This is a genomic window from Mycobacterium sp. NBC_00419, assembly GCF_036023875.1.
GTDB lineage: Bacteria > Actinomycetota > Actinomycetes > Mycobacteriales > Mycobacteriaceae > Mycobacterium.
Genome location: NZ_CP107931.1, coordinates 4,344,122 through 4,456,364, shown reverse-complemented (window position 1 = coordinate 4,456,364; position 112,243 = coordinate 4,344,122). Strand labels below are relative to the sequence as shown.

The 112,243-nt window shown below is 65.9% G+C and carries 116 protein-coding genes, 1 tRNA gene and 2 pseudogenes (2 of these 119 cut by a window edge); 53 read left to right on the top strand and 66 right to left on the bottom strand.

Annotated elements, in window-relative coordinates; translation table 11 throughout:
- A protein-coding gene (locus OG976_RS21345) for an amidohydrolase family protein (RefSeq protein WP_328353238.1) crosses the window boundary here: on the top strand, positions 1-363 show its 3' portion. Its footprint begins 906 nt before the window's first position; the window shows 363 of its 1,269 coding nt (coding positions 907-1,269); its start codon lies beyond the left edge, outside the window; it ends in the stop codon at positions 361-363.
- On the opposite strand, the gene OG976_RS21340 is transcribed toward OG976_RS21345, so the two are convergent.
- Positions 357-1,298, bottom strand: coding sequence for a D-2-hydroxyacid dehydrogenase family protein (locus OG976_RS21340; protein ID WP_328353235.1), 942 nt, complete (start codon positions 1,296-1,298; stop codon positions 357-359). The two genes, OG976_RS21345 and OG976_RS21340, sit on opposite strands and share 7 nt — an antisense overlap.
- 57 nt (positions 1,299-1,355) lie before the next feature.
- Positions 1,356-3,953, bottom strand: coding sequence for a magnesium-translocating P-type ATPase (gene mgtA / locus OG976_RS21335; RefSeq protein ID WP_442930557.1), 2,598 nt, complete (start codon positions 3,951-3,953; stop codon positions 1,356-1,358).
- 209 nt (positions 3,954-4,162) lie between these two features.
- Between mgtA and OG976_RS21330 the strand changes: the two genes are divergently transcribed.
- Complete coding sequence (locus tag OG976_RS21330) at positions 4,163-4,585, top strand: nitroreductase family deazaflavin-dependent oxidoreductase (RefSeq protein WP_328353232.1); 423 nt, start codon at positions 4,163-4,165, stop codon at positions 4,583-4,585.
- Between the two features lie 10 nt (positions 4,586-4,595).
- Here the strand turns inward: OG976_RS21330 and OG976_RS21325 are convergent, their stop codons facing one another.
- Positions 4,596-4,958: a YidH family protein gene (locus tag OG976_RS21325; protein WP_328353229.1), complete on the bottom strand. Its 363-nt coding sequence runs from the start codon at positions 4,956-4,958 to the stop codon at positions 4,596-4,598.
- Between the two features lie 314 nt (positions 4,959-5,272).
- On the opposite strand from OG976_RS21325, the gene OG976_RS21320 reads away from it, so the two are divergent.
- The 11 genes from OG976_RS21320 (at position 5,273) to OG976_RS21270 (ending at position 16,684) form a co-directional block, all read left to right on the top strand.
- Entirely contained in the window at positions 5,273-6,685 is a 1,413-nt protein-coding gene (locus tag OG976_RS21320; protein ID WP_328353226.1) for a PGRS repeat-containing protein, read from the top strand.
- A gap of 326 nt (positions 6,686-7,011) precedes the next feature.
- Positions 7,012-8,028, top strand: a complete 1,017-nt coding sequence (locus OG976_RS21315; RefSeq protein ID WP_328353223.1) for an MlaE family ABC transporter permease — start codon at positions 7,012-7,014, stop codon at positions 8,026-8,028.
- Positions 8,028-8,888, top strand: a complete 861-nt coding sequence (locus OG976_RS21310) for an ABC transporter permease (RefSeq protein ID WP_328353219.1) — start codon at positions 8,028-8,030, stop codon at positions 8,886-8,888. Before OG976_RS21315 ends, OG976_RS21310 begins: the two co-directional genes overlap by 1 nt.
- Before the next feature lie 2 nt (positions 8,889-8,890).
- Positions 8,891-9,931, top strand: a complete 1,041-nt coding sequence (locus tag OG976_RS21305) for an MlaD family protein (protein ID WP_328353216.1) — start codon at positions 8,891-8,893, stop codon at positions 9,929-9,931.
- Positions 9,928-10,938 (top strand): MlaD family protein, encoded by a 1,011-nt coding sequence (locus tag OG976_RS21300; RefSeq protein ID WP_328353213.1) that lies wholly within the window; start codon positions 9,928-9,930, stop codon positions 10,936-10,938. Before OG976_RS21305 ends, OG976_RS21300 begins: the two co-directional genes overlap by 4 nt.
- Entirely contained in the window at positions 10,935-11,996 is a 1,062-nt protein-coding gene (locus OG976_RS21295) for an MlaD family protein (RefSeq protein ID WP_328353210.1), read from the top strand. The genes OG976_RS21300 and OG976_RS21295 overlap by 4 nt, the downstream gene beginning before the upstream one ends.
- 1 nt (position 11,997) lies before the next feature.
- Positions 11,998-13,164, top strand: coding sequence for an MlaD family protein (locus tag OG976_RS21290; protein WP_328353207.1), 1,167 nt, complete (start codon positions 11,998-12,000; stop codon positions 13,162-13,164).
- Positions 13,161-14,207, top strand: a complete 1,047-nt coding sequence (locus OG976_RS21285; RefSeq protein WP_328353205.1) for an MlaD family protein — start codon at positions 13,161-13,163, stop codon at positions 14,205-14,207. The genes OG976_RS21290 and OG976_RS21285 overlap by 4 nt, the downstream gene beginning before the upstream one ends.
- A complete protein-coding gene (locus OG976_RS21280) occupies positions 14,204-15,175 on the top strand; it encodes an MlaD family protein (RefSeq protein ID WP_328353202.1) in 972 nt (323 codons plus the stop codon). The genes OG976_RS21285 and OG976_RS21280 overlap by 4 nt, the downstream gene beginning before the upstream one ends.
- A gap of 43 nt (positions 15,176-15,218) precedes the next feature.
- Positions 15,219-15,902, top strand: coding sequence for a hypothetical protein (locus OG976_RS21275; RefSeq protein WP_328353199.1), 684 nt, complete (start codon positions 15,219-15,221; stop codon positions 15,900-15,902).
- Positions 15,903-15,946: 44 nt separating this feature from the next.
- Positions 15,947-16,684 carry a hypothetical protein gene (locus OG976_RS21270; protein ID WP_328363855.1) on the top strand — a complete coding sequence of 246 codons (738 nt, stop codon included), beginning with the start codon at positions 15,947-15,949 and terminating at the stop codon, positions 16,682-16,684.
- A gap of 1 nt (position 16,685) precedes the next feature.
- Here OG976_RS21270 and OG976_RS21265 read toward each other — a convergent pair whose 3' ends face one another.
- A complete protein-coding gene (locus OG976_RS21265) occupies positions 16,686-17,063 on the bottom strand; it encodes a hypothetical protein (protein WP_328353197.1) in 378 nt (125 codons plus the stop codon).
- Between the two features lie 117 nt (positions 17,064-17,180).
- Positions 17,181-17,438 (bottom strand): DUF3297 family protein, encoded by a 258-nt coding sequence (locus OG976_RS21260; protein WP_328353194.1) that lies wholly within the window; start codon positions 17,436-17,438, stop codon positions 17,181-17,183.
- 382 nt (positions 17,439-17,820) lie between these two features.
- On the opposite strand from OG976_RS21260, the gene OG976_RS21255 reads away from it, so the two are divergent.
- Positions 17,821-18,486, top strand: a complete 666-nt coding sequence (locus tag OG976_RS21255) for a TetR/AcrR family transcriptional regulator (RefSeq protein ID WP_328353191.1) — start codon at positions 17,821-17,823, stop codon at positions 18,484-18,486.
- Between the two features lie 208 nt (positions 18,487-18,694).
- Positions 18,695-19,852, top strand: a complete 1,158-nt coding sequence (locus OG976_RS21250; RefSeq protein ID WP_328353188.1) for an acyl-CoA dehydrogenase family protein — start codon at positions 18,695-18,697, stop codon at positions 19,850-19,852.
- A gap of 11 nt (positions 19,853-19,863) precedes the next feature.
- On the opposite strand, the gene OG976_RS21245 is transcribed toward OG976_RS21250, so the two are convergent.
- Together OG976_RS21245 and OG976_RS21240 are read right to left on the bottom strand one after the other, a co-directional pair.
- Positions 19,864-21,114, bottom strand: coding sequence for an NAD(P)/FAD-dependent oxidoreductase (locus OG976_RS21245; protein ID WP_328353184.1), 1,251 nt, complete (start codon positions 21,112-21,114; stop codon positions 19,864-19,866).
- 26 nt (positions 21,115-21,140) lie between these two features.
- Positions 21,141-21,332, bottom strand: coding sequence for a ferredoxin (locus OG976_RS21240; protein WP_328353182.1), 192 nt, complete (start codon positions 21,330-21,332; stop codon positions 21,141-21,143).
- 225 nt (positions 21,333-21,557) lie between these two features.
- On the opposite strand from OG976_RS21240, the gene OG976_RS21235 reads away from it, so the two are divergent.
- The 4 genes from OG976_RS21235 to OG976_RS21220 all read left to right on the top strand — a co-directional run bounded on the left by OG976_RS21235 (position 21,558) and on the right by OG976_RS21220 (position 25,432).
- The gene (locus OG976_RS21235; RefSeq protein ID WP_328353180.1) at positions 21,558-22,355 is read left to right on the top strand and encodes an SDR family NAD(P)-dependent oxidoreductase; all 798 of its coding nucleotides are present in this window, start codon (positions 21,558-21,560) and stop codon (positions 22,353-22,355) included.
- Positions 22,356-22,390: 35 nt separating this feature from the next.
- Positions 22,391-23,056: a TetR/AcrR family transcriptional regulator gene (locus tag OG976_RS21230; RefSeq protein WP_328353177.1), complete on the top strand. Its 666-nt coding sequence runs from the start codon at positions 22,391-22,393 to the stop codon at positions 23,054-23,056.
- 67 nt (positions 23,057-23,123) lie between these two features.
- Entirely contained in the window at positions 23,124-24,275 is a 1,152-nt protein-coding gene (locus OG976_RS21225; RefSeq protein ID WP_328353174.1) for an acetyl-CoA C-acetyltransferase, read from the top strand.
- A gap of 2 nt (positions 24,276-24,277) precedes the next feature.
- A complete protein-coding gene (locus tag OG976_RS21220) occupies positions 24,278-25,432 on the top strand; it encodes an acyl-CoA dehydrogenase family protein (protein WP_328353171.1) in 1,155 nt (384 codons plus the stop codon).
- 86 nt (positions 25,433-25,518) lie between these two features.
- On the opposite strand, the gene OG976_RS21215 is transcribed toward OG976_RS21220, so the two are convergent.
- The 13 genes from OG976_RS21215 to OG976_RS21155 all read right to left on the bottom strand — a co-directional run bounded on the left by OG976_RS21215 (position 25,519) and on the right by OG976_RS21155 (position 37,780).
- Positions 25,519-26,334: an HpcH/HpaI aldolase/citrate lyase family protein gene (locus OG976_RS21215; RefSeq protein ID WP_328353169.1), complete on the bottom strand. Its 816-nt coding sequence runs from the start codon at positions 26,332-26,334 to the stop codon at positions 25,519-25,521.
- 9 nt (positions 26,335-26,343) lie between these two features.
- The gene (locus OG976_RS21210; protein WP_328353166.1) at positions 26,344-26,616 is read right to left on the bottom strand and encodes a cytochrome C oxidase subunit IV family protein; all 273 of its coding nucleotides are present in this window, start codon (positions 26,614-26,616) and stop codon (positions 26,344-26,346) included.
- Complete coding sequence (locus OG976_RS21205) at positions 26,613-27,278, bottom strand: cytochrome c oxidase subunit 3 (protein ID WP_328353163.1); 666 nt, start codon at positions 27,276-27,278, stop codon at positions 26,613-26,615. The genes OG976_RS21210 and OG976_RS21205 overlap by 4 nt, the downstream gene beginning before the upstream one ends.
- Positions 27,275-27,985: a hypothetical protein gene (locus OG976_RS21200; RefSeq protein WP_328353160.1), complete on the bottom strand. Its 711-nt coding sequence runs from the start codon at positions 27,983-27,985 to the stop codon at positions 27,275-27,277. Before OG976_RS21200 ends, OG976_RS21205 begins: the two co-directional genes overlap by 4 nt.
- Before the next feature lie 54 nt (positions 27,986-28,039).
- The gene (locus tag OG976_RS21195) at positions 28,040-28,903 is read right to left on the bottom strand and encodes an SDR family oxidoreductase (protein ID WP_328353157.1); all 864 of its coding nucleotides are present in this window, start codon (positions 28,901-28,903) and stop codon (positions 28,040-28,042) included.
- 186 nt (positions 28,904-29,089) lie between these two features.
- Positions 29,090-29,881, bottom strand: a complete 792-nt coding sequence (locus tag OG976_RS21190) for a coniferyl-alcohol dehydrogenase (protein ID WP_328353154.1) — start codon at positions 29,879-29,881, stop codon at positions 29,090-29,092.
- Between the two features lie 8 nt (positions 29,882-29,889).
- Positions 29,890-31,146, bottom strand: a complete 1,257-nt coding sequence (locus OG976_RS21185; RefSeq protein ID WP_328353151.1) for a cytochrome P450 — start codon at positions 31,144-31,146, stop codon at positions 29,890-29,892.
- Complete coding sequence (locus OG976_RS21180) at positions 31,143-32,681, bottom strand: acyl-CoA synthetase (protein WP_328353148.1); 1,539 nt, start codon at positions 32,679-32,681, stop codon at positions 31,143-31,145. Before OG976_RS21180 ends, OG976_RS21185 begins: the two co-directional genes overlap by 4 nt.
- An 8-nt stretch (positions 32,682-32,689) precedes the next feature.
- Positions 32,690-33,094, bottom strand: coding sequence for an SCP2 sterol-binding domain-containing protein (locus OG976_RS21175; RefSeq protein ID WP_328363853.1), 405 nt, complete (start codon positions 33,092-33,094; stop codon positions 32,690-32,692).
- Positions 33,095-33,608: 514 nt separating this feature from the next.
- Complete coding sequence (locus OG976_RS21170; protein WP_328353145.1) at positions 33,609-34,925, bottom strand: phytoene desaturase family protein; 1,317 nt, start codon at positions 34,923-34,925, stop codon at positions 33,609-33,611.
- A 30-nt stretch (positions 34,926-34,955) separates the two neighbouring features.
- Positions 34,956-36,116, bottom strand: coding sequence for an acyl-CoA dehydrogenase family protein (locus OG976_RS21165; protein WP_328353141.1), 1,161 nt, complete (start codon positions 36,114-36,116; stop codon positions 34,956-34,958).
- A 3-nt stretch (positions 36,117-36,119) separates the two neighbouring features.
- Positions 36,120-37,328 (bottom strand): enoyl-CoA hydratase-related protein, encoded by a 1,209-nt coding sequence (locus OG976_RS21160; protein ID WP_328353138.1) that lies wholly within the window; start codon positions 37,326-37,328, stop codon positions 36,120-36,122.
- The gene (locus OG976_RS21155; protein ID WP_328363850.1) at positions 37,328-37,780 is read right to left on the bottom strand and encodes a MaoC family dehydratase; all 453 of its coding nucleotides are present in this window, start codon (positions 37,778-37,780) and stop codon (positions 37,328-37,330) included. Before OG976_RS21155 ends, OG976_RS21160 begins: the two co-directional genes overlap by 1 nt.
- A 192-nt stretch (positions 37,781-37,972) precedes the next feature.
- Here OG976_RS21155 and OG976_RS21150 point away from each other — a divergent pair, with 192 nt between their 5' ends.
- Positions 37,973-39,025, top strand: coding sequence for an LLM class F420-dependent oxidoreductase (locus OG976_RS21150; protein ID WP_328353136.1), 1,053 nt, complete (start codon positions 37,973-37,975; stop codon positions 39,023-39,025).
- Here the strand turns inward: OG976_RS21150 and OG976_RS21145 are convergent.
- Positions 39,022-40,746: a class I adenylate-forming enzyme family protein gene (locus OG976_RS21145; RefSeq protein WP_328353133.1), complete on the bottom strand. Its 1,725-nt coding sequence runs from the start codon at positions 40,744-40,746 to the stop codon at positions 39,022-39,024. The genes OG976_RS21150 and OG976_RS21145 overlap by 4 nt on opposite strands.
- A gap of 1 nt (position 40,747) precedes the next feature.
- Positions 40,748-42,382, bottom strand: a complete 1,635-nt coding sequence (locus tag OG976_RS21140) for a class I adenylate-forming enzyme family protein (protein WP_328353130.1) — start codon at positions 42,380-42,382, stop codon at positions 40,748-40,750.
- A gap of 412 nt (positions 42,383-42,794) precedes the next feature.
- Between OG976_RS21140 and OG976_RS21135 the strand changes: the two genes are divergently transcribed.
- On the top strand, positions 42,795-43,241 hold the full coding sequence (locus OG976_RS21135) for a nuclear transport factor 2 family protein (protein WP_328353127.1): 447 nt from the start codon (positions 42,795-42,797) through the stop codon (positions 43,239-43,241).
- Between the two features lie 91 nt (positions 43,242-43,332).
- Here OG976_RS21135 and OG976_RS21130 read toward each other — a convergent pair whose 3' ends face one another.
- Together OG976_RS21130 and OG976_RS21125 are read right to left on the bottom strand one after the other, a co-directional pair.
- Complete coding sequence (locus tag OG976_RS21130) at positions 43,333-44,046, bottom strand: nitroreductase (protein ID WP_442930368.1); 714 nt, start codon at positions 44,044-44,046, stop codon at positions 43,333-43,335.
- A gap of 60 nt (positions 44,047-44,106) precedes the next feature.
- The gene (locus OG976_RS21125; protein ID WP_328353124.1) at positions 44,107-45,078 is read right to left on the bottom strand and encodes an NADPH:quinone oxidoreductase family protein; all 972 of its coding nucleotides are present in this window, start codon (positions 45,076-45,078) and stop codon (positions 44,107-44,109) included.
- Positions 45,079-45,172: 94 nt separating this feature from the next.
- Between OG976_RS21125 and OG976_RS21120 the strand changes: the two genes are divergently transcribed.
- Together OG976_RS21120 and OG976_RS21115 are read left to right on the top strand one after the other, a co-directional pair.
- The gene (locus OG976_RS21120; RefSeq protein WP_328353122.1) at positions 45,173-45,832 is read left to right on the top strand and encodes an acyl-CoA-like ligand-binding transcription factor; all 660 of its coding nucleotides are present in this window, start codon (positions 45,173-45,175) and stop codon (positions 45,830-45,832) included.
- A gap of 158 nt (positions 45,833-45,990) precedes the next feature.
- Complete coding sequence (locus OG976_RS21115; RefSeq protein ID WP_328353119.1) at positions 45,991-47,511, top strand: GMC family oxidoreductase; 1,521 nt, start codon at positions 45,991-45,993, stop codon at positions 47,509-47,511.
- Between the two features lie 9 nt (positions 47,512-47,520).
- On the opposite strand, the gene OG976_RS21110 is transcribed toward OG976_RS21115, so the two are convergent.
- From OG976_RS21110 to fabG, 10 genes are read right to left on the bottom strand one after another with little or no spacing between them, the layout of a single operon-like run.
- A complete protein-coding gene (locus OG976_RS21110) occupies positions 47,521-48,717 on the bottom strand; it encodes an acetyl-CoA acetyltransferase (RefSeq protein WP_328353116.1) in 1,197 nt (398 codons plus the stop codon).
- On the bottom strand, positions 48,710-50,083 hold the full coding sequence (locus tag OG976_RS21105; protein ID WP_328363844.1) for an OB-fold domain-containing protein: 1,374 nt from the start codon (positions 50,081-50,083) through the stop codon (positions 48,710-48,712). The genes OG976_RS21110 and OG976_RS21105 overlap by 8 nt, the downstream gene beginning before the upstream one ends.
- Positions 50,084-50,085: 2 nt before the next feature.
- Positions 50,086-51,291: an acetyl-CoA C-acetyltransferase gene (locus OG976_RS21100; RefSeq protein WP_328353113.1), complete on the bottom strand. Its 1,206-nt coding sequence runs from the start codon at positions 51,289-51,291 to the stop codon at positions 50,086-50,088.
- Complete coding sequence (locus tag OG976_RS21095; RefSeq protein WP_442930367.1) at positions 51,288-51,539, bottom strand: hypothetical protein; 252 nt, start codon at positions 51,537-51,539, stop codon at positions 51,288-51,290. The genes OG976_RS21100 and OG976_RS21095 overlap by 4 nt, the downstream gene beginning before the upstream one ends.
- Positions 51,539-52,072 carry an aromatic-ring-hydroxylating dioxygenase subunit beta gene (locus tag OG976_RS21090; protein WP_328353110.1) on the bottom strand — a complete coding sequence of 178 codons (534 nt, stop codon included), beginning with the start codon at positions 52,070-52,072 and terminating at the stop codon, positions 51,539-51,541. Before OG976_RS21090 ends, OG976_RS21095 begins: the two co-directional genes overlap by 1 nt.
- On the bottom strand, positions 52,069-53,349 hold the full coding sequence (locus tag OG976_RS21085) for an aromatic ring-hydroxylating oxygenase subunit alpha (RefSeq protein ID WP_328353107.1): 1,281 nt from the start codon (positions 53,347-53,349) through the stop codon (positions 52,069-52,071). The genes OG976_RS21090 and OG976_RS21085 overlap by 4 nt, the downstream gene beginning before the upstream one ends.
- On the bottom strand, positions 53,346-54,140 hold the full coding sequence (locus OG976_RS21080) for an enoyl-CoA hydratase/isomerase family protein (protein ID WP_328353104.1): 795 nt from the start codon (positions 54,138-54,140) through the stop codon (positions 53,346-53,348). The genes OG976_RS21085 and OG976_RS21080 overlap by 4 nt, the downstream gene beginning before the upstream one ends.
- The gene (locus OG976_RS21075) at positions 54,137-54,949 is read right to left on the bottom strand and encodes an enoyl-CoA hydratase/isomerase family protein (RefSeq protein ID WP_328353101.1); all 813 of its coding nucleotides are present in this window, start codon (positions 54,947-54,949) and stop codon (positions 54,137-54,139) included. The genes OG976_RS21080 and OG976_RS21075 overlap by 4 nt, the downstream gene beginning before the upstream one ends.
- On the bottom strand, positions 54,946-55,716 hold the full coding sequence (locus OG976_RS21070) for an enoyl-CoA hydratase/isomerase family protein (protein ID WP_328353097.1): 771 nt from the start codon (positions 55,714-55,716) through the stop codon (positions 54,946-54,948). The genes OG976_RS21075 and OG976_RS21070 overlap by 4 nt, the downstream gene beginning before the upstream one ends.
- Positions 55,713-56,447: a 3-oxoacyl-ACP reductase FabG gene (fabG, locus tag OG976_RS21065; RefSeq protein ID WP_328353094.1), complete on the bottom strand. Its 735-nt coding sequence runs from the start codon at positions 56,445-56,447 to the stop codon at positions 55,713-55,715. The genes OG976_RS21070 and fabG overlap by 4 nt, the downstream gene beginning before the upstream one ends.
- Before the next feature lie 184 nt (positions 56,448-56,631).
- On the opposite strand from fabG, the gene OG976_RS21060 reads away from it, so the two are divergent.
- Entirely contained in the window at positions 56,632-57,672 is a 1,041-nt protein-coding gene (locus tag OG976_RS21060; RefSeq protein WP_328353092.1) for an MBL fold metallo-hydrolase, read from the top strand.
- Positions 57,673-57,797: 125 nt separating this feature from the next.
- Positions 57,798-58,418, top strand: coding sequence for a TetR/AcrR family transcriptional regulator (locus OG976_RS21055; protein ID WP_328353090.1), 621 nt, complete (start codon positions 57,798-57,800; stop codon positions 58,416-58,418).
- Positions 58,419-58,456: 38 nt separating this feature from the next.
- On the opposite strand, the gene OG976_RS21050 is transcribed toward OG976_RS21055, so the two are convergent.
- The 3 genes from OG976_RS21050 to pgm form a co-directional block, all read right to left on the bottom strand.
- Positions 58,457-58,532, bottom strand: a tRNA-Ala gene (locus OG976_RS21050).
- A gap of 175 nt (positions 58,533-58,707) precedes the next feature.
- Positions 58,708-59,976 carry an MFS transporter gene (locus OG976_RS21045; protein ID WP_328353087.1) on the bottom strand — a complete coding sequence of 423 codons (1,269 nt, stop codon included), beginning with the start codon at positions 59,974-59,976 and terminating at the stop codon, positions 58,708-58,710.
- The gene (gene pgm / locus OG976_RS21040) at positions 59,973-61,619 is read right to left on the bottom strand and encodes a phosphoglucomutase (alpha-D-glucose-1,6-bisphosphate-dependent) (RefSeq protein ID WP_328353085.1); all 1,647 of its coding nucleotides are present in this window, start codon (positions 61,617-61,619) and stop codon (positions 59,973-59,975) included. The genes OG976_RS21045 and pgm overlap by 4 nt, the downstream gene beginning before the upstream one ends.
- A gap of 68 nt (positions 61,620-61,687) precedes the next feature.
- Here pgm and crcB (OG976_RS21035) point away from each other — a divergent pair, with 68 nt between their 5' ends.
- Genes crcB (OG976_RS21035) through OG976_RS21025 form a run of 3 tightly spaced genes read left to right on the top strand, consistent with a single transcriptional unit; the run spans position 61,688 to position 63,518 of the window.
- Positions 61,688-62,086, top strand: a complete 399-nt coding sequence (gene crcB / locus OG976_RS21035; RefSeq protein ID WP_328353083.1) for a fluoride efflux transporter CrcB — start codon at positions 61,688-61,690, stop codon at positions 62,084-62,086.
- Positions 62,083-62,448, top strand: a complete 366-nt coding sequence (gene crcB / locus OG976_RS21030) for a fluoride efflux transporter CrcB (RefSeq protein WP_328353081.1) — start codon at positions 62,083-62,085, stop codon at positions 62,446-62,448. The genes crcB (OG976_RS21035) and crcB (OG976_RS21030) overlap by 4 nt, the downstream gene beginning before the upstream one ends.
- A complete protein-coding gene (locus tag OG976_RS21025; protein WP_328353079.1) occupies positions 62,445-63,518 on the top strand; it encodes a DUF190 domain-containing protein in 1,074 nt (357 codons plus the stop codon). The genes crcB (OG976_RS21030) and OG976_RS21025 overlap by 4 nt, the downstream gene beginning before the upstream one ends.
- A 25-nt stretch (positions 63,519-63,543) precedes the next feature.
- Here the strand turns inward: OG976_RS21025 and OG976_RS21020 are convergent, their stop codons facing one another.
- From OG976_RS21020 to OG976_RS21000, 5 genes are all read right to left on the bottom strand, one after another.
- On the bottom strand, positions 63,544-64,437 hold the full coding sequence (locus tag OG976_RS21020; protein WP_328353077.1) for a glycine betaine ABC transporter substrate-binding protein: 894 nt from the start codon (positions 64,435-64,437) through the stop codon (positions 63,544-63,546).
- Positions 64,434-65,240 carry a VOC family protein gene (locus tag OG976_RS21015; protein ID WP_328353074.1) on the bottom strand — a complete coding sequence of 269 codons (807 nt, stop codon included), beginning with the start codon at positions 65,238-65,240 and terminating at the stop codon, positions 64,434-64,436. The genes OG976_RS21020 and OG976_RS21015 overlap by 4 nt, the downstream gene beginning before the upstream one ends.
- A 92-nt stretch (positions 65,241-65,332) precedes the next feature.
- A complete protein-coding gene (locus OG976_RS21010; protein ID WP_328353071.1) occupies positions 65,333-65,668 on the bottom strand; it encodes a cupin domain-containing protein in 336 nt (111 codons plus the stop codon).
- Between the two features lie 16 nt (positions 65,669-65,684).
- Positions 65,685-66,119 (bottom strand): hypothetical protein, encoded by a 435-nt coding sequence (locus OG976_RS21005; protein ID WP_328353068.1) that lies wholly within the window; start codon positions 66,117-66,119, stop codon positions 65,685-65,687.
- A gap of 9 nt (positions 66,120-66,128) precedes the next feature.
- The gene (locus OG976_RS21000; RefSeq protein WP_328353066.1) at positions 66,129-66,989 is read right to left on the bottom strand and encodes an LLM class F420-dependent oxidoreductase; all 861 of its coding nucleotides are present in this window, start codon (positions 66,987-66,989) and stop codon (positions 66,129-66,131) included.
- A gap of 32 nt (positions 66,990-67,021) precedes the next feature.
- Here OG976_RS21000 and OG976_RS20995 point away from each other — a divergent pair, with 32 nt between their 5' ends.
- From OG976_RS20995 to OG976_RS20985, 3 genes are read left to right on the top strand one after another with little or no spacing between them, the layout of a single operon-like run.
- On the top strand, positions 67,022-67,144 hold the full coding sequence (locus OG976_RS20995; RefSeq protein WP_328353063.1) for a hypothetical protein: 123 nt from the start codon (positions 67,022-67,024) through the stop codon (positions 67,142-67,144).
- Between the two features lie 52 nt (positions 67,145-67,196).
- Complete coding sequence (locus OG976_RS20990; RefSeq protein WP_328353060.1) at positions 67,197-67,700, top strand: hypothetical protein; 504 nt, start codon at positions 67,197-67,199, stop codon at positions 67,698-67,700.
- 54 nt (positions 67,701-67,754) lie between these two features.
- Positions 67,755-68,156, top strand: coding sequence for a hypothetical protein (locus OG976_RS20985; protein WP_328353057.1), 402 nt, complete (start codon positions 67,755-67,757; stop codon positions 68,154-68,156).
- Positions 68,157-68,220: 64 nt separating this feature from the next.
- On the opposite strand, the gene OG976_RS20980 is transcribed toward OG976_RS20985, so the two are convergent.
- On the bottom strand, positions 68,221-69,063 hold the full coding sequence (locus OG976_RS20980; protein WP_328353054.1) for an extracellular catalytic domain type 1 short-chain-length polyhydroxyalkanoate depolymerase: 843 nt from the start codon (positions 69,061-69,063) through the stop codon (positions 68,221-68,223).
- Between the two features lie 216 nt (positions 69,064-69,279).
- Here OG976_RS20980 and OG976_RS20975 point away from each other — a divergent pair, with 216 nt between their 5' ends.
- On the top strand, positions 69,280-70,701 hold the full coding sequence (locus OG976_RS20975; protein WP_328353051.1) for a DUF4185 domain-containing protein: 1,422 nt from the start codon (positions 69,280-69,282) through the stop codon (positions 70,699-70,701).
- Positions 70,702-70,708: 7 nt separating this feature from the next.
- Here the strand turns inward: OG976_RS20975 and OG976_RS20970 are convergent, their stop codons facing one another.
- The 4 genes from OG976_RS20970 to OG976_RS20955 form a co-directional block, all read right to left on the bottom strand.
- Complete coding sequence (locus tag OG976_RS20970) at positions 70,709-70,993, bottom strand: hypothetical protein (RefSeq protein ID WP_328353049.1); 285 nt, start codon at positions 70,991-70,993, stop codon at positions 70,709-70,711.
- Positions 70,994-71,093: 100 nt separating this feature from the next.
- Positions 71,094-71,786 carry a ribonuclease T2 family protein gene (locus OG976_RS20965; protein WP_328353046.1) on the bottom strand — a complete coding sequence of 231 codons (693 nt, stop codon included), beginning with the start codon at positions 71,784-71,786 and terminating at the stop codon, positions 71,094-71,096.
- An 89-nt stretch (positions 71,787-71,875) separates the two neighbouring features.
- Positions 71,876-72,352 carry a hypothetical protein gene (locus OG976_RS20960; protein ID WP_328353043.1) on the bottom strand — a complete coding sequence of 159 codons (477 nt, stop codon included), beginning with the start codon at positions 72,350-72,352 and terminating at the stop codon, positions 71,876-71,878.
- A gap of 58 nt (positions 72,353-72,410) precedes the next feature.
- Positions 72,411-73,706 carry an alpha/beta hydrolase gene (locus OG976_RS20955; RefSeq protein ID WP_328353040.1) on the bottom strand — a complete coding sequence of 432 codons (1,296 nt, stop codon included), beginning with the start codon at positions 73,704-73,706 and terminating at the stop codon, positions 72,411-72,413.
- A 197-nt stretch (positions 73,707-73,903) separates the two neighbouring features.
- Between OG976_RS20955 and OG976_RS20950 the strand changes: the two genes are divergently transcribed.
- Together OG976_RS20950 and OG976_RS20945 are read left to right on the top strand one after the other, a co-directional pair.
- Positions 73,904-74,632 carry a cutinase family protein gene (locus OG976_RS20950; protein WP_328353037.1) on the top strand — a complete coding sequence of 243 codons (729 nt, stop codon included), beginning with the start codon at positions 73,904-73,906 and terminating at the stop codon, positions 74,630-74,632.
- 58 nt (positions 74,633-74,690) lie between these two features.
- Positions 74,691-75,893 (top strand): cytochrome P450, encoded by a 1,203-nt coding sequence (locus OG976_RS20945; RefSeq protein ID WP_328353034.1) that lies wholly within the window; start codon positions 74,691-74,693, stop codon positions 75,891-75,893.
- Between the two features lie 85 nt (positions 75,894-75,978).
- Here the strand turns inward: OG976_RS20945 and OG976_RS20940 are convergent, their stop codons facing one another.
- The 6 genes from OG976_RS20940 to OG976_RS20915 form a co-directional block, all read right to left on the bottom strand.
- The gene (locus tag OG976_RS20940; RefSeq protein WP_328353031.1) at positions 75,979-76,605 is read right to left on the bottom strand and encodes a class F sortase; all 627 of its coding nucleotides are present in this window, start codon (positions 76,603-76,605) and stop codon (positions 75,979-75,981) included.
- Between the two features lie 16 nt (positions 76,606-76,621).
- Positions 76,622-78,874 carry a hypothetical protein gene (locus OG976_RS20935; RefSeq protein ID WP_328353028.1) on the bottom strand — a complete coding sequence of 751 codons (2,253 nt, stop codon included), beginning with the start codon at positions 78,872-78,874 and terminating at the stop codon, positions 76,622-76,624.
- Positions 78,875-79,152: 278 nt separating this feature from the next.
- A complete protein-coding gene (locus OG976_RS20930; protein ID WP_328353025.1) occupies positions 79,153-79,995 on the bottom strand; it encodes a bile acid:sodium symporter family protein in 843 nt (280 codons plus the stop codon).
- A gap of 21 nt (positions 79,996-80,016) precedes the next feature.
- Positions 80,017-80,895: a formylglycine-generating enzyme family protein gene (locus OG976_RS20925; RefSeq protein WP_328353022.1), complete on the bottom strand. Its 879-nt coding sequence runs from the start codon at positions 80,893-80,895 to the stop codon at positions 80,017-80,019.
- Complete coding sequence (locus OG976_RS20920) at positions 80,892-81,794, bottom strand: HAD family hydrolase (protein WP_442930366.1); 903 nt, start codon at positions 81,792-81,794, stop codon at positions 80,892-80,894. Before OG976_RS20920 ends, OG976_RS20925 begins: the two co-directional genes overlap by 4 nt.
- An 11-nt stretch (positions 81,795-81,805) precedes the next feature.
- Entirely contained in the window at positions 81,806-83,350 is a 1,545-nt protein-coding gene (locus OG976_RS20915) for an arylsulfatase (protein ID WP_328353016.1), read from the bottom strand.
- A gap of 170 nt (positions 83,351-83,520) precedes the next feature.
- Between OG976_RS20915 and OG976_RS20910 the strand changes: the two genes are divergently transcribed.
- The 5 genes from OG976_RS20910 (at position 83,521) to OG976_RS20890 (ending at position 90,540) form a co-directional block, all read left to right on the top strand.
- Positions 83,521-85,848 (top strand): arylsulfatase, encoded by a 2,328-nt coding sequence (locus tag OG976_RS20910; RefSeq protein WP_328353013.1) that lies wholly within the window; start codon positions 83,521-83,523, stop codon positions 85,846-85,848.
- Position 85,849: 1 nt separating this feature from the next.
- Positions 85,850-86,527 (top strand): GAP family protein, encoded by a 678-nt coding sequence (locus OG976_RS20905; RefSeq protein ID WP_328353010.1) that lies wholly within the window; start codon positions 85,850-85,852, stop codon positions 86,525-86,527.
- A gap of 12 nt (positions 86,528-86,539) precedes the next feature.
- Positions 86,540-88,891, top strand: a complete 2,352-nt coding sequence (locus OG976_RS20900; protein ID WP_328353007.1) for an arylsulfatase — start codon at positions 86,540-86,542, stop codon at positions 88,889-88,891.
- A 103-nt stretch (positions 88,892-88,994) separates the two neighbouring features.
- The gene (locus OG976_RS20895) at positions 88,995-89,408 is read left to right on the top strand and encodes a hypothetical protein (protein WP_328353004.1); all 414 of its coding nucleotides are present in this window, start codon (positions 88,995-88,997) and stop codon (positions 89,406-89,408) included.
- A 130-nt stretch (positions 89,409-89,538) separates the two neighbouring features.
- On the top strand, positions 89,539-90,540 hold the full coding sequence (locus tag OG976_RS20890) for an NADP-dependent oxidoreductase (protein WP_328353001.1): 1,002 nt from the start codon (positions 89,539-89,541) through the stop codon (positions 90,538-90,540).
- Here OG976_RS20890 and OG976_RS20885 read toward each other — a convergent pair.
- Complete coding sequence (locus tag OG976_RS20885) at positions 90,524-91,135, bottom strand: TetR/AcrR family transcriptional regulator (RefSeq protein WP_328352998.1); 612 nt, start codon at positions 91,133-91,135, stop codon at positions 90,524-90,526. The genes OG976_RS20890 and OG976_RS20885 overlap by 17 nt on opposite strands.
- Before the next feature lie 112 nt (positions 91,136-91,247).
- On the opposite strand from OG976_RS20885, the gene OG976_RS20880 reads away from it, so the two are divergent.
- From OG976_RS20880 to OG976_RS20860, 5 genes are all read left to right on the top strand, one after another.
- Entirely contained in the window at positions 91,248-91,661 is a 414-nt protein-coding gene (locus tag OG976_RS20880) for a DUF4345 domain-containing protein (RefSeq protein WP_328352995.1), read from the top strand.
- A 4-nt stretch (positions 91,662-91,665) separates the two neighbouring features.
- Positions 91,666-92,490: an SDR family oxidoreductase gene (locus tag OG976_RS20875; RefSeq protein ID WP_328352992.1), complete on the top strand. Its 825-nt coding sequence runs from the start codon at positions 91,666-91,668 to the stop codon at positions 92,488-92,490.
- Between the two features lie 127 nt (positions 92,491-92,617).
- On the top strand, positions 92,618-93,529 hold the full coding sequence (locus OG976_RS20870; RefSeq protein WP_328352989.1) for an alpha/beta fold hydrolase: 912 nt from the start codon (positions 92,618-92,620) through the stop codon (positions 93,527-93,529).
- Complete coding sequence (locus OG976_RS20865) at positions 93,526-94,221, top strand: SDR family oxidoreductase (protein ID WP_328352986.1); 696 nt, start codon at positions 93,526-93,528, stop codon at positions 94,219-94,221. The genes OG976_RS20870 and OG976_RS20865 overlap by 4 nt, the downstream gene beginning before the upstream one ends.
- A gap of 68 nt (positions 94,222-94,289) precedes the next feature.
- The gene (locus OG976_RS20860; RefSeq protein ID WP_328352983.1) at positions 94,290-95,951 is read left to right on the top strand and encodes a serine hydrolase domain-containing protein; all 1,662 of its coding nucleotides are present in this window, start codon (positions 94,290-94,292) and stop codon (positions 95,949-95,951) included.
- On the opposite strand, the gene OG976_RS20855 is transcribed toward OG976_RS20860, so the two are convergent.
- A complete protein-coding gene (locus OG976_RS20855; protein WP_328352980.1) occupies positions 95,941-96,744 on the bottom strand; it encodes a cutinase family protein in 804 nt (267 codons plus the stop codon). The genes OG976_RS20860 and OG976_RS20855 overlap by 11 nt on opposite strands.
- A gap of 198 nt (positions 96,745-96,942) precedes the next feature.
- Complete coding sequence (locus OG976_RS20850) at positions 96,943-97,554, bottom strand: TetR/AcrR family transcriptional regulator (protein WP_328352977.1); 612 nt, start codon at positions 97,552-97,554, stop codon at positions 96,943-96,945.
- Between the two features lie 92 nt (positions 97,555-97,646).
- On the opposite strand from OG976_RS20850, the gene OG976_RS20845 reads away from it, so the two are divergent.
- From OG976_RS20845 to OG976_RS20835, 3 genes are all read left to right on the top strand, one after another.
- Positions 97,647-98,345, top strand: a complete 699-nt coding sequence (locus OG976_RS20845; RefSeq protein ID WP_328352974.1) for a hypothetical protein — start codon at positions 97,647-97,649, stop codon at positions 98,343-98,345.
- A 4-nt stretch (positions 98,346-98,349) separates the two neighbouring features.
- Positions 98,350-100,296 carry a YhgE/Pip domain-containing protein gene (locus OG976_RS20840; RefSeq protein ID WP_328352971.1) on the top strand — a complete coding sequence of 649 codons (1,947 nt, stop codon included), beginning with the start codon at positions 98,350-98,352 and terminating at the stop codon, positions 100,294-100,296.
- Positions 100,297-100,433: 137 nt separating this feature from the next.
- Positions 100,434-101,240, top strand: coding sequence for an ABC transporter permease (locus tag OG976_RS20835; protein ID WP_328352968.1), 807 nt, complete (start codon positions 100,434-100,436; stop codon positions 101,238-101,240).
- Between the two features lie 18 nt (positions 101,241-101,258).
- Here OG976_RS20835 and OG976_RS20830 read toward each other — a convergent pair whose 3' ends face one another.
- The gene (locus tag OG976_RS20830) at positions 101,259-101,387 is read right to left on the bottom strand and encodes a hypothetical protein (protein WP_328352965.1); all 129 of its coding nucleotides are present in this window, start codon (positions 101,385-101,387) and stop codon (positions 101,259-101,261) included.
- Positions 101,388-101,599: 212 nt separating this feature from the next.
- Between OG976_RS20830 and OG976_RS20825 the strand changes: the two are divergent.
- Positions 101,600-101,824, top strand: a pseudogene (locus OG976_RS20825) (undecaprenyl-diphosphate phosphatase); the annotation flags it as partial.
- 145 nt (positions 101,825-101,969) lie between these two features.
- Here the strand turns inward: OG976_RS20825 and OG976_RS20820 are convergent.
- The 5 genes from OG976_RS20820 to OG976_RS20800 are packed head-to-tail and all read right to left on the bottom strand — an operon-like array spanning position 101,970 to position 106,157.
- On the bottom strand, positions 101,970-102,707 hold the full coding sequence (locus tag OG976_RS20820) for a hypothetical protein (RefSeq protein WP_328352962.1): 738 nt from the start codon (positions 102,705-102,707) through the stop codon (positions 101,970-101,972).
- 6 nt (positions 102,708-102,713) lie between these two features.
- Positions 102,714-103,184: a PaaI family thioesterase gene (locus tag OG976_RS20815; RefSeq protein ID WP_328352959.1), complete on the bottom strand. Its 471-nt coding sequence runs from the start codon at positions 103,182-103,184 to the stop codon at positions 102,714-102,716.
- Positions 103,181-104,038 carry an alpha/beta fold hydrolase gene (locus OG976_RS20810; protein ID WP_328352956.1) on the bottom strand — a complete coding sequence of 286 codons (858 nt, stop codon included), beginning with the start codon at positions 104,036-104,038 and terminating at the stop codon, positions 103,181-103,183. The genes OG976_RS20815 and OG976_RS20810 overlap by 4 nt, the downstream gene beginning before the upstream one ends.
- The gene (locus OG976_RS20805) at positions 104,035-104,913 is read right to left on the bottom strand and encodes an SDR family NAD(P)-dependent oxidoreductase (protein WP_328352953.1); all 879 of its coding nucleotides are present in this window, start codon (positions 104,911-104,913) and stop codon (positions 104,035-104,037) included. The genes OG976_RS20810 and OG976_RS20805 overlap by 4 nt, the downstream gene beginning before the upstream one ends.
- Positions 104,910-106,157, bottom strand: a complete 1,248-nt coding sequence (locus tag OG976_RS20800; RefSeq protein WP_328352951.1) for an NADH:flavin oxidoreductase/NADH oxidase family protein — start codon at positions 106,155-106,157, stop codon at positions 104,910-104,912. The genes OG976_RS20805 and OG976_RS20800 overlap by 4 nt, the downstream gene beginning before the upstream one ends.
- A gap of 88 nt (positions 106,158-106,245) precedes the next feature.
- Here OG976_RS20800 and OG976_RS20795 point away from each other — a divergent pair, with 88 nt between their 5' ends.
- A complete protein-coding gene (locus OG976_RS20795) occupies positions 106,246-106,842 on the top strand; it encodes a TetR/AcrR family transcriptional regulator (protein WP_328352949.1) in 597 nt (198 codons plus the stop codon).
- Positions 106,843-106,895: 53 nt separating this feature from the next.
- Here OG976_RS20795 and arsA read toward each other — a convergent pair whose 3' ends face one another.
- The 3 genes from arsA to OG976_RS20780 are packed head-to-tail and all read right to left on the bottom strand — an operon-like array spanning position 106,896 to position 109,597.
- Positions 106,896-108,710, bottom strand: a complete 1,815-nt coding sequence (arsA, locus tag OG976_RS20790) for an arsenical pump-driving ATPase (RefSeq protein ID WP_328352947.1) — start codon at positions 108,708-108,710, stop codon at positions 106,896-106,898.
- Positions 108,711-108,759: 49 nt separating this feature from the next.
- On the bottom strand, positions 108,760-109,155 hold the full coding sequence (gene arsD, locus OG976_RS20785) for an arsenite efflux transporter metallochaperone ArsD (protein ID WP_328352945.1): 396 nt from the start codon (positions 109,153-109,155) through the stop codon (positions 108,760-108,762).
- Between the two features lie 22 nt (positions 109,156-109,177).
- Positions 109,178-109,597, bottom strand: coding sequence for an arsenate-mycothiol transferase ArsC (locus tag OG976_RS20780; RefSeq protein WP_328352943.1), 420 nt, complete (start codon positions 109,595-109,597; stop codon positions 109,178-109,180).
- A gap of 79 nt (positions 109,598-109,676) precedes the next feature.
- On the opposite strand from OG976_RS20780, the gene OG976_RS20775 reads away from it, so the two are divergent.
- Both OG976_RS20775 and OG976_RS20770 read left to right on the top strand, forming a co-directional pair.
- Positions 109,677-110,060, top strand: coding sequence for an ArsR/SmtB family transcription factor (locus tag OG976_RS20775; protein ID WP_328352941.1), 384 nt, complete (start codon positions 109,677-109,679; stop codon positions 110,058-110,060).
- The gene (locus OG976_RS20770) at positions 110,057-110,473 is read left to right on the top strand and encodes an arsenate reductase ArsC (protein ID WP_328352939.1); all 417 of its coding nucleotides are present in this window, start codon (positions 110,057-110,059) and stop codon (positions 110,471-110,473) included. The genes OG976_RS20775 and OG976_RS20770 overlap by 4 nt, the downstream gene beginning before the upstream one ends.
- An 8-nt stretch (positions 110,474-110,481) precedes the next feature.
- Here the strand turns inward: OG976_RS20770 and OG976_RS20765 are convergent, their stop codons facing one another.
- Entirely contained in the window at positions 110,482-110,841 is a 360-nt protein-coding gene (locus OG976_RS20765) for an Rv2640c family ArsR-like transcriptional regulator (RefSeq protein ID WP_328352937.1), read from the bottom strand.
- A 100-nt stretch (positions 110,842-110,941) separates the two neighbouring features.
- On the opposite strand from OG976_RS20765, the gene OG976_RS20760 reads away from it, so the two are divergent.
- Positions 110,942-111,379 carry an ArsI/CadI family heavy metal resistance metalloenzyme gene (locus tag OG976_RS20760; RefSeq protein WP_328352936.1) on the top strand — a complete coding sequence of 146 codons (438 nt, stop codon included), beginning with the start codon at positions 110,942-110,944 and terminating at the stop codon, positions 111,377-111,379.
- Positions 111,380-111,477: 98 nt separating this feature from the next.
- Positions 111,478-112,243, top strand: a pseudogene (gene arsB, locus OG976_RS20755) (ACR3 family arsenite efflux transporter); its annotated part runs 287 nt beyond the window's last position; the annotation flags it as partial.

The window sequence follows — 112,243 nt, the reverse complement described above, 5'->3', positions numbered from 1 at the left end:
TGGGTGGCAGGGCTTCTCGACCGACTCGACCACATGCTCAGCTATCACGAGATGTACGGCACGTGGCGCAACCTCGGCGAGACATTGACCCCGGCGGAGGTGTTCACCAGGAACTTCTGGTTCTGCGCGGTCGAGGACCAGTCGTCGTTCGTGCAGCACGAGCGGATCGGGTCGGACAACATCCTGCTCGAGGCCGACTACCCGCATTGCGACTCGACGTGGCCGCACACCCAGGAGACCATCCGTGAGCAGATCCACGGTCTGCCCGCCGAGATCATCCGAAAGGTGACGTGGGAGAACGCCTCCCGCCTCTACCAGCATCCGGTACCGGTGGCGGTGCAGCAGGACCCGGACGCCTACTGAGCGTCGAGCCAGTCGGTGATCGCGGCGACCGCATCACGGAAGAAGATGCGATACGGGCGGTCGGCGACGTAGCCGATGTGCGGGGTGGCGAGCACATTGTCGAGGGTGCGCAGCGGATGCTCGAGTGGGAGCGGTTCGGTGTCGAACACGTCGAGTGCCGCCCCGGCGATCCGGTGTGACCGCAGTGCCTCGACCAACGCCGCCTCGTCGATGATGGGTCCGCGCGAGGTGTTGACCAGCAGAGCGGTGGGCTTCATCTGCGCCAGTTCAGGCGCGCCGACCAGGCCGGTGGACCGCTCGCTGAGTTTCATGTGGATGGTGAGGACATCCGCGGTGGCGAATAACTCGTCCTTGGTGACGCGGGCGGCGCCGGCGTCCTCGGCCGCCTCGACGGTGAGGTTCTGACTCCAGGCGACGACCTTCATACCGAACGCCTCGCCGATGCGCGCCACGCGCGTGCCGATGCGGCCCAGGCCAAGGACGCCGAGCGTGCGCCCGGCCAGTTCACGTCCCACCGAGGTCTGCCAGCCGCCGTCGCGCACCGACAGGGACTCGGCGACGAGGTTGCGCGCGCCGGCCAGGATGAGCGCCCAGGTCAACTCGACGGTGGACGCGACGGTGCCACCGGTCGTCCCGACGTGAATGCCGTGGTCCTGGGCGGCGGCCATGTCGATCGAGGCGTTGAACGGCCCGGTGGAGGCGATCATCTTGAGTCGGGGAAGGCGTTCGATGATGCTGCGGGTCAGCGGCGTTCGCTCCCGCATCACGAATATGACGTCGAAGTCCGCCAGTCGGGCGACCAGTTCACCGGGATCCGAGACGTGGTCGTTGAAGACGGTGACATCGGCGCGCTCGGTGACCGCCGACCAGTCCGCCATCGCCAACGCAACGTTCTGGTAGTCGTCGAGAATCGCCACTTGCAGCCGCGTCACCATCTACCTCCGTACGTGTTCGCCTCCATCCTCGCATCGGTGGTGTTCACGTCGTGGAGGCTATGGCCGGGTGCGCGCGGCGATGGCGCCGGCGTGACTGAAGCGTGCGGCGCGCCGGTGAATGCGATGTTCGCGCCCCCGGGTGCGTTGCGGCTGGCCGGCTTCGCGGATCTGCTCGGCGTAGAACCATTTTTTCGTCAATTCGACGAGGACCAGGTAGACCACCACGAACCCGGCGAGCGCGCCGAAGAACTTCAGTGGCAGCGGGGTGAAGCCCAACGGGTGGGCCAGCGGAGAGATCGTGATCAGCACTCCGATGGCGACGACCACGAGGGTGGTGATCGTCAACGGCACACTGGCCCGGCTTCGGAAGAACGGCACCCTGCGGGTGCGGATCGCGAAGATGATCAACGTCTGGGTGGCAAGCGATTCCACGAACCAACCGGTGCGGAACTCGGTGGCGCCTGCGTGCAGAACGCCGAGCATCAGACCGAATGTCAGGAAGTCGAACAGTGAACTGATCGGACCGAAGGTCAGCATGAACCGTCGGATGAAGGCGATGTTCCAGTGCGACGGGGCGTGCAGCTGCTCCTCGTCGACGTGGTCGGTCGGGATCGCCAGTTGGGAGCTGTCGTAGAGCAGGTTGTTCAGCAGGATCTGGCTCGGCAGCATCGGGAGGAATGGCAGCAGTGCCGACGCGGCGGCCGCGCTGAACATGTTGCCGAAGTTGCTCGATGTGCCCATCAGCACGTACTTGATGGTGTTGGCGAAGATCCGCCGGCCTTCGGCAACCCCGGTGGCCAACACATCGAGATCCTTCTCCAGCAGGACCACGTCGGCGGCATCCTTGGCGACGTCGGTGGCACTCTCCACCGAGATCCCCACATCGGCGGCGTGCAGGGCCAGCGCGTCGTTGACGCCGTCGCCGAGGAATCCGACCGACCGGCCCGCATGCCGTGCCGACTTGATCAGCTGCGCCTTCTGCTCCGGAGAGATGCGGGCAAAGATCGTATTGTTCTGCGCGGCCGCGGCAAATTCATCGTCGCCCAGCGTCTCGAGTTGCGCACCGGTCATCGTGCCTTTCGACGGTAAACCCAAGTCGGCGCAGACCTTTTCGGCAACCCTGGGGTTGTCGCCGGTGGCGATCTTGAGCTCGATGCCCAGTGCGGCCAGCCGGGCCAGGGACTGCCGTGCGGCGGCCTTGGGTTCGTCGGCGAAGACCACGAACCCGGCCAACATCAGATCGGACTCGTCGTCGGCGTTGATCGTGGTCAGCCCGGCTGCCGGTTTCGCGGCGACCGCGACCACCCGGCGACCGGCGGAGAACAACGCGTCCAGGGTATGCCGCGCTGCCTCCGAGGTGGGCTGGCAGCGGGCCAGTACCTGCTCGGGCGCTCCCTTGAGCACCAGCAGCCGTTTCCCATTGTCGTCAACCAGCACTGAGGTGGCCCGGCGGACGTGGTCGAACGGCGCGCTCGCGATGCGGTGTACGCCGCCCACCACCTCCTTGGCCCGGGGGGATTCCCACAGCGCGGCATCCAACGCGTTGGCGCTGACCTCACCGGATCCGGGGTCGACGTCGGTGGCCAGCAGCCCAAGGCGAAGGACTGAGTCACTGTGCGCGCCAGCGGGATCGACCGCATCGACCAGACTGATACTGCCTTCGGTGAGAGTGCCGGTCTTGTCGGTGATCAGGATGTCGATATCGCCGAGATCCTCGATACACACCAGGCGCTTCACCAGGACCTTGGCTTTGGCCAGTTGCCGAGACCCCGTCGCCAGGCTGGCGCTGACCACGGCGGGAAGAAGCTGAGGTGTGATACCGACCGCGATCGCCAGGGAGAACAGCACCGAATCGATCAGCGGCCTGCGCAGCAGGAGATTGGTGACCAGGATCAGCACCGTCAGGGCGATCGCGACCTGCAGCAACAAGTAGGAGAATTTGCGCAGGCCGGCCTGAAAATCGGTTTCGGGCTGGCGCTCGCCCAAACCGGCTGCGATGCGGCCGAACTCGGCATCTCCACCAGTGGCGTACACCACCCCGATTCCCTCGCCCGCACTGACGATGGTGCCCATGAAGGCCACGTCGCTGCACTCGGCCAACTCAGCGTCAGCTGCGACCTGTGGCGGCGACTTCTCCGAACTCATCGACTCGCCGGTCAGGATGCTCTCGTTGCATTCCAGGCCAGTGGCCTCGATCAGCCGCAGGTCCGCTGGGACGACCTCGCCCAACGACACCCGGATCACATCACCGGGGACGAGTTCGGTGACGTCGACGGGGACGAACGCCCCGTCACGCCGAGCGATCGCGGTGTGCCGCACGCCGGAATGCAGTGCCGCGGCAGCCCGCTCGGCGCGGTACTCGTTGATAAAGCCCAGACCAATACTGGCCGTGAGGATCACCCCGATGATGATCGCCTGCAGGCTGTCGCCGAGAAAGTACGAGACGACTGCCGTTGCCGCCAGCAGGATCAGGACGGCGCTGCGCAGCTGACGCCCCAGCACCGCGACAGCGTTGACATGATGGGTCCGGACGGCGTTCGGGCCGTACCGTGCCCGCCGGGCGGACACCTCCGCGCTCGATAAGCCCCCGGCGGAGCTGTCAAGCCAGCCCATGACCTCGTCAACCGGAGCCGCCGCGACCCGCACGGCAGTCAGGGTTTCCGTCAGTGCCGGGTTCACCACCAGAACCTCCTCGTTGCCACGCCGAGCATTCTGACGTGACGGGGTGGGCCCGCTATAGGGCTGAAAGCCACCAATGCGGCGTCCCGCAAGCCGCAACCGGCGTGCTCTCAACCGGCAAGCCTGGCAGGGGACTTTCTGTCCGAGGGGGAATAAACCCCCGGCCGGCGTTGTTGGGACCGGCCATGAGCGAGCATGCAGAACTGAGCCCCACCGACTGGGTACGCGACCAGACCGAACAGATTTTGGAGCAGGGCACCACCGACGGGGTGCACATCATGGACCGGCCGGTCGTCCTGTTCACCACCACCGGCGCGAAGTCCGGTAAGAAGCGCTACGTGCCGCTGATGCGGGTCGAGGAGAACGGCTGCTACGCCATGGTGGCGTCCAAGGGTGGCGATCCCGAACACCCGTCGTGGTACTTCAACGTCAAGGCCAACCCCACTGTCACCGCACTCGACGGCGACACACTGCACACGCTGACCGCACGCGAGGTCTCCGGTGACGAGCGCGAGCACTGGTGGACGCGGGCCGTCGCCGCGTACCCGCCCTACGCCGAGTACCAGACCAAGACCGACCGACTGATCCCGGTTTTCGTCCTCGAGTAGGCCTCGGGTCTCATATCCGCAGCGTCACGCCCAGCAGGGCGAGGACGCCGAGTGCGGCGATCATCGCCGCCGCGACCGAGGCGATCGAGTAACGCATCGGCCCGAATTCGGCTTTGAGCGCGCGCAGTTCCTGACGATGCTGAACCCAGCCGAGAATCAGCGCCGCCAACCCGATGACGATCATCGCGAAACCGAAGATTTGCGGGCTCACGTACGGGTCGCGCAGCCGGTCGTTGTCCGACAGGTACCGGAAAATCTGGTAGATCGTGAAGCCGAACGCGATCAGCGAGGTGCTGGTCCTCGTCCAGGCCATCAGAGTCCGTTCGAGTGCCAGCCGGTTGCGTTCGGCGGCGAGCCGCGTGTTGGCGTCCACCCCAGCAGTACACACCACAACCCGATCGTCGCGGCCGCAATGCGGTCACCGCTATGCGGTCGGTGGTGCTGATTAATTAGCCAAATGTGCACAGTGGGACACACGATGCGTTATTTACCGCTTGCAGTGTACTTTTGGCAGGTCATTGAAGCGGAAATAATTTGCTGAAATGCTAGGCATCCGGTTCGCCGCAACATACTGTAACGAGCGTCGGAAATAGGGGGGCGCCCGTCACCGGGCCGTGTTATGCGCGAGAGGAGGCGGGTGTGTCCCCAGCCCCGAATACGTTCGGGAGAGCTCGCGCATTACCTCGGATGGTCATCACGGCCGGCATCTCCGGAGCTGCCGCTGTCGGTGCGAGCGTCTTTCTCGCGTCTACCGCATCGGCGGCCCCGCCGGACCAGAAGCCGAGTCCCGGTTGCGTGCTCACCACCAACGTGCAGTGCGCCGCCGGCCATAGCGCCAGGCCCGCCGCTGCCGTCCACACCTCAACCGCGCTCGCACAGGCGGCGCTCACCATCGGTGGAGGCCCCTTCCTCGGCCTGATCGGTGATGGCCTCGACGCACCTGCCAACTGCACCGGCTCGGCATGCAACGGCGGACGGGGCGGCCTGCTCTGGGGGAACGGTGGAGACGGCGCCAACGGGGGTACCGGCGGGGACGCCGGACTGTTCGGCAACGGCGGTCATGGCGGGGACGCCACCACGCTCGGGCAAGCCGGTGGGCGCGGCGGCACCGGCGGCCTGCTGTGGGGTAACGGCGGCGACGGCGGTAACGGCGCCGACGGCATACCCGGTTCGGCCGGCATCAATCCGACACCACCGACGGGCAGCTTCGCCAACATGGGCGGCTGGGGCTTCAGCGCGAGCGGCTACGACAGTCAGGTCGGCGGCGACGGTGGGCCCGGTTCCCCCGGCGGCCAGTACAACTCGTTCTTCGTCACGCCAATCGGCGGCGCCGGCGGACCGGGCGGCTGGGCTTGGAGTTTCTACGGCAACGCCGTCGGCGGCAACGGCGGAACCGGCGGCGCAGGCGCGTTCGGCGGGCCCGGCGGTCAGGGCGGCACCGGCGGGTTGGCCAGCGTGGGCTCGACGGGCACTTCCGTCAGCGGCAACGGCGGAACCGGCGGAACGGGTGGCACCGGCGCATCAGGCGGTCAGGGTGGCACCGGCGGAGGAACCTGGGGTGCGCTCGGAGTAGCCGGCGACGGCGGCACCGGCGGGACGGGCGGCGTCGGAGCTACCGGTGGCGCTGGCGGGGACGGCGGCGCCGGCGGTGAAGGTGGCCGCGGCGGAATCTTTGGTGGCAACGGCGGAAACGGCGGCACGGGCGGCAACGGTGCCAACGGCGGTACCGGCGCAGGCGGTGGCCAAGGCGGTACCGGCGGCACGGGTGGCTCCACCCTGTACGACACCGGGGACGCGGGCGAAGGTGGCACCGGCGGCACCGGCGGCACTGGCGGGACCGGTGGCGACGGCGGCAACGCCGGCAAAGGCGGTGCCGGCGGACGCACATTCCTTTCCGGCACGCCGGGCACCAGTGGAACCAGTGGCGTAGCCGGAATCGGTGGCGCGGGCGGCCCGGGAGGCAGCGGAGGAACCGGGGGCGCCAGCGGAACCGGAGCCAGCGGCACATCGGGCCAGTCCGGCCAGAGTGGTCACGCAGCGTCTGGGCGACAGGGTGGCGCAGGCGGTGCAGGCGGCACCGGCGGCGCGGGCGCAAGCTGACATCGCTCAAGCACGCCACGGACTTCGCTGGAAAATCACGCCTCGGGCGATTTCGCCCCGCCCGCTCGCTGTACCCCGGACCGCTGGTATCGCCTTTCAGCCGCCGCCCAGGCTTCTTTACCCCAGTCCACAGGCCGAGCGGCAGCGATCGGTACCCCCGCTTGACTCTTAATTGAGGCCTACGTCACACTCAATTGCTTCGATGAACAGATGCTTGCTGCCACTGTTACAACGCACATACCTGAACACACGGGTGACCACGCGTCGATCAGCTCGCATCTTTGCCAGGGAGAAGGCGTGACCGCATTGAAGGAAGGTGCTAGCCGTTGACCGCAGGTGTCGATGACGCGACGGCGGCTGAGACGGACGGCACTTCACTCTCCTGCGTCGATATCGGCGCTGAGGTCGACGAGATGCTCACCGTAGACGTCGACGACGTCGCCGGTGACCTCGCTTTGCCGAGCGGAGCCGACGATCGCCCGGCTGACGTTCCCGCGCCGGCGACCGGCATCATCAGCACGTTGCTGAACTCACCGCTCGGCAGACCGGTGCGATACGGCCTGAGCCAGGGCGACTCCTCTCTGAAGACTCTCGGCCGGTTCTTCGAACTGGGTGTGCTGGCGTTCGGCCACCTCGCCAAAGATCTGATCCGGCTGCGCCACCCGTGGCGCGACACCATCAACCAGGCCTGGTTCATCATCAGCGTCACGGCGATACCGGCGTTGCTGGTATCCATTCCGTTCGGCGTGATCGTGGCGGTGCAAGTCGGCAACTTCATCAACCAGGTCGGCGCGTCCTCGGTGTCCGGTGCCGCCGGCGGCCTCGGGGTGATCCGCCAGGGCGCACCGATCGTGGCGGCACTGCTGCTGGGCGGGGCAGCGGGTTCGGCCGTGGCCACCGATCTGGGCACCCGCACGATCCGCGAAGAAGTCGACGCCCTGCGGGTCATGGGTGTGGACCCGATCCAGCGGCTCGTCACCCCGCGGCTCGCGGCCATCGTGTTCGTCGCCCCCGTGCTGTGCTCGTTCATCATCTTCATGGGCCTGGCCGCCGGCTACGCCATCAACGTCGGCTTCCAGTCCGGCACCCCGGGCAGTTACATCGCCTCGTTCGCCTCGTTCGCCAGCGTCACCGATGTGGTGGTCGCGGTGATCAAGACCTGGCTGTTCGGCATCGTCGTGATCCTGGTGGCCTGCCAGCGCGGCCTGGAAACCAAAGGCGGCGCCAGAGGTGTCGCCGACGCTGTCAACGCCTCCGTCGTCATCGGTGTGGTCGCGGTGTTCGGCCTGAACCTGCTCATCACCCAGGGGCTGTCGATGTCCATGCCGCTGAGAGTGGGCTAATGGCGGCACCGTCGCGGTATGTGCCCACTGCGCTGCGCGCCCCGATCTGGGTCGCCGGCCGCGGTGACTCGATCGTCCAGCGCCTCGGCCACCAGGTCACGTTCCTGTCCCAGGTGCTCGGCGCCATACCCACGACGCTCAAGCACTACCGGCATCAGACCGGTGTGCTGCTCGTCGACATCATGTGGGGCAACGGGTCGCTCATCGTCGGCGGCGGCACCATCGGCGTGCTGGTGTTCATGGGCGCTGCGGTCGGCGGTTCGGTGGGCATCGAAGGCTACGGCGCCCTCGACATGGTGGGCATGGGTCCGCTGACCGGCTTCGTCTCCGCCTACGCCAACACCCGCGAGATGGCACCGATGATCGCCGGGATCGGGTTCGCGGCCCAAGCCGGTTGCCGGATGACCGCCGAGATCGGTGCGATGCGGATCTCCGAGGAGATCGACGCTCTCGAAGCCCTCGGCATCCGGTCGATCCCCTTCGTGGTGACCACCCGCGTCATCGCCGGAATGCTGACCATCGTTCCGCTCTACGTGGTGACGCTGGCCTTGAGCTACCTGTCGTGCGTCCTGGTCGTCAACGTCCTGCACGGGCAATCCTCCGGCACCTACTACCACTACTTTGACTCGTTCCTGCAGCCGTCCGACGTGGTGTTCTCGGTCCTCAAAGCCGCCATCTTCGTCACCCTGATCATCGCGATCCACTGCTACCACGGCTACTACGCCGAGGGCGGCCCCGAAGGTGTCGGGCGGGCATCGGGGCGGGCCATCCGGGCCAGCATCGTCACCGTGGTCGCCGCCGACATGGTGCTCACGCTGCTGTTCTGGGGTAACAGCCCCGGCGTTCGGATATCCGGATAGCGATGTCTTTGTCTGCAGACCAAGGCGCACGGGCGCCCAGTTCGCGCAAGCTGCGGATCCGCGGGTTGATCGCCGCGGTGGTACTCGGCGTCGCCGGTATCGGGCTCTACCAGCTGGGTAGCGGCGGCTACGCCAAGACGTTCACGCTCACCGTGGTGGCCGACACCCTCGGCGAGGGCCTGACGCCCGGCGCGGAGGTGAAGTTCCGTGGGCTGACCATCGGGTCGGTGGGCACGTTGGAGACCACGGGTTACAACAAGCAGAAGATGACACTGAAGCTCGAGCCGGATCAGGCCACCGCCCTGGCCGCCGATACCACCGCGAAGTTCGTGTCCTCCAACACCTTTGGCCTGGCGGCCGTCGAATTGGTGAGCACCGGAGCGGGCCCCAGGCTGCGGCCCGACCAGACGCTTCTGATCGACTCCGAGGTGCCACCCACCTCCATCACCGGACTGCTGCGCCAGGGCCAGCAACTCGGCCAGATCGTGGACTCGGCCGACGTCGAGCACATCATCGCCGTGGTGAGCCGCCATTCTGATCTGACCGAGCCCGTGACACGGTCCTTCTTCGACCTGGCCAAGATGGTCGCCGACTCGCAGAAAGTGCCTTTCTCGCAATCACTTTCGGTGTTCTCCACGGTACTTAACGGAGCCAGCGACGCGGTGCCGCTGATCAACCTGGCCTACGACCTGCTCAACGGGATGTCCTTCCTGGCGCAGCCGGAAGGGGTGCAGCGCGTCAACAAGATCCTGGACGAATCGGCCAAGCTGCTCTACAACACCGACGCTGTCTTCGCCCGCAACATCTCCTGGCTCGTCCCACTGGCCGACGCACTGCGCAACATTCTGCTCCCGCGGATGTACATGCTGGGCAGCCTGGCTCCGGCCTACGACCGGCTCTCAGGCCTGATCGACCGCACTAGCGCAGCGTTCCCGATGATCGACGGGAAGGTTCGGTTGCAGATAGAGGTCATCATGGACACCATGCCGGGCCTGCCGGCCGCCCTGGAGCCGGCCGCCGCGCCGCCGGGGGCGGGCGGATGAGAAGTGTCAGCAGAGCCGTGTTCTGGTTGACGATCTTCAGCGCGATCGCGGTGGTATGCACGCTGATCGTGGTGACCGCGCTGCGCTCCCCCATCACCGGAACGGTGTCGCGCTACACCGCGGCGTTCACCGACGTCTCGGGACTCTATGTCGGCGACGACGTCCGTATCTCCGGGGTCCAGGTCGGCAAGGTCGAGACGATCCGGCTCGACGGGCGGATCGCGAAGGTCGACTTCACCGCGCAGGACAACCAGCCGGTGTTCACCAACACCGTTGCCGCGGTGCGCTACCAGAGTCTCATCGGTCAGCGCTACGTGGAGCTCGTCCAGCCCGCCAAGCCGGACAAGCGGCTTCCCGCGGGCGGCGACATTCCGCTGGGCCAGACCATTCCATCATTCGATGTGGCCAAGCTGTTCAACGGTTTTCGGCCGATCTTCCAGACGGTCGACCCCGCCCAGTTCAATCTGCTCGGCGAGAATCTGCTGCGGCTGATCCAGGGTGACGAGAACGGTGTCGGACCGTTCCTGCATGACCTGGACGTCATCGCCAAACTGGCGACCGACCGCAAGGCCGTCATCACCGCGATCATCAAGAACCTGAGTTCGATATCCCAAGACCTCGGCGGAAAGTCACAACAGCTGTTCCAGCTCATCGCCGTCCTCAACGATGTGCTGACGCAGTTCGGCTCCAATGCCGCCGAGTTCCGGTCCGCACTCGACGTCGGACTGCCGGTGCTACGCAACACCACCCACATCATGGGCTACCTCGAGCAACTGTTCGACGGCCAGACGGTTCCCATGTACGACCTGACCGCCCGCATGTGGCCCCAGACGCCCACGATCATCGCCGGTCTGTCGCTGGTGCCCTCCCTGATTCAGGGCATGCGCGACACCCTCGTCGACGACAAGCCCGCCACGCCGACGTTCACCTGCTCGCGCGGTGAGGTCACCTTGCCCGGCATCGGCCAGGTGTCGTTCGCCCAGCAGAACTTGGTGATCTGCAAATGATCTCGGTGAAAGACCGGCTCGGCGCCCTGGGCAGACGCATGGACCTGTCGGCCTGGCTGGGGCCCCGTCAGGGAGTGCCGGACGAGCGCACCGCCGCCGCGCGAAGCCGGCGCCAGGGCATCATCGGGCTGGTCGTCATCATCGCGGCGCTGGCCGCGACCGCCGCTGCCTACCTGAATCCGAGCGGCCAATCGGGTTACACCGCCCATCTGTCCAACTCCGCCGGTGTCCGAGCCGGTGATCAGGTCCGCATCGCCGGGATCACGGTCGGCGAGGTGACCGGGGTGCGCCTCGACGGCGCACTGGTGGAGATGACGTTCGACGTCGAGCGTTCGGTGAAGGTGGGTTCGGATTCCACCCTGGATGTGAAGCTGTTGACCCCGCTGGGCGGCCACTATGTCGCGCTGGACCCCAAGGGCGATAAACCGCTGGGCCGCACTGGGATTCCACCCCAGCGTGTCTCACTTCCATTCGAGGTCAACGACATCATCCAGGCGGCGACCCCGGTGATCAAGGAAGTCGACGGCCAGGTCATCCACGACACCTTCGCCGAAGTCGCCAACGCCGCAGGCAAATACCCCGACGCGATCCACAACCTGTTGCAGTCCGCCGACGAGCTCACCGCGTCATTGAGCGGCTCGGCCAACGAATTCCACCGCAGCCTGAGCTTCGTCGCAGACGGCATGGGCGCGATGGTCGCAGGCCGCAAGCAGCTGGTCACCGTCTTTCAGCAGCTCGACATCCTAGGCAAGGGATACACCGCGAATTCGGTCGACATCGTCGAGTTCTTCGGGCTCGTCAAAGAATTGGCCCGCATCATGGACCGGCTCTCCACGTTCTACGGACGTGAGATGGCGCCGGTCATCAACGGAATCGACGACATCATCGACACGCTGTACGCCCACCCGGACCGCCTCGGCAAGGCCGCCGACGCCTTGAACCAGGCCATGAACATCGTGGTGCCGATGCTCAGCGGCAACGGGGTGGTCATCGACGAAGGCAACCAGCTGGTCCCGGGTCAAGACCTGTGTCTGCCAAGCATCATGAGGAACTGCTGAGATGAAAGCGATCTCGGCCCTGCGCGCCCGCCTGCACTCGCCGCTACGTGTCGCGGCGGCACTGGCCGTCGTCGCGGTCGTGACGGTCGCAGCGGTCACCGGGGCGAAGCTCGTGATGCCCAAAGTCAACAACACCAAGGCGATGTGCGCCGAACTGACCGACGCCGTCGGGTTGTATGTGGGCAACAAGGTCGCGATGCTGGGTATCGACGTGGGCTCCACGACCGCGATCGAGAACAAGCCCGACCACGTCCAGGTCGACTTCACGGTGCCCGCAGACATGGACCTGCCTGCCGACGTCGGGGTGGTCACCTATTCGCAGTCGATCGTCACCGACCGCCACATCGAACTGACCAAGGCCTACACCGGCGGCCCGAAGTTCGCCGGGCCAGGATGCATCAAGCTCGCCAATACCCGGACCCCGATCAGCGTCAGCGAGACCTTCACCGCTGTCGGCAATCTCGCCGACACTGTGTTGGGCCCGCACCCCGGCAAGGACGCCTCGCAGGCGCCCGGTGTGCAAGCGATCAACGACAGCCTGTCTGCGGCCAGCCGGTCGCTCAACGGTACCGGCGCCCAGCTCAACGAGACCCTGCGCAACCTGGTCACCATGCTGTCCGACCCGTACCGCGCCGACACCGATTATCGGCGTCTGTTCGAGAACAGCGAGATCTTCACCTCAGGCTTTCTGAAGAACTGGGACACCTTCGCGTCGGTGATCCAGACGCTGCCCGCGACCGTCGCACTGATCGAGGCGTTGTCGGACAACATCTCCGACGCCTTGGCCAACGTCTCCCATCTGCTGCCGATCCTCGTCGAGGCATCGACCCGGCTGGCACCGCGGCTGTACCGCAACATCGGCGACAAACTGATTCCCTGGATCCGCGACCTGCTGAGGAACCACAACAAGACCATTCTCTCGATGATCAACACCTGGCCGCAGTTCACCAGGTGGTTCACCGACATCTACGAAACGTCCTGGGGCACCCACAATGTCACCTACATCCCGCCGCAGGTGGCGATCGCCCCTACCCAGGCGGGCGCCATCTGCCAGGTGCTTCAGCAGCGTCACACCCCCGGCGCGGCAGCCGCGTGCGCGTCGGGTACCTCGTCGGATCCGGTGACTCTCGGTCTGACCGATCTCATCCTCGGGGCGGCGCTGGGATGATGCGACGTTCGATACGGACCGGCGGTGCGGTACTGGTTGCGCTGGCGATCACCCTGAGCTCGGGGTGTTCGCTGGATCCGACCCGGTTACCCGTGCCGGGTGCCTACGCACCCGCCGACTCCTACCGGCTGAGGATCGAATTCTCCAGCGCGCTCAACCTTCCCGCCCGGGCCAAGGTCGACACCGGCGGCATCCAGGTCGGCGTACTCGATCACGTGGCCCTCGACGGCTCGACCGCCGTCGCCTACGTCGACGTCGCCGGGGACACCAAGCTCGCCGACAACACCCGCGCCGAACTACGCCAGGCCACCCCACTCGGTGACGTCTATATCGCCCTGCTGCCGCCCGCCAAGCCCGCGACGGCGATGCTTGGTAACGGTGACACCATTCCGTTGCGCAACACCGCGCCGGCCACCAACGTCGAAGACGTCCTGCGCTCGGTGTCCAACCTGATGGCCGGCGGGGCAATCGGCACGCTGCAGGACGCAGTGATCGACGCCAACAAGGCGTTCCCCAAGGACCCCAACGAGCTGACCCACATCCAGACCAACATCGGCGGCATCCTCAACGACCTGGCCACCAATCAGGAGACGATGAGCGGAATCCTGTTGAGCCTGGAGAACATCAGCTCCACTCTGTCGGCCAACACCGCGGTGTTCAACCGGCTGGTCACCGAAGGGCCGTCCAAGCTAGGGGGCCTGTCGGCGGTCACCCTCGGAATCCTCAAACTCGTCGCCGACTCCAAGGACCTCGGCAAGCTCGGCGGCGAGGTCATCAACCCGATCACCGGTGACATCATGCAGATGCTGTCCTACCTATCGCCCATGGTCGCCACGATGTCCACCGTGGACACCACAGTCCCGGTGATCGCCGACAAGCTCAACGCGCTGGTGCGCGACAAGCTGATTCCGTTCTTCGGCAAGGGCGGTCCGCGATACACCATCACCGAGCTTCGTCCGCCGACCGGCAACGAGGGTGTCGATCCCGCCGACAAGGCTGACCAGGCGGTCTCGGCGATGCGGACGATGGGACTGCTGCCGTGAAGTTCAACGCGCGCACGACCCTGGTGATCCTGGCGGTGATGACGCTGCTCGGTGCGTTGTACATGTCGATCGGGGTGCTCGACGTCAGCCCGACGAAGAAGGTCACCCGGCTGACGTTGCTGCTCAACACCTCCGGCGGCCTTCTGCCCACCTCCGACGTCACCATGCGGGGTATCAAGATCGGCCGGGTCACCGGAATCCGGACGACGGCGACCGGGCTGGCGGTCTCCATGGACATCGATCAGGTCAACCAGGTTCCGGCCAATAGCGCGATCGCCGTGGAGAACCTGTCGGCCGCAGGCGAGCAGTACGTCGACTTCAAGCCGAAAATCATTGCGCCCCCCTATCTTTCCGACGGCTCGGTCATCCCGCCCGATCGCGTGGCACCGATGGTCACTGGCAGCGAGCTGTTGACCAAAGCCAACGCCCTGATTTCGGCGCTGAACCCCGAAGATCTGCGCACCATCGTCACCAACGTGTCCGGGGCGTTGGACGGCAACGACGGCACCCTCGACTCGCTGGCCACCACCGCCAGCCTGGCGGCCAAGGTGGTCCGTGACGACAAGCAGATCCTGACCACGCTGTTCAGCAACATCTCCACCCTGACCACGAATCTGGGGACCCTCAATGCCGGTCAGGTGATCAGTGAGACCGGGACGCTTCTGCCGAAGTCGGTGCCGGCATTCCTGCGGCTGGTCAAGGAGTTCGAGAACCTCTCCTACAGCGGTTCGGGCCTGCTGGGGCCCGACGACCCGGGCGGGGTGCTGATCGCCAAGATCAGCGAGTACATGGACATGCTGGCCGAACCACTGGGCACGTTCGCCACCGTCCTGCAGCCGGCGGTAGCGCCCCTGCACGACGTCAAGCTCGACGCCGGGCACTGGCTGGACTTCTGGGAATCCACCTTCAACGACAACGGCGCCCTGCGGGTGCAACTCAACGTCCCCGAATGGCACCAGGGACAGTGACACCAGGGACAGTGACCCACGCACTAGCGTAGAAAGAACGGCAATGACTACCGCATCGACCGGCGACGACGACAACGCCGAGGACACCGGGACCACTCCCCCGACCGACAACGACACGGTCGAGGAGCCGACACCGGCCGCCACGACTCGGCAACCGTGGAAGTGGGTGGCCGCCATCCTCGTTGCCGCGGCGATCGGCGGCGGCGCGTTCGGATACACCAAGTATCAGCACGTGAATCATGAACTCGCACAGATACGGCAGTCCCAGGCCGATCGCGACGCCGTCGCCAAGCTGGCCAAGGATTACGCGCTCAAGTCGCTGACGTACACCTTCGAAGACCCGGACGTGTTCTTCAAGTCCGTCGAAGACGGTGTATCGCAACCGCTTAAAGACAAGTACGTCAACGCCACCGACCTGCTGAAGAGCATCATGCTGCAAGCCCAGGTCAGCTCCTCCGGTGAGGTGCTGGCCACCGATCCGGTGCTCCAGCCCGACGGCACCTATCAAGTGGTGGTGTCGGCTCACCAGACCACCCGCAACCTGCAGAACCCGACGCCGAAGGTGTCGATCATCCTGCTGCGGGTCACCGTCACCAAGGCCGGCGACGGATGGCAGGTGACCGACATCGGCCCGGAGACCGGCAGCCAGCAGGCCACCGAACAGCAGCTCCCCGGCGCCCCACCGCCGCCACCACCTGCGCCCGGCAAACCAGCCCCGAAGGGTTAGGTGCACGCGGCGTGAAGCGGCTCGCGCTGCCGCTAGCTGTGGCCATGGTGGCCACCTCGGTTGCGTTGTCGCACAACGCGACCGCCGACACCACGCTGCCGCCATGCCCGCAGAGCGGGGCGGTGATCACGCCGAGCGGTCGGACGCCGCAGGTGGATTGCAGCCTGCACTCCGGTGACCTCACGTTCGCTGTCAACTACTGGACCGCGCCGGAGTTACCCGCACCCAGGTCGGTGAAAATCACCGTGACCGACCCGAGCGGTGAGGTCGTGCAGACCATCACCGAACTCCTGGAGCCGTCCAGCCCGGGCGGTGTCGGCTTGGAGGACGTCGACGGTGACGGTCGCGAGGAACTGATCATCCCGATGGGGCAGAACCTCTTCAACGGCACCCCCAACACCCGGTTCTCGGTATGGCGTGCGCCGGGTGATCGCCGGCATTACGAACGCACCCAGATGGTCGGCCAGGCCGTCTATCCCAGCGGTGACGGGTACGCGGTGAGCAACGGCGGGGCGTTGACGAGCCGAGACCTCACGTTCTATCTACCGACCGGGGCCGGTTACACGCTCGTCGTCGTGATCACCATCGAGGTCGAGCAGGTCGACCCCGACACCCATCAGGTGCTGACCGTCAACTGCCGGGCCCACCAGGAAGATGGGCTGCACGCCATCGACATGGACGTCTACCAGGCCGAGGACGCGTTCTGTGCATCACCGGCGGCCATGGCCATTTGGCCTGGCGCCCAACGCTTGTCGCTGCGGCACCGGCCGGCGGGACGTTGACTCAGGGTGCGCAGTCGGCGCGGACCTCGGCCAGGTGTTCTCTGGCCTTGGCGAGATCGCTGCCCAGCTGTTCGGGGCTGGCCGGCCGGTAGGGGTCGGAGTCGTCAATCTGCGCGGCCACCATGGCCGAGCGGATCCGAAGGTCAACGGAGCTCGGAACGGTCAAGCCGTACAGCGGGGACAGTGCGTTGCGCAGCTGGCCGGCGACATAGAACGGCGTCCCACTCGGCGTCACCGCGTTCAGCGCCACCTCGATCTGATCGGCTGCCGGGATCATGATGTCGCACTCCCAGGCCTGCGCGGCCGCCGCGGGGGCGGCCGTCAGGCACATCGTGAGAGCAGCGGCGGCAAGCGGCACACCGAGAAGTCGTGAACGCATCGACGCAAGCTTGGCAGGGACTCGGCTGATTTGTCCCCGGTTTCCGGTGCTCAGCGCCGACCTTGTGCGGCAGAGGCGGTTACGACGAGCCTCGCACGCGTGATATCCCGGCGTCCGCTATTCAGCGGTGCGGAAAAACGGTTCGACCGTGCCCCTGACCTTGACCACCATGGGGTTGCCGCGGCGATCCTTCGCGGTGGGAACTTCAACACGGACCCAACCCTCGGCCACGTTGTACTCGTGAACGTTGGTCTTCTCGACGCCGTTGAAGCGAATGCCCACGTCGCGCAGGAGCACCTCTTCGTTATAGAAGGGGCTGCGTGGATCGATGGAGAGGTGATTCGGTGGAACGTCGGTGACCTGATCCTCGGACATGATGGCTTCCGTTTCAAATGCTGCGTTGTGAGTTGATTTCCTAAGAACCTACGCGCCGCTCACCGGCGCAACCAAACTCCCTGAACTGCTCGTTTCCTGGTCGAATCGACCAGTCCCTGGCCGAACAAGGTTCGGCCAGCCGGGCGGGGCATCCAGCACCGCGTCACCGATGTGAACAACAACGACGCGCCTGCGAACCGAGCCGTTCGAAGGTGGCCGCTTGTCAACAGCGGGCCCAGCATCGATCGGGCCGGGTTGCGGTACTCACCAAGAGCTTGGCGACCTCCCACGACGATGTGTAGCGCAATGTTGCTCGTCGCGTGCCTCCATCCCCCCGCGGTGCCTACGCCACGTCTGGGTTTGCGCTGGGTAGCATCAACGCATGCCACGGGTGAGGGATACGAGCAGCGCTAACGCCCCGTCCGACGGTGACCGTGAGCCCGATTCGAAGTCTGCCCTGACCCGTCGCCGGATACTGGACGCGGCCGCCTATGTCCTCAGCGTGAAGGGTTACGGCGGCCTCCGACTCACCGACGTCGCCGCCCAGGCTGATCTTCAGGCTCCCGCCATCTACTACTACTTCTCCTCGCGTGAAGACCTCATCGAAGAGGTGATGTGGGCGGGCATCGCCGACATGCGCGAACACCTCATCGCGATCCTCGACGAATTGCCCGCCAGTACCTCCGCGCTGGACCGACTGCTGGCGGCGGTCGAGGCTCATCTGCGCCATGCGTTGGAGATCTCCGACTACACGACCGCGTCCATCCGCAACGCCGGGCAGGTCCCAGACGCCATCCGCAAGCGCCAGATCCGCGAAGAGGAACGGTACGGCGAAATTTGGCGCGGGCTGATCAACGAACTCGCCCGTTCCGGTGGACTGCGCCCCGATCTCGACCTCTACATCGCCCAGATGCTCGTCCTCGGCGCGCTCAACTGGACAGTCGAATGGTGGGACTCTCGCCGCGGTTCCGTCGACGCCGTCGTCGCCAACGCGCAATCCCTGGTCCGCCACGGACTCTCGCCGGTCGCCGGCCGCCGCAAGAAGTAACCCCGCCCGGCGCGGACCTGCCGGCGCGATCCGGATCGGGGTTCGGCCACCACGAACTCACGGCACGCAACCCACATTGCCCAAGGGTTTAATTTGTGTTAAAAACGGGGGGAGGCGATCGCATCGGGACTACCCCGGCATCGCGGTCGACTCTGGACACACCGTCGTCGACCAATCGAACTGCCGATGACACCCTAGAAAGGTCGACATGACAACAGCATTGGGTGTTGAAGAATCCATGCTGGTCGAAACCGTCCGAGCGTTCATCGACCGCGAGGTCAAGCCGACCGTGCGCGAGGTCGAGCACGCCAACGAATACCCCGAAGCGTGGATCGAACAGATGAAGCGCATCGGGATTTACGGGTTGGCCGTCCCGGAGGAGTACGGCGGCACGCCGGTATCGATGCACTGCTACGTCGACGTCACCCAAGAACTGGCTCGCGGCTGGATGAGCCTGGCAGGTGCCATGGGTGGGCACACCGTCGTCGCCAAGCTCATCGGCCTGTTCGGCACCGAGGAGCAAAAGCAGGCCTACCTCCCGCCCATGGCCACCGGTGAGCTCCGGGCGACGATGGCACTGACCGAACCCGGCGGGGGGTCGGATCTGCAAGCCATGACCACCGTCGGGCGCGCAGACGGCGACGACCTCGTGATCAACGGAGCCAAGACCTGGATCAGCAACGCGCGCAGATCGGGTCTCATCGCGCTGCTCTGCAAGACGGACCCCAACGCGAAACCCAAGCACAAGGGCATCTCGGTACTGCTGGTCGAGCGGGATACCAAGGGTCTGCTGGTGTCACGGGATCTACCGAAGCTCGGCTACAAGGGTGTGGAGAGCTGCGAGCTCGCGTTCGACGACTGCCGGGTGCCGGCATCGGCCGTTCTCGGTGGTGAGCCCGGTCGGGGATTCCCCCAGATGATGAAAGGCCTTGAGACCGGCCGCATTCAGGTGGCATCCAGGGCCCTCGGGGTGGCCACTGCGGCGCTGGAAGACGCCCTGGCCTACGCACAGGCCCGGGAAAGCTTCGGCCAGCCCATCTGGAAGCATCAGTCCATCGGCAACTATCTGGCCGATATGGCCACCAAGCTCACGGCTGCCCGCCAGCTCACCTATCACGCGGCCGAGCGCTACGACAGTGGAGAACGCTGCGACATGGAGGCTGGGATGGCCAAGCTGTTCGCCTCCGAGGCGGCCATGGAGATCGCCCTCAATGCGGTCCGCATTCACGGCGGCTACGGCTACTCCACCGAATACGACGTCGAGCGCTACTTCCGCGACGCTCCCCTGATGATCGTCGGTGAGGGCACCAACGAGATTCAGCGCAATGTGATCGCCGCACAACTCGTCGCGCGCGGCGGCATCTGAAACAGGCGGCGCTAGAGTGCTGCTGCTGCTTTGGCCTCGGCAGCCGCCCGTCGCTTCTCTGCGAACTCCAATGCCTCACCCCACGAGGCCTTCTGGGCGATCAAGCGGCGGTACTTCATGATGACCGCTTGGCCGTTGACTGTGAGCGCACCGACGAGGCGGTCGCCGTGGCGGTACAGGGCAGTCCACCGCTCGTCGCGGTCGACGTCTCCGTCGACGAGGAGCACCTCGTCACAGTGGGGCACCCCCACGAACTGAATCCGGGAGCCGTACCAGTCCGACCAGAAGTAGGGCACCGTCTCATAGGGTTTGGCGTTCGCCGGGTCTAGGGCATTGCGGGCAGCTGCCGCACCCTGTTCGGCAGCAGCGGTCCAGTTCTCCATCCGCTGCCGGACCCCGAACATCGGGTTCAGCCAGTTGGCGACGTCACCGGCCGCATAGACCCCGGGGACGCCGGTCCACAGGGTCTCGTCGCAGACCACACCGTTGTCGAGCGTCAGCCCGGAACCAACGAGCCAGTCCGTATTCGGCGTGACACCGATGCCGACCACCACCAGATCGGCAGCCAGCGTGGCGCCGTCACTCAAAACGACACGCTCGACGCGACCATCGCCCTCAAGTGCCTCGACTCCGGTTCCGCACAGCAGCGTGGTGCCGTTGCGTTCATGCAGCGATGCGATCGCCGCGCCCATCTCGGTACCCGTCGCCCGCACCAGTGGAGTCGGCAATGCCTCTACTACGGTGACGGGAACACCGCGCTTCTGCGCGCTGGCCGCCACTTCCGATCCGATGAATCCCGCACCGATAACCACGGTGCGAGCACCGGCATCCAGCGCGGCGCGAATGGCCAGGGAATCATCGAGGGTGCGCAGACCGTGCACACCGTCGAGATGGTCGGTGTCGGGTAGCGTTCGCAGTTTGGACCCCGTCGCGATCACCAGCGCGTCGTAGGCCACTTCGCGGTCGCCGACGCCGACGACCTTGCGGTCGACATCCAGACTCGTTGCAGGAGCGCCCAGCAGGAGCTCCACCTGCAACTCGTCGGCGAATACGTCACCGGACCGGAAGAACGGAACAGCCGCCTCGCCGCCGGCCTCGGTGACATCGAGGAAGTCCTTCGACAGCGGAGGACGGTCATACGGCAGGTGGTGTTCGGCGCCGATCAGGGTGATGCCGCCCTCGAAACCCGCCTTGCGGGCGGCCTCAACGGCGCGCAGCCCTGCAAGCGACGCGCCGACGACCACCAGACGGTCGACACTCATCGAATGATCCCGTGCCCGCGGTGCATTCAGCGTTCGATTCGAAGGGCTTCGGTCGGGCAACCCGAGACAGCCTCCTCGACGGACTGCAACTCATCGTCAGAGATGGCGTCTTTCAGCAGGACGAGGTCACCGTCGTCGTTCACCTCGAAGAACTCTGGGGCCATGGACTCGCAGATACCCAGACCCGTGCACTTGGTGAAATCCACGACGACCTTCATGCGCCCTCCTGCTGCTTGGCGGTGGCTATCAACTACTGACCGATGCGGCCGCTGTACATTATCTAACGAACATTAAAATATTGCTGCGGCACTGTCAAGGTCGGCAGTGCCCGCGAGGCTACGGGACAATTCCCCACGGCTTCTTTCTAACTCGCGTTAAAGTTTCTGGTAGCCGGTGCGCCGCACGAGCAGCCACCGCTACCGGTGTGATGAGAGGAAAGACCAATGGACCTGGGACTAAGCAATGCCCGCGTCGTCGTCACCGGCGGCGCGTCGAACATCGGACGCGGGATCGTGCACCAGTTCGCCGGCGAGGGATCGCGAATCATCATCAGCGACATCGATCAAGCCCAAGCCGAAAAGGTGCGGGCCGAGGCACTCGAGCGGGGCGCCGCAGCCGTCGAGCTGGCGATCGCCGACCTCACCACCCCCGACGGGGCAGATCAGGCGATCGGCCGGGCCGTCGACACGTGGGGCGGAATCGACGTTCTGGTGAACAACGCCGGGTGGTCCGTACCCGGCTTCATCGCTACCGACACCGACCGTGACAAGTGGCAACGCACCGTCGAGGTCAACTTCTTCTCGGCGGTGTCCGCCACCCAGGCAGCTCTCGGCCCGATGAAGGATGCGGGCGGCGGATCCATTGTGTTCATCGCCAGTGACGCAGCATTCGGCCAGATCCGCCAGGGGATCTACGGTGCATCGAAGGCCGCGATGGTGGCGCTTGCCCGAACGACCGCCCGCGAGCACGGCCGCCACGGCATCCGTTCCAATATCGTCTGCCCCGGCCTCGTCATGCCCGACGGTCCCGATGCCGTTGGTGCAAGCAGTCTTTGGTCCGTCGGTTCGGATGAGGTGTTCAATCCCAAGCAGATCGACTTCATGCTCAAGGACACGCCGACCCGACGGCTGACGACCGCGGATGACGTTGGCCGCGCGGTGCTGTGGTTTTCCTCCCCCGTGGCCGCCCGCCAGGTGACCGGTCAGCTGATCTCGGTCAGCGGTGGGTACACCATGCCGTGATCGCGTCACGCGTGCTGGCGGGGAGCGCCTGACCGATGGCACGTAGACGGCGCGAATCGGAGGCCGGGGCAGCTGCGGGCGATAGGAAGTACGCCCGCACCCGACGTAGGATCCTCGACGCCACCGCCCAGCTCCTCAGTGAAAAGGGCTACAGCGGAACCCGACTGTCAGATGTAGCCCAGCAGGCCGGGATACAGGCCCCTGCGATCTACTACTACTTTGCCTCACGCGACGACCTCATCGAAGAAGTCATGGCATGCGGCCTGGCCGATATGCGGGAGCATCTCGTATCCACGCTGGACGCGCTGCGACCCGGCACCGCAGCCATCGACAGGATCCTGGCCGCGGCGGAGGCTCATCTGCGCCATGAGCTGGAAATCTCCTATTACACAACAGCTTCGATCCGCAACCACGGTCAGATTCCTGAGCGGCTACGGATTCGCGCCGACGAAGCCGGCGCCCAGTACGGCGCCATCTGGCGCCAACTTCTCGATGAGGCGGCGGGCGCGGGAGCGTTGCGCGCCGACCTCGACCTCCGCATCACTCAGATGCTGGTGATGGGCGCCCTCAACTGGGCCGCCGAGTGGTGGGACCCGGGTCGGACGCCCCTGGACGCCCTCGTCGAGACTGCGCAGAAGTTGATCAAACACGCACTGTTGCCTGAGCGCCAGGGGGACGGTGCGCCCGCCGCCAGCGGTTGAGGCCGTACCCCTGTCCCCTGTCGGCGGCACCTTTCGATTATTTTCGAATTTATGTTAGATTCTTGGCATGCCTGAAGCCTTCATCGTTGATGCCGTCCGCACCGCCGTCGGCAAGAGAAACGGCGGATTCGCCGCCGAACACCCCGCCGACATGGCGGCACATGTCATCAAGACGGTCGTCGGCCGCCATGATGTCGACCCCGCCGCGATCGACGACGTCATCCTCGGCTGTCTGGACAACATCGGCGCCCAGGCCGGTGACATCGCCCGGACCGCCGCCCTCGCAGCCGGCCTGCCGGAGTCCGTGCCCGGCGTCACGATCGATCGGCAGTGCGGATCGGCCCAACAAGCCGTGCACTTCGCCGCCCAGGCCGTCATGAGCGGCACCTCGGATCTCATCGTGGCCGGCGGTGTTCAGAAGATGAGCCAGTACCCCATCCTGAGCGCCTTCGGCGCCGGCGAGCCGTTCGGCAGCACCGACCCGTGGACCGGATGCCGGGGTTGGCAGGAGCGTTTCGGCGACCAGGAGATCTCGCAGTTCCGTGGTGCCGAGATGATCGCCAGCCATTGGAACCTGAGCCGTGAGGACAACGAGCGCTTCGCACTGGAAAGCCATCAGCGAGCGCTCGCCGCCATTGCCAACGGCTACTTCGAACGCGAAATCTCCCCGTATGCCGGCATTTCCGTCGACGAGGGCCCACGCGCCAACACCTCGATGGAGAAGATGGCCACCCTGGCCACCCTGACCGAAGACGGTGTGCTGACCGCTGCCGTCGCCAGCCAGATCTCCGACGGCGCTGCCGCGCTGTTGATCGCCTCGCAAGATGCCGTCGATCGCTTCGGCCTCACACCCCGTGCCCGCGTCCACCACATGTCGGTACGCGGCGCCGATCCGGTGATGATGTTGTCCGCACCGATCCCCGCGACCCAGCACGCCCTCAAGCGGGCCGGTATGTCGATCGACGACATCGACGCCGTCGAGATCAACGAGGCATTCGCGCCTGTCGTGTTGGCGTGGATCGCCGAACTGGGTGCTGACCCCAAGCGGGTCAACCCCAACGGCGGTGCGATCGCCCTCGGACACCCGATCGGGTGCACCGGCGCCCGGCTCATGACCTCGCTGCTGCACGAGCTCGAGCGCACCGGCGGCCGGTACGGCCTGCAGACCATGTGTGAGGGCGGCGGACAGGCCAACGTGACGATCATCGAACGGCTCTGAGCATGAAGCGCACGCTGTACGACGCCGATCACGAGGCCTACCGCGAGACAGTGCGGGAGTTCCTGGCCCGTGAAGTCGAGCCCCACAGGGACGAGTGGGATCGCCAGCACTGGATCGACCGCGAGGTCTTCGCCAGGGCCGCCAAGGCGGGGATCTACGCGCTGCAGGTCGGTGAGGCCTACGGCGGTGCCGGGGAGGCGGACTACCGCTACCGGATGATCGTGTGCGAGGAGGTCGCCCGGATCAACGCACTGTCCTTCGGGCTGACGGTCAGCCTGCAAGACGATCTGGTGTTGCACTACCTGCTCGATCTCACCACTGACGAGCAGAAGCAGCGCTGGCTGCCGGGGTTTGCCTCCGGCGAGATCATCGGCGCACTGGCGATGACCGAGCCCGGCACGGGAAGCGATCTGCGGGGTATCCGTACGACCGCCAAGCGCGACGGCGACAACTACATCATCAACGGCCAGAAGACATTCATCTCCAGCGGCATCATGTCCGATCTCGTCGTCCTGGCTGCCCGGACCGGAAACGACGGCGGCTCAGGAGATCTCAGCCTATTCGTGGTCGAGCGGGACACCCCCGGCTTCGAGCGCGGCCGTCAGCTGGAGAAGATCGGGCTGCCCGCGCAGGACACCGCCGAACTGTTCTTCAACAATGCCGTCGTACCGGCGAAGAACATGCTGGGCGAGGAAGGTCGCGGGTTGCAGTACCTCATGAGCCACCTCCCCCGCGAGCGCCTCGGAGTATCGGCGAAGGCGATGGCCACCACCCGAGCGATCTTCGACATCACCGCCGAGTACTGCCGCCAGCGCAACGCCTTCGGCAAGCCACTGACCGCAAATCAGCACATCCGGTTCGAACTCGCCGATATGGCAACCGAGATCGACATCGCGGAGGCATACGTCGACAAGTCGGTACTGGCCTATAACGCCGGCGAGTTGACACCAACCGATGCAGCCAAAGGCAAGTGGTTCATCAGCGAACTTCAGAAGCGCGTGATCGACCGGTGCCTGCAGCTGCACGGCGGATACGGTTACATGGCCGAATACGCGGTGGGCCGCGCCTACGTCGATACTCGGATCCAGACGATCTACGGCGGCACGACCGAGATCATGAAAGAGATCATCGGGCGCGAGATCGCCTCAGGTAACTAGCACGCCCCTGCTGCACGGCGCCTGAGGCCCAAACGTCACCGGCCGGAGGCGCTATGGCCCCTGCCGGTCCACCGGTACTCGCAGAACTATGCAGTTCGCGATCGAGCAAGCAGGCGCCGAGCCCGCTCCAGCACCGGGGCATCGACCATATGGCCGTCAACCTTGGCCGCTCCGTCCGCAGAGCCCGCCAAAACCGTTCGTGCCCAATCAAGTTGCGCAAGATCCGGCTCGAAAGCGGAGTTGACGGGTTCGACCTGGGTCGGGTGGATGCACATCTTGCCGGTGAAGCCCAACCGCGAGGCGTACGCGGCATCAGCACGTGCGGGCTCACCGCTTGTCAGATCGGTCGTCACGCCGTCCAGCGGCGGCGCCAGACCGGCCGCGACCGAGGCCAGAACCAGGACCGACCGCGCGTGCAGAAGTGCTTCGCGATCCTGAGCCGCCACCCCGAGCTCGGTGCTGAAGTCGATGCTGCCGAAGGCAACTCGGATCACGTGCGGGACGGCGCAGATCGACGCTGCCGCCAGCACGCCTGCGGCGGTCTCGACGAGCGCAATCACCGGGGTCTGTTCACCGAGTACCGCGCCGACGGCCTCGATACCGTCAGCCGACGCCTTCGGAAGCATGATGGTGCAGCCGCAGCCCCGCAGCGCCGCCAGATCGTCGGCGAACCATGGTGTCTCGACGGCGTTGATGCGCACCACGGCGGCCGGGCCCCCGGTAAGCCATTGGACGACCCGCGATCGCGCATCATCCTTGTTCGACGCGGCCACCGCGTCTTCGAGGTCCAGGATGACACCGTCCGCACCGGATGCCACGGCCTTGTCGAAGCGGCCTGGCCGGTCGCCCGGCACGAACAGCAGGGTGCGCGCGAGGGTGAACGCATCCGTATCGTTGCTCATGCGGGCATGTCAGATGACGACCAATGTGACTGCCGCTGCGGCGACCACGACAACCCAGATGGAGAAGACCGCTTTCAAGATGGCGGGAGCGGCGCGCAGCTCCATGAAATCGGAACCGATGAAGAAGATCTTCACGAAGGCGATCAGAATGGTCAGCGTCGCGGCAACCTCGAAACCGCCACCCAGCACTGACGATCCGCTGCCGAGCCACCAGGTGAGGCAGGTCGCGAGGACCAAGCCGGCGAAGACTCCGGTGACCCGCGACGGCATGCTGGCCCTCACTCTGCGCTCACCAGGTAGACGATCGCGAAGATCGCGATCCACAGCAGATCGACCATGTGCCAGTAACACGCGATCCCCTCGCTGAGCCCCTGTGCCGTCGACCAAGGACGCTGGCGGCCGAGCGCGCTTCGCCATACCAGCAGGAGTGCCGAACCGACCACGACATGGAGCAGGTGCAGGCCGGTGAGGATGAAGTAGAAGGTGAAGAAGGTTCCCGATACCGGCGTGTGACCGGCGGAGATCTCGCTGGTGTATTCGACCGCCTTGAGGGCGCCGAACGTCGCGGCGCAGCCGATGGCGCCGCTGACCAAACGCCGGGCCAGGGCATGATCGCCGCCGCGATGAGCAGCCAGCGCACGCACCACCAGATACGAGCTCAGCAGCAGGACAAGCGTATTGACCGCGCCGATCGGCTGAAGTAGTTGGTGCGCCGACTCGGTGAAGACCTCCGGCTGCGATCGTCGATCCCAGAGGAACACCAGCAGTATCGCCGCAAACAGCGTCATGTCCCCGAGCAGGAAGATCCACAACCCGGCCTCGCCGGGAATGTGGCCGGCCGGCGAATCCTCAGGTGTCCTAGACACTCTCAACGGTCCGGCATCGGCCGCGCCGCCGAGGAACTCGGGCAGTGTGGTATCGGCGTCCAGCTCGGAAGGTGTCATCGCGTTGCCACGGACACAGAACTCACGTCATCGTCAGCCGACTCCTTCACCAGCTTGTACGACTGGACCCCCATCACGACGAGGAAGATCGCGTAGGTCGTCAGCGCCAACCAGAAGATGAAGATGCCGCGCCACGCGAAGGGACCGCTGTGGAAGAAGAAGGCCAGCGGGTCAGGCAGGAACGAGAAGGCCACCCAGAAGTTGACGAAGGCCACCCACCGCGGCATCGTCCGGCGCTTGTCGTTGAGGATCGCCACGCCGATGGCGATGTTCTGGATGATGAACGGCGTGATCGGCGTGAGGAACATCAGCCAGGCGATGTCGTTGAGGGTGACCGTCAACTCCGGGCTGCGATCGGGCCGGAACCCGATGATTGTCATCAACAGCATCGGCAGGAGTAGGAGCACGCCCGTCGCCGCACCCGTAATCAGTTGCAGGAAGGTCAGGATGGGAGTTCGGCCCTCCATCCGCACCATGTGCACGCCGATGACCGCGATCAGCGGAAAGACCAGGCAGATGCCCACTGACGCGATCGACATTCCGGCGATCACCCGGGTCTGACCGTAGAAGTCGACGACGTCCTGAGTCGAGCTGTCGGGGCCCAGTGGGATGGGCAGCACGCCGGCGACGAGCCAGCCGATCAGCGTGATCACGACGGTCGCCGGGCCGGCCCACGAGCACAGCGCAAGAATTCGCTTCGTCAACATCCCTCCCAGGATCTCGGCTTCGGTGTACTGGTAGCCGGCTGACGCATCGGTCGATCAGCCGAGCGGATTGCGGCCCAACTCGACATTCGACAGATCCGAGATCTCCGACCAGCGTGCGGTGAGTTCGTCGACGGTCGGCGTCTGCGAGAACGTCACGCCCTTGTTCTGGAACTGGGCGACGCGCTGGACGTTTCCGCCACCGACGACGTACACGCTGGCCGTGTCGGTGCACTGTTCACTCAGCAGGTAGCCGACCACGGGCGCCACCTGGGCCGCGGGCAGCTTCTCGAGCAGCTCGGGCGGGGCGATATCGGTGGTCATCCGGGTCGCTGCCATCGGCGCAACGGCATTCGCCAGGATTCCGTACTTGGCGCCTTCGATGGCCAGGGTGTTGATCAACCCGACCAGGCCGAGCTTCGCCGCCCCGTAGTTGGCTTGGCCGAAGTTGCCGAACAGACCGCTCGTGGAGGTGGCCATCACGATCCGGCCGAACTTCTTTTCACGCAGGTGCGGCCAGGCCGCCCGGGTGACGTAATACCCGCCGTAGAGATGGACTTTGAGGACCGCATCCCAGTTCTCCGCGCTCATCTTGTGGAACGCGCCGTCGCGCAGGATGCCCGCGTTGTTGACAATGCCGTCGACTGTTCCGAACTCGGCCACCGCCGCGTCGACCAACGACTGCGCGCCGTCCTCGGTCGCGATGTTGTCGTAGTTGGCCAAGGCGGTTCCGCCGAGCTGGCGAATCTCGTCGACGACGGTGTCTGCCATGGCTTGGCCGGATCCGGACCCGTCGCGCGCGCCCCCGAGGTCGTTGACCACCACTCGGGCGCCCTCGTCGGCGGCGAGCAATGCGTACTCGCGTCCCAGACCGCCGCCCGCACCCGTGATGATCACTACCCTGCCGTCAAGCCCTGCCATGTTAGCGTCCCAATCTCTTCAGTGAAGTGGATGTCGAATAGTGCTGTTTAGCAACGCGTTTAGTACATTTCTGCCGTCAGAACAGCTTGCGCACAATCGCGATGGCCCCTGTGGTAGGCGCCCATGCCGCTGGCGCCCAGTCCATGTCGGCGGCTCGGAAGCAGCCTGGATCGACACGACCAGGGCTCAGATCTCGGGCGCGGGAACGACACCGGAGAGTACAGCGCCGCTGATCCCACCGTCGACGATCAGCGCGTGCCCGTTGACCCACCGCGCTTCGTCGGAGGCCAGAAACAGCACGGCCGAGGCGATATCGTCCGGGGTCGCATGCCGGCCGAGGAGTTCCTTGACACCGTCGAGGTTGTCCTTGCCCATCGACTCCTCGAAGTCCACCAGAATCGGGGTCTCCACCGGACCGGGCAGCACCGCGTTGATCCGCAGACCCATCTCGACCACGGCAAGACCCATCGTCATGGTGTAGACAGTGGTGGCCTCCTTGGAGAAGTTGTAGGCGTTGCCCTGCTGCGGGTTGGCCTTGAACCAGGCCGCGCCTTCTTCGAAGGTGTCGGTGGCCAGCAAGTCGCGGATGGTCTCCAGCCGTGCGGGCCAACCGAAACCGGCTGTCGAGGAGACGATCACCACGGAGCCGCCTGGGTTGAGGCGTTCGAAGAGCGCCTCCGTGAGATGGCGAACGGCCAGAGTGTTGACCGCGATCACAAGATCGGCCGGAGCAGTGCCGGGAATGCCTGCGACGTTCAACAGTCCGTCGTATGTCCCATCGAGTTGCTCGAGGGCAGCGTCGATGCTGCGGGGATTGGCGAGGTCTACCTCGAGGTGGCGGGTCACGGCGGCGGTCGGGGTGTTGCGGTCCAGCGACGTCACCTCCGCACCTGCGGCGAGGAGACGCTGCGCCACAGCGTTGCCGATGCCGGACGCGGCGCCGGTGACCACGAAGCGCTTTCCTTGGAAGTCAGTCATCGTCACTCCTAATCGAGGGTGTAGGGCATGGACTTCGCCGCACGCACGAAATTGCCGACGAGATACTCCGGTTCGCCGACCCGCAGGTTTGGCGCCCGGAAGATCAGCTCCCGGAAGAACGCCTCGAGCTGCATCTTGGCCAGGAAGCTACCCATGCAGAAGTGCGGCCCGCCACCGCCGAAACCGAGGTGGTTGTTCGGCTTTCGCGCAATGTCGAAGGTGTACGGATCGGTGAACACCCGCTCATCGCGGTTGGCTGACGAGTACATCATCATGACCCAATCGCCTTCCTCGATCTGCTGCCCATGCAGCTCGGTGTCCTGGGTCACGGTGCGGCGGAAGGTCATCACCGGCGTCACCCAGCGCACGAACTCCTCCATGGCCGGCTTGATAAGTCCGTCGTAGTCCTGCACCAACAGCTGCCGTTGATCGGGAAACTGCTGCAGTGCAAGCGTCGTCAGGGTCATCGTGTTGCGGGTGGTGTCGTTTCCGGCGACCGACAGCAGCACGAAGAATGCGCCGAGTTCCTCGTCGGTGAGTTTGCGGCCGTCGACCTCGGCCTGCACCAGCTGGGACATCAGGTCGGACGTCGGGTGCGAGCGCCGCATCTCGGCCAGTTCCAGACCCGCCGTCAAGAGACCGACGAGCGAATCGCTGAGCACCTCGCCCGACTCCCGCCCAGCGGCAACGTCTTCGTCGGCCCATGACACCATGCCATCGGCATGGTGCGCGGCCTCGTCGCGCATTTCCTTTGGCAGGCCCATCATCTCGTAGATGGTCCACATCGGCAGCCGCTTGGAGACCTGCTCGACGAAGTCGCCCTCTTTGGTCTGCAGCAGTTCGTCGACGATGGTCTTCGCCTGGTTCTTGATCTGGTCCTGAATCTTGGCGACCTGTCGTGGCGTGAACACCGAACTGATCAGTTTGCGCAGGCTTGAGTGGCTCACCCCATCCATGCCGAGGAAGGACTCGGCCGCCTCCAGCATCTCTTCCGGAACCGCTTCGCTCTGAACCCCTCTGCCAGAGCAGAACAATTCGGGATGCTTGCTCACATAGGCGATGTCCTCGTGCCGAGTCACCACCCAGATTCCCTCGATCTCGGGTGACATCAGCGCCCCCGCCAGCGGCGGGTGCCAGCTCAGCGGCCGCTCGTCCCGCAGTATCTTGAACGACTCCTCGCGCGCCTCGGCGGTGCCCGCCCAAAAGCTCAGCGGTGAGATGCTGACCGGATCGTACGCACGGGCCGCAGCCACTCCGACGGTCATCGTCCTACCTCCGCGTATCGATCCTGCAGTGTGCGTTTGACCAGTTTGCCGGCGGCTGAACGCGGCATGTCGTCGATGAAGTCCACCGTGCGCGGTGCCTTGAAGTGGGCCAGCCGCTCCCGGACGTAGTCGATGATCTCGGCGGCAAGGTATTCCGACGGCGTTTCGCCGTTGCGCAATTGAACGACCGCCTTGACCTCCTGCCCCATCTCGGCATGGGGCACGCCGATCACCGCGACGTCGTGGATCTGCGGGTGCATGGCAAGGATGTTTTCGACCTCTTGTGGATAGATGTTCACACCACCGGAGATGATCATGAAGGCCTTGCGGTCGGTGAGGAAGAGATAGCCGTCCTCGTCGAGGTAGCCGATATCGCCTACCGTGGACCAGTTTTCGTGCCGGGGATGCCGCGACCCCGATGTCTTCTCTGGATCGTTGTGGTAGACGAACACCGGTTCGTCGCGTTCGAAGTAGACGACCCCAGGCTGGCCGGTGGCCAACTCGTTGCCGTCGTCGTCACAGACGTGCACGATGCCTAGCGCCGCCTTGCCGACCGATCCGCGCTTCTGTCGCCACTGGGCGGTGTCGATCAGGGTGACACCGTGACCCTCCGTCGCACCGTAGTACTCGGCAAGGATCGGCCCCCACCAGTCGATCATCGCGTCCTTGACGTCCGGCGGGCAGGGCGCCCCCGCGTGCACCGCCAGGCGTAATGACGAAACGTCGTAGCCCACACGAGTTTCCTCGGGCAACTGCAGCAGGCGGACGAACATGGTGGGTACCATCTGCAGCACCGTGACCCGGTATCGCTGAATCGCCGCGAGCGCGGCCTCAGCGTCAAACCTCTTCATCATCACGACCGTTCCGCCGAGTGCGTGCACGGCAGCACACCACTTCAACGGCGCGGCGTGGTAGACCGGCGCGGGCGAGAGGTAGACGTCGTCGGCGCAGATGCCAAATCCGTGTGACAGCAACGCGGTGAAGTTGTCGCCGGGTTCGTCTACCTGAATCGGGAGCAGCCGCGGCTTTATCCCCTTCGGCCGTCCGGTCGTACCGGAGGAGTACAGAAGCTCCGAGCCACGGGGCTGGTCGATCAAACGCGGGCCCGCCTGAGCCAGCAGGTCGGCGTAGGAGCTGTGTCCCTCGACCTCGCCGTCAAAGGCGTACCAATGAGCCACCTGAGGCACCAGGGCGACGACTTCCTCGCCGAGAGTTGCCACGCCGGCGGAGGTGAAGACCACCTTCGCTCCGCTGTCCTCGACGATGTAGGCCGCCTCGGGCGCCGAGAGATGCCAATTGACGAAGGTCACGTAGAGGCCGGAACGTATTGCTGCCCAATATATTTCGAGAGGTGTTGACCCATTGTCGGACAGGACGGCAATGACGTCACCAACGCCGAGACCCAGCTGACGTAGTGCCGCTGCCACGCGGGCGGAATTCTCATCCAGCTGGCCGTAGGTGACGACCTCACCGGACTCGGCCATGACGATCGCCGGACGCTCGGGCGCGGTGGCGGCGTGAGTTCCTGGATACATTTCTTCGCCTAGGCGATCAGGTCGTCGCGGCCGTCATCCTGGAGCTGTTGTATGTAGTCCCCGTAGAGCCTCTTGCCCAGCGGAGCCAACTTCAACAAACTCGCCACGTTGCCGTCTACCGTGATCTTGCGCTTGGCCATCGCCATCGGCAGGTTGACCTTGCCCTGCCAGTAGGCGTTGCCGGTATCGGCCGTCATCGACATGGTGGCCAAGGGCGTGGGCGAATCTGGGCCGCCCGTGCTGACCGCTTTGTTGGGTAGGTCCACGACGACGAGGGCGTCCGGATCGGTGAAGTCGAAGGCGACGACCAAGCCGGTCTCCACCAACTTCGGGCCGATCTCTGGATCCCTGAAGGCCCGTTCGAAGATTCCGCCGATGTACTTGGTGACCTCGTCAGAGTTGTTGAACCCCATTGCTGCCTCTCCGTTGCGCCACATGCTCAAAACTTATTCCACATTAAAAACTATAGTACGTATGGCCTGTGACACAGTCAACATCCTGATATCACCTACGGCACCCCAGGCAGGCCGGTGGGCGTCGCCTTGGCGGCAGCTCCTCACTGCGCACACTTCTCGACTTTCGAAGAATTCCACGCGGCCGCGGCGACTTGACCAGCCGGCGGCCCGGGCTTGTTGCCGACGGGCCACTCGTTGACCCAGCTCGTTGCGATTGCTAATTTGAATTGGGATTAAGGAGCCAGAGGCAGCGCCCACTAAGAAGCTGCTCCGCGAACACATTCAGGCTCGGGAGTCTCCATCCCGCCGGTAGTTTCGCGCGGCAGTGACGAGTGGCCAGACAGGCGATTCGGCGGGGATTCGGGTGAACCAACGCATCACCGCCCCACCGCATCGTCCGAGGCCGAGCCCACCCACCAGCTCGGTAGGCTCGGCCCCCTCGACACTGCCGGCCTATTACCGGCTCAGGACACTAGCCACTCTTGGCCAACGAAAAAGTCGCCACGATGTCCTCGACGACCAGTTGCGCTGTCTCAGCACACGCGGTCGTGCCACCGTTGGCGTATTCCTTGACCGCGTCGCCGACGTTCCACAGCCCCTCGAACGGAGTGTCACGGGGCAGGTCGAAACCGGCGACGGCGCGCTGCGGCGGCCAGCCGTCACGGGTGATCGCAACGTTGAGGATCCTGGCGCGCTCGTCGAAGCCCTCGATGGTGTCGCGCAGATCCTCCAGCAGCAGTTCGGTCTCGGCCGTCTCGTCGAAGTCACCGACCGACGGCTTGGGCACCGAGGTGCCGACGTAGAGGTGCCAACCCACCGGCGCCATCTCCGGGCAGATATCGGTGAAATTGGCGATGTAGGCCAACCGGCGGGATTTGGCGAAGCTCAGCATGCCCGGCGCCGCAATGAGGCGTTCCTGGCTGGCGAAGTTGACCGAGATCATCGCGGTGGGCCGGTCACCCTTGCGGACCAGTTCGCGATAGTCCCCGGGCACATTGTCAGCTCCGATCAAGCCGACCGTCGCCGCGGGCCCAACGTCACTGACCACGATCGGTGCGGAGATCTCGAAGGCGGCGCCGTCGCGTTCGGCGTGAACTCCGGTGACCTTGGTTCCCTCCACGACGATCTTGGTGACCTGGGTCGACAACCAGACCTCGCCGCCCTTGGCGGTCACTACGTTCGCTAGCGCCCGCCAAATCCCGATGGTGCCCTCGGGGTGGAAGCCGAACCGTTTGAAAGCGCTCTTGCGGGTGAAGTAGGTCAGGAACACCCTGGCCGGCAGATCCTCGGACCCGACGGCGAACACCGAGGCGCACATATTGCGGAAGATGCCATGCACGCCCTCGTTTTTGGTGTACTTCGACACCCACTCCGCGGTGGTCAGCTCGTCTTCGGGGAGGCCGGAATCGGCGCGCGCCGCGCCGATGCCCTTCACGAGCTTGGCGCCTTGGCGGGTCAACTTGCCGAGCAGCAGGCCCCAGCCGCCGCCGGTGACGTCGACATCCTTGCCTGCGATCCGGTACAGGATCGGCGGGCTGGGTTCGCGGATGTCGAATGCGGCTCCGACCTCGTTGCAGGTCTGCTGGGTGATACCACCGACCTCGATGACAATTGCCCCGTTGTTGACCTTGAAGCCGTCGATGTCATCGGTGGATGCGCGCCCTCCGACCTTGTCCAGACGCTCCAGCACCAGGGTGCGGTAGCCCTTATGAGCAAGCCGCGCGGCGGTGAACAATCCACCGGCACCGGCTCCGATCACGATGGCGTCGAACTCTCGTTGTTCGGACACGCTGTTCTCCTCTGCTTTTCGAGTCTTCGATCAGTACGAGCGGGGCAGACCGAGTGAGGTCTGCGCGACGAAGTTGAGCACCATCTCCCGACTCACCGGGGCGGTGCGCATCAGGCGGGTAATGAACCACAGCTCGGAGAGGCCGTACTCGTGCGCCAGGCCGTTGCCGCCGTGAGTCTGGATGGCCTGATCCAGCGCCTGCAGCGACGCTTCCGAAGCGGCGAACTTCGCAATGTTGGCGGCCTCGGCAGCCGACTCCCCCGCATCGAAGAGTTCCGCGCTGCGCATGGTGGCCATCCGGCCGAGTTCCACCGCGATGTGGGCTTCGGCCAACGGGTGGGCGATGCCCTGGTGGGCGCCGATCGGGGTGGACCAGACCTGGCGTTGCTTGGCGTACTCCGCGGCTTTTTCGACGGCGAACCGTCCGACACCGCTGCAGATCGCGCCGACCAGGATGCGCTCGGGATTCAGACCCGAGAACACCTGCTTGAGGCCCTGTCCCGCGGCGCCGATGAGCGCTTCCTCCCCGACCTCCACCTCGTCAAGGAACACCGTGAACTGCTTGTCCGGCGAGACGATGGACGTCTCGATCTCCTGAATGCTCAGACCGGGGCTATTGGTCGGGACCACGAACAGCGACAACGCGCTCTTCTCGGGGGTCGAGTGCTCGGCGTCCTTGGTCACCAGCAGAACCGCCTCGGCCTGATCGATGGCCGAGATGTAGTACTTCGACCCGGAGATCTTCCAGCCGGTGTCGGTGCGCCGGGCAGTGGTGCCGACCCGGTGGCTGTTGGATCCAGCGTCGGGCTCGGTCAGACCGAAGGCCATCTTGCGCGATCCGTCGGCTATGCCGGGCAGCCACTCCTGCTTCATCGCCTCAGAGCCGTGATGGGCCAGGATGCTGCCGCAGATCGCGGGTGAGATCACCCAGATGAGCATCGGCATGCCGTGGGCGGCCAGTTCCTCGACGACGACGACGGCTTCGGCCATACCGCCGCCACCACCGCCGTACTCCTCGGGCAGGTGCACACCCAACAAGCCCGAGGCGCCCAGGTCCTTCCACAGCTCTTCGATCCCTTGGCCACTGCGGCCGCGCTCGAGGAAATACTCTTGCCCGTAACGGGACACGATCCCCGCGACGCTCTCGCGAATTGCCTTGTGTTCCTCGGTGTCCGACACGAGATTCGACACGTTCTACCTTCCTTCGAACTGTGGGGTTTGCTTTGCGATGAAGCTCGCGACAGCGTTGGTGGCGTCTAGGGAGTCACCGGTGGCTTGGATACCTTCGGATTCGGCCAGCAGTTGCTGGGACAGATCGTTGTTCCCGCTGTCCCGCAGCAGCGCCCGCATCCGGGCGAAAGCCCGGGTCGGACCCTGCGCCAGCGATCCGGCCAGCGCCGCCGCGCGTTCGCGCAGCTCCGCCGCCGGCACGATTTCGCTGATCATGCCCCACTCCAGCGCCTGCTCGGCAGTGATCGGGCGGTTCTCCAGGTATGCCCGCGCAGCACGCGCCGGACCGATCAGGCGCGGTAGATGCCATGTTCCACCGCCGTCGCCCGACAGGCCGATCGCCGCGAAGGCGGTGACGAATCTCGTGCCTTCAGCCGCCAGCACGATGTCACCGGCATACACATATCCGATGCCACCGCCGGCCACCGACCCGTGGGCGGCGGTCACGATGGGCGGATCGATGCGGCTCAGGATCCGGAAGGCTTCATGGAACGGGGTCGTCATGCGCGCCAACAGGTTTCCGTAGTCCGCCGGCGGCGTCTCACGGAAGTACGCGATGTCACCACCGACCGTCAACGACGGACCGTTACCGCAAATCAACACGGCCCGGATCGTCGTGTCCGCGGCGATCCGACGGGCGACGACGAGGGTCTCCTGTGCCATCTGCATATCAATCGCATTGCGGGCATCCGGCCGGTTCAGGCACATCGTTGCCACACCGTCGACGACCGAGTAGTCGATGCGCTGCAACGGCGCCTCGTCACCGAGCGCCTCGATCCAGGCCGCGGTGTCGGTGAGCTGACGCAACGAGGTGATGCGCCCGTCGATGTCGAACGCGAGCACATGGGTGAATTCGGCGTCCAGGCTCCGGCCTGACCTGCGGGCCACCCCCCGGTAGTGGCCGGTGACCAGCAGTCCACCATCGGCAAGGACCCGGAACGTGTCCGGCTGCGCCTCGACCTTGAAGTGTTTGCCGATCTTCCACCACAGGTTGCGCTGCATGGCTTCGCGCCCGCGGTGTTCACCACCCATGCCCAGCGGCAACCCTTCGGCGGCATGTCCGACGAAGTCCTCGCTCAGCAGAGCATCGAGCACGTCGCTGTCACCCGCGGCCAACGCGGCATAGAGCGCCTTCGCCGTGGTTATCGCGTCGCCGAGCGTTTCGACCGACATCAGGCCAGATACCTGACGATGGACTCGATCACAGCCGCGGGCTTGTCCACGCCCTCGACTTCGATCGTCGTGGTGAAAGTCGCCTGCGCTCCCCCGTCGAGCTTCACCATGTCGGTGATCGTCGACGTCGCACGCAGCCGCGACCCCACTGGCACCGGAGTGATGAATCGAACCTTGTTGAAGCCGTAATTGATTGCCATCGTGACGTTTTCGACGCGGTACAGCCCGTGCATGAAAAGCGGCAACAGCGACAGTGTGAGCAGACCGTGTGCGATGGTGCGGCCGTAGGGGCCGTCGGCGGCCCGCTGCGGATCCACGTGAATCCACTGGTGATCATCGGTGGCCTGGGCGAACTGGTCGATTCTGGGCTGATCGACGACGAGCCAGTCGGTGGGGCCGAGCTCAGCACCCTCGGCGGCGGTGAACTCGGCGAGGTCGCCGAAGACCGTCACCTCATGGGTTTCCCGTTGCACCGTCACTCGTAGCTCCTCATGTCACACTGGCCGTCCGATCTACTATTTAATGTAGATTAGACTAAACCCCGAACAGTTCAAAGGGCACGACCGAGGTGATTCGTCACATTTTCTACTTGAAATTAGATCTTATATGTGTCCTGGGGCGAGTCATAAGTCAAGGAGCAGAACATGAAGATCGGGATGCCCATCACCTACGCGGGGGACTTCCGCGAGACAATCGTCAACCTGCGCGACTTCGAGTCCGTCGGGCTTGACCGAGTGATGGTGCCCGAGGCCTACGGCTTCGACTCCGTCACCCAGCTCGGGTTCGCCGCCGCGACGACCGAGCGAATCGAGTTGGCCTTCGGCATTCTCCCGATGTTCTCACGCAGCCCCACCAATTTGGCGATGACCGCCGCGGGCCTGGACTACGTCAGCAATGGACGATGCGTCCTGGGGCTCGGGGCGTCCGGCCCGCAGGTGGTCGAGGGCTTCCATGGCATCAAGTACGACGCACCGCTCGGTCGCGCTCGCGAACACGTCGACATCTGCCGGAAGGTCTGGCGGCGGGAAAAGACCGAGTATCACGGGAAGCACTACCACCTCCCGCTCACCGAGGCAGACGGCGGGAGCGGGCTCGGCAAACCACTGCGCATGATGAACCGCCCAGTGCGCGAGCGGATTCCCATGCTGCTCGCTGCGATAGGCCCCAAGAACGTGGCCCTGGCCGCCGAGATCTTCGACGAATGGCAGCCCTTCCTGTTCCATCCCGAACTCTGCGATCTCGCATTCGGAGCCGCGCTCGCGGCAGGTCGCGCCAAACGCGATCCGGAGCTGGGCGACCTCGGCATCGCCGTGCAGACCTTCCTCCTCGTCACGGACGACGCCAGCGCGCAGGCCGAGGCACTGCAGCACGTGCGCAACCACGTCGCGCTGTACGTCGGCGGGATGGGCGCCCGGGGCAAGAACTTCTACAACACGCTGTTCACCCGCTACGGATATGCCGATGAAGCGGAGACCATCCAGACGCTGTACCTGGAGGGAAGGAAGGACGAGGCCGCGGCCGCCGTGCCGGAGGACTTCGTTCGCTCCATAGCCCTCGTCGGCCCGGTCGAACACCTTCAGGCGCGGGTGGCCGCCTACCGGGCCGCGGGGGTGAGCTGCCTCATCGCCGAGCCGATGGCCCAGACGCACGCCGACCGCGTCGACCACGTGGCTGCGCTCAAGGGTCTCGCCAGCTAGTTGCGGCTCCCGACGTCACCCATCACCAGTTCGACGAGCCTGAACTTCTGCACCTTGCCCGTCGGCGTCTTCGGCAGGTCGTCGGCGCTGACGAAGACGACCCGTTTGGGCACCTTGTACTTGGCCAATTTCTCCCGACACAGCGTCGTGACGTCCGCCTCCGTCAATGTGGCGTCGGGGGCGAGAACAATGACAACACAGCCGATCTCACCCCAGCGTTCGTCGGCCAGTCCGATTGCGAAGACCTGGCTGATCGCGTGGTGGCGTGCCAGCAGGTCTTCGATCTCCTTGGGCATCACGAGTTCGCCCCCGCTTTTGTAGAGCTCCTTGGTGCGACCGGTGATGCGGAGGTATCCGTCGGGCCCCACCACTCCAAGGTCACCGGAGTACAACCAATCACCGCGCAACGCCGCCGCCGTCTGCTCGGGCCTGTTCCAGAAGCCTTGCATGACGGTCGGCCCGTTGGACACCAGCTCGCCTACTGCGCCCGCGGGCAGATCCGCACCCGTCGCCGGGTCTACGGCCTTATAGATCACGAGCTGGTCGGTGCCCGGAACCGACGCCGCCCCCGCCATTTTCGGCGGGCCCACCGTCTCGGTGGTGAGGTCCAGCGGGTCCTCGGGCCGGGTCAACGTCATGGCCCCACCACATTCGGTCATGCCGTAACCGGTGACGATCTCATGAACGCCGAAGTCCTCGGCGATCTTCTGCCACAACCACCCCGGTGCGGGAGCGGAACCGCAGAGCAGTGCGGTCAACGAGGACAGATCGTAGGACGAGCGCGATGGACTTTCGACCATGGCCACCGCCATCGTCGGTACGCACAACATGTCGGTCGCCCGGTGTCGCTGGATACTCGCGAAGTAGCCCTCGGCACTGAACGCGGTGAGCGGGATGACGGCACCGCCCACGTACAGCACCGACAGCAGACCTTCCACGTAACCGAACATGTGGTAGCACGGCAGCGAGAACAGGATGCGCCTGCCGTCCTCGAAGGCGCGGGTCAATGCCGATGCGTACGCCGTCCGTAGCGCGGCATCATGCGAGGTGACAACCCCTTTCGGGGTGCCGGTGGTGCCGCTGGTGTAGAGCATGTCGGCCGCATCGTCGGGTGCCACCGCACTCATGCCGATGTCGCTGTGGCCCGCCGCCCCGAGGCCGGCGACGGTGGCCATCGTCCGGGCACCGGGGCGGGCGCGTCCGTCGGTGTCCAACACCACCACGTGTCGCAGTTGGGGAACGGCATCGCCGGCCTCGGCCGGGCGATCGGCGAAACCGGGCTCGTCCCAGCCGGGTGCAAACCCGTCGAGCATGCCCTGATAGTCCAGGCCGGCGAACCCGGTCATCGTCATCAGCACCCGACATCCGGAATCGGCGACGACATAGGCGAGTTCGTGTTGTTTGTAGAGGTAGTTGACCGGCACCGCGATGGCGCCGACCCGCGAGATCGCAAACTTCAACGTCACGAACTCGGGATGATTGGCCATCACCAGGCCCACCCGATCCCCCGGTTCGACGCCAAGCGCGCGCAGACCTGTTGCGAGTCGGCGTGACTGGTGCGCCACGTCATCGTAGGTCAGTGTCGCGGCGTCGGAGATGACCAGCGGCCGGCCTCTGTAGAGTTCGGCGCTCGCGTCTAGCCGACCGTGCAGAGTGGTCGGCTGCCATTCGGGAAAGGCGTCGCGCAGAACCTGCCGCCTGGCGTCGATCGCCGGAGCCATGTCAGATCTCCCGCAGGTCGCCGGCATCGATGGCGTCCCGCAAGGCGAACTTGCGCACCTTGCCCGTCGGGGTGACCGGCAGGGATTCCGCGACGTACCAACGTGCCGGCACCTTGAACGCAGCCAGGCGGGTGGCGACGTGATCGGCGATGTCGAGTTCGTCGGGTATCGCTGCGTCGGCGCGGATGGTGATCACCGCGGCGACGATCTCGCCCCAGCGGTCGTCGGGGATGCCGACGACGGCAACGTCGGCAACCGCGTGATGGGCGGCCACCACCGCTTCGATCTCGGCTGGTGAGATGTTCTCCCCACCTCGGATGATCAGGTCCTTGAGGCGTCCGGTCACCGTGAGGTACCCGCGCTCATCGAGCGTGCCGAGATCACCGGTGTGCACAAAGCCGTCGGCATCCACCGTGCGGGCCGTGGCATCAGGATCGTGCAGGTACTCGAGAAACTGCTGGTAGCCCCGCGCGCAGATCTCGCCCGGCTCGCCGATGGCCACCGTTTCTCCGGACGCCGGATCGACGATCTTGCACTCCACCTGGGGCAGCGGGCGACCTACCGTCGTGAGCTGGTCCCTACGAGAGTCCGAGGGCCTGGTCGCCGACAGCACGGGACCGAGTTCGGTTTGGCCGAACAGGTTAAGCACGGAGGCACCGAATACCTCTTCGGCTTCTTCGATCATCACAGGAGGCACGCTTGACGCACCTCCCATGATCACCGTTAGCGCCGGTGCCGAAACAGACGCGTTGCGTTGCGTTTCCAGCAGCGCACCGAGCATTGCGGGCACGTAGAACAGCACAGATGCCTGCTCGCGGCGCAGCGCATCGAGCACGGGGGCGGGGCGGAACCGTTCGACGAGAACGACCGTCCCGCCGAGCCACAGTGGTCCAAGTGTGGCGACCACACAGCCCGCGGTGTGGAACATCGGCAACGGGTTCAGGCATACCGAACCGTGTTTCACCTCCGACGCTTCCATGGTCAGCTTGGCGACGTTGACCAACGACCGGTGCGTGAGCAGGACGCCCTTCGGGCGACCGGTCGTACCCGAGGTGTACTGCAGCATCACCGGGTCGTCAGCCGAGGTCGGCGCGTCGGCGGCGACGCCTGGGTTTGGCTCGGCAGCCTGCCACCGACCACGCTCCGACAACGAAATCCGCAGCAGCGCCGGCAGTTTTTCCGCGACGCCGGCCGCGACGCCGGCCATGTCGTCGTCTCGATGGGTATCGGCGTGAATCAGAACCGACGCGCCGGAATGCCTCAACGCATACTCAAGTTCCTCGGCTGTCAGAGCCGGGTTGAGCGCTACGAGCACCATGCCGGCCAGCGCAGCGCCATACTGAATGACGCTCCACTCCACCACGTTCGGGGCCCAAAGGGCAACGTAACTGCCCCGGTCCGCGGTCGCCGTCAACGCCGTGGCGACTCGAACCGCCTCGCCGTGGAGTTCCGCATAGGTCAGCCGCGCCGGTGAGCCGTCATGCCGGACCCCGATGAGCGCAGGTTTATCGGCATGGCTTACGGCCCGCTGCGCCAGCACCTGACCAACGGTGAGGTCGATCAGCACCGCGCTGTCGTCCGCCGGCAGGTGTGCGCGCCGGAGGTCGACTCCCTTGGCCGCTGGTGCCACTGTCATTGCATTCTCCTCGCCGAACCGGTGCCGAATCTGGGAGGCATATCGGAATCTCCCGTGAAACATTGCCGAGTAGGCGAACGTGCCACCATACGGCTGACGGTAGCCGTTTCAGCGAGACCCGCCGTGACCCTAGCGCATTTTTCTACTGCATGTTAGATTTTATATGACTGACCACCGTCCGGTGCAGAATGCCCCTGATCTCATAGGGGACCATCGCTCCACCTTCGACACGCGTGTTCGACAGCCGCATAAGGCAGGTGAACTGACGATCAGCGACAGGACAGGGCTCGCGGCTACCTCGGGTGGTCCCATGTTGCGATTCGGAGTCTCAATCGCACGCGACAGCGAGCCCGTGCCCACTGATTTTAATGTTCGATAAATCGTGATCGGTCAATGAGAGGACAGCCTGACCATGACTCTTCCGCACCCGGCAGAGGACCTCGACGTGTTCGCCGCCGCCTACTCCACTGCGTGGACCAAAGATCCCGTCGGTCTGGTCGAATTCTTCGATCCGGCGGGCACCTACTCCGATATGGCCATGGGCACGACCTATACGGGCCGTGACGACATCCAGCGCTTCCACCGGTGGATGCTGAAGTTCGCACCGGACTCGGTCATCGAATTCAGCGCCCCAGCTGCTCGCGACGGGGTGCTATACCTCGAATGGCTCTGGGATGGATCCTTCGAAGGCTCGCTCCGGCTGGCTGACGGGTCGCTCATCCCGTCCAACGGGCAGCGGTTCAGCGTCCCCGGGATCGCCGCCTGCCGGTTCACCGACGACGGCACGCTGACAAGCCATCGGGACTTCTGGGACATCGGCCAGATGATCGCCCAACTGCAGACAGCGCCACAGGCCTGACAAGAGTTGCGAACTCGCACTCCGCCCGACGAACTCGACACACCCCTTGCGCGGCGTCCGAGTCCCCGAAGTCGGAGCCCAGTCGGTTCGGTCAGGCGTTGATCCACTCGACGACCTCGTCGAGAGGCGCCCGCGTGGTCCGGAACTTGGCTGTCGGGTGATCAGTGTCGGGGTAACCGAACGAGATACCGCACACAATGGTGCGATCGCGCGTCAAGCCGAGTTCCGTGCGGAGAACTTCGGGATACATCGCAAGGGCGGCCTGGGCGACGCTGCCGACGCCGTGCGCCGCCGCAGCGAGAAGGAAGTTGCTGACGTAGCCACCGCAGTCGACCGCGCCGTAGGGGCCCAACGCTTCATCGCTGTGGATGATCGCCACATGCGGTGCATCGAAGAACACGAAATTCCTTAGCGTTTGGGCCATCCGGCTCTGATGATCGTCGCGCTCGATACCCAGTGCGTTATAGAGCTGGTACCCGCTTTCCCGGCGTCGGTCGCGATGGACACCACGATATTCCCGAGGAAAGGCAAGGTCGGGCGTCTCGGTGTGACCGCTTGACGCTGCGGCGTACAGCGCGTGGCGGAGCCGCTCAGTTCCCCTACCGCTGGTGATTGCGACCTGCCAAGACTGACTGTTGCACCACGAAGCGGTCAGTTGGGCAGCCGACAGAATCGCCCTGATCGTCTCGTGAGCGACCGGTTCGGGCCGAAATGCGCGACAGCTCGATCGGGCGGCCAACAATTGACCGAGCACGATGGCCGCATCGGGCGGCAGGCCTTCAGACCTGCCGGATTCGGCGATCACATCAGTTTTTGTGGTCAATGTTCTTGCCTCTCTTCGCGTTGGGAGTGCAGGGCGAGGGTGTCAGGCCAGTTCGAGAATGGTGGTTCCCAGCTTGTCTCTCCCGGCCACCAACCGCACTGCCTGCGCGGCGTCGTCGAGGCTGAATCGTCCGGTGACGGGAGGCGCCAAACTGCCCGAGACGAGCATCGCTTCGAGTTTGTCGCGGTTGTGGGCGGCCTCGACCGGTTCGCGGCGCTCGAAATCGGCGATCTCATAACCGATGATGCAAGAACCCTTGAGCAGAACCAGGTTCAGTGGAATGCGTGCCGGAGCGCCGGCGGCGAAACCGACGACGACGAATCTGCCCGCGTAGCCCGTAGCCCGAAGCGCCGGTTCGGAGAACTGGCCACCGACCATGTCCAGCACGACGTCCGCACCGCCGGTGCAGGCGGCTTTCAACGCGTCCTTGAAATCGGGCTCGGTGTACCGGACGGCTTCATCAGCCCCGAGATCACGACAGAAGGCCAACTTCTCCTCTGTGGAAGCGCACGCAATAACCCTGGCGCCCAGAGCCTTCCCCACCAGCACGGCCGCACTGCCGACACCACCAGAGGCACCAAGAACCACCAGGCTCTCACCGCTGCGCAGCCGACCCTTCGAGACGATCGCGTCGTATGCAGTTCGGTACGGCGCACCCGTCAGACAGGCGAGATCAGCACTCAGCCCATCTGGAGTCAGACGAAGCTGGGTCTCACTGAGCACGGCGCGCTCGGCGTATGCCCCGACAAAGGCCATGCCATGCACCCGATCGCCGACACTAAACCGCGAGCACCCCGGCCCGAGTTCGACAACAACTCCGGCAACATTGTTCCCGGGCACGAACGGCCGCGGGACCGGTATCTGATACTGACCCCGGATGACCAAGGTGTCCACGAAATCTACCGACGCCGCGTGAACCTGCACGAGGACCTGACCGGGGCCAGGTGTCGGATCATCAACCTCCGCCACTGTCAGGCTAGTGAGATCCTCGCCCTTGCACAGCAGTGCCCGCATGCCTATCACCCTCATTGCCAGTGTGGCACTCAGTGCCATCCCAATACTAGGTGTCACCATAGCATCCGATGCCGTCCGCAGCTACACTTCATCCATGACGACTCCCCCGGTCGAACCGTTGCAGCAACGCATGCGGGATCGAATGCGTACCGAAGTCGCAGCCACCGCCGTTGACCTGTTCCTTGCCAACGGATTTGACGAGACTACGGTCGACGAGATTTGCGCCAGGGTGGGCTTGTCGCGGCGCAGCTTCTTCCGGTACTTCCGGGGGAAGGAAGACGTCGTGGTCTCCGAGTTCACGGCGGTGGCAGAGCAAGGGTGCCGCGAATTCGTCGCCAGGCCGCCAGACGAGGACGTGTGGACAGCGCTGCGACGAGGTATGGATCCGTTCGTGGCCTGGGTTGACGCGGACCGCCGCCGAGCGATTGCTCTCCTCCGCCTCGTCGAGCAGTCGCCGACCTTGCGGGCAAGCTACCTCGACCGTGTCGATACTTGGCGGGCCAGCTTGGCGGTCGTCCTCAGCGCCAGACTAAGTAACGGCGACGACCCCAACGAGCTTGAGGTTGCCGTCATTGCGGCCGCCTGCATTAGCGCCTACATTGCGGCCTCTCGCCACTGGGCTTCTTCGGCCAATGGCGATTCGCCGTCGACGACATTCGATGAGGCATTCGGAGTACTGGCGCCAAAAGTTCTACCCACCAAGACAAATCGTCATAGCTCACCACGCCGACGGAAGCCCCCGATGGGCCAGTAGCGGACTACCGACCAGACGGTGACCGCCGTCCGTTCGCCGACTTCCGAGGAACTCCAGAAGCGCGTTTCGAATATGTGTTAAATTACGGTCTCTGCGTCACCGTGCGGCGGCATGACCATCGTCGTCGGCCCACCATTTCGCGTTGAGAAGAGGTCGCCATGTCACCGGAGCATGCCGCCGACTACATCGTGGTCGGCGCGGGATCGGCCGGATCGATCATCGCGAGCCGACTGGCGGCAGCGGGTGCGAGCGTGACCCTGGTAGAAGCGGGCGGTACCGATCGACGCCCCGATGTGGCGCTCCCCCTTGGCGTCGCCTCGCTCTATCTGACGGCCAACTGGAGGTACCCCACCGCACCTGAACCAGGCAAAGAGGGGAAAGCCAGCGCCTTCGCCAGCGGGCGGATAATCGGAGGAAGCGGATCTATCAATGCGATGGTCTACGCCCGCGGACGACGAACCGACTACGACGGCTGGTCGCAGGCCGGTGCGTCCGGCTGGTCCTACCGAGACACACTCCCCTATTTCAAGGCACTGGAAAGTTGGGTCGACGGTGCCGATGAGTACCGCGGCGGCTCCGGGCCCATCGCGGTGTCGTGGTGCGGCCATCATCATGAGGTCGACGATGCCTTCATCCAGGCGGCTGTGGACACCGGCCACCGACTCAACCCAGATCCCAACGGCGCCGACCAACTGGGAGTGGCGCGAACCCAGGTCAACCAGCGGCGGGGCTACCGCAGTTCATCAGGCCGGGAATTCCTTCGACGAATCCCTCGCCAGCAGCGCCCACACATCCTGACGCGCACGACCGCGACCCGCGTGATCGTCGAAAACGGGCGGGCCGTCGGCGTTGCGATCGGCGACGAGATCATCAGAGCCCGACAAGAAGTGGTGCTGTGCGCGGGCGCAATCGGCTCTGCCGCGTTGTTGATGAACTCCGGCATCGCTGCCGGTGGCAGCGTCGCCCACCTGCCAGGCGTCGGCGAGAACTTCCACGACCACCTGGTCGTCACCCAGTGCTGGGCCTCGAAGGTCCCGACCATCAACAGCATGGGCCCGATCGGCGCCGCCCGAGCGCTTCGCGAATTCCTCACCCAAGGTGCGGGTCCCATGACCACGACTCCTTTCGAAGCCCAGATCTTCACCGAGGACTTCCAGATCGCGATTACCCCGATCCGATACGAGCTCAATCCCGTGACCGGTCGTGCTGTGGTGAGACGCACCAGCGCCTTCACGGCCTATACCGTGCTGATGCATCCCGAAGGCCGAGGGCGGGTCCGCGTCCGGGACGGCAAACCGTATATCGACTTCGACCGGTTGGGCAGGCCCGACGATGTACGAAAGCTGTTGGCGGGCGCCGAACTGACCCGCGATCTCATTCAGTCGCAGCCGGCCATGCGCGGGGTGGCCGGCGCCAATCTGACCCCGATCGAAGACGATGCGCGTCGTTGGCTATCGACAGCCGAGAGCAGCATTTACCACGCCGTCGGAACATGCCGCATGGGTACCGACGACGGCTCGGTCGTCGGTCCGGACCTGCGCGTTCATGGCATCGACGGCCTGCGGGTCGCCGATGCCTCGGTGATACCGGCCATCACCTCAGGCAACACCAACGCCCCCACCATGATGATCGCCCTGCGCGCAGTCGATTTCATCCTCGGCGCCGCATCTGTGAGCTGACCGACTCGCCTAGCGGCCGAGTTCGCGCCCCACGATCGACACGAACGACACGCAACCACCCGGACGGCCGCCGAGATTATGGGTCAGTGCCGTGTGCGGATCGGACAGCTGGCGCTCCCCCGCCCCACCGCGGAACTGCAACCATGCTTCGTAGAGCATGCGGAGACCGCTGGCACCGACCGGGTGGCCGAAGGACTTCAATCCGCCGTCGGGATTGATCGGCAGGCGTCCGTCGGCGTCGAACTCACCGCCGAGCACGTCCTTCCACCCTTGGCCGGTCTCGGAGAACCCGAGATCTTCCATCAGGACGATCTCGGTCGGGGTGAAACAGTCATGGACCTCGGCCATCGACAGCTGGCTACGTGGATCGCTGATTCCGGCCTGGTTGTAGGCATCTCGTGCGGCCTTGACCACTTCGGGAAAAGTCGTGTAGTCGAACGCCGAGTCGAACGAACCCTGTGTGGAACCGGCCACCAGGGACAGTCCTTTGACGTACATCGGCGTATCGGTGTACTCCAACGCACGCTCTGCGGGAACGATGAGCGCGCACGCGGCACCATCAGAGACACCCGAGCAATCGAAGACGCCGAGACGGCCCGCGACCTTGACGGCCTTCTCGATGGTCTCCGGCGCCACCGGTGAGCGGAACTGTGCCTTGGGGTTTCGTGACCCGTTGTCGTGGTTCTTCCAGGCCACGTGCGTCATGGCCGCCCGCATCTCGTCGGGATGCACACCGTGCTTGGCACAGTAGGCCGGATCCAGCAGCGAGAATGCCGCGGGAGCCGTCATCGACAACTCCGGCGAGGTGCCGTCGCCGGGCGGGTCGCTGCGCATCAGGCCGGAGAACCCAGAGTCCTTGAGCTTTTCCACGCCTACCGCCATGACCACGTCGTAGGCGCCCGACGCCACCCCGTAGCACGCGTTGCGAAACGCCTCGGAGCCGGTGGCACAGTAGTTCTCGACCCGTGTGACGGGTTTGTCGTCGGTGGAGATCGCCCGGCTGAGCGTGAGACCCGATTGGCCGGAACCCAGCGTGCCCAGCCAGTAGGCGTCGATATCGCTCTTGGCGATATTCGGCGTCGACTCGATGCACTCACCGAACGCCTCGAGGATCAAGTCCTCGGTGGAGCTGTCCCAGCGCTCACCGAAACGGGTGCAGCCCATCCCGACGACGGCGACCTTGTCGGTGATCCCACGGCTAGCCATCGTTCCCCGATTCTTCGTCGTCCAACAGGTGTGACTTCCAGAAGTAGTCATGCACGCCGCCCGCGGTGAACAGCCGCCGGAAGGTGAAGGCCACCCTGGCGCCGACGCGCAGCTGTGCCGGCTCGGCGTCGGTGACCTCGATGGTGCAGCGTCCACCGCCGTCGACGTCGACCACAGCCTGAATCATCGGCGGCGACGGTGAATAGGCAAGATGATCGACCGTATGGGTGACGATGCTGCCCTGCAGCGCCGAGACCGGAGCGGGGTCCATCTCATCGAGTGCACCGCAACTCCGGCATACCCGGATGGGCGGCAGATGCACGAACCCACACTGGCGGCACCGCGTCCCGGCGAAGCCGAACTTCCACTGCTGCGCCCGGGCGGCGGGCGGTGCCGCCGGGCGATCGGGCTCCGGCCGGCGGGGCGGTTCGAGTTCGACCAGCCCGTGCCAGGACAGGTAGGTCAGGTGCGGCACCGCGATGCCGCCGGCGCGTTGCGCGCTGACCGGAGTCGCCTGTCGGGCAGACGGCAGCGACGCGGTGGCGCGCAGCAGCAGCGCGTCGCAGCCGTCGTACGCGTTGATCACCAGGATCGTCTCACCCGGCTCGGCGACATCGAGAGCCGCGCACAGCGCGATCGCGGCATCGGAGGCGCCGGAGAACCCGACCGGTGAGGTGTGGGTCGCCTTGGCCGCCTTGACCAGAGTCGAGATCCGCTTGGTGATCGCACTGTTGGGGCAGGCGACGGCGACGTGATCCACCTCGGCGAGACCGGAGTCGGCGAGAATCTTGTCGACCGTCGCACGGATCAGCCCCGCGTAGCGCTCCGCACCGAAGCGCTCCTCCCACTGCTCGCCGGTGACAGATCGCGGGGAGCGCCACCGATCGAGGAACTCCGCCGTCAGCGAGCTGCTCGCCACGATCTCGGCGATCGCCGGACCGTCACCGAACAGCAGGGCAGCCGCGCCGTCACCCCCGAGACGCTCATCCGCCGAGCCCGGCCGGCCCACCCTGACGTCGGCGCTGACCGCCAGACCTCCGGTCGAGGCTGCCGATCGCCACGCCGCCACGGTGCTGCGCCCGGTGCCACACAGATCAGTGGCGAAGACGGTTTCGGGCAACCCCAGCGCGGCATGGATAGCCACGGCGTTGGTCTTGTCGGCGTACGCCGGACTGCTGGTGGCGAAGTACAGATTGGCCGGCGCCGACTGTCCATGCAACACCCTGGCACCGGCGGCGACCGCCATGGTGGTGCTGTCCTCGTCATAGGACGCGACGACGCGGTCGCCGCGCCGCAGGCCGATATCACCGCCGGCCACCCGGCGACTCGGCAGGTAGGAGGCGTAGGCCAGCAATCCCGTGGTCACCATCAGACTCCCCGGAAGACTGCGGCGATGCCCTGGCCGCCACCGATGCACATGGTCTCCAACGCCAATCCCCCACCACGGGTGCGTAATTCATGCAGCATGGTGGCGAGGATCCGGACACCGGTCGCACCGATGGGATGGCCCAGGGAGATTCCGGAGCCGTTGACGTTGAGCCGGTCTTCGACGTCGGCGAGTTTGAGTCCCCATCCAGACAGCACCGCGAGCACCTGCACCGCGAACGCCTCGTTGATCTCGATCAGCGAAAGATCGTCGAAGCCCAATCCCGTTTTGCTGAAAAGCTTTTCCACCGCGCCGACCGGACCAATACCCATCCGCGATGGTTCGCATCCCATCGCGGCCCAGCCTTCGAGGTACCCGATGGGCTCCAGGCCGAGCTCATCGAGGCGGTCCTCGGCCACCACCAGACACGCCGCGGCGGCGTCATTCTGCTGGCTGGAGTTGCCCGCAGTGACCGTCCCACCCGGCGTCACGGTTCGCAGCCTGGCCAACGACTCCGCCGTGGTGTCGGGGCGGATGCCCTCGTCACGGTCGAACACGGCGGGCTCGCCCCGGCGCTGCGGAACCTCGACGGCCACCAGTTCGGCATCGAAGGCACCGCGTGCCACGGCCGCGGCGGCCCGCTGGTGGCTGCGTGCAGCGAGCGCGTCGGCGGCCTCGCGGTCGATTCCGTAGTCACCAGCGAGGTTCTCCGCGGTCTCGATCATTCCGCTGATCTCGCCGAATCGCCAAGTGGGTTGGGATCTTTCGCGACCGCGATCCAGACGGTCGTAGAGCATCTGATTGCCGGACCGGGCACCCCAGCGGGCGGTGGTCGTGTAGTGCTCGATGTTGCTCATCGACTCCACACCGCCGGCGATCACGACGTCGGCGGCGCCCGTCTGCACCGTCATCGCCGCGGTGATGACAGCCTGCAGGCCGCCGCCGCAGCGCCGGTCGATCTGCAGACCCGGCACCGTGATCGGCAGGTTGGCGTGCAGCGCCACCCAGCGTCCGATACACGGGGCTTCGGAATTGGCATAGGACTGCGCGAAAACCACGTCCTCGACGCGTTCGGGGTCAACACCACTGCGCGCCACCGTCGCCTCGACCACCTTGGCGGCGAGGTCCTCGGCGCGCAGCGGTCGCAGGCTACCGCCGAAAGTTCCGACCGCGGTGCGCACCGGGGCGACGATCGCGGCGCGCCTCATTCGCCGCGCCACCGATCGGCCGAGGGATCGAGCAGTTGGGCCATCTTGCCCTCGGGCAGCCAGACGATGGTCTCCAGTTCCATGGCGTCGAGATAGCGCACCCGGCCGGTCCGGAGGTCTTCCAGACGAAGCCGCGGCGAGTTCCCCGCACTGTCGATATTGACTGACACCTGGGCGAATTCGCTCTCCACCAACGGTCCGATACCCGGAACGCTCAAAGGTGCCTCACCGCTGAACTCGATGGACATCAGATCAAGAAACCCAGAGTCGGGAGCGGTTTGTCCTTGTTCACCAGAACCACCTTCTTGTAGGACAGGCGCAGCTCTCCGTCAGCACGGCGCAGCCGGTAGGTCACCCGGCCGGCCCAGGTCCGGTCGGCGCGTTCGTGGGACTCGAAGACCACGAAATTGGCCCCCACTTCCAGGTCCACGCCGCCGGCGGGAACCGCCCGCCCGCCGAGGAGTTCGATGTTGGAGATCAGGCGCCGCAGATTCGATGGCGGGGCCTGCGCATAGCGTCGACCCGTGCGCAGCTGCTTGAGCCGGGTGGAGATACGACTGCGGTTGTCGTAGTAGACCGACATCACCTGCAGTGGGTCCGGTCCGTCGTTGCCGGCCGGGACCCAGTACAACGCGTCGTCGGTCCACAGCGCCTCCCAGGAGTCGTAGTCGCTCTCGTCGGCGAAGCGGGCCTCGCGGAACAGGAACTGCTCGACCTCTCGGATATCGAAAACCTCCGGTACCGCTGTCAATTCGTCGATCGCACCGATCGTGCTGATCATTCCGCCTCCATCAACGTCGCGTAGTGCGACCAGAAGCCGCGCATGCCGGTCTCGTCCGTCGCACCACCGATGGTGAACCCGTTGTCGTCGGTGCGCTCACGCTGCAGGCCGCGACGGATCTCCAGCCATTCCGGCTGGCGCGCTTCCAAACCCAACTGATTGCGTTCGTACATCTCGGTGTCGTCGGCGAGCAACATGCCCGCCGGCCCGACCGAACCGACACATTGGGACACCATCCGCTTGTTCAATTCGGGTGCACCCACCAGCTGGACCGCGGTGGAGTACTGCGTGCACTGGTTGAACGCCACGGGCTGGATGTTGAACACCTGGATCTCGGCGATGAACAGGTTGGGGAAGATCATCACGTGCGGAGCACCCTCGATGAGGATCTGCTCGGCGGCTTCGCCGTGCAGTGCCCGCATCGCCGCGACGTAGTCCGGTACCCGCTCTTCGGTGGTGCCGAACCAGCGCATCGGCTCGGCGAACTTCCGGAATTCCGGCCGTAGGTCGTTCTCGCTGTGACCGTTGCCCAGGTCGCGGGTGACGGCGGTCGACGCGTCGCTGTACAGCGGCGCGATCGTGCTGCCGGTGACCCCGAAGATCGAGCCGTGGACGAACTGCGGGTGGTAGCCGTCAGTCTCGTTCTCCGCCAGCAACTTCCAGTTCGAATGGGTCTCATGGCCGAGCCAGCCGGCAGTCAGTTCGACGCGCCCTTCGGGAGAGAGCCGGACCAACCGGTCGATCTCGCCGGCGGCAGCCCCGAGGTGTTCGATCAGCGACGGGCCATCTTCGGCGAAGCTACCGAACACGAAGCCCTGGTAGGAGTCGACGCGAGCCACCCGTCCCATCGCGAGATCGAGCTTGCGGCTGCCGTAGCCCTTGAAGAACGGGAAACCGATGAGTTCGCCGGTGTTTCGGAACGTCCACCCGTGCAGCGGGCAGCGGAAGGTCGCCGAGTTCCCCTTGGCGTCGTTGCACACCTGGTTGCCACGGTGCGCGCACCGGTTCAGCAGCAGATGAATCTGACCGTCGCGATCGCGCGTCATGATGACGTCCTGCAAGCCGAGCTTCTTGCGCACATAGTCGCCGGGTTGACTGACTTCGCTTTCATGGCCGACGAACACCCAGGTGCGGTACCAGATCTTCGCCAGCTCCTCGGCGAAGATCGCCGGGTCCGTGTACAGCGAGCCGTGCACCTTGTCCCGCTGGATCAGCGGTCCCACACGGGATGCTCTTGTGCCTTCGGGGATCTCAAGACCCACTGCTTCCGAAGTCATTCTCGAACTCCTTCCCTGATGCCGAAAATGGCAGGACGTTTTTCCCGGAACGCGGTGACGCCCTCGACAAAGTCATCGCTGCCGAAGAGCACGGCCTGCGCAGCGGCCTCCCGGTCAAGCACCTCGAACGGGGACAGGCCGGGCGCCACCGCGAGCAACGACTTGATCACCCCGAACGCTGCAGACGGACCTGACGCCAGACGCGTGGCGTCCTCCAGCGCGACGGCGCGTGCAGTTCCTGTCTCCACGAGCGCGTCGACGAGGCCGATCTCCAATGCCTCCGGCGCTCCAATTGTTCTGGGCAGCATCAGCATCTGCCGGGTCCGCGCCACCCCGACGCGGGCCGGCAGCGAGACGTACGCGCCCATATCCCCGGCCAGCCCGACCTTGGTGAAGGTGGTGGCGAACCGCGCGTCCTGTGCAGCCACCACGCGATCACAGGCCGCAGCCAGTGCGGTGCCTGCGCCGAACGCCGCTCCTTCGACCGCTGCGATGACGGGCTTGCCGGTATTCCAGATGGCGCGGATGACGCGCTGCGCCAGCTGCGCTCGCTCCAGGGCATCCTGGGGCGTCATCCGCTCCATGGAGGAGATGTCACCGCCCGAGCAGAATGCCTTGCCTTCGCCCGTGAGCACGATGGCGCGCACGTCCTGGTCGCTGTCGGCGGTCTCGAGCGCCTCGGCGAGGGCCAACCGCAGCGGGATGTCGATCGCGTTGAGCTTGTCGGGGCGGTTGAGCGTCACCACCGCGACAGCACCGATCTGCTCGGTCAACACCGCGGGGGTGGTCACTTCTGGAACCTGGGCGGTCGTCGCTCGATAACGGCCCGCAGGCCCTCCAGTGCGTCGGCGGTGCCGGAGAGTTCGGAGACGGTGCGCGCCTCTTCGGCCAGCCGCTGTTCGACGGATGCACCGACTCCGCTCCACACCAGTCGCTTGCTCGCCGACAGCGCCTGGGTGGGGAGCTCGACGAGTTGGGCTGCCAAATCCTCCACCCGATTCTGCAGCTCGTCGTCGGCGACGACTTCGGTGATCAGGCCGATGTCACGGGCCTCGGTCGCGGTGATCGTCGGGTTGGTCAGGACGATCCGCAACGCCTGCCGCAGGCCGACGAGTTGGGCGAGAGTCACCGACACTCCCCCGTCGGGCGCCATTCCCACCCGCACGGCACCGGAGAAGAACTTCGCCGATTCGGCGGCGACCACGATATCGGAGGCGCACACCAGCCCGAGGCCACCACCACCGGCAGCGAAGCCCTGGACTGCCGTTACGACGGGGACCCGCAGTTGGATCAACGCCGCGGATGCCAGCTGCAGCCAGGCCGTTGCTTCGCGCAGGTAATCGGGCAGGTTGGCACCCTTGGATTCGAACGTGTGGATGTCGCCGCCGGCGCAGAAGTTGCGTCCTTCACCGGTCAGCAACACCACCCGCACTTTGGGATCTGCGTGGCACGCCAGAATCGCCTGGTGCAGGGATTTAAGTAATTCGACGTTGAGCCCGTTGGATACCTCGGGCCGATTCAGCCGTAGCCGCGCAATGCCTGCGTCCACGTCGAGCGCGACGGGTGCCGTGGCGCTGAGTTCGGTTGCTGAGCTGGTCACTGCGCTGCTCCTCGTTTACTGAACGCCGACGCACCGTTGCGGCCGGCTCCTTGGCTGATGTGGTTGACGACGGCGTCGAGTTCGTCATCCACTGCGGCGGCCAGGGATTCAGACAGTCCGGAGATCACCAACCGTTTGATGGTCACCAGGGCGCTGCGCTCCCGTCCGGCCATGGTTGTCACGAATTCCTCGGTGGCCCGGTTGAATTCGGAGTGCGGAAAGCTGCGGTAGGCCAAGCCAAGGCCGACGGCTTGAGTGCCGGTGAGCCGGTCACCGCTGAGCAGCAATCCCATGGCCTGCTGCACACCGACCAGACGTGGTAGCCGCGCGGTACTGCCGCCACCGGGGATCATGCCGAATCGCACGTGATTGTCCGCGATCCGCGCATCGTCGCTGGTGAGCACAATGTCTGCCGCCTGCAGCAGCTCGAACCCACCGGCGGCGGCAACGCCCTCCACGGCTGCCACCACCGGAATCTCGATAGCGGCAATGGCGTCGCAGGCCCGCCGGAAAGCCTCGAACAGGGTCCGCAACGCGTCGGGCCCTTGCTCGCGAAGTCGTTCCACCTCCGCGAAATCACCCCCGGCACAGAAGTTTCCGCCCGCGCCCCGAATGATGATGACGTTGACGTCTGGATCTGAACCCAGCCGGGCTATCGCCTGCTGAAGTTCCACGCCCAACTCGACGTTGATGGCGTTGAGTTGTTCCGGCCGGTTGAGGGTGATGCGGCCGATCCCTGCTTCTTCGGTGGCCAACACTGATGTCATATATATCGGCCCCCGCCGACCTCGATGACCGTGCCGGTGATGTAGCTCGACAGATCCGAGGCCAGGAACACCACCGCGCCGGCGACCTCGGCCGGTTCTCCCGCGCGCTTCATCGGGACGTCGGCCTCTCGCTGGGCGAAGATTTCCGGGGGCATGGCCTCGGTCATCGGAGTGCGGATGAGTCCCGGTTGCACGGCGTTGACCCGGACGTTGTGGTGCGCCAATTCCTTGGCCGCGGACTTGGTCAATCCGACGATGCCGGCCTTGGCGGCGCTGTAGTTGGTCTGGCCGGGGTTACCGGATTTTCCGGACAGCGACGAGATGTTGATGATGCTGCCCGTCTTCGCCTCGCGCATCACCGCCGACGCCTCGCGCACCCCCAGCCAGGTGCCGCGCAGGTGCACGGTGATGACAGCGTCAAACTGATCGACGGTCATCCTCTTCAGGGAGGCGTCCCTGGTGATACCGGCGTTGTTGACGAACACGTCGAGGCGACCGAACTGGCCCACAGTGTCGCGAACGACCGCCTTCACCTGCTCCTCGGACGTCACGTCACAGGCCAGCCCGAGACCACCGACCTCGTCGGCTGCGGACTTGGCGGCATCGCCATCAAGGTCGACAAGCACAACGTGTGCGCCGTGCGCGTGTAGCGACCGGGCAATTTCACGGCCGATGCCCTGACCAGCCCCAGTGACGATGGCCACGCGCTCGGCAAGCAAGGAATCAACCATGGACTGTGTGGCTCCAACCAGAAGACGGACCAATTTCTAATCAATATTAAACTACTCACGAGATTGGTTCAACTACCCCACCGCGCTTCACCGGGGTTCGTTGCGCCAACAGCACAAGCGAACTCCAGCTTTTTATCATGTGTTAAATTGCGGCTTTGCAGTCGGAGGAGAGGGATTCGCCGAGATGTCGAACCGCCGTTTAACCGACGACCGAGACATCGATGCTGCGGTGGATCTGCCACCTCACGTCGTCAAAATTCCGTTACCGCTGCCGTTGACAGACCTGAAGGTGGTGAACGTCTACGCCATCCTCGGAACCGACGGCGTGACGTTGGTGGATTCGGGCTGGGCCGATGAGCACAGTGAGACGGTCCTGATCGACGCCCTTGCCCGGCTCGGCTACACCCCCGCCGACGTGCGGCGCATCGTTGTCACGCACGCTCATTGGGATCACTATTCCCGTGCCATCGATTGGCAACGACGCTATGGCACCGCGGTGATGATCGGCAGCGGAGAACGCCACTCGATCGAATCGTTTGACGAACGCACCGGCGCGTACCCCATCCAGGCACAGCTACTTCTCAAAGCCGGGGCAGTCGATTTGGCGCAGACGATCGCCGACTTGCCCCTGGAGCCGTTCGAGCGCGATGTCCCCTTCGGCCCGCCCGACGTCTGGCTCGACGGCGGTGAGCACATCGACTGCGGTGGAATCGATCTCGTTGCCCGCGCCACGCCGGGCCACACCCGAGGTCACCTGGTGTATGAGGACCACCGAGCAGGCCTCACATTCACTGGCGACCACATCCTGCCCCGGATCACACCGTCGATCGGCCTGGAACGAGCGCCGGAAGCGTTGCCGCTGCGGTCATATCTGGCGTCATTGCAGCTCTTCGTAGAGCTGCCGGACACGTGGATGCTCCCTGCCCACGGTGGTGTCACCCCGACGGTCAAGGCGCGAGCCGAAGCACTCATCGAACACCACCGGGAGCGTCTTGATCGAGCCCGCGAGCTGGTGGCAGCGGGCAACGCCTCCGCCTATCACGTCGCCCAGCAGATGTTGTGGACCCGACATGAACGCACCGTCGACGAACTCGGACCGGTACACGGCATGACCGCCATCCTTGAGGTCCTGGCGCATCTGGAGCTTCTGGTGACGCGCGGGGTGTTGGAGCGCGCGGAGTCCACACCGGTCAACCACTACGTCGTCAGTCAGAACGTGAGATGAACGTTGGTCTTCTCGACGTCACCCCGATGAGTTCGGCGAAGCTGTCAACGTGCCGGAACAGCCGGAGCTCGACGCAGTAAAGTGACCTACGACACGCACGAGATCAGATGGCGCGGACTGAGGGTATGGCTGAGACCAGAGACGCTGACGAGCGCAACCTGCTTATCGACTCGGCGTCGACAGTTCTAGCCCGCAGCGGGTGGTGGGGGTTCAAGGTCTCCAGCGTGCTCAGGCAGGCGAGGATGTCGACCCGGAGCTTCTACCGCCAATTCGACACCAAGGACGAGCTGCTCGCAGCGCTGTGGGAACGGGACTTGCTTCGCATTGCCGATACCGTGGACGGAATCATCGATCCGAGTGCGCCGGTCGACCAACGGATCTGGCAATACGTCGGCACGCTCGTCACGCGCGGGTTGGACGGGGACTTCGCCAAACCCGCCACGCTGTTTGCCACCGCGTTCCGCGGGCTGCGCCCTCAGCATTCCGAGCCCATGGACCGTTGCTTGGCAGCACTGACCGCGCCCCTGGTCGAGGTACTGGCGGAAGGTGGCCGCGAAGGAGTCATCACCGTCACTGATCCAGCCGGCGACGCCCGCATTGTCTTGGCCTTGATCGGGACTGCGCTTTTCGATGGCCCTGGCATCGGGGCTGACGGCATCCGCCAACACATCGAAGTCTCGGTCGTCCCCTTCATCGCGCGGTCATTCGGTATCGACCCGCCCGCCTCTGGACTCGCCACGCCCTAGGTATTGAGAAAGCCCCGGCCATTGGCCGGGGCTTTTCCTGGTGGAGCTAAGGGGATTCGAACCCCTGACCCCCACACTGCCAGTGTGGTGCGCTACCAACTGCGCCATAGCCCCAGGTGTGCCAGTCGAAGTTACACCACCGGCGGGTGCGGCTCAAAATCGCTGGTCAGAGCAGGCAACAAGCGGCTACCCGGGCGCAACTGCCGCTGACCTGCACCGAGATTGCACTCACGCAGCCGTCCACTCGCACTTTTCCTGCGTGAATGCAATCTCGGCGTAGGACGCATCACTAGGGCAGCTCGCCGGCGGCTTCCGGGCCCAGCGGACGGGCCGGGGTGTGCTCCAGCGGCTCGCTGTCGCGGGTTTCCGGCGCGAACACCCACCCGATGGACGCCAGCACCAGGATCGCCCCACTGACCGCGAACGCCCAGCTGAACGACAGATGCTGGGCGATCAGCCCGACACCCAGCGAGCCGATGATCGACCCGAAATCCGACATCATCTGGAAGGTCGCCACCGCCGTCCCACCGCGCGCCTTGCTGCCGATGATGTCGGCCACCGCGGCCTGCTGCGGTGAGGAGAACATGCCGGTGGCCGCCCCGGCGATCACCGCACCTGCCAGGAACACCGGCAGCGACGAGGACAACCCCACCACGGCCGTCGACACCCCGGCCAACGCCAACCCGGTGATCAGCAGCGGCCGGCGCCCGGTGCGGTCCGACAGCCGTCCCGACGGAATCACCGCCGCGACGTTGCCGATCGCGAACGTCGCCAGCGCCGCACCCGCCCATCCGGGCCCGCGGTGGAACACCTCGGTGATGAACAGCGGCACCAGCGCGACGCGCAGCCCGAACGCCGACCAGCCGGTGGCCAGATTCGACAGCAGCGCCGCCCGGTACGCCGGGTGCCGCAGCGCCACCCTCACCGTCACCGTCAGCTCGTCGGCCGGGGCTGCGGCGGCCAGCGACGAGTGCCGCAGGCTGATGAACACCACCGCCGCCGCGATCAGCAGCGCGGCGCCGTAAATGAGGAACGGCGCCGACAACCCCAGCCCCGCGGTCAGGCTGCCGACCAGGGGTCCGGCGACCGACCCCACCAGGAACGCACTGGAGAACATCCCGGCCACCCGGCCGCGCGCATTGTGGGGGCTGATCCGGATCATCAGACCCAACGCGGAGACGAAGAACATCGTGGACCCGACACCGCCGAGAGACCGGAACAGCAGCAGCTGCCAGTACGTGTGGGCGAATGCGCATGCCGCGGTGGACACCGCCACGATCAGCAGGCCGCTGACGTAGATGCGGCGCTCCCCCAGCTTCTGCACCAGCAGACCGGACGCGGGCGCGAAGACCAGCCGCATCACCGCGAAGGCCGTGATGACGAACGTCGCCGCGGTGAGGCTCACCCCGAAGTGCCGCGCATACTGCGGCAGCACCGGTGCCACCACGCCGTACCCCAAGGCGATGACCGCGTTGGACGCGATCAGAACCCAGACCTCCCGGGGAAGACCGGCCTGCGCCTCTTCCGAGGGACAGTCACCCTCCGCGACGGAACTCACGAGATGACTGTATTCACCACTTCCCGAGCGGCTTCCTGCACCTCGGCCAGATGCTCGGGGCCCTTGAACGACTCGGCGTAGATCTTGTAGACGTCCTCGGTGCCCGACGGGCGCGCAGCGAACCAACCGTCGGCGGTGGTCACCTTCAACCCGCCCAATGCGGCGCCGTTGCCGGGCGCGGTGGTCAGCTTGGCGGTGATCGGCTCACCGGCCAGTTCGGTAGCGGTGACCTGCTCCGGGGACAACTTGGCCAGCCGTGCCTTCTGCTCCCGGTTGGCCGGGGCGTCCACCCGCGCATAGACCGGCGCGCCGTACTTGCCGGCCAGCTCGGCGTAGCGCTGCGACGGCGAGGTCCCGGTGACGGCCTGGATCTCCGAGGCCAGCAGCGCCAGGATGATGCCGTCCTTGTCGGTGGTCCACACCGAGCCGTCACGACGCAGGAACGACGCGCCCGCCGATTCCTCGCCACCGAAACCGATTGTGCCGCTGATCAACCCGTCGACGAACCACTTGAATCCGACCGGCACCTCGATCAGCTTGCGGCCCAGCCCGGCCACCACCCGGTCGATGATCGACGAGCTGACGGCGGTCTTGCCCACCGCCACGGTGCCCGGCCAGTCCGGCCGGTGCGAGTAGAGATAGTCGATCGCCACGGCCAGGTAGTGGTTGGGGTTCATCAGCCCCCCGTCGGGGGTGACGATGCCGTGCCGGTCGGAGTCGGCGTCGTTTCCGGTGGCGATCTGATAGGCGTCAGCGTGGCCGACCACTTTTTGAACAAGCGCAGCCATCGCGTTGGGGGAACTGCAGTCCATCCGGATCTTGCCGTCGGTGTCCAGCGTCATGAACCGCCAGGTGGCGTCGACCAGCGGGTTGACCACCGTGAGGTCCAGGTCGTGCCGTTCGGCGATCGCCGCCCAGTAGTCGACGCTGGCCCCGCCCAACGGGTCGGCGCCGATGCGGATGCCCTCGGCGCGGATCGCGTGGATGTCGACGACGTTGGGCAGGTCGGAGACATAGGCATCCATGTAGTCGTGCCGCTGGGCACTCTGCAGCGCCCGCGCCAGCGGAACCCGCTTCACCTCGGCCAGGCCGCCGCGCAGAATCTCGTTGGCGCGCTTGGCGATTGCCCCGGTGGCGTCGGTGTCGGCCGGGCCGCCGTTGGGCGGGTTGTACTTGAACCCGCCGTCACGCGGCGGGTTGTGCGACGGGGTGACGACGATTCCGTCGGCCAGATCGGTGCTGCGGCCGCGGTTGTAGGCCAGGATCGCGTGGCTGACGGCCGGGGTCGGGGTGTAGCGGTCGGCCGAATCAATCAGCGCTACAACGTCGTTGGCTGCCAGAACCTCCAGCGCGGAAACCCACGCCGGCTCGGACAGTCCGTGGGTGTCGCGGCCGATGAACAGCGGCCCGGTGGTCCCCTGCCCAGCTCGGTACTCCACAATCGCTTGCGTGGTGGCCAGGATGTGCGCCTCGTTGAACGCCCCGTCCAGACTGGAGCCGCGATGCCCCGAGGTGCCGAACGCGACCTGCTGGTCGACGTCCTCGGGATCGGGCTGCACCGTGTAGTACGCGGTGACCAGGTGGGGCAGATCGACGAGGTCTTCGGGAAGCGCCGGCTTACCGGCGCGGGGGTTAGCCGCCATGGGACCCAATTCTGCCCGCCACAGGCGATACTGGCTCGCGGATTCACTGACGGTTAAGGGAGTAGCCCGTGTTCGGCCATGACAACCGCGAATTGGCGGCCATATTCGCCGGCGGCGCGATCGGCACCGCCGCGCGGGCCGCGCTGGCGACGCTGGCCGTGCCCGACCCCGCCCGCTGGCCGTGGCCGACGTTCGTCGTCAACATCGTCGGGGCGTTCCTGCTCGGCTACTTCACCACCCGCCTGCTGGAACGACTGCCGCTGTCGAGCTACCGCCGCCCCCTGCTGGGCACCGGCCTGTGCGGCGGGTTGACGACGTTCTCCACGATGCAGGTCGAGACGGTGCGCATGATCGAACACCAGCACTACGGCCTGGCGATCGGCTACACGGTGGCCAGCATCGCCGCCGGCCTGCTGGCGGTGTCCGCCGCGACAGTGCTGGTGCGCCGGGTCAGGATTCGCGCGTGAGCGTCGCGGTGTGGGCCGGTGTGCTGGTCATCGGCGGGCTGGGCTCGGTGGCCCGGTTCGTGGTCGACCGCGCGGTGGCGCGCCGGGCGGCCAGGTCGTTTCCGTTCGGCACGTTGACCGTCAACATCTCCGGGGCGGTGCTGCTCGGTTTCGTCACCGGGCTGACCCTGAGCCACCAGGCCGCCCTGCTGGCGGGCACCGCATTCGTCGGCGCCTACACGACCTTCTCGACCTGGATGCTGGAAACCCAACGCCTCACCGAGGAACGCCAGATCAAGCCGGCCGTCGCCAACCTGGTGGTCAGCGTGGCGCTCGGCCTGCCCGCCGCGATGCTCGGCCAGTGGATAGCGAGCCTGATATGAGTGACACCTACCTCAAGCTGACCACCTACTTCGGTGAGCGCGCACGTGCCGGCTCGCGATTCCTGGCCGAGGCCTTGCTGGACACCTACGCCGAGCACGAGGTGGCCGCCAGCGTGCTGCTGCGCGGCATCGCCAGCTTCGGACCGCGTCACATCATCCGCAGCGACCAGTCCTTGACGCTGTCCGAGGATCCGCCGGTCGCGATCGCCGCCGTCGACTCCGAGGCGGTGATCGGTGCGCTGGTGAGCGACGTCGTGGCGATGACCCCGCGCGGCCTGATCACCCTGGAACGGGCCCGACTGCTGAGCAGCCATCTCGCCGGTGCTCCCCTGCCCGACCGCGACGCCGTCAAACTCACCCTTTACGTCGGCCGGCGCCGCCGGGTTAACGGGCTGCCCGCCTACTACGCGGTGTGCGACCTACTGCACCGCCACGGATTCGCCGGAGCCTCGGTGTTCCTCGGCGTCGACGGCACCTCGCACGGGCAGCGACGCCGTGCCCATTTCTTCAGCCGCAACACCGACGTCCCGGTGATGATCGTCGCCGTCGGCACCTCCGACCAGGTGCAGCAGGTGCTGCCCGGGTTGGAGGCGGTGCTCTATCAGCCGCTGGTCACCGTCGAGCGCGTCCAGGTCTGCAAACGCGACGGGCAGTTGTTGGGCCGCCCGCCAGCGCTACCTGCCGTCGACGCCCACGGCCGTGAGCTGCGCCAGAAGCTGATGATCTACACCTCCGAAGCCACCCACTACGACGGCGAGCCAATCCACCGCGCCCTGGTGCGCAAGCTGTGGGAGTCCGAAACCGTCACCGGCGCAACGGTATTGCGCGGCATCTGGGGATTCCACGGTGATCAGAAGCCGCACGGCGACAAGCTCATCCAATACGGGCGCCAGGTGCCGGTGACCACCATCGTCGTCGACACCCCCGAGGTGATCGCCAGCTGTTTCGATCTGATCGACGAGGTGACGGGCAGCCATGCCCTGGTGACCTCCGAGATGGTGCCCGCACTGTTGATGCTCGACGGCGGGCAGCGCCGCGGCACCACCGACCTGGCCGACTACCGCTTCTAGGGCGTGTCTCCCCTTAGGAGTGCGGTCACTCGCTCTCGTGCGGGTCGCCGATCGCCCGGCCGAGATCACTGATCCTCGTCAGCCCGTAGCGCGCCGCGGTCGCGGCGGTCACGACGATGCCGTTCGTGTTCGCGGCCCGCGCCGGCTGCAGAGCGACAAGGCCCGTTCCCTGCAACGCCTGCGCGAGCGCCGCATGGGCTTGGGGTGGATCCGAGATCCCGCCCCGGCTGCCGTCCAAGTATGCAAGGAGGCTGCCCACATACTCGGGGACGAGGCCGACCACGCCGTGGCAGAGCAGCGGAAAGTACTCGTCGCGGTTGCCAATCTCGAGGCGCCGCTCGACCGGGAAGCCTGCGCCCGCCAGCGCGTGTGCGTAAAGCTCGGCCACGGTCACGCTCTCGGCGAAGTTGGCCGAGCCGACGACAATCACCGGTCGGTTTCTCCCCGGTGCGCGCGACGTCGGGCCGCATCGCCGCTCGGCGAGGAATTCAGCCGCCGTCGCCGCGGGAGATGCCCCGAGAAGGACGCGGCGATTGAGCTCGGCAAGGCGCTCGGTCGTGAGTTCCGCGTTCACCGCGTCGATGGTCGCGGCGAGGGGCGCGCCGTGTGCCTCGCGCAACTCGTCGCGCAGGATAGGCGTCACGCACTCGGCGGGCTGGGCGTGCCGATCATCCTCGAGTAGGACGAAGTCACCGGCGAGCAGGCGCGGATCGGTGGTGAAGAGCACGCCAACCTGAATCGCTCCCCTTTCGAGCGCGTCGACGGTGCGCGGCCCTCCGGAGTCGGTGACACGAAAGTCCTTGAAGGTGAGCCCATACCGTGTCTGCAGCAGCGGCAGACAGAGCAGTTCGGTTGGACATTCGGGTCCAGAGCCGAACACCAACTCCTCGGCCGGGATCACGCTGGCTCCGCCCTTCACGGGTCGAGCTTGTTGCTTTCGAAGACCAGGAAGCTGGCGCCCTGAGGGTCGCGCAACAGGCTGAAGCGGCCTTTCGGCTGCTCGGCCGGCCCCGCGAGAACCGTGCCGCCGGCGGCGACCGCGACTGCGCCGGCCTCGGTCACGTCGGCCACGACGAAGTAGGGCAGCCAGCACGACGGCACGCCAGCGTCCGCTGCTGTCAGACCGCGTAGCCCGCCGTTGTCGCCCGAAGGCACCAGCACCCCAGGTGCTCCCACACGGATCACCCAGTAAGGCATCGGCATGCCAGCGAGAAACTCGATGCGCCAGCCGAACAGGCCAGAGTAGAAGGCGATCAGGGCATCGACATCCGGGGTGGTGAGCTCATTCCACGTCAGGCAGCCGGGCTCGTTCACGCAGGTTGCGCCGAAGTGCCGGCCGGGCTGACAGAGGTAGATGACGGACCCGCGCGGATCGCGCACGACTACCAATCGCCCTCGGTCTCCGAAATCCAGAGGCCCGGCGAGGACGGTGCCTCCCAACGCACGGGCGCGGGCTGCCATCGCGTCGACGTCGGCGACCGAGACGTGCGAGTTCCAGCGTGCCTCACCACCGGCGGGGTCGGTCGCCCCGAGCGCATAGAGCCCGGCGACCTCCTGCTGCTCGCGACGCAACACCGTGTACGAGCAACCGTCCGGCATGCGTCGCTCGTCCGGCGTCCAGCCGAAGAGCGTCCCATAGAACGCTGTGGCGGCCGCCGGGTCCGTCGTGGCCAGGTCGACCCAGCTGAACGTCCCATCGGCGTACCCGGTGCGCGCTCCCATGCGCCGCAGCCTACCCGCGCGACAACTTCTTATGCAGGCCAAAACTTTTCATGAAGGCCAGAACCAAGATGCCGAGCGCGCGCTGTGTGAGTTCACGACATAGGTGACAGCACGGTCAGCAGGATCGCCGAGTCGTCTACGGCGTGCAGCCCGTGCCGCTCGCGTGGCACCACCAGCAGGTCGCCGGGCAGGCCGTCCCAGCTGTCGTCGGCGGTGGCCAACTGGACGTGACCGCGCAGCACCTGCAGCGTGGTCTCCCCCGGGCTCTGGTGCTCGCTGAGGTCGCGACCGGCGGCCAAGGCGATGAGGGTCTGGCGAAGCTGATGGTCATGGCCGCCGTGCACGGTGTGCGCCGAGCGGCCGCTGTTCGACGACCGCGCGGCCTCGAGATGCTCGTCGGCGAGCTGGGACAGAGATACGAACTCCATGACTTCCTCCGTAATTTCACGCGGTCAGCAGCAGGACGCCGGTGACCAGCAGTGCCACGACTTTGACGATCTCGAACCCGACGTAGACGAAGTGCGCGTGCGAGCGGCCCGCCTCGGCTTGGCTGGGATCGGCCAACACGGCATCGGAACGTTTGGTCAGCGCGGGCCGCAGTCCGATCACCTGGACCAGCAGCGCACCGATGGCCACCAGGGCCCCCGCGATGACGCCGACGCCGGGCCTGCCGGCCACCAACGCGGCCACCACGACGATCGCCAGGGCGATCTCACAGGCGTTGAGCGCGCGGAACACCAGCCGCCCGATTCCCAGGCCGAGCGCAATGGTGACGCCGGGAGCCCGGAACTTCAGCGGCGCCTCGATGAACGAGATCGCCAGCACCATGCCCAGCCATACGAAGATCACTGCCACCGCGACCGCGACCCAGGTGTCCACGACTCCCCCTCACTGCCACGCTGCGGCGAGACCCCCGACCCATTCTGCAGCCTGGTCCGGGTCCTCCGGCGGCGAAGCCACCAGAACGTGTTCGTCGACTCCCAACTCTGCCAGGCGGGCGGTGTCCGACGGGTGCGGATCGGCCAGCGCGACGGCCAGCCGCAGTTCGCCGGCGTCCCGACCGGTCTCCTCGCACAACCGATGCAGCGTGGCCAGTTTGGCGGCGACCTCGTCGGTGTCGCGCAGGTTGAAGCCGTACCAGCCGTCACCCCACTGTGCGACCCGGCGCAGTGCGGGCTCGCTGTTTCCGCCGAACAGGATCGGGATTCCGCGGTTGTGCACCGGTTTCGGGTTCACCCGGATCGCCGAGAACTTGGTGAATTCTCCTGCGTGGGAGGCGATGTCGTCGCGCCACAGGATGCGCATGGCGGCGACGTAGTCGGCGGTGCGGGCCGCACGACGCTCGAAGGGGATACCGAGAGCGTCGAATTCCTCACGGGACCAACCGATTCCGACCCCGAGCGCGAATCGGCCGCCGCTGAGCTTGTCCAGGCTGGCGGCCTGCTTGGCGACGATCACCGGGTTGTGTTCGGGGAGCAGCAGCACTCCGGTCGCCAGACCGATGCTGTGTGTCGCCGCGGCGGCGAACGACAGCCCGATCATCGGGTCGATCCAGTCCGCGATCGCGGGCACCGCGATCTGTCCGTCGTCGGCATACGGGTAACGCGATGCCGACTCGTCGACCATCACCACGTGCTCGCCGGACCACAACGTGGCGAAGCCGTGCTGCTCAGCAGAGCGGGCGACGGATTCGATGACTTCCCGCCCGGAACCTGATCCGATCCCGAGTGCGTGCAAGCCGAGTCGCATGCTCGGGATCATCGCACGGGCATCATGGGGTGATGGGCGACAATCCGGTGGCGGTGTTGCAGCGCTGGCAGGATGCCGGCGCCCGCTGGTCGGTGATCACCCGCCGCAGTGCCTCGGTGACCGTCGGCCTGTACCGCTGCGACGGCGGCGAGTGAACCTGGAAGGTTCTGCTGCACCCGCCCGAGCCGGTCGGGTAAACACGGCGGTATGCGAAAGGTGCTGTGGGGCGCGACGGCCGCTGTGGGCCTGTCTGCGGTCGCGGCATGCGGCGGCAGTCCGTACACCACGGCAACCCTGACCACGACGTCATCGAGCACGGCGACCCAGACCACCACCGTCGTCGCCATCCCGGCTCCGGCGCCGGCGCCGCGCACCGTCAGGTGGGTGGACTTGCAGGCCGGCGACTGCCTGGCCGATCCGCCCCCGAGCGATCCCGCGGTGGTGATGGTGTCCGTCGTCGACTGCGCCGGCCCGCACCAGGCCGAGACATTTCTGCGCGCACCGATACCGGTCAACGCCGCGCTGACCGGCGTCGGCAATCAGCAGTGCGACGCCGGGCTGGCCAGGTACACCGGCGGAGGGCCGTACACCCTGAGCTACCTCATCGACTCCGAGCAGGATCGCACCTCGAACAACCCGTACCCGAGCACGGTGATCTGCCTGCTGCAGGGCACCGACGGCCAGCCGATGACCGGGTCTGCTCGGCGCTGAGGTTGTCGGTGCCCGCCGTTACGTTGTCTGCCCCAGGGCCAAGAGGAGACGACGATGGCCGAAGTGTTCGAAGCGACGTGGTTCTTCCTGCCGGGTATCCCGCCGTACGCGGTCTGCGACGATCTGCAGACCCTGGCGGCGTGGGCACATCAGCACGTCCCGCGCCAGGGAAAGCGGGCCCGTCCCCTGCTAGTCGGCAATGACAAGAGACTGTGGTTCCTGCAGGCGGACGGCAGCCTGGCCGAGGTGTCGCGCACCCGCAAGTCGTGGCGCTTCCCCAGTCCCAGCGATGCCTATTGGCGGGCCCGGGAAGGTACCGACGCGTGGAATCAGCGCCCGCACAGGCCACATTCACCGGAACGGAAGAAGCACGTCCCGATCCGGGTCAGCACGCTGAGCGCCGCCGAGCACGGCTACCTGGAGTGGCTGGAGCACAACTGGCAGTCCGTGGAGTGACGCCCGTACCGGAATAGAAGACGTTGTCGGCCAACGTGATTCGTCGCCACGTGGCGAGAAGGGCTCAGACCCGCGAGGCGAAGAACTGTCCAGTGGCCGCGGACGCGTCGACGGCCGGGTTCATCGGCCAGGTGTGCCCTGCGCCATTGACGCTGACGAACTCGACCTGGGTTCCGCCGGCGCAACCGCTCACCGTGAATCCCTGCGGGTTCGGCGCGGGCACACTCGGGCATTGATCCAGCGCCCGCCACCGTTCTGCCATCGCCGGTGCGCTGACGATCTCGCTGGGCCCGCCGCGCCCCACCATGGGTCCCCCGGCGAAGGGCACCACCGGATCGTCGGTGCCGTGAATGGCGAGCACCGAGACCGGCTTGGAGGGGTTGCACGCCACCCCGACTCCCAGCGTTCCGGCCACCGGCGCGACCGCCGACACCAGGTCGGCCCGGTCACACGCCAGCCGGTTGGCCATGAACGCGCCGGCCGACATCCCGGTCACGAAGACGCGCCCCGGTGGAATGCCGAAATCGCGACTGAGTTGGCCAATCAGCGCGGCGAGGAATCCGACGTCGTCGACCCCGTCCCGGTCGGGCACCGAAGCGCCACGCCCGTCTGCCCAGCTCATGTCGATGCCGTCGGGGTAGGCCACGACGAACCCGTACCGGTCGGCGATTGCGTTGTAGTTGGTGACCCCGGCCTGGATGGCGCCGGTCTGCCCGGCGCCGTGCAGGTTGATGACCAGACCCGACGGGTTCTGGAGGCCCGGGGGGACGTGCAGGACGTAGGTGCGCTGCATGCCGCCGAAGGTCAGTGCACCCGGCGGATCACCAGGGGCGGCCCACGCGGGTCCAGTGGTGAGTGCGGCGACAACGATGAGGCCGGCAACGAATGCCGTCGTCCGCGTGATCACGCTCCCAGTGTGCCCGTCTGGCCCAAAACGATGGGAAAACGTCGAAATCCGGTGGCCCAGTGTTCGCCTGCCGGACACCAACCGACCTGATTGCGACACGGTCACGGATGAACACCGCTTTGGGTATCACTGGTCACAACTGTCACTTCAATAACTATCGTCACTTTGGTCATCCTTCTGGCGTCTCTTGCGACGTCTCGCCCCGAAAGGTGTGCTGTGGCGCCGCGTTCCCGAATTCCCGCGCGATCGACGGCGTCGGTGCTTGTCCTCGGACTGTGCGCCTCGCTGTGTACCGCGCCGCCCGCGAGCGCGGAGCCGTGTCAGGGCGCGGCCGCGCAAGCCCAGCCGCAGCCCAATCAGGCGTTCGAGATTCCCAACCCCTCCCGGATCGCACCTTTTGACCGCCCGATCGGGCACAAGCCCACCGGCGCCAACGATGCAGCGCCGCTGCCCAAACTCGGCCAGCTGCCGCTGGCGATCATCAAAGCGCTGATACCCAAATCGGGTCAGGTGCAAAAGGAGGCGGCGGTCGCGCCGTCTCCCCAGCCCGGCGCCGCCACTACGCAGACCCCCCAGGTCGTGCAACAGGCCCCGGCAGCGGCGGTGCAACCGGCACCGTCGACGGCACCGCCCGGAACGTCGCTGGTCGGCTGGGTCACCGGCCCGGACAGCCCCAACCGCACCGTCGAGCGTTTCGCGATCACCGGTACCGACCTCGGAATCATGTGGGACAACGGCGATTCCGCTAATCAGCAGGTGCTGATGGCGTTCGGCGACACCAACGGTTTCTGCCAGATTCCGGGCAAGCAGTGGCGATACAACACGCTGTTCCGCACCCAGGACCGGTCGCTGGCGAACACCGTCGCCGTGGCCGACGGTGTGCCCGGCAATCCGTATTCCGGGTCGCCGGTCTGGCGCCAGGGCATCTCCAAACAGGTGGTCAACAGCATCAACACCGCACCGGAAGAGACCGGGATCATCCCGACGGCCGGGGTCGGCTTCGGTGGCAAGCAGTTCATGAACTTCATGTCCATCAAGAGCTGGGACGCCAACGGCGCGTGGACCACCAACTACTCGGCGATCGCGGTCTCCGACAACAACGGCGAAACCTGGGGTGTGTACCCGGGAACCATCCGCACCCCCGACGCGGGCAACGAGAACTTCCAGATGGGCGCCTTCCTCAAACCCGGACCGGGCGACCCGTACCTGTACACCTTCGGCACGCCCAACGGGCGCGGCGGCTCGGCGTTCATCGCTCGCGTGCAGCCCGCCTACGTCCCGGACCTGACCAAGTACGAGTACTGGAGTTCGGGCAGCAACTCGTGGGTCCCGGGTAACCCCGGGGCCGCCACGCCGGTGATCCCGGGCCCGGTGGGCGAGATGTCGGCACAGTTCAACACCTATCTCAAGCAGTACATGGTGCTGTACTGCAACGGCAACAACGACGTGGTGATGCGCACCGCGCCGGCGCCGCAGGGGCCTTGGGGACCCGAGCAGATGCTGGTGTCCTCCATGCAGTTCCCCGGCGGCATCTACGCGCCGTTCCTACACCCGTGGTCGACCGGCCGAGACGTGTACTACAACCTCTCGCTGTGGTCGGCCTACAACGTGATGCTGATGCACACCGTGCTGCCCTGACCTGGGCTCACACCGGGTTGGTGTCGTCGGGTGCGGGGGCCGGGCCCTTGGAGTACTGGCCGAAGAACGCGATCGCGGACACCGCTGCGACGACGCCGATCACTCCCCACAGGATCACCGAGAAGATCAGCGAGCCAAACAGGAAGTCGTAGGTCACCGCCAGGTACAGAGCCCACACGACGCGGTAGGCGCACCACAGCGCGACCAGTGCGGAGCTGATAGCGATGACGAGGCTCTTCTGACGATCGACGCGTGCGATCTGCTGCTCGACGTTGGGGGGCAGGAACTTCATCGGTGGTCCTTTCGCAGGTGCGGCGCCACTGCGACGCCGTCCCGACAATTTGGCCGCCTGCCGTCGGCTACCGATCCCAACATCGCCGCCCGCCCGGGCCTCAGCGCGGTACGTCGCCCCGTCTGCAGCCGCCGGACAGCGTTGGGCCCCTGGTGATCACGTCGCGCAGGGCCACGGTGTCGCGCACCAGATCCGACACCGGCGGCAGGGAGAGCTGCACCTCGTAGGCGACGGCCTGCCCGTCGTCGCCGCGGCAGCGCAGGCTGACCCGTTTCGCTGCCTCCGGGCCGAACGCAGCGCCGATGACCCGGCGCAGCGCCTCCAGCGACACCCGGCCGCCCGGCGCGCTCAAGAACGCCGGGTTGAGTACCTGAATCGCCTGCCCGGCAAGGGATGCCGCGACACTGAAGTACTCCTGCGCGGTGACCCCCGAGCAGGTGCCGTGCGCCTTCCATTCGTGCGGCGCCAGGATCGTGATGTCGGACATCTTCGACCGCAGGTCGGCTTGCAGATTCGGCGGCAGGTTCAGTGCCGGCAGGCTCGCATCGCGTTGCCCCGAGGGCAGCGGACAGTATTTTTCGCTCGACGGTTGCGGCCACAGGCCATGCAGGATCAGTGTGGGGCCGAGGTTGCCGACGTGCCCGCTGCGGCAGCCCGAATTGGCCCGCTCCACGGTGCACAGGCTCGGGCCCCACGTCATGACGAGCAGGCTCGAGGTGCTGTTCGCCGAGGCGTCGCGGGCCGGCTGTTGACGCCGTTCGAGTACCAACGCGACGACAACGGCAATCACCACCACTGCCACGATCACGAGCGCGGCGCGATGCCGCCGTCCTGCTCCTCGAAACATCATCGAAGACAGGGCTTTCCGTCGGTCAATATGGCTTACCGGCCGCCGCGGGTGCAGTTGGGGTCGGCCGGCTTGGACGGCCAGGCACACACGTCGATGTAGGTGGTGTCCTTGTATCCGCCGCCGTCGAACACGCCGTAGGCCGCGCCGTTGTTTCCGGTATAGGTGGCACCGCCGCCATCACTGCCGCCCGAGCTGACGATCGTGGTGAGGTCCCACTTCTGGCCTGCCAGCGCGGTCTTGAAGGCGTTCATGACGTCAGCCGGCGAGCCGGGGACCTGGAAGTGAAGGTGAATTCCGTTGTCGGCAATGTCGTCGGGCCCTTTGGTGACCTGGGTATTGGCCAGCGTCGGTATCAGCGAGGGTAACTGGCCTTTGTCGACTGCGCTCGCGGAAGCGGTCGCAGACTCCGTTGTCGTCGAGGTTGTCGTGGAGCCACTGTTGCTGCACGCTGTTCCCGTCAACCCGGCCACCGCTGCCAGAACAATCACTGCATACGTCGTGCGTGTCATGAGCACTCGCTTTCGTCCAGCGCACCGTAGCAATCCGGATGCTGGTTGGACAGGAAGTTCAGCCATGCCGCGGACGAGTGCCCTTGCGTGTCGGGGCCGTTGCGGTAAGACCCAGTTGTGTCTCGATGGTCCGCAACGACAGCACCGCGTCCGGCAGCGGGACGAACAGTGGCCAGCCGTGGAACTGACGGTCGCGCAGGACGAAGGTCATGTCGAGCCCCTGGGCGATGGCCTGTCGGCGCAGCCGCAGCGTGTCGGGAGCGAGCAGGTCGTGGGACCCGCTGTAGACCGTCGTCGGCGGCAACCCTGCCAGCGAGCCGTAGAGCGGGCTGACCCGCGGATCGGCGGGATCCAGGCCGGCGGCCCACTGCCGCCCGAAGCTCTGCAGCAGTGCCACGTCGAGCAGGGGATCCCAAATGGTCTGGCTGGCCGGATCACTGACCGTCGCGTCCAGCCACGGCGAAATCAACACCATCCGGCCGGGTGTCGCCGCACCGCGGCTCACCAACTCCTGCGTCGCGGCAAGCGCCAGTCCCCCGCCGGCCGACGCCCCCATCAGGCTTACGTGTTCGGCACCGTGAGCGTCGACCAGGGTGGTCAGAAAGTCGGCGAACTGCGGAACCACCGTTGCGGCGCTCCCACCGGCGCCGGCCAGTGGGTAGATCGGCACCACGACGGTCGCCCCGGTCTGCCGCGCGATCGCGCCGTCGGCCAACCACTCGAAGACCAGTGGTTGACTCACGTACCCGCCGCCGTGGACGGCCACCACGACGCTTCCCGAGGGGGCCGCCGGGGCCAGCGTGTAGACCGGCATCCCGTCGTACTCGGTCTGGCTCACCGTGAGCCCGAGCGTGGCGTACCAGGGTGGGGTGGCCTGGTTCAGCATCGTGGACGTGGGCGCTGACGCGGTGTGAGACGTGACCTGCTGGAGTACCCACAGCGCATTGTTGAAGACCTGGTTGAGCAACGACGGGTGGCCGGTGAACAACGCGCTGTCCGCATTCCAGTCGGCGTAGGGGACGTCCGAGGCTTCGGTAGCCGGGGAACTGACGGCCGGCTTCTCCGCTCTGGCCGGCCGGGCGGTCACCGACCGGGCCTTTACGGGTTCGACGGCCCGGAATCTGTTGGTGCTCAACGCCACTCGTCGCGCCGTCGATGCCGCACTCGTGGCGGTCCCAGAGACGCGGCGCGCGGACTGACCGTGCGCCTTGGCGGCCGTGGAGGTCACGCTGTGCGTCGGGTGTCCGTCGGCCGAGCCGGCGCTCCCGGACGGGTTGTCGGCCGCTGCTGTTCCGCAGGCCAGGAAGGTCAGCGCTGCCCAGCCCAGGGCAGCCGCGATCGCGAATCGACTCACGTTTCGAAAATTGCTCATCCCCATGAACCCCCAACCCAGGACGACAATACAGTTTGCTGGGCAATGCTGCGCAAGTTGGGTCGATTGCACTCCGAGGCGCCACACCGGGTGGCCGGACGTGTTGATGTGGCCGCCATCCGGGTATGCCGCACCTACGAAGGGCCCGCCAGCCGGCCCGGCGGCAGAGGGAGGCAGCCATGACCGAGACGAGTTCAAACCGAGGCGCCGGCCGGATCACCGGTGTGGCCGCGGCGGTGCTGGCCGCAGGGGCGGCGCTGCTGGGTGCACCGGCACCGTCGTCAGCGGCGCAGCCGTGCCCTGACGTCGACGTGGTCTTCGCGCGCGGCACCGGCGAGCCACCGGGTGTCGGAGGCGTCGGGCAGGCATTTGTCGACGCGCTGCGTGCGCAGGTCGTGCCGCGGTCGGTCGATGTCTACTCGGTCGACTACGCCGCCAGCTCGAACTTCGCGGCAGGGGTCGACTTCGCCAAGACCGTCGTCGACGGCATCCGCGACGCGGGCGACCACATTCGGTCCGAAGCGGCGAACTGTCCTAATACGAAGATCGTGCTTGGCGGCTACTCGCAGGGCGCGGCACTGGCCGGATTCGTCACCGCGCCGTCGGTTCCGGAGACCGTCCCGGCGGCATTCAAGTCCTACATTCCGCAGCCGCTCCCCCCGGAGGTGGCCGACCACGTCGCCGCGGTCGTGCTGTTCGGCGAGCCGTCGGATGAGTTCATGCGGGAGAACGGATCGCCCGCGGTGACGATCGGGGCGCCGTATGCGCCCAAGACGCTCAATCTGTGCGCCGAGGGGGACACGATCTGCAACGGCGCTCCCGGCGGAGGCCCGACGATCGCGCACGCCCTCTACAGCGTGAACGGCATGACCGCGCAGGGCGCGGCGTTTGCGGCGGGCCGACTGTAGGTCGGACCCGCCGACAGCTATTGACTGACGGACTGATCGCATGTGACGATTTCGTCATTTGAACGAAAACTCATCCAGCGGCCCTGACCGCGTCGCCTATCGCGGCGACGTCTACAGCAGCGCGGCAATCCTCGACCCCTATCCGCACTACCGGCGCCTGCGGGAACTGGGACCGGTGGTGTGGTTGCCGAAGCAGAAGGTGCACGCACTGCCGCGCTACACCGAATGCAAAGCGGTGCTGCGCGACGACGAGAGGTTCATCTCGACCGGCGGGGTGGCGCTCAATCGGCTCAGCAACCGACTGTCGCGCGGCACCACCTTGGCCAGCGACGGACCCGAACATGACCTGCGCCGAAAGCAGATCGCCCACCGAATGCTGCCCCGGGCACTGAATGCGATCAGTGACCAAATCCACGACCGGGCCGAACAACTGGTCGAGAGCGCGGTGCGCCGGGGTGGCATTGACGGCGCGGAGCTGGCAACTGCGCTACCGATGTCGGTGATGCCCGATCTGGTGGGCTGGCCCACCGATCAGCGCGAGCACCTCTTGGATTGGGCCGGCGCGACATTCGACGCGCTGGGTCCGGCCAACGGCAGGATGGTCAGGACACTGCCGGGTGCGATGCAGATGCTGCGCTTCGCCCGCCACGTCGTGAAGAGCCGCGCCGCCATCCCCGGCAGCATGGCCGACGAGCTGCTCGCCGCAGTACACAGCGGCGAACTCAGCAAGAAGGACTGCACGGCCCTGCTGGTCGACTACCTCGGGCCGGCGCTGGACACCACCATCAGCGCAATTTCCAACGCGCTGAGCCTGTTTGCCACCCACCCCGATCAGTGGCAGCTGCTCAAACACGAACCGGAACGAATCCCCAACGCGATCAACGAGATCGTTAGATACGAGTCACCCGTGCGCGCTTTCGGCCGGCGCGTCGGCGTCGACACCGAGGTCGGTGGCACACCGCTGCGCGCGGGCGCACAGGTGCTGGTGATCTACGCCTCGGCCAACCGCGACGAGCTCGAGTGGGACAACCCGGATGCCTTCGACATCACCCGCGAGGCGGGCCGCCACCTCGGCTTCGGCCACGGCGCCCACGCCTGCGCCGGGCAAGCGCTCGCCCGCCTGGAAACCACCGCGTTCCTGCGGGCCCTGATCGCGCGCGCCGACCGCCTGGAGTTGACCGGAGAGCCGAAGTGGGCTCTCAACAACATCATTCGACGACACGAGTCGCTGCCCCTGCGTCTGCACAGCGCTGCAGCCTGAGCCGCAACTCCGGGCGCTACGCGGGAGCATCCTCATGCACAGGGCATTCTCCCCGCAGCAGCCCTAACTTCGTGGTGTGCTGACATCACGACCTCGCAGCGAAGGCGACGACGTTGTCGGCGCTGGCCCGATAACTGGGGTCGAAGTCGCCACCGCAGGTGATCAACGCCAGTTGCGCGCTGTCGGCATTCTCGGATAGCACCCGCCGCAGCGCATCATGGTCGCCCTTCGGAACACCGGCAACTACACCGGTGATGTGGAAATCGGCTCGGGCGTTGCCGGTTCCGTCGGACAGCGTGACGTCGTCACCGGCATGCAGCTCACCAAGCCGGTTGAACACCGCGTAGCCACCGATCTTATTGTGCCCCAATATAATCGACATTCCCGATATGCCGACCATCGGTCCGTCGGCCCACCACCCGACGGTGGAGCCATCAGGCGGGACGGCAAACGTCGGCACCATCTCGCCCCCGAGGAACGGCGCCGGGGCCATCACTGTCCCCACCGGGGCGACGACGGCTGTCACTGCGATCGACGGGATGTCGAGTTGAGCGGGAACAAAGGCCGCGCCTTCGACCGGAGGTGGACTGGCCGGTAGCGGCATCACCATCACCGACGCGTTGTCCGAAACCGGTTGCGCCCAAGCCGCTCCGGGCGACGCCAGGGCGATCGACACAATCGTGATCGCTGCGGCAGCGGCGCGGCGGGTCACGATGTCCTCGCCCGCATCAGGGGAACATCGCAGGGTCGACCAAACCGGTCGGCGCCTGAATCGGATACTGCGTGGCACCGCCGGACCCGGTAGGCGGCGAATCAGGCGCCGTGCCCGGAGCCGGATAGACCCCAGCGGGAGCGCTGACGGAACCGCTGGGCGTTCCCGGGACCGGTCCGGCCCCGGGAGCGAATGTACCAGGCAAGGGCTGAATGCTGTTTGACACCAACGGATCAGTCCCAATGACCTGACCCGGAGTGAGCGGCACCCCACCAGGTACCGCACCTGCTGCCGAAGGCGGCGACCCGACACCCGGAGCGGTCGGCATACCCAGTTGCGTGGCCCCCGGCGGGGTCACGACACCGCCGGCACCGGGCGGCAATCCCACACCAGGAACAGTCGGCGTACCCGGCAACACAGTCCCAGGAGGTGCCACGCCACCACCGAAACCGGGCGGAACAACCTGCGGCAGAGACACATTCGGGGCCAGTGGCACTGTCGGTGTCAACCCTTGCGCGGGCGGCACCGGCGACGTCACCTCAGGCAACGAGGCACCCGGGCGCGCCGGCACCATCGGCGTCAGCGGCGACACATCCGGCGGCCCCGGCGGAACCACCTCAGGCAACGACACATCCGGACGCACCTGCGGCAACGACGGCAACACCGGCCTACCCGGCGTCACCGGCGACACATCCGGCGGACCCGGCGGCACCACCTCAGGCAACGACACATCCGGACGCGCCTGCGGCAACGACGGCAACACCGGCCTACCCGGCGTCACCGGCGACACATCCGGCGGCCCCGGCGGAACCACCTCAGGCAACGACACATCCGGACGCGCCTGCGGCAACGACGGCAACACCGGCCTACCCGGCGTCACCGGCGACACATCCGGCGGACCCGGCGGCACCACCTCAGGCAACGACACATCCGGACGCACCTGCGGCAACGACGGCAACACCGGCCTACCCGGCGTCACCGGCGACACATCCGGCGGACCCGGCGGCACCACCTCAGGCAACGACACATCCGGACGCACCTGCGGCAACGACGGCAACACCGGCCTACCCGGCGTCACCGGCGACACATCCGGCGGCCCCGGCGGCACCACCTCAGGCAACGACACATCCGGACGCACCTGCGGCAACGACGGCAACACCGGCCTACCCGGCGTCACCGGCGACACATCCGGCGGACCCGGCGGAACCACCTCAGGCAACGACACATCCGGACGCGCCTGCGGCAACGACGGCAACGCCGGCCTCCCCGGCGTTATCGGCGACACATCCGGCGGCCCCGGCGGCGTCACCTCCGGCAACGACACATCCGGGCGCAACGGCACAGTCGGCGTCAACCCCTGCGCCGGCGGAACCACCTGCGGCAACGACACATCCGGACGCGCCTGCGGCAACGACGGCAGAGACGGCACCTCAGGACCGCCGTCGCCACCATCGCCACCGTCGCCACCGCCGTTGCCGTTGCCGTTGCCGTTATTGCCGCCGCCATGGTGGTTGCCGTTATCGCCGCCGTCGCCGCCGCCGTTGCCGTTATTGCCGCCGTTCCCGTTACCGTTGTTCCCGTTCCCGTTCCCGTTCCCGTTCCCGTTCCCGTTCTCCCCGCCGTTCTCGCCGCCGTCGCCGCCACCGCCACACCACGACGCATTGCCTTGGGCACAGCCCATCCCGCCAGGTTGGCCCGGGGACATGCCGTCCCCGGGTCCTGGTTGCTTGAGGACGTTCACCGGTGGGTGCAACATTTGGAGCACACCGTTGATGACAACCGGCGATGACCAGTCCGCTGTGTCGACCCCCACCAGTGTTGTTCCGAGGTAGGCCAGCGAACCGTCGGGGTTCTGCGTGATCAGCGCCGGGTCCATGCCCGGCACCAACACCGCGGCAATCGCAGCCGGCACCGAAACTCCACTGGCGGCCGACGGGGCGGCCGCACTGCGGCCGGGCACACTGATCCCGTTCGCGCCGCCGAGGCCGTTAGTGCCGCCAATGCCATTGCCGTTGTTGCCGCGGATGCCGTCGCCGCCGCCTAGTCCGCCGGGGGCGAGTCGTCCACCGCCGACACCCCCACCGCCGCCGAATCCAGCGGGAATGTGTTGTTTGATGCCGCCGCCGCCACCGCCACCGAATCCACCGCCTCCACCGCCGCCGAATCCACCGGGAATGTGTTGTTTGATGCCGTTGCCGCTGCCGTCGCCGTTGCCACCATTGCCACCACCACCGCCACCGCCGCCGGGGAGAGCGACCGCGGCTCTCATCAGGGCAGATGGGGTGGCGACAGTTCCGCCGACGAAGAGGCCGGCAGCAAGCACACACGCTCCAGCGATGGGCCCGACGTTACGAATCCACACAATGTCCCCTAACCCCGCGTGGCCAGCGCGCTTCACCACCCGACGCGACCTGGTGACGCATCAAGCCCCGCCACGCCATCCCAACCGCAAATTTATCGCATGCGTCAAAAATGCGGTTCGAAACACCCGCGGCTCCACATGCAGCGTCCTCCTACGTCAGACATCGCACCCCGGATTTCGAGGAGCTACCCCGCCTTGGCTCGGTGCCGCCTTAGCCACAGGGTGTAGACCGCGCCCACCGCGGCCGTCATCAGGCCGTAGAGTGCGACCGCCGCATGCTCTTCGGTGTCGGGGAAGTTGGCCGATGCCAACGCCAACGCTGTCGCCGGATGCCGACAGCTCGTGGCGAAGGCCAGCACCGCGGCATCGCGGCGGTCCGGGCCGCCCAGTAGATGGCCCGCGGCGAAGCTGCCCAGGACAAAGATGCCCAGCGCAAGCAGCGTGTGATTGCCCAGCAGCGACCACATGTCGGGGGCAGCCGAGATCAGCAGAACGACCATTGCGATCGGCAGTAGCCACCGCTGCACACGTTCGATGGGTCCTTCGAGTCGCCGCGCTGTCAACGGCGAGAAACGGGCGAGCACCATTCCGGCGACCAAAGGGACCACCATGGTCAGGATCAACAGTTTGGCGATCGTCCACGGAGCCGAGATGTAATCGCGGCCGAAGACCGCCTGTAGTGCTTCGGTGGACACCATGATGAACGGCACGCCGCACACGGCCAGTAGCAGCACCAGACCAAGCCCGTATTCGGTTCGCCCGCCTGCTTTTTCGCCCCGGCTGGGCAGCAGCGGCGGCAGCGGTGACACCGACAGCGCCACCAACGCAATGGCAACTTCCTGGTTGAGGTCGAATACCCGGACCAGCACCACTGCGAGCACCGGCGCCACAACCAGCACCGCAATCAACGAGCGAACGAGTAACCCCGGCCGGCGCAGCAAGGCGGTGATGTCGGTGAATCGGGCGCCCAATCCGGAGCCGAATACCAGCACGCCGAGGCTGACCCCGAAGGCGGCTTTCGCCGCCACCGCCCAATCCACGATCCCCCACTACCGCTTCACGCAGCGAAAGCCGATGTGGCTCATGCCGGTATCGACCATCTGGGGCCGCCGGGCGGCCGGCCGATAGCGCAGGCAGTAGTTGTCGGCACAGAGAAACGAGCCGCCCTTGATGACCTTGCGCGGAACCTTGAACTGCGGCTGCCCGGCGTCATAGCTGCCTGCCTCACAACAGGGGTCCCCGGCGCGGGTGTCGACGTACCAGTCGCTGGTCCACTCCCAGACATTGCCCGCCATGTCGAACAGTCCGTACCCATTGGGCGGGAAGCTGCCGACCGGCGCGGTGCGCCCGTAACCCGCATCCGGGCGCCACGGGAACTCACCGTGCCAATAGTTGGCGAGCCGCTGACCGGGCGCTTCCGGTTCGTCACCCCAGGTGTAGGTGGTGTGGCCGAGGCCGCCGCGGGCGGCGATCTCCCATTCGGATTCGGTGGGCAGCGCAAGGTCGGCCCACGCGGTGTAGGCCTCGACATCCTCGTAGGCGACGTGCACGACGGGGTGGTCGGCACGTTTGTCGATCGAGGAGAGCGGCCCGACGGGCCTGCGCCATGACGCGCCCGGTGTCCAGCTCCACCACTGGCTCAGGTGCCGAAGGTCCACGGGCCCGCTGGTGCGGTGGAACACCATCGAACCCGGCTGCAGGTTCTCCGACGGCGCATCGGGATAGTCGGCGGGATCCAACGGCCGTTCAGCGACCGTGACATAGCCTGTAGCATCGACGAATTGGGCGAAGTCGGCGTTGGTCACCTGGCGGGGCTGAATCCAGAAACCCTCGATATCGACCTGCCGGACCGGACCTTCCTCCGGGTAGTGCTGATCGGACCCGAGCGCGGCGCTCTGTGCGGGAATCCAGACGAGGTCACCAGTCACGCGAAAATTCTCGACCACTCACCACGCATGCTGGTCACCGCCCAGCCGGAGTCGGCCGCGAGGTTCAGTGCACGTTCTGCGCCTGCGGTATAGGCGAATTCGCGCTGTTCGTCGTCGTGCAGGACGAGCATGTTCATCGAGAGTCCGGGTGACGCGTCGGTGAACTGGAGCATTTCGATGTCGCCGTTGGAGTTTCCCGCCGCGAAGATAGGCCGTCGACCCGTGCGCCCCCAGATCCGCACAGCCTTGGCCGGGCCGTCGTTGAGGACCTCGGGCCGCGACGTGGTCACCAAGTGACCGTCGGTGAAGTCCAGGCCCACCGAGCTGCCGATCACCCGTTCCGGCGGTATCCCGTACATCTGAGTTGTCACCGGGCGCATGAAGTCCCGACCGCCCCCGGAGGCGATGTAGCTGGTGAAGCCGTGGGCTTCGAGGTAGCCCAGCAACTCCACCATTGGTGCGTACCCGCAGGAGGTGTACGGGCGGTTCAAGCTCGGGTGTCGCGCGTCGGCGAAGAACGCCTTGACCTGCTCGGCGTGCTGCTCGACCGTCAGACCCTGATAGGCCGAAAGAATGCCCCCGGCAAGGACTGTCAGCTGCGAATCGTCCCCGTCGTAGTGCTTGGTGACCGCGTCGCCGAACCAGTCGAGGTCACCGGCAGCCGCGGCTGCGTAGGGCTGCCGTTCGGCCAGCGACGCGTCGGCGGCCGCCTGCTCGGCGAGTCGGCGCACCAGGAAGTCCAGCTGGACATACGCCGGCTTCTCCACCCACAGCGTGCCGTCATTGTCGAAGACCGCGATACGCGCCTGCGGCTCAACGAAATCCGTTCCCGCGGTGGTGACGCGGTCAACGAAGTCGACGATCGCCGACTTGGTCGGCCCGTCTGTCCAGGAGTCCAATCCCGCCAAGCTCAGCCGCCGCGGGACTCGAAGTGCTTCTTGAGCTTCTCCACCGCGGCGGTGATGGTGAACGACGCCGGCTCGCTGCGGGGCGGAAACTCCTTGAACGTGTCGAGGAACTGCAAAACCAGGGCGTTGCCGTACAGGGCGATGAAGACGTTCTCCAGAACCCAGTCCCAGTAGGTGTTGGAGGTGACGTCGGCGCGCTCGAACGGATCGGTGCGCAGGTTGAAGATCTTGGGTGCCCGCAGTTCGGTGAACGGTTCGAACCAGATCTGCAGCGTGCCCTGGCAACGCTGCTCGAGGAACACGATCTTCCAGTTCTCGTAGCGCAAACCGAGCACGTCGCAGTCGTCGGAGAAATAGATCATGCCCCGGCGTGGACTCTTGTCCTCCTCGCCGGTGAGGTACGGCAGGATGTTGTAGCCGTCGATGTGGACGTGGTAGGTCTTGTCGCCGATCGTGTAGCCCTGTTTGAGCTTGGTGACGATGTCGGCGTCACCGGCCGCGGCCAGGAACGTCGGCAGCCAGTCGTGGTGTTGGACAATTTCGTTGGACACCACTCCGGCCGGAATACGTCCGGGCCAGCGGATCATCTCCGGGACCCGGAAGGCGCCCTCCCAGCCGGTGTTCTTCTCACTGCGGAACGGGGTGGTGGCGCCGTCCGGCCAGCTGTTGGCGTGCGGGCCGTTGTCGGTGGAGTAGATGACGATGGTGTCCTCGGTGATGCCGAGTTCGTCGACGACGTCCAGCAACCGGCCGACGGTGTTGTCGTGGTCGATCATCGTGTCGTGGTAGGGCGACTGCCAACGACCGGCCTGGCCCAGACTCTCCGGTTTGGTGTGGGTGCGGAAATGCATGTGCGTGGTGTTCATCCACACGAAGAACGGCGTATCGGACTCGTGCTGGCGCTTGATGAAATCGATCGCCGCCGTGGTGGTCTCGTCGTCGATGGTCTCCATCCGCTTCTTGGTGAGCGGTCCGGTGTCCTCGATGCGCTGCCGGCCGACCGGGCCGTACCGTTCGTCGATCTCATCAGAGACCTCCTCGGTGGCCCAGGAGTGGATGACACCGCGCGGCAACATCATCTTGCGAAGCCGCGGCGCCTCTTCTTCGGTCGGATAGTTGGGGTTCTCCGGTTCCTCTTCGGCGTTGAGGTGGTACAGGTTGCCGAAGAACTCGTCGAAACCGTGTGCGGTGGGCAGGTGCTTGTTGAGGTCGCCCAAGTGGTTCTTACCGAACTGGCCGGTGGCATACCCGAGCGGCTTGAGCAGCTCGGCGATTGTGGGGTCGTCTGCGGACAGGCCGATGTCGAAACCGGGCATGCCGACCTTGCTCAGGCCGGTGCGATACACGCTCTGGCCAGTGATGAACGACGAGCGGCCCGCGGTGCAGCTCTGCTCGCCGTAGGAGTCGGTGAACCGCATGCCCTCGGCGGCGATGCGATCGATGTTGGGGGTTCGGTAGCCCATCAGCCCGTCGCTGTAACAGCTCAGGTTGGTGATGCCGATGTCATCGCCCCAGATCACCAGAATGTTCGGTTGGTCCCCAGGCATGACGCGCCCCTCGCTTCCGGCTCGTGTTCTCGACCGTGTCCGTCGGACTCTAGGCGAAGCTGACACCCGCATCTGCGTTATCGCCCCTTCCGTCACTGTTTCGGCACCGCGAAGGGGCTCGCCGCGGCGTCCTCGGGGGTACCGTCTGCGTCGACGAAAGCTGGTGAGCCATGACAGACCCGCGCCTGGACGACGGATCGACTCTCCCGTTCCCGGCCGCGCAGTCGGCCAGTACCGCCGGCTACACGCTGGGCGAATCCACCCATCAGCGGCGCACCGAGCCGCGGCACCTCCCCGAGGACGCCCCGAACATCCTCATCGTCCTGCTCGACGACGTCGGGTTCGGCCTGTCCGATGTGGTCGGCGGCGAAGTGCATACCCCGGCCTTCCGACGCGTTGCCGAAAATGGTCTCTGCTACAACACTTTTCACACCACGTCGATCTGCTCGCCGACCCGCGCGGCGCTGCTGACCGGACGCAACCACCACCGCGTGCATTCCGGCACCATCGCCGAACGCGCCGTCGACTGGGACGGCTACACCGGGGTCATCGGCAAGGACACCGCCACCGTCGCCGAGGTGCTCGGCCACTATGGCTACTGCACGTCGGCGTTCGGCAAGTGGCACAACTCCCCCGCCACCCAGACCACCGCGATGGGGCCATTCGACCGCTGGCCCACCGGGCACGGCTTCGACTACTTCTACGGCTTCATCGCCGGCGAGACCTCGCAGTGGGAGCCGCGGCTGTATCAGAACCTCAACCCGGTCGAGCCGCCGGAGCGCGAGGGGTACCACCTATCCGAGGACCTCGCCGACAATGCCATCTCCTGGTTGCGCCAGCACCGGGCATACGCCCCCGACCGCCCGTTCTTCATGTACTGGGCCCCGGGCGCTGCGCACGGACCGCACCACGTCGCCAAGGAATGGGCCGACAAGTACGAGGGCAGATTCGACGACGGCTGGGACGCCTATCGGGAGCGGGTCTTCGCCCGGCAGAAGACCACGGGCTGGATTCCAACCGATGCCGAACTGACGCCGCGCGCCGAGAGCATGCAGGGCTGGGACGACATCCCCGAGGAGCAGCGGCCGTTCCAGCGGCGCCTGATGGAGGTGTTCGCCGGCTTCCTCGAGCACGTCGACGTCCAGATCGAGCGGGTGCTCGACGAACTGGACCGCCAGGGCATCGCCGACAACACGATGGTCATCTACATCTTCGGCGACAACGGATCCAGCGCCGAAGGCCAACGCGGCAGCATCAGCGAACTCCTTGCCCAGAACGGCATTCCGACCACCGTCGACGACCAGCTGGCCGCGCTGGAGACCCTTGGCGGCCTGGACGCACTCGGTTCACCGAAGACCGACAACATGTATCACGCCGGCTGGGCATGGGCCGGTAACACACCCTTCCACCACACCAAACTGGTGGCCAGCCACTTCGGCGGCACCCGCAACCCGATGGCGATCTCGTGGCCGCGCCGAATCGCCCCGGACGCCGCGGTCCGCGGCCAGTTCCACCACGTCAACGACATCGCCCCCACCCTCTACGAAATCCTCGGTATCACCGCGCCGGAGGTCGTCGACGGCCACGAGCAGAAGCCGCTCGACGGCGTGAGCCTGGCCTACACCTTCGACGGCGCCGATGAGCCGGGCCGAAAGTCGGTGCAGTACTTCGAGAATTCGGCCAGCCGGGGCATCTACCGCGACGGCTGGTACGCCTGTGCGTTCGGCCCGTTCGTGCCTTGGGACACCGCCAGTACCGCCGCCCGGATGGCAGCCTGGAACGCCGAGACCGAACCGTGGGAGCTGTACTACCTACCCGAGGACTTCTCCCAAGCCAACGACCTCGCCGCAGCCCAGCCGGAGAAGCTCACCGAGCTCAAGGAACTGTTCAAGGAGGTGTCGCGGGACAATCTGGTCTGGCCGGTTGGTGCCGGGTTGTGGCTGCGCGCACATCCGGAGGACCGCATCTCCTCGCCGTACACGCGATGGCGCTTCGACACCGCATGCACTCGGATGCCGGAGTTCACCGCGCCGGGTCTGGGTCGCCAGGACAGCCGCGTCGAGATCGCGCTGACCCTGCCCGACAACGCATCCGGCGTGCTGTACGCCCTGGGTGGATTTTCCGGCGGACTGACGTTGTTCATGGATGCCGGCCACCTGGTCTACGAGTACAACATGCTGATCATCGACCGCTACCAGGCCCGCAGCGCAGCACCGATTCCCAGCGGCTCCCACGTCATCACCGTCACCACGGCATTCGACTCCCCCGCACCGGCCGGGCCGGCAATGGTGACACTGGCCGTCGACGGTGCCGAGGTCGGCAAGGTGGCCGTGGCCCGCACCGTTCCCGCCGCCTTCACCGCCAGCGAAACCTTCGGTGTCGGAGTCGATCTCGGCTCGCCCGTCTCCCCCGACTATTTCGACCGGCGCCCGTTCCGGTTCACCGGATCCATCGACTACGTCGACGTCGAGGTGTTCCCGCCCGGCACAAGCGGCTGACGTGGGATCGCTGTGGGCCAGCCTGGCCCCGTTCATCATCGCCAGCGCGCTCATGCCGATCGAGTTGGTGATCACCCTCGCCCTGCTGGGGACACCGGGGCGGGTGCGGACCGCGACGGCCGCGGTGAGCGGAATGGTCCTGGTTCGGCTGTTGCAGGGCCTGGTCTTCGGCACGATCCTGCACTGGGGCAGGCGCGACGACACCCAGGGCGGGCACGGCTGGGTGGTGTCCTCGGTGCTGCTGGTGGTCGCGGTCTTGTTGCTCGTCACCGCAATCCGCGAACTGCTCGGCGGTGACGACTCCGACGATCCCCCGCCGAAGTGGATGACGGCGCTGTCGTCGATGACACCGGGCAAGGCGTTCCTACTCGGCGCCGCGGTGATCCTGATCTCGGTCAAGCTGTGGGTGTTCACGTTCGCCGCGATCGGCACGATCGGTGACGCAGGGATGCCCCGCAGCACCAACACCGTCACCTACATCGCGTTCGTCGTGCTCGGTGTCAGTACACATCTGGCGGTCATCGCGGCCGCCGCGTTCTTCCCGAACAGGTCCCGGGCGTTCCTGGATAACAGTCTGCGCTGGCTGCAGGACCACAACCGGGTGATCATGATCGCGCTCGGATTGGTGTTCGGCGGGTGGTTTCTCTACAAGGGTTTACATGGTTTCGGCATCATCTGAAGGGTTCAGCTAGTGGCAATCACCGAATATCAGCCCGGGACAACCTTTCCCGGCGTCATCGCCCGTACCGCGGACGAGTCGACCCCGGCCTGGCCGGCGCCCACGCGAGCCCCCGAGGACGCCCCGAATGTGGTGTTCATCGTTCTCGACGACACCGGCTACGGACACCTGGGCTGCTACGGCAGCCCGATCTCCACACCCAACATCGATGCCTTGGCGGCGGACGGCCTGAAGTTCTCCAACATGAACACCACCGCGCTGTGTTCGCCATCGCGCTCGTGCATCCTCAACGGACGCAATCACCACTCGAATCACCTGGCCTGCCTCACCAACGGGTCGACGGGCTACCCCGGGTCCGACGGCTACATCCCGTTCGAGAACGGCTTCCTCTCCGAGATTCTGCGAGCCCAGGGCTACAACACCTACTGCGTCGGGAAGTGGCACCTGGCCCCCGAGGAGACGATGACCGCGGCCGGTCCGTACGACCGCTGGCCGCTGGGGCGTGGATTCGAACGTTTCTACGGGTTCCTCGGCGGCGACACCCACCAGTACTACCCCGAACTGGTCCGTGACAACTCGCAGACCGAACCCGAGACCACCCCGGAGCAGGGCTATCACCTGACGCCCGACTTGGTGGAGAGGGCCACCGCGATGATCGCCGACGCCAAGCAGGTCGCTCCGAACAAGCCGTTCTTCCTGTATTTCGCACTGGGCGCGATGCATTCACCGCATCACGTACCCAAGGAGTGGGCTGACCGTTACGCCGGCAAGTTCGACAAAGGCTGGGAGGTTTACCGCCGCGAGGTGTTTGAGCGGCAGAAGCAACTCGGTCTGGTTCCCGCCACGGCCGAACTCTCCGCGCCCGATCCCGACGTCGCGGACTGGGAGACACTGTCAGCCGACGAGCGAAGGCTCTTCTCGCGGATGATGGAGGTGTTCGCCGGATTCCTTGAGCACACCGACCATTACATCGGCGAGCTCGTGCAGTTCCTGAAAGACATTGGCGAGTACGACAACACGGTCATCATGTTGATCTCCGACAACGGGTCCAGCGCAGAAGGCGGCCCCACCGGTTCGGTCAACGAGGTCCGGTTCTTCAACAATGTCGCCGATACCGTCGAGGAAGGGCTGGCGCGCATCGACGAGATCGGCGGCCCGACGGTGTTCAACCATTTCCCCTGGGGCTGGACGCACGCAGGCAACACCCCGTTCCGCCGATGGAAGCGGGAGACCTACCGTGGCGGCTCGACCGACCCATTCATCGTCACCTGGCCGCGCGGCATCGCCGCGCGCGGCGAACTGCGCTCACACTATGCGCATCTCATCGACATGGTGCCGACGGTGCTCGACGCGCTCAAGGTCGAGGCTCCGGCGGCCATCGCCGGTATCACCCAGTCACCGATCGAAGGAGTCAGCTTCGCGCACACCTTCGACGACGATGCCGCGCCCACAAAGCATATGACCCAGTACTTCGAGATGCTCGGCCACCGCTCGCTCTACCATGACGGCTGGCGCGCCGTATGCCCTTGGCCAGGAACCTCGTTCGCCGAATCGACACACAAGTTCGGCGATCCCATCACTGCTGACATGCTCAGCGAGCTCGACGCGACGGGCTGGGAGCTCTACCACGTCGCCGAGGACGTCGCCGAAACCACCAACCTGGCCGAGGCAGAGCCCGCACGACTGATCGCGATGATCACGTTGTGGTACAACGAAGCCGGCAAGTACAACGTGCTGCCGATCGACAGCCGCGGCGTGGTCCGCATCGCCGACGAACGCCCGCAGATCGCAGCCAGCCGCAGCCGTTACGTGCTCTACCCCGGCACCCAGTCGATCTCGGCGGCCTCGGCACCGAAGATCCTCAACCGGCCCTACTCGATCAACGCCGACGTCGAGCTCACCGACGAATCGGCTGGCGTGCTGCTCTCGATGGGCGGCAACGATGGCGGAATCACGCTGTACGTCAAGGACGGGCTGCTGTGCTACGCACACAACTACGTCGCCAAGGACGTCTTCACCGTCCGATCGGCTGACCGCATCCCGAGCGGCCGGCACTTCCTGTCCGTGGAGTTCGCGCCGACCGGCCAACCGGATGTCAAGAACGGCAAGGGCACGCCCGGCACTGTCACCTTGTTCGTCGACGGCACCGAGGTCGGCCGGGGCGAGTTCCCGGTGACCACCCCCATCCGGCTCGCCCAGGGCGGCGCCATGCTCGTCGGGGCCGACACCGGGTCGTCGGTCACGCCCGACTACGACCCGCCCTTCAAGTTCGACGGCCGGATCCATCGGGTGATCGTGGACGTCAGCGGCGAGCACGTCGAGGACTACGAGGCCCAGATGAAGATCGCCCTGGCCAAGCAGTAAGGCCTGCGGGGATGCCGGAAAAGTCCACACGTCATCTACCGATATAGATACCGTGGTGGTGGTCTCCGGTGTACGGCGACCACCGACTTCGGGGGGTATTTCCATGAACCTTAAAGGTGCGGCGGTGGCCGCGGTTCTCGCCGGCTTCGGCCTGGTGCTGGCGGGTACGGCGCTCGCCGACGACGGCTTCAACGGTGTGTACCGATACGAACCTCAGCTTGGCGATCCCACCCTGGTGACGGTGTCATCGGCGTGCGCGACCGAGGGATGCGTCGCCCACATCGCCGGCGAACGGGGCAACGTGCAGGGCGATGCAACGTTCACTAACGGCCAGTGGGTTCTCAGTGTGAGAAACCCTGTTGGGGACATCTGCGAGGGCAACCGCTACCCGGCGGATCAGGTGTACACCTGGGACGCCGCCAGCCTGCAGGGCACGTTGAACAGCGCATACGGCCCGGCATGCGATGGCACCTCAGGAGTGGCGACCACGGCCTTCACACTCACGAAAGTGAGCTGAGCGCATCCCGGTCAGCCGGGAGCGCAGCGCTGCACGGTCATAGTGACACCGGTCGGTTTACTTCTCCATCGGGTCGGGGTACCGTCCTAGGTAAACCATTCGGTGTACCACTGATGAGAAGAGCCACCCCATGAAGGCCTTTGTCCTCGATCGCTACCGCAAGAACGGCCGACTGACGCTGACCGACGTCAACACTCCCCGCGCAGGCGACCACGATGTGCTGGTGGAGGTCTATGCCGCCGGCGTGAATCTCGTTGACGCCAAGATCCGCGACGGGGAGTTCAAACTCGTTCTGCCCTATAGGTTGCCGACCATCATGGGCAATGACGCCGCCGGTGTCGTGACGCGCGTCGGTTCGCGGGTATCCGCATTCAAGCCTGGCGACACCGTCTACGCCCGCCCGGATGCCGCCCGGATTGGCACATTCGCCGAATTCATCGCGATGCACGAGCGGGACGTCGCCCATGCACCGGCCAACCTCACCATGGAACAGGCCGCCTCGATACCGCTCGTTGCGTTGACCGCGTGGCAGGCGCTCGTCGAGACGGCGCAGCTCACCGCGGGGCAGAAGGTCTTCATCCAGGCAGGCTCCGGTGGCGTCGGCACGGTGGCGATTCAGCTCGCCAAGCATCTCGGCGCAACCGTGGCCACCACCTGCAGCCCGGCCAGCTTCGACCTGGTCCGGGAACTCGGCGCCGACGTGGTCATCGACTACAAGTCGCAAGATTTCGAAACCGAACTGAGCGGGTACGACGTCGTGCTGCACAGCCAGGACAACGCAGCACTCAAGAAATCTCTTCGGGTTCTCAAACCCGGCGGGATCCTCGTCTCCATTTCCGGGCCGCCGGACCCCGCCTTTGCCACACAACTCGGCGCGCCGTGGTTCGTCGGGCTCGTCACGCGGGCGTTGAGCCGCGGAGTCAGAGCTCAGGCCAAACGACTTGGTGTGCGGTACTCGTTCCTGTTCATGAGGGCCGACGGCGGCCAACTGCAGAAGATCACCGGCCTAATCGAATCGGGTGTCATCCGGCCACTGGTGGATAAGGTCTTCGATTTCGAGGCGACCAACGACGCGTTGGCCTACGTCGAGGCCGGGCGGACAAAGGGCAAGGTCGTCATCGCGGTGAAGTAGCCGCCAGGTCGATGAGCGTCTGCGCGGCCTTGCGGGCGTGTGTCCAGGGGGTCGGATCATCCAAAGACGTCGACAGGGCGGCCGCCCCCTCGTAGAGCACGGCGAGTTGATTGGCGAGCAGCTTGGGATTGCCGGCGCCGGCTTCCTTGGCCAGGCGTGCCACACCGTCGATGTAGCTGCGCTTGTGTGCCTGCACGATCTCGTGGACCTCGGGCATGGTCTCGGCCGCCTCGACGGCCGCATTGTGGAACGGGCAGCCCCGCATCTGCCCGTCGGGTGAAGGTGTCTCGAACAACGCCAGGATGCGCGCGCGGGGAGTCCGCCGTAGATCGTCCGGCCCGGGCCGCAGCGGATCACCCACATGCTGCTGGATGACGCGCAGATACTCCTCAACCACAGCTTCCTTGCTCGGAAAGTGTTGGTAGAGAGTGCGCTTGGAGACGGTTGCTTCGTTGGCGAGCCGCTCCACGCCCGTGGCGTTGATGCCATCGCGGTAGAACAACTTGACCGCCGCCGCCAGGATCCGCTGGCGTGCACCCCGGCCGCCGGCCCCGGCCCTTTGAGGAGTTTTGCGCTCCGTGACATCTGCGTTCATGACCTAAGCATACCGATAGGTTTACCTTTAGGCGATCACCGTGTAGCGTCGCCTCCATAAGTAAACCAATCGGTTTACAAACGGACGCATCGGCCCTCAGGAGACCACCACCGTGACCACCACCCTCCACGCCCCCAGCCCCAACCGCACGGCGCTGCAATGGACCCTGGGAGCTCTTTCCGCAATACCAATGACCAGCGCAGTGGGTGAGATTCTGCGCGGCCCGCGGGCCGTGCCCGGCGGTTCACCCGACGTGGCTCCGACCGTCGACAGCGCCCTGCGCTACGCCAGCGTGTTCAAGTTCGCTGCAGGCCTCACGATCCTGCGGGAGTTGGGGCGCATCGAGCGATCCCAGGCCACCACGTTCGCGTTGTCCACCGTCGCAGTGGGCGGACTGGTGCGGATGATCTCCTGGAAACAACGCGGGCGTCCGCATCCCATGATCGTGGGGGCCATCGGCCTCGAGACCATCGGCGTGCCGATTCTGCTCACCTGGCAGCGGCGCCTGTCCGCGAAGGCGGTGTGAGCAGATGCCTTCCGTACTGGTTACCGGCGCAGGTAGAGGAATCGGCCTGGCGATCACCGAGCACATGAGCACACGCGGCTGGGACGTCTACGCGACCGCCCGGTCCGATGCCGCCCTGAGCAGCCTCGGCCGCCTACCCGGCGTTCACCCGATCGCCCTCGACATCACCGACCGGTCTGCCATAGCCGCACTCCCCGATCAGCTGCCCGCTGAGCTGAACGGCGTCGTCAACAATGCCGGCATCATCGTCAACGGGCCGGTCGAGGGGCTATCGCTCGACGATCTGACCCAACAACTCGACGTCAACGTCATCTCACAGATCGCGGTGACCCAGGCGGTACTGCCGAGGATCCGTGCGTCCGGAGGGCGCGTGGTGTTTATGTCCTCGGTCAGCGGGTTGATCACGACCCCGGGCACCGGCGCCTACAACGCATCGAAGTACGCCATCGAATCCCTCGCCGACGCACTCCGGATGGAATTGCGTCCGTGGAAGATTCCCGTGTCGCTCATCGAGCCAGGGCCGATCCGCACCGATATGTGGGCTGACGTGCTCGCCGACCACGATCGTATGGTTGCGAAACTCAGCGAGGAGCATCGCCGGCTCTATGCGTCACACCTCGCCGGCACCCGGAAGTTGTTGGGACGCATGCAGAAGATCGCCGCCGATCCCAAGAGGGTCACGAAGGCCGTGGATCACGCGCTGACATCGAGACGTCCCAAACGTCGCTACCTGCTGGATTTGGCCAGCCGCGCCCAGACAGCCGTCGTCGCCATCACACCGACCGCGGTGAATGACGCGGTTCTGGCAGCGGCAACAACATCGAAATGAGGCCGCTCGCCGATCACCGGTGAGCGAGGTCATACTCAAAGCACACCGTTCGGTGTACTAACCGGATCTGCGAAGTGATAGCGTCGAACTCAGCAAGTACACCGATCGGTATACAAAGGAGAAAACCATGGCAAGCGAACGAACCACCCCCCACGATGGCGCAAGCCATCTGCGCCCGGCGAGCGTGCACTCAGGCGCCACGTCGTACCGGGATGCGCCGACGAAGTCCGTGTCGGTGGGCGGGACCCGCTTCGTATATCGGGAGCTGGGTACCGATACCGGCATACCGGTGATCTTCCTGAATCACCTGGCCGCCAACCTCGACAACTGGGATCCCAGGGTCGTCGACGGCATCGCGACCAAGCACCGTGTGATCACGTTCGACAATCGTGGCGTCGGTGGTTCCGAGGGCAAGACACCGGACACGGTCCAGGCGATGGCCCGCGACGCCGTCGCATTCATCCGGGCGCTGGGATTCGATCAGGTCGATCTCCTCGGGTTCTCGCTGGGCGGAATGGTCGCCCAAGTGATCGCCCAACAAGAGCCGGCGCTGGTGCGCAAGATCATCCTCGCGGGGACCGGGCCGGCGGGAGGCGACGGCATCGCCAACGTGACGAAGCTGACCTACCTCGACACGCTGCACGCCTACGCCACCTTCAAAGACCCCAAGGAGCTTCTCTTCTTCACCAGGACGCAGAACGGGAAGGCGCAGGGGCGCGCGTTCATCAAGCGGCTCAAGGAACGGACGAAGGACCGCGACAAGGCGATGGCGATCGGCGCATTCCGCACGCAGCTCAAGGCGATTCACGCCTTCGGCCTCGAGAAGCCCGCGGACTTGTCACGCATTCACCAGCCCGTGCTGGTGGCCAATGGCGACAATGATCGAATGGTCCCCTCCAGCAACTCCTATGACTTGGCTCAGCGCCTGCCGAATGCCACCCTGCGCATCTACGCCGACGCCGGGCACGGTGGCATCTTCCAGGCCCATGAACGCTTCGTTCCCGAGGCACTCGCATTCCTGGGATCGACCGCCTCATGACGTCGCTCGCCAATCAAACAGTGCTCGTCACCGGCGCCAACCGGGGCATGGGCCGCCAATACGTCGAACAGCTTCTCGATCGAGGAGCGGCGAAGATCTATGCCGCTGCCCGTGATCCGCTGGCGATCGACGTCGACGACCCCCGCGTCGTTGCGCTCGGGCTCGATGTCACCGACGCAGCGTCGATCGCCAATGCGGCCGACATCGCCTCCGATGTCAGTGTTCTCATCAACAACGCCGGCATCGTCCGCGGGGCCTCGGTTCTGCACCCGGACTCCTCCGGCCTGCGTGCGGAGATGGAGACGAACCTGTTCGGCCCCCTCGCGATGGCATCGGCCTTCGCCGATCGGATCGCGGCCAACTCCGGAGCAATCGTCAACGTGGCATCGGTACTCGCATGGCTGCCCGTCGGCGCAAGCTACAGCGTGACAAAGGCCGCGCTGTGGAGCGCCACCGACTCGATGCGACTCGAACTGGGTCCGCGCGGCGTGCAGGTGGTGGGCGTCTACGTGGGTCTGGTGGACACTGATATGGGCGCATTCGCCGACGGCCCGAAGTCGGACCCCGCTGACGTCGTTCGGCAGGTGCTCGACGGGATCGAATCCGGTGCCGACGAGGTCTTGGCCGACGAGATGACCCGCGAGGTGCGCGCCCGGATGAACCTGCCCGTGGGTGAGCGCCTGCGCGGGTGACGCCGACGCACCGCGCCGTGCCGGCCATCAGCGCTTAGTATACTAAGTATGTTGTATTGCGGACGGCAATGAGCGAATCGGCGCGAGCGCTGGCAGCCACGATCGCCGAACACTGGGCAGTCCCCGGCGGCGTCGTGGTGGCCGTCGACAGAGATCGCGAGCTGTTCACCCACCGATTCGGTCATGCCGACGTGAGCGCCGGCATTCCCGTTGCGGCACAACACCTTTTCGAGATCGGCTCGATCAGCAAGGTGTTCAACGCGATCGCCATCCTGCAATTGGCACGCCGCGGCCTCATCCGGCTCGACGAGCCCCTCGGCGCCGTGCTCGATTGGCTGCCCGAACCCCTGCGCGCCGAGGGGATCACCGTCGAGCGGCTGCTCACCCATACGGCCGGCCTGGTGGCCAGCACCGAGGCGCTGCCCGACGAGCTGGGCCAGGTCGCTACCTTCACCGGCAGTGTGTCGCCGGCCGCACCCGGAAGTTTCTTCCACTACTCAAATCTGGGCTTTCTGCTGCTCGGCCAGGTGACCCGCGAGGTCTCCGGGCGTCGGATCGTCGACCTCGTTCGCGAGCACATCCTGGCACCCCTGAAGATGACGTCCACCATCACCTGTGTGACGCACGCCGACTATGCATCGCTGGCGCGGGGCTATCAGGCTTTGCATGACGACCAGCCCTGGAGCCCTGGTGACGCGTTGGTGCAGGCGCCGTGGCTGGAGGTGGCCGGAGCTGACGGCAATATCGCGGCCACCGCGTCGGACCTGGCGGTATTCGCGCGCATGCTGCTGGGCCGGGGCACCGTCGATCACACGACGATCCTCGAACCAACCGAATTCGAGACCATGGTGGGTTCCACAGCCCCCGCCGGCGAGGACGTCCTGTCGCTGGCCGGTGTCGCTGCCACCGAGACCAGCCGCTACGGCCTGGGCATCAACGTCGAACAGGTGGCCGGGCGCACCGTGGTGTCACACGGCGGCGGCATGGTCGGCTACGCCTCGTTCCTGCTGGCCGATCTCGACGACGGAATCGCGGTCTGCGTGCTCACCAACGCCAACGGCGACAGCCCGATCGCCGAGGCGATCGCCCGCAGTGTTGCCGCTGAGCTGAAGTCTCCCGGTTCCGTCGATACCGCAGGGCTCTTGCCACAGTGGTGGCCAGCGAGCGTCGAAAGCGATGGCTATGTCGGCGAATTCATCGACATGGCTGCGAAGTCTGATGAACCGCGGTCGATTCGGATCACTGTCGAGGAACGCAGCGGCGATCGCGTGCGATTGGCTCTCGAGTTCGGCGGCAAGCGGGAACCCTTGCTGCGCACGTGGACCCGCGGCGCGGTGGTCCGCAACCTGTCACTGGCGAGATTCTCGCTGACCTTTCAGGACGACGCCTGGCATTGGGGCCCGCGGACGTTCGCCCGTGCCGGCACACCGACGCCGCCGGACATGCCGTCCGGCGAGCTGGAATCGTTCTGCGGACATTACCGTTCGTACACGCCGTGGTACACCAACTTCAGAGTGGTGCTGCGCCAGGGGCGACTGGTGCTGATCGCGCCCGGCGGCGTCGAGGCTCCCACCGACGACTGCGAGCTTGTTCCCCTGGGCTGGCGGACTTTTCGCATCGGTGCCGACCCGAGACTGCCCGAGCGCATCACATTCGGGCCGCCGGTCAACGGGACGACACCGTGGGTGGAGCGCGATGGCTGCCGGTACTCCCGGGCATTCACCGAGTGACGGAGACCGCTGACGCGAATCCGAACTCGGGATACGGCGCGTCAGGCCCGACGGTTGACGGCCCAGGCCCGGGCGGCTGCGAACCAAAGCCGGGGGTCGCTGGCCCATATCCCGGTTGCGGACCGTGCAACGACGGGTCGGGGCCGTAGCCCGGAGTCACCGGGCCGTACCCCGACAGCAGCATGGCCGCCACAAAGGCGGCCGCCTGGTCTGTGTACCCGGGGACGTAGCCCTCGGTATGTCCGCTCCATGCGTTGCCCGGGCCCGCGTGACAGATCGGGTCGCCAGGGTTACACAGGTCGATCGCCTTGGAACCGAGAAGTGCGCTCTGCGTCGGCAGAGATCCCCCGGTGCGGCCCGCCACATTGCCGAAGGTCGCGACAGCCGCGACGGTGTCGGCGTACTGAGGCGGAAGGGAGTTGCCCCAGGTGATGCCACCCATCGGAACACCCGCGACGATGTCGATCACGCTGGCACCCTGCGAGAAGCCGCCCAGGACGATCTTGGTGTCGGGGCACGACGACACCGTGGACTTGATATGGGCGATCGCGTCATCGGCGCCGTCGCCGCCGTGCAACTGCAGCTTGCCGGCCTTGTAGTTGACGGCGTAGGTGCCGATGTTCATGCCGGGGACTTGCCTGCGCAGTGAGTCGACGAATGCATCGCCGACGCGGCCGAGACCCGGCGGCTCATCGGTGCCACGCGCGAAGACGACCTCGGCATCAGCGCAGTCGGCGGCCGACGCCGCGGTCGCCGCGATAGGAGCGACCACAAGGACGCTCGCGATGAACATGGGCGAAGCAACCAGCCCGACCCAACGACCGCGTGACTGGCCGCCCCCCACCGGATGCCCTCGCGTGGAGCGAAAAGGCATGCGTTGAATGTAACCCACTTTGCGCATGTATGGACCAGCAGCTTCCCACATTCAACGAGAGCGATATTGACGGAAAAGCAAACAGGCCTTGTTCTTTCGGCCTGGGTCTTATCACCGTCACGCGGACAGTCCCTCGACAACGGCCAGTGCGATGAGGTAGCGGACTTCCTCGGTGGCGGCGCGATCGCTGAGGAACTGGCCGGAGGCGCCAGCCTGGGCGGCCATCAGCGCGCGGGTGAAGATCTCCGGCGAGACGGTCATGGTCCGGCCGGTCTTGGCGATCAGTTCGACGAAAATCCCTTGCAGCCCTTCGCGGAGGCGTTCAACTTGGGCATCCAGTGCCCGGGCGATGTCGGGCTGATGGGCGGCGCGTGCCACCAGGGCGGCATGTAGGGCAATGCGCGGTTGATCGGCGACGCCAGCCTTCAGTAATTGGCGCACCACGCGGTCTGTCCGGAGAACTCCCTTGGTTCGCAGCAGTGGTTCGGCGGTGCTCCGCAACCGCTCGACGAGGGCCTCGTTCTGATGCTCGTATACCTCGAAGAGCAGATCCTCCATGTCGTCATAACTGGAGTAGAAGGCCCCACGGGTGTAGCCGGCCGCCCGGCACACCTCCTCCACGCCGAACCAGGTCCGGCCACTGTCCCGGATGAGTTCGTCGGTGGCCTCGATCAAACGGGCCCGGGTGTTGCTTCGCCGGCGGGTTTCCCGCGTCTCTGTGACCTTCACGACAAACTGCCTCTCAAACTCGATGCATTCCGTATTCGATGCATATCGTATTGAATCATCGACCCGTTGAGACAGCAACCCAGGAGGCGACCATGAGCCGACACGCTCCGGCCCACACTGCGCAGGCGCATCCCGGCGCCGACGGCGAGGCGATCATCGTGTCGCGGGGTTTGACGTTCGACGGTGAGCACGGCCCACTGTTCAGCGACGTCGACTTGGACCTTGATCGCGGCCTGCACGCGGTGCACATGCCCGGCGGCCACAGCCAGAAGGCACTGCTGCTCACCCTGGCCGGACGGCTCAGGCCGAGCAACGGCAGCGTCGCCGTGTTCGGTGAGACCGCGCCGCGGGCGATCCGCCGGCACTGCGCGATCGCGGCTTTCGGCGACATCGACGATCTGGACGATGCGGTCACCGTGGGAACAGTCGTGACCGAACAGCGCCGGTGGCTAGCCCCCCTGTTCCACCGGTCGCGTAACGATGCCGACCGAAACGTACTGGCTGAAGTGTTCGGGGACATCGAACGCCCGGCATCGACCGACTACATCGGGGACCTGGGCGACCTAGAGATGTTCCTGCTGCAGATCGCCCTGGCGCTGTACTCGGAGCGGCCGGTCCTGGTGGTCGGTGATCTCGAACAGGTCCGCGACAACGGACAGCGGTCGCAGGCCGTGCAACGCCTCGGCGCCATCGCCGCCGACCACCTGGTCGTTGTGGGCGTGACGAATTCGCTCGGCGAGCAGGCACCCGAGCACGAAGTACACATCCCGAATACCTCGGGGAAGGACTAAGAAGATGGTGGGCGGACTTGCCCTCGGGTCGGAGATCAAACGCTTCGCCCGTAATCGGATGACGCGCATCGCCGTCGTCGTCCTCATGCTGATGCCACTAACCTACGGCGCGCTGTATCTCTGGGCGTACTGGGATCCGTTCGGTCACGTGAACAAACTGCCGGTAGCACTGGTCAATTCGGACCGGGGCACCGAGGTCTCCGGTGAGCCGATGAACGTCGGCACCGAGATCGCCGGCCGGCTCACCGATGACGCCAGCCTGGACTGGCACGTCGTCGATGACGCCGAGGCGCGCGACGGGGTCGCACACGGCAAGTACTACTTCATGCTGGAACTACCGCCGGACTTCAGCGAGGCCATCGCGTCACCCACCACCGGTAACCCGCGCAAGGCACAACTGATCGCCGAATACAACGACGCCAACAACTACATCTCGTCGAGCATCGGCCGCACCGCGGTGGAGCAGGTGCTCAACGCCGTGTCGACCAGGATCTCGGGGCAGGCGGTCAACCAGGTCCTCTCGGTGATCACCACCTCGGGCGCAGGCATCAAACAGGCGGCCGACGGCGCGAACAAGCTCTCCGACGGCGCAACCCAACTCGATACTGGCGCAGGCCAGTTGGTGGCCGGCCTCGATGCTGCCCGCAGCGGATCCGCGGAGCTGGCGGTCGGTTCCCGCAAGCTCTCAGACGGTATCAACACCGCGACCGATCCTCTGCTGAAGATCACCAACCTGTTGGCACAGATCGGTACTCAGAGCGATCAGGTCAACGGCCAGGTACAGGACAGCTCGTCAGCGCTGGCCGAGGCGTCCGACGAACTCGACACCATCACCGGGGCGCAAGATGCCGCGGCCGAGTCGCTGAACTCGATCATCGACAACCTGTCGGCCAACCAGGATCCGGTGTCGGTAATGGCCACCACGAAACTGCGCGATACCCGCGACCAATTGCTGGCCCACCAGCGAACCTCGAACATCCAGGCGAAGCTCGACAAGGCACGTGCCACCGCCAGCGCGGGCGGTCCTGTCGGGTCCGCGCTGACCGATATCTCCACCAAGGGCAAGGAACTCACCGACAAGCTCACGCAACTTAGGGATGGCGCCAAGCAGGTGGCCTCGGGAAATGCACAACTCAACGCCGGCATCGCCACACTCGACGACGGCGCCCGGCAGCTGAAATCCGGCACGGCGCAGTTGAATTCCGGCTCCCACGAGCTGGCGACCAAGCTCACCGAGGGCGCGCAGAAGGTCCCCGACTGGACGCCCCAGCAGAAGGACGCCATCGCCGAGACGATTGGTGGTCCGGTTCAGCTGACGAGCTCACATGAGAATTCGGCGCCGAACTTCGGCACCGGCATGGCACCGTTCTTCCTCACGCTCGCACTGTTCTTCGGCGCCATGCTGTTGTGGATGGCGTTCCGTCCGCTGCAAGCTCGGGCCATCGCCGCCGAGATCAGCCCGATCCGGGTAACGCTGGCCAGTTACCTGCCCGCCGTCCTCATCGGGATTCCCCAGGCGGTCATCCTGTACTGCGTCGTACGCTTCGCGCTGCACGTACACGCGGAACACCCGGTGGCGATGCTGGGCTTCATGATCCTGGCTTCCTGCGCCTTCATCGCAGTGGCACAAGCGATCAGCGCCCTGCTCGGCCCGGTCTTGGGAAAGGTTCTCCTGATGACTCTGCTGATGTTGCAGCTGGTCAGCGCCGGCGGGCTCTATCCCGTCGAGACCACGACCAAGCCGTTTCAGGCTCTGCACTGGCTCGACCCGATGACCTACGGCGTCAACGGGCTACGGCAGTTGATCCTCGGCGGCATCGACGATCGGCTGTGGCAGGCGCTGATCTTCATGGTCACCCTGTCCTTGGGGTCGATCCTGCTGACCTCGCTGGCGGCCCGACGCAACCAGTTGTGGAACCTCACCCGGTTGGTGCCGAGCATCAAGATGTAGCGGATGCACAAAAGCGGCCAAGCGTTTCGGCCTAGCCCCTTTCTCGATGGTGCGCTGCAGCGAACTGGACCTCTATCGGCGACGACGACGGACTAGTTTGATGCTGGGGGTTCTCGACCAACAAGATCGGCGGTCATATGCAGTTCGCACCACACCTGCTTGGCCCGACTTTGTTGGTGGTCTGTGCGCTGATGGTTCTTGCCGCCGCGGCACTGTACTGGGTGACCACTCTGGGTTCGGCGCTCACCGTGCCCCGCGCTGCACTACGCGCGGTAGTGCAACTGTCCGCGGTGGCCGCCATCCTGTCCACGGCATTGCGAACCCTGTGGACATCGGTCCTGGTGCTGGCTGTCATGTTCGTTGCCGCAGCGGTGACCGCGGCACGCCGCAGTCAGTCGAACCGCTCCTGGCTGCTTGCCGTGGCACTCGGGGCGGGTCTGGCCTCCGTACTTCCCGTTCTGACGGGGTCCGGTCTGGTACCGATGAAGGGCGCCGCGCTCGTGCCCGTCACCGGAATCATCCTGGGCAGCACCATGACCGCGACCTCAGTTGCGGCCCGCCGTGCTCTTGAAACCCTTACCACCCGAGCCGGTGAGGTCGAGGCGGCGTTGAGTCTCGGTTTCGGCGACCGCGAGGCGAGAATGGAGATGATCGGCACCACCGCCACCGACGCTCTGCTACCTAACCTCGACCAGACCAGAACGGTGGGGATCGTGACCCTGCCGGGAGCCTTCGTCGGGGTCTTGCTCAGCACGGGTTCAGCGGCCCAGGCCGGTGCCGTCCAGATCCTGATCTTGCTGGCAATACTGCTGTCGCAGACCTGCGCGGTCGTGGTGACGCTTGAACTGATTGCACGGGGCATCATCACGCGGTCAGGCGACAGTCACGCCTCATCACGGCGATGGCGCTCAGCCTTGCGGCGCAAACGGCCGGCGCCTCAGTAAGCGCTTCGGGATTCGCCGTCACTGCAACGAGTTTGACAACGCAGTCAGATCCTCGCCCGCCTTGGTCTGGTCGGGTTTGTCAGCACGCACGGCATGCAAAGCCTGATCGATCTGACTGTCAAGGCGGTGCCAGCCAGCTTCGTCCATCGGCCGCAAGCTGGCTTCGTCACTGTCCCAGGCAGTTTCGAGATCGGTGATCCGGTCTTTGGCCCCGGCCCAGTCCGCTGCACGGACCTTCCCTGCGGTGTCGTCGACGATCTGGCGTAACTTGGCAATCTCGGCCGACGGGAAGTGTGCACCCAGCGGGCCTGCGGGTTCGGGCGCGACTTCACTGCTCGCCGTTCCGGAGTCCGCTTCCTCCCATCATCTTGGCCGCGGGGCTGCTGAAGATCCCAGATCTTTTTGGCCCATTGGGCGCCGGGATACATGGCCAGGTGTTGGTCGGCAGTCTGGCGTCCTTCGTATCGGCCTATCTCGCCGTACGGTTTCTCGTCCGCTATTTCGAGACGCGCACACTCACACCATTCGCCATCTACTGCGTGGTAGCCGGTGTGGCAAGCCTGGGTTGGCTGACCCTTCGCTGATTGGCACTGGCAAATGAACGGCCCCGACGGCTCGTACGTACCCCTGCGATAGCGGCGGCAGACAAACAGGCCAGGCCGAAAGCACCTCCGGAACACGCGGGGTGCTGACGACATCAATACGATTTGCGGCCCGCCTCACCCTCAGCTATTTGCGATGCGCGGGTGGCAGATCAGGGAACGCGGGCGAATCCAGGCCCAGCGAACCAGAACTCGCCAACGGGCGCACCTGCAGATAGACCCCCATGCGGTGGGTATCGGCGGTTCGGGCGTGGTCCATCGCGTGCGCGTGTCCGCCGGGTGCATACGCATAGTCACGCGCCAGTTTCGCCGTCTTCCACAAGCTGAGGGAGGTGTGCTCGAACGGAAGTTGCGACGAAATGTCGACGCTGCCGCGGTGGCCGGGATGGAAGGCCGCCCTCGACGCGGCATGCACATTGTTCTTGAGGAAACCGAGCAGGTTTCGGGGCTTGAGAATGCCGTGCACGAGGACGACCAGAGGTTCGTCGGACGCGATGGCTCTGCTGCCTTCGTCCGACGGATTCCATCCGTGCCAATGGTCACCGGCATGTTCGACGCGCGCCCGGACCACCTCGCCGTCGAGACTATAGCGGCGGGGCGACTCCACCGCGCAGGCGAGCGGTCCGCGGAAGGCCGCCAGCGCCGACTCGGGTGAATCCCACGCCGCGATAAGACACCGCCCCGGCGGAAGGAAGCTTGTAGGGACCACCTCGTGCGTCATGTGGTTGGAGTGGTTGACCGTCGCGGCCCGCAAGCCCGGAATGTTCTGCTGCAACGCGGCCTTGACACGCCGACTCCACAGCCACGGACCACGCGGCGGATGGTCGTAGACATCGACGGTGAGAAAGTCGGCCGATTCAGCCACTGGCGATCAACTCCCTTGAAGCGGGAAGATCAGCAGGCTTCCCGATGCCGTTGCGACCACCTTGCCCTGCTCGTCGACGACCTCGCCTTCAGCGAACGCGACCCGGCGACCCGCTTTGGTGACCCGCCCTCGACAGATCAGGTCCCCGTTGCCTGCGGACACAGGGCGCAGATAGTTGACCTTGATCTCGATGGACGTGTAGCCGCTGCCCGCAGGGAGGGTCGTGTGCGTGGCGCACCCGAGGGCAGAGTCGAGCAGCGTGCAGACCAGGCCGCCGTGGACTGTGCCGATCGGGTTGTAGTGCGATTCGTCGGGACGGCAACGGAACGTGACGGTACCAGGGCCAACCTCGATCAGATCCATTCCGAAGTGGCCGGCGATGGGGGCCGCCGGCAGCTCCCCGGCGGCCATCCTCGTCATGAACTCGATACCGCTGAGCTCCGGGGGAACAGCCGGTACGGGCGCGCGTTGCGTCACCGCTGTTGACCGTCGGCGAGGAAGCGCAGCGCCTCGGCGAGGAAGGCTTGGTGGTGCTGGAACACGCCGCCGTGTCCGGAACCGGGGTAGATGATCAACTGGGCGTTGGGGAGTCGGCGTGCCATGTCGGCGGAGTGGTTGCTGTCAACCATCAGGTCGTGGTCGCCGTTCGCGACCAGGACGGGCTGGGTGATGAGCGAGAGATCGTCGGGGGCGGACTTGCCGGCGTGCCGGATCGCCTTGATCTGGGCGATGCGGGCCTGCATGGAGATTGGCTTGTCGCGATCGTGAGTGCGTTCCTTGAGGCGGCTCAGGTAGTCGGCCGCGGCCCGCTTCCCCTCGGGCGTGCGAGGGAAGAACAGGAAATTCCTCGGATCGCTGCGGGTGAGAGCCGCCTTGAGATAGGCGGTGCCGACGATGGAGGCCATCTTGTCGATGCCGCCCCCGCCGCGTGGCCCGGTGCCGGCCAGGATCATCCGACGGACTAGTTGAGGTTGCTGCAGCGCGACCATCTGGGCGACGCCGCCGCCCAACGAGAAGCCGAACAGGTCGACGTAGTCGAGTCCCATGGCGCGGATGAAGGCGACGGCGTCGGTGCCCATCTGCTCGACGGTGCCGGGCACCGAGGAATCGGTGGCCCCGACCCCCCGGTTGTCGAAGGTGATCACGCGGTGGTGCTGGGCGATGCCGTCGATGATGCGTGGATCCCAGTCGTCGAGAACCGCGGTCAGGTGATGCAGGAAAACGACCGGAACGCCCGATCCTGTTCCGAGTTCCCGGTACGCGAAGTCGACGCCGCCGACGTTGACCTTCCGGGTGGGGGTGTCTTTCCAGGTGGTGAATGTGGTTGTCATCGTGTGCCTTTCGCTTCTGCTGTCATGGGGGTGGCGGGTCGGGCGTCGAGTGCGGATAGGGCGGCCTGGGTCCTAAGGTCGCTGGTCATGCGGGAATCCAGCATGGGATTGACCAGGCCGCGCAGCGCTGAGAGCGGCTTCCATCGGGAGGGGGCGAACACAGTCGGCGATCGACGGGCGAGTCCGTCGACAATGGCGGTCGCAGCAGTCTCGGGGGCGATGCGCTTCAACATCGTCTTCGGCATCGTCGCGAGAAGCCGGTCGGCCAGCGGATCGCCGTCTACACCCTCGGTGATCATCGCGGTGTGAACCATCGAGAAGTAAGCGATCAAGGTGGAGACGCCATGGTTGGCGAGCTCCACCCGCAATCCTCGGCCGAGCTGTTCCACCGCGGCCTTGCTCATCGCGTAGGGAATGGTTCCCATCCCGTTGGCGAACGCGAACACCGAACTGATCAAGGCGAATTGGCCACGTTGGGCAGTGACCTGATCCATCGCGGCCTGGACAGTGTTGACCACACCGGTGACGTTCACCGCGAGGAGGGACTCGACCGAAGACACCGGTGTGGTGCGCAACGTTCCGGTTCGGGCCAGGATGCCCGCGTTGGCGATCGCGACGTCGAGGCGGCCGAAGCGATCGACGACGGCGTCGACGGCGGCATCGAGGGTCTCGCGGGCGCGGACGTCGGCGACCACCCCCATCGCCGAGGTCGATGACATCGCGGCACCGAGCTGCGGGGTCTGCGGGTCAAGGTCGGCGATGGCCACTTTGGCTCCGCGGCCCAGCAGTTCGCGTGCAGTGGCGCTGCCGATCCCGCCGGTTCCCCCGGTGATGAGGACGACTTTTCCACGCAGATCGTAGTTGGGCCCCTTCATCGGACACTGCGCTTGGGACGCCGCGAGACCCTGCCGTTGCGCCGCAGCAGAGCAAGTGTGGTGGCGAGGCGGCCACGCTTGAGGTCGGGTTCTTTCCCCGCGCCCATCCGGTGCAGTTGATCGGTGTGCCAACCGATGTTCAGCACGCCGTCGAGCGCCTTGCCGTCAATCACGTTGCCCAGAGCGCTGGGTATTCCGTAACTCAGTTCGCGGGTGGCCAGCACTGGCAGGCGGTCGGACAGGATGGCGTGCGCCGCGTCCGGGACCGTCGCCGCAGGGCGGGCTATGCCGATGACGTCGCAATCACCGGCTTGCAGTGCGTCCTGCATGGCTGAGCGTGAACGGAATCCGCCGGTGACGGCCAACGGCACTCCCCCGGCTATCTGCCGGACCGTGCGGGCGTAGTCCAGGAAGTACGCCTCGCGGGCGCGGGTACTGGCCGCAGCCGAGCCCGCCATGGCCGGCGATTCGTAGTTGCCGCCGCTGATTTCGAGGAGGTCGATGCCCTCGTCAGCCAGGGCGGCCACCACGGCGCGAGACTCCTCCTCGCTGAATCCGCCGCGCTGGAAGTCAGCCGAGTTCAACTTCACCCCGACTGCGAAGCCCGGCGACACCCGGGCACGTATCCGGCGAACGATCTCGAACAGGAACCGCATGCGTCGCGCCGGGTCGCCACCCCACTCGTCGGTTCGCAGGTTGGACAGCGGCGACAAGAACTGGGTGACGAGGTAGCCGTGCGCCGCGTGGATCTGGACGCCGTCGAATCCGGCAGTCTCACAGACCGTCGCCGCCGTCACGAAGCGCTCGATGATGTCCTCGATCTCCACCGACGTCAGTTCGCGCGGTGTCGCCGAGCCGGGCAGATTCAGCGGCACCGCACTCGGCGCCACCGGGGTGTGGCCGATGGCCAACGGATTGGACTGTCGGCCAGGGTGATTGAGCTGAGCCCAGATGGGCACCCCACCGTCGTGCGCGGCCTTGGACCACCGCGTGAGAGGATCGAGGTCACGGTCATCCTCGATCACCACGTTGCCGGGTTCGCCCAATTGAGCGCGATCCACCATGACGTTGCCGGTGATCAGCAGCCCATACCCACCGTGGCTCCAGGTGCGGTAGAGCTGTTCGAGGCGCGCACCGGGAGCATGGGTGGACTCGGCGAGGGCCTCGCTCATCGAGGCCTTCATGATCCGGTTTGGCAGCACCAGCCCGCAGGGCAGGGTCAGGGGGTCGTGCAGAGCAGTCATCGGGGAGGCACCTTCGACGTCGATTGGATTACGACTGTAATATTATGACCATAAGTCAATGCGTTATGATGCGCAAGAAGCCCACTGGATGACGAGCAAGGAGGTGACGGTGGCGCGCTATACCGCGGAGCACAAGAGCGAGACGCGCAAGAGGATTCTCGAAACCGCCGGCCGACGGTTCAAGCGGAACGGCATCGACAGTTCGGGAATCGCCGCGATCATGTCGGACGCGCAACTGACCAACGGTGCGTTCTACGCGCACTTCACATCCAAGGACGATCTGGTGGCCAACGTCCTGGCCGATCAGATGCTCATATGGCAGGCGAACCTGCCCTCATCCCCCGACGTAGCAGACTTCGAGGCATTCGTGCGCGAGTATCTGTCGCCGCAGCACCGCGACCATCCGGAGACCGGGTGCCCGTCCGCCGCGCTGCTCGACGAGATAGGCCGTTGCGACACGACCACCCGGCGCTCGTACACCCAAGCGATGCAGGACATCGTCGACATGGTGTCCGCACGGCTGTCACCGGACGATCCCACCTCGGCGCGTTCGGACGCTATCGGCGTGTTCACCATTCTGGTGGCCACCATGCAACTCGCCCGCGCCGTCACCGACCGTGCGTTCTCCGACGAGATCCTCGAGTCCGGAATCGCGAATGTCCGGAACATCCTGGGCCGCTGGTAATTTCCGCCGTCCACCCACTCCCGGTAGCCGCCGACGTACGTCCCGTCATCACATCACGGCCTGCTTGAACTGCTGGCAGGCCAGCAGTGCGAGTTCGGCGCCGTCAGACCTTCGAGAGCGGGGATCCCGACGGGTTCCTCGGCCAACAGCGGGATGACGGCGTATCGGGTGGCGTATTTGCTTCGGACGGTGTCGATTTCGTCGATTTCGGCGACGGCTCGCTGATGTAGAAGCGGGTTGGTGGGCGCGGCGGCGGCCACCGAGTTGTTGATGACCCACGCCCAGGGGCGGATGCCGGCACGTTCGAGGTCGTGTTGAAGGCCGGCTGCTTCGAGCACCGGTGTCGTTTCAGCCAGCGTCACGAGAACGACTTTGGTGACTTCGGGGTCCTGTAGCCGCATGAGCGGGGTGGTGTAATGCCCGCTGTCGCCCATCTGGCGCGCAATATCGCGGTGATAGGAGCCGGTGGCATCCAACAGCAGGAGCGTATGTCCGGTGGGTGCGGTGTCGAGGACGACGAACTTGCTGCGTGATTCATGAATCACCTTGGAAAAGGCTTGGAAGACAGCAACCTCTTCGGTGCAGGGCGAGCGCAGGTCCTCCGCGAGGGTGGCGCGGCCTGCCTCGTCGAGGTGGGCGCCTTTGGTCGTCATGACCCGCTCGCGATAGGTGCGGCTGGCTTCGGCGGGATCGATGCGGGAAACGTGCAGGTGCTCGACACCGCCTTGCAGAGTTTCAGCGAGGTGGGCGGCGGGATCTGTGGTGCTCAGGTGGACGTCGTGCCCGCGCTCGGCCAACGCGACTGCAATGGCGGCCGCAACGGTGGTCTTGCCGACCCCGCCCTTGCCCATGCACATCACCAGTCCCTTTCCGCCGCGCTCGATGTCATCGACCAGATCGCGAAGCGGTGCGACCGCCACCGGATGTGGGGTGGCGGGAGCGTTGTCGCCGGCCGGGGTAACGGGCGTGGTGTCGAACAGGGTGTGCAGGGCGTCGAGACCAACCATGTTGTCGGCCTTGAGGTCGATGTAGTCAATCGGCAGGGTGCGCAGCGCGGCCGGCATGTCGCTGAGGGCTGCTTGCTCGCGGCGGTACACCGCGCTGGCCAACGGGTCAGTGTCATCGGCCGGTTGTGGCATGACGGCGTTGACGACGACGTTCTGGCGATTCATCCCGAGTGCAGCCAATTCAGCATGGGTGCGGTCGATCTCACGCAGCGCCGAACGGGTCGGGCGACTCACCAACACGAGGCGGGTGCGGTCGGGATCGGCCAGCGCGGCGACCGCGGCGGCGTAGGTGCTCTTCTGCTTGTCCAGGCCCGCGAGAGGACCCAGACACGACGCGTCCCCCTTGCCGGCGTCGAGGAACTCCGTCCAGTTCCCGGGCAGTTGCAGCAGCCGGATGGTGTGCCCGGTGGGGGCGGTGTCGAACAGGATGTGATCGAAGCCGGCGACGGCACCCTCGCTCTCGGTGAGTAGGGCAGTGAACTCATCGAAGGAGGCCACCTCGGTGGTGCATGAGCCGGAGAGTTGTTCGGTGATGGAGGCGATCTCGGCCTCAGGCAGCAGCCCGCGCACTGGACCGACGATGCGTTCGCGGTAATCCGCGGCGGCGGCCTCGGGGTCGATCTCCAGGGCCGACAGTCCCGCCACGGCGGGGATGGCGGTGATGGTGTTGCCGATGGCGATCCCGAAGACCTGCCCCACGTTGGAGGCCGGGTCGGTGGATACCAGCAGTACGCGCTTGCCTGCGCCGACAAGCGCCAAAGCTGCTGCGCAGGCGATGGATGTCTTACCGACTCCGCCCTTGCCGGTGAAGAACAGGAACCGCGGGGGGTCGGTGAGGAAGGTTAGATCAGGTGATGCCATAGCGGGCAGCCCTCCTACGGGAGTGCGTTATGTGGTGCGGCGGTGTGGTTCAACAGCAGCCCGACTCACCGGGCGGGCAGCACGCCGACCCGGTTTCGGTCAGGCCCAGGCTGATGGCGCCAGCCGGTACGCCGGCGGGGGTGTCGACGCCAGCCCAGCGGGCGAGTTCGGCGCGGGTCGGGTATCGGCCCGTCACGACGGTGACACCGTCGACGGACACCAGCGGGAGCCCAGCCGATCCGGCGATCTCGAGGAAGCTCCTGACGCCCTCGTTGTGAGCGAACGCGAGCGGGTCGTTGGCCAGGTTGTGGCGGGTGATGGACGCGCCCTGCTCGAGCAGCCAGGCCATGTCTGCGGTGAAGGTGACCAGGTTCTGGTCGACATCCTCTCCACAGACGCCGGTGTTGCAGCACAGGGCGGGTTCGAAGACGGCGATAACGGGCATGAGGGTGGTGTTCCTTTGTGGATCAGGGGATTTCGGTGGTGGTGAGCAATTGGGCGGCCAGCGTCTGGACGCGGGCGGCGATGTCGTCGCGGATCAGGCGCATGCGCTCGATGCCGTCGATCCCGCGCGTGGAGGGTTCGTCGGTGATCCAGGTCTGCGACGGGGTGGCAGCAGTGTCGAGGTGGGCCTCGCTGCCGAGTGTCACGACCACGTTGACGTGCTCCAGCAGCCTCGGGTCGATCGGTTTGGGATGCTCACCGTCCACTGGGGCGCCGACCTCGGCGAGTACTCGCACCGAGAGGTCGTTGAGCGCGTCGCCTGGGTTGGTGCCGGCGCTGTAGACGTCAACGCGGTCACCGACGAGCTTGCGCATCAAGGCGGCCGCCATCTGCGACTTGCCCGCGTTCTTCACGCAGACAAACAGCACAGCAGGCTTGGACACGTGGGGCGATCCCTTCCCTGCCGGGAAAAGGCGACCGGCGGCAGTTGACGGTTGATTCGATCCCCATCAATATAGACGCATGTCGATGACCTCGTCTGCAGATGGTGAGCCGTGCTGCCCCCCACTGGCCAACCAGCCGCTCGACGTCGACTGGGCTGGTGAACTGGCGCGGATGTTCAAGGCGCTGGGCGATCCGGTGCGGCTGCGGATTCTGAGCCTGATCGCCAGCCACGAGGGCGGCGAGTGCTGCGTGTGCGACATCTCCCCCGCATTCGAGGTGTCCCAACCGACGATCTCCCATCACCTCAAGACCCTGCGGGAGGCGGGCCTGCTGGACTGCGAACGCCGCGGGACCTGGGTGTATTACTGGGTGATTCCGTCTGCCCTGGAACAGTTGTCGGCGGTTCTGGCCCTCGACACCTCCAATCTGCCCGTGGTATCCGCCGAAAGGACCTGTCGATGAGCGCCAAACCGTCCGTGCTGTTCGTCTGCATCCACAATGCCGGCCGCTCTCAAATGGCGGCCGGGTTCCTCGCGGCGCTGGCCGGTGACGCCATCGAGGTCCGCTCAGCGGGCAGCGCGCCCGCCGACGCGGTCAACCCCGCGGCCGTGGAGGCCATGGCCGAGGTCGGTATCGACATCTCGACCCAGAACCCGAAAATCCTCACCACCGACGCGGTACAAGCCTCCGACGTGGTGATCACCATGGGATGTGGTGACACCTGCCCGTTCTTCCCCGGAAAGAGCTACCGCGACTGGGTGCTCGAGGACCCTGCCGGCAAGGGAGTGGAAGCGGTGCGCCCGATCCGCGATCAGATCAAAGCCCGCGTCGAAGACCTCATCGCCGAACTGCTTCCCGACACCGTTAACAGCTGAAAACGGTTCTAGGAGCAGCAGTTCGGATCCAAGACCACCGCCAGGGCGGCCACCGCGGCATGGTGCGGTCGGTGGAAGACGTTCATGCCCCGTCGAGTCGACTCGACGAGGCCCGCGTTGCGTAGCTGGGTGAGGTGATGGCTGACGGTGGACTCACTGACCCCGATCGCGGCCGCCAGCTCGCCGGTGTTGTGACCGTCCTGGGCCGCGCCGAAGAGCAGCGACATGATCTTCACCCGGGCCGGATCGGCCAGGGCCTTGAGGCGCAGTGCGATCTGCAGGGCGTCGTCGTCGCTCATCACCCCTGCTGCCACCGGTGCGCAACAGACGGGCGCGGAGATGTCGATGACAGGCAGCGCTTTGGGCATGAACCCATGATGCCACATTGCTTGACATATATCGAAAAGGTGGCATGCTAGCGATTGCCCAGAGGTTCGACATATGTCGCATAGGTATGAGGAGGCACCCATGTCCCGAGTTCAGTTGGCCCTCAACGTCGATGACATCGACGAAGCCATCGCGTTCTACTCCAAGCTGTTCAACACCGCGCCGGCCAAGGTCAAGCCGGGCTACGCCAACTTCGCCATCGCCGAGCCGCCGCTGAAGCTGGTATTGCTGGAGAACCCCGGACAGGGCGGCAGCCTTAATCACCTCGGGGTCGAGGTCGAGTCCAGCGATCAGGTCCACGCCGAGATCGCCCGCCTGAGCGACGAGGGGATGTTCACCGAGGAGGAGATCGGCACCACGTGCTGCTTCGCCACCCAGGACAAAGTGTGGGTCACCGGTCCCGGCGGGGAGCGGTGGGAGGTCTACACCAAGCTGGCAGATTCGGAGAGCTTCTTCGGGTCGCTGCCGGTGGTCGAGGAGACGGCCTGCTGCGGCGGCGCCGAGGCCCCCTCTGCGTAGGCCGGCCGATCCGTGACAACGGCAGGTGGCTTGCCTCTTAATTCGACGGCTGCCAATATCGACGAGTATCGAAATAGCGGATTGACGGGAGCATCAGGGTGACCGAGGCGACCACATCATCTGACTCCGATGCGCCGGTCGCGACCAAGCTGTCCACACTCAACCGGCTGCTGCCGGTGTGGATCGCCGCGGCCATGGGCCTGGGACTACTGCTGGGCCGGCTCGTCCCGGGACTGGGACACGCGATCAGTGCGGTGCAGATCGACGGAATCTCGCTGCCCATCGCCATCGGGTTGCTGGTGATGATGTACCCGGTGCTGGCCAAGGTGCGCTACGACCGTCTGGGCACCGTCACCCGCGACCGCAAGATGCTGCTGGCCGCGCTGTTCCTGGTGTGGGTCATTGGCCCGGCCCTGATGTTTACGCTGGCCTGGGTGTTCCTGCCGGACCTGCCCGCCTACCGCACCGGCATCATCATCGTCGGCCTCGCACCGTGTATCGCGATGGTGATCATCTGGAACGACCTGGCGCTCGGGGACCGGGAGGCCGCCGCCGTCCTGGTCGCCATCAACTCGGTGATCCAGGTCCTGATCTTCGCGGTGCTGGCCTGGTTCTACCTGACGGTGCTGCCCGGCTGGCTGGGCATGAATCAGACCTCGCTGAACATCTCGATGTGGCAGATCGCCAAGTCGGTGCTGATCTTTCTCGGCATCCCGCTGGTTGCCGGGTATCTGACCCGCCGCTACGGCGAAAAGGCCAAGGGCGCAACGTGGTACGAGACGACGTTCCTGCCCCGGATCGGACCGTGGGCGCTCTACGGGCTGCTGTTCACCATCGTGATCCTCTTCGCGCTTCAAGGCGACC

What these genes read in the sequence shown, in the direction of transcription:
- OG976_RS21340 (WP_328353235.1), bottom strand. Translation starts at nt 1,298, where the DNA reads ATGGTGACGCGGCTGCAAGTGGCGATTCTCGACGACTACCAGAACGTT.
- OG976_RS21330 (WP_328353232.1), top strand. Translation starts at nt 4,163, where the DNA reads ATGAGCGAGCATGCAGAACTGAGCCCCACCGACTGGGTACGCGACCAG.
- OG976_RS21320 (WP_328353226.1), top strand. Translation starts at nt 5,273, where the DNA reads ATGGTCATCACGGCCGGCATCTCCGGAGCTGCCGCTGTCGGTGCGAGC.
- OG976_RS21310 (WP_328353219.1), top strand. Translation starts at nt 8,028, where the DNA reads ATGGCGGCACCGTCGCGGTATGTGCCCACTGCGCTGCGCGCCCCGATC.
- OG976_RS21305 (WP_328353216.1), top strand. Translation starts at nt 8,891, where the DNA reads ATGTCTTTGTCTGCAGACCAAGGCGCACGGGCGCCCAGTTCGCGCAAG.
- OG976_RS21300 (WP_328353213.1), top strand. Translation starts at nt 9,928, where the DNA reads ATGAGAAGTGTCAGCAGAGCCGTGTTCTGGTTGACGATCTTCAGCGCG.
- OG976_RS21295 (WP_328353210.1), top strand. Translation starts at nt 10,935, where the DNA reads ATGATCTCGGTGAAAGACCGGCTCGGCGCCCTGGGCAGACGCATGGAC.
- OG976_RS21290 (WP_328353207.1), top strand. Translation starts at nt 11,998, where the DNA reads ATGAAAGCGATCTCGGCCCTGCGCGCCCGCCTGCACTCGCCGCTACGT.
- OG976_RS21285 (WP_328353205.1), top strand. Translation starts at nt 13,161, where the DNA reads ATGATGCGACGTTCGATACGGACCGGCGGTGCGGTACTGGTTGCGCTG.
- OG976_RS21275 (WP_328353199.1), top strand. Translation starts at nt 15,219, where the DNA reads ATGACTACCGCATCGACCGGCGACGACGACAACGCCGAGGACACCGGG.
- OG976_RS21270 (WP_328363855.1), top strand. Translation starts at nt 15,947, where the DNA reads ATGGTGGCCACCTCGGTTGCGTTGTCGCACAACGCGACCGCCGACACC.
- OG976_RS21265 (WP_328353197.1), bottom strand. Translation starts at nt 17,063, where the DNA reads ATGCGTTCACGACTTCTCGGTGTGCCGCTTGCCGCCGCTGCTCTCACG.
- OG976_RS21260 (WP_328353194.1), bottom strand. Translation starts at nt 17,438, where the DNA reads ATGTCCGAGGATCAGGTCACCGACGTTCCACCGAATCACCTCTCCATC.
- OG976_RS21255 (WP_328353191.1), top strand. Translation starts at nt 17,821, where the DNA reads ATGCCACGGGTGAGGGATACGAGCAGCGCTAACGCCCCGTCCGACGGT.
- OG976_RS21250 (WP_328353188.1), top strand. Translation starts at nt 18,695, where the DNA reads ATGACAACAGCATTGGGTGTTGAAGAATCCATGCTGGTCGAAACCGTC.
- OG976_RS21245 (WP_328353184.1), bottom strand. Translation starts at nt 21,114, where the DNA reads ATGAGTGTCGACCGTCTGGTGGTCGTCGGCGCGTCGCTTGCAGGGCTG.
- OG976_RS21240 (WP_328353182.1), bottom strand. Translation starts at nt 21,332, where the DNA reads ATGAAGGTCGTCGTGGATTTCACCAAGTGCACGGGTCTGGGTATCTGC.
- OG976_RS21235 (WP_328353180.1), top strand. Translation starts at nt 21,558, where the DNA reads ATGGACCTGGGACTAAGCAATGCCCGCGTCGTCGTCACCGGCGGCGCG.
- OG976_RS21230 (WP_328353177.1), top strand. Translation starts at nt 22,391, where the DNA reads ATGGCACGTAGACGGCGCGAATCGGAGGCCGGGGCAGCTGCGGGCGAT.
- OG976_RS21225 (WP_328353174.1), top strand. Translation starts at nt 23,124, where the DNA reads ATGCCTGAAGCCTTCATCGTTGATGCCGTCCGCACCGCCGTCGGCAAG.
- OG976_RS21220 (WP_328353171.1), top strand. Translation starts at nt 24,278, where the DNA reads ATGAAGCGCACGCTGTACGACGCCGATCACGAGGCCTACCGCGAGACA.
- OG976_RS21215 (WP_328353169.1), bottom strand. Translation starts at nt 26,334, where the DNA reads ATGAGCAACGATACGGATGCGTTCACCCTCGCGCGCACCCTGCTGTTC.
- OG976_RS21205 (WP_328353163.1), bottom strand. Translation starts at nt 27,278, where the DNA reads ATGACACCTTCCGAGCTGGACGCCGATACCACACTGCCCGAGTTCCTC.
- OG976_RS21200 (WP_328353160.1), bottom strand. Translation starts at nt 27,985, where the DNA reads ATGTTGACGAAGCGAATTCTTGCGCTGTGCTCGTGGGCCGGCCCGGCG.
- OG976_RS21195 (WP_328353157.1), bottom strand. Translation starts at nt 28,903, where the DNA reads ATGGCAGGGCTTGACGGCAGGGTAGTGATCATCACGGGTGCGGGCGGC.
- OG976_RS21190 (WP_328353154.1), bottom strand. Translation starts at nt 29,881, where the DNA reads ATGACTGACTTCCAAGGAAAGCGCTTCGTGGTCACCGGCGCCGCGTCC.
- OG976_RS21185 (WP_328353151.1), bottom strand. Translation starts at nt 31,146, where the DNA reads ATGACCGTCGGAGTGGCTGCGGCCCGTGCGTACGATCCGGTCAGCATC.
- OG976_RS21180 (WP_328353148.1), bottom strand. Translation starts at nt 32,681, where the DNA reads ATGTATCCAGGAACTCACGCCGCCACCGCGCCCGAGCGTCCGGCGATC.
- OG976_RS21175 (WP_328363853.1), bottom strand. Translation starts at nt 33,094, where the DNA reads ATGGGGTTCAACAACTCTGACGAGGTCACCAAGTACATCGGCGGAATC.
- OG976_RS21160 (WP_328353138.1), bottom strand. Translation starts at nt 37,328, where the DNA reads ATGTCGGTCGAAACGCTCGGCGACGCGATAACCACGGCGAAGGCGCTC.
- OG976_RS21150 (WP_328353136.1), top strand. Translation starts at nt 37,973, where the DNA reads ATGAAGATCGGGATGCCCATCACCTACGCGGGGGACTTCCGCGAGACA.
- OG976_RS21145 (WP_328353133.1), bottom strand. Translation starts at nt 40,746, where the DNA reads ATGGCTCCGGCGATCGACGCCAGGCGGCAGGTTCTGCGCGACGCCTTT.
- OG976_RS21140 (WP_328353130.1), bottom strand. Translation starts at nt 42,382, where the DNA reads ATGACAGTGGCACCAGCGGCCAAGGGAGTCGACCTCCGGCGCGCACAC.
- OG976_RS21135 (WP_328353127.1), top strand. Translation starts at nt 42,795, where the DNA reads ATGACTCTTCCGCACCCGGCAGAGGACCTCGACGTGTTCGCCGCCGCC.
- OG976_RS21125 (WP_328353124.1), bottom strand. Translation starts at nt 45,078, where the DNA reads ATGCGGGCACTGCTGTGCAAGGGCGAGGATCTCACTAGCCTGACAGTG.
- OG976_RS21120 (WP_328353122.1), top strand. Translation starts at nt 45,173, where the DNA reads ATGACGACTCCCCCGGTCGAACCGTTGCAGCAACGCATGCGGGATCGA.
- OG976_RS21115 (WP_328353119.1), top strand. Translation starts at nt 45,991, where the DNA reads ATGTCACCGGAGCATGCCGCCGACTACATCGTGGTCGGCGCGGGATCG.
- OG976_RS21110 (WP_328353116.1), bottom strand. Translation starts at nt 48,717, where the DNA reads ATGGCTAGCCGTGGGATCACCGACAAGGTCGCCGTCGTCGGGATGGGC.
- OG976_RS21100 (WP_328353113.1), bottom strand. Translation starts at nt 51,291, where the DNA reads ATGAGGCGCGCCGCGATCGTCGCCCCGGTGCGCACCGCGGTCGGAACT.
- OG976_RS21095 (WP_442930367.1), bottom strand. Translation starts at nt 51,539, where the DNA reads ATGTCCATCGAGTTCAGCGGTGAGGCACCTTTGAGCGTTCCGGGTATC.
- OG976_RS21090 (WP_328353110.1), bottom strand. Translation starts at nt 52,072, where the DNA reads ATGATCAGCACGATCGGTGCGATCGACGAATTGACAGCGGTACCGGAG.
- OG976_RS21085 (WP_328353107.1), bottom strand. Translation starts at nt 53,349, where the DNA reads ATGACTTCGGAAGCAGTGGGTCTTGAGATCCCCGAAGGCACAAGAGCA.
- OG976_RS21070 (WP_328353097.1), bottom strand. Translation starts at nt 55,716, where the DNA reads ATGACATCAGTGTTGGCCACCGAAGAAGCAGGGATCGGCCGCATCACC.
- fabG (WP_328353094.1), bottom strand. Translation starts at nt 56,447, where the DNA reads ATGGTTGATTCCTTGCTTGCCGAGCGCGTGGCCATCGTCACTGGGGCT.
- OG976_RS21060 (WP_328353092.1), top strand. Translation starts at nt 56,632, where the DNA reads ATGTCGAACCGCCGTTTAACCGACGACCGAGACATCGATGCTGCGGTG.
- OG976_RS21055 (WP_328353090.1), top strand. Translation starts at nt 57,798, where the DNA reads ATGGCTGAGACCAGAGACGCTGACGAGCGCAACCTGCTTATCGACTCG.
- pgm (WP_328353085.1), bottom strand. Translation starts at nt 61,619, where the DNA reads ATGGCGGCTAACCCCCGCGCCGGTAAGCCGGCGCTTCCCGAAGACCTC.
- OG976_RS21025 (WP_328353079.1), top strand. Translation starts at nt 62,445, where the DNA reads ATGAGTGACACCTACCTCAAGCTGACCACCTACTTCGGTGAGCGCGCA.
- OG976_RS21015 (WP_328353074.1), bottom strand. Translation starts at nt 65,240, where the DNA reads ATGGGAGCGCGCACCGGGTACGCCGATGGGACGTTCAGCTGGGTCGAC.
- OG976_RS21010 (WP_328353071.1), bottom strand. Translation starts at nt 65,668, where the DNA reads ATGGAGTTCGTATCTCTGTCCCAGCTCGCCGACGAGCATCTCGAGGCC.
- OG976_RS21000 (WP_328353066.1), bottom strand. Translation starts at nt 66,989, where the DNA reads ATGCGACTCGGCTTGCACGCACTCGGGATCGGATCAGGTTCCGGGCGG.
- OG976_RS20995 (WP_328353063.1), top strand. Translation starts at nt 67,022, where the DNA reads ATGGGCGACAATCCGGTGGCGGTGTTGCAGCGCTGGCAGGATGCCGGC.
- OG976_RS20990 (WP_328353060.1), top strand. Translation starts at nt 67,197, where the DNA reads ATGCGAAAGGTGCTGTGGGGCGCGACGGCCGCTGTGGGCCTGTCTGCG.
- OG976_RS20985 (WP_328353057.1), top strand. Translation starts at nt 67,755, where the DNA reads ATGGCCGAAGTGTTCGAAGCGACGTGGTTCTTCCTGCCGGGTATCCCG.
- OG976_RS20970 (WP_328353049.1), bottom strand. Translation starts at nt 70,993, where the DNA reads ATGAAGTTCCTGCCCCCCAACGTCGAGCAGCAGATCGCACGCGTCGAT.
- OG976_RS20960 (WP_328353043.1), bottom strand. Translation starts at nt 72,352, where the DNA reads ATGACACGCACGACGTATGCAGTGATTGTTCTGGCAGCGGTGGCCGGG.
- OG976_RS20950 (WP_328353037.1), top strand. Translation starts at nt 73,904, where the DNA reads ATGACCGAGACGAGTTCAAACCGAGGCGCCGGCCGGATCACCGGTGTG.
- OG976_RS20935 (WP_328353028.1), bottom strand. Translation starts at nt 78,874, where the DNA reads ATGAGAGCCGCGGTCGCTCTCCCCGGCGGCGGTGGCGGTGGTGGTGGC.
- OG976_RS20915 (WP_328353016.1), bottom strand. Translation starts at nt 83,350, where the DNA reads ATGCCTGGGGACCAACCGAACATTCTGGTGATCTGGGGCGATGACATC.
- OG976_RS20910 (WP_328353013.1), top strand. Translation starts at nt 83,521, where the DNA reads ATGACAGACCCGCGCCTGGACGACGGATCGACTCTCCCGTTCCCGGCC.
- OG976_RS20895 (WP_328353004.1), top strand. Translation starts at nt 88,995, where the DNA reads ATGAACCTTAAAGGTGCGGCGGTGGCCGCGGTTCTCGCCGGCTTCGGC.
- OG976_RS20890 (WP_328353001.1), top strand. Translation starts at nt 89,539, where the DNA reads ATGAAGGCCTTTGTCCTCGATCGCTACCGCAAGAACGGCCGACTGACG.
- OG976_RS20885 (WP_328352998.1), bottom strand. Translation starts at nt 91,135, where the DNA reads ATGAACGCAGATGTCACGGAGCGCAAAACTCCTCAAAGGGCCGGGGCC.
- OG976_RS20875 (WP_328352992.1), top strand. Translation starts at nt 91,666, where the DNA reads ATGCCTTCCGTACTGGTTACCGGCGCAGGTAGAGGAATCGGCCTGGCG.
- OG976_RS20870 (WP_328352989.1), top strand. Translation starts at nt 92,618, where the DNA reads ATGGCAAGCGAACGAACCACCCCCCACGATGGCGCAAGCCATCTGCGC.
- OG976_RS20865 (WP_328352986.1), top strand. Translation starts at nt 93,526, where the DNA reads ATGACGTCGCTCGCCAATCAAACAGTGCTCGTCACCGGCGCCAACCGG.
- OG976_RS20860 (WP_328352983.1), top strand. Translation starts at nt 94,290, where the DNA reads ATGAGCGAATCGGCGCGAGCGCTGGCAGCCACGATCGCCGAACACTGG.
- OG976_RS20855 (WP_328352980.1), bottom strand. Translation starts at nt 96,744, where the DNA reads ATGTTCATCGCGAGCGTCCTTGTGGTCGCTCCTATCGCGGCGACCGCG.
- OG976_RS20845 (WP_328352974.1), top strand. Translation starts at nt 97,647, where the DNA reads ATGAGCCGACACGCTCCGGCCCACACTGCGCAGGCGCATCCCGGCGCC.
- OG976_RS20840 (WP_328352971.1), top strand. Translation starts at nt 98,350, where the DNA reads ATGGTGGGCGGACTTGCCCTCGGGTCGGAGATCAAACGCTTCGCCCGT.
- OG976_RS20835 (WP_328352968.1), top strand. Translation starts at nt 100,434, where the DNA reads ATGCAGTTCGCACCACACCTGCTTGGCCCGACTTTGTTGGTGGTCTGT.
- OG976_RS20830 (WP_328352965.1), bottom strand. Translation starts at nt 101,387, where the DNA reads ATGGACGAAGCTGGCTGGCACCGCCTTGACAGTCAGATCGATCAGGCT.
- OG976_RS20810 (WP_328352956.1), bottom strand. Translation starts at nt 104,038, where the DNA reads ATGACAACCACATTCACCACCTGGAAAGACACCCCCACCCGGAAGGTC.
- OG976_RS20805 (WP_328352953.1), bottom strand. Translation starts at nt 104,913, where the DNA reads ATGAAGGGGCCCAACTACGATCTGCGTGGAAAAGTCGTCCTCATCACC.
- OG976_RS20800 (WP_328352951.1), bottom strand. Translation starts at nt 106,157, where the DNA reads ATGACTGCTCTGCACGACCCCCTGACCCTGCCCTGCGGGCTGGTGCTG.
- OG976_RS20795 (WP_328352949.1), top strand. Translation starts at nt 106,246, where the DNA reads ATGACGAGCAAGGAGGTGACGGTGGCGCGCTATACCGCGGAGCACAAG.
- arsA (WP_328352947.1), bottom strand. Translation starts at nt 108,710, where the DNA reads ATGGCATCACCTGATCTAACCTTCCTCACCGACCCCCCGCGGTTCCTG.
- arsD (WP_328352945.1), bottom strand. Translation starts at nt 109,155, where the DNA reads ATGCCCGTTATCGCCGTCTTCGAACCCGCCCTGTGCTGCAACACCGGC.
- OG976_RS20775 (WP_328352941.1), top strand. Translation starts at nt 109,677, where the DNA reads ATGTCGATGACCTCGTCTGCAGATGGTGAGCCGTGCTGCCCCCCACTG.
- OG976_RS20770 (WP_328352939.1), top strand. Translation starts at nt 110,057, where the DNA reads ATGAGCGCCAAACCGTCCGTGCTGTTCGTCTGCATCCACAATGCCGGC.
- OG976_RS20765 (WP_328352937.1), bottom strand. Translation starts at nt 110,841, where the DNA reads ATGCCCAAAGCGCTGCCTGTCATCGACATCTCCGCGCCCGTCTGTTGC.
- OG976_RS20760 (WP_328352936.1), top strand. Translation starts at nt 110,942, where the DNA reads ATGTCCCGAGTTCAGTTGGCCCTCAACGTCGATGACATCGACGAAGCC.